This window comes from Anabaena sp. WFMT, assembly GCF_051781005.1.
Classification (GTDB): domain Bacteria; phylum Cyanobacteriota; class Cyanobacteriia; order Cyanobacteriales; family Nostocaceae; genus Anabaena.
Window position 1 is genome coordinate 288,357 of the sequence record NZ_JBPWOA010000017.1, and the last position, 98,552, is coordinate 386,908.

At 38.5% G+C, this 98,552-nt stretch carries 92 protein-coding genes and 3 pseudogenes (1 of these 95 only partly in view); 50 read left to right on the forward strand and 45 right to left on the reverse strand.

Features of this window, described 5'->3' with window-relative positions:
- The 4 genes from ACSQ6I_RS10105 to ACSQ6I_RS10120 all read left to right on the forward strand — a co-directional run.
- Positions 1-883: the 3' portion of a DNA cytosine methyltransferase gene (locus ACSQ6I_RS10105; RefSeq protein ID WP_438890208.1), read on the forward strand. It extends 356 nt beyond the left edge of the window; the window shows 883 of its 1,239 coding nt (coding positions 357-1,239); the start codon falls outside the window, past its left edge; it ends in the stop codon at positions 881-883.
- Positions 856-1,833 carry a Bpu10I family restriction endonuclease gene (locus tag ACSQ6I_RS10110; protein WP_438890209.1) on the forward strand — a complete coding sequence of 326 codons (978 nt, stop codon included), beginning with the start codon at positions 856-858 and terminating at the stop codon, positions 1,831-1,833. Before ACSQ6I_RS10105 ends, ACSQ6I_RS10110 begins: the two co-directional genes overlap by 28 nt.
- Before the next feature lie 45 nt (positions 1,834-1,878).
- Positions 1,879-3,390: an AAA family ATPase gene (locus tag ACSQ6I_RS10115; protein ID WP_438890210.1), complete on the forward strand. Its 1,512-nt coding sequence runs from the start codon at positions 1,879-1,881 to the stop codon at positions 3,388-3,390.
- A 96-nt stretch (positions 3,391-3,486) separates the two neighbouring features.
- Complete coding sequence (locus ACSQ6I_RS10120; RefSeq protein ID WP_438890211.1) at positions 3,487-3,957, forward strand: SH3 domain-containing protein; 471 nt, start codon at positions 3,487-3,489, stop codon at positions 3,955-3,957.
- A gap of 35 nt (positions 3,958-3,992) precedes the next feature.
- Here the strand turns inward: ACSQ6I_RS10120 and ACSQ6I_RS10125 are convergent, their stop codons facing one another.
- On the reverse strand, positions 3,993-5,912 hold the full coding sequence (locus ACSQ6I_RS10125; protein WP_438890212.1) for a putative bifunctional diguanylate cyclase/phosphodiesterase: 1,920 nt from the start codon (positions 5,910-5,912) through the stop codon (positions 3,993-3,995).
- A 336-nt stretch (positions 5,913-6,248) separates the two neighbouring features.
- The gene (sbcC, locus tag ACSQ6I_RS10130) at positions 6,249-9,272 is read right to left on the reverse strand and encodes an exonuclease subunit SbcC (protein WP_438890213.1); all 3,024 of its coding nucleotides are present in this window, start codon (positions 9,270-9,272) and stop codon (positions 6,249-6,251) included.
- 496 nt (positions 9,273-9,768) lie between these two features.
- On the opposite strand from sbcC, the gene ACSQ6I_RS10135 reads away from it, so the two are divergent.
- On the forward strand, positions 9,769-10,380 hold the full coding sequence (locus ACSQ6I_RS10135) for a Uma2 family endonuclease (RefSeq protein ID WP_438890214.1): 612 nt from the start codon (positions 9,769-9,771) through the stop codon (positions 10,378-10,380).
- 410 nt (positions 10,381-10,790) lie between these two features.
- On the opposite strand, the gene ACSQ6I_RS10140 is transcribed toward ACSQ6I_RS10135, so the two are convergent.
- The 3 genes from ACSQ6I_RS10140 to ACSQ6I_RS10150 form a co-directional block, all read right to left on the reverse strand.
- Positions 10,791-11,282: a hypothetical protein gene (locus ACSQ6I_RS10140; protein ID WP_438890215.1), complete on the reverse strand. Its 492-nt coding sequence runs from the start codon at positions 11,280-11,282 to the stop codon at positions 10,791-10,793.
- Entirely contained in the window at positions 11,282-11,665 is a 384-nt protein-coding gene (locus ACSQ6I_RS10145) for a deaminase (RefSeq protein ID WP_438890216.1), read from the reverse strand. The genes ACSQ6I_RS10140 and ACSQ6I_RS10145 overlap by 1 nt, the downstream gene beginning before the upstream one ends.
- A 139-nt stretch (positions 11,666-11,804) precedes the next feature.
- Entirely contained in the window at positions 11,805-12,041 is a 237-nt protein-coding gene (locus tag ACSQ6I_RS10150; RefSeq protein ID WP_438890300.1) for a hypothetical protein, read from the reverse strand.
- A gap of 75 nt (positions 12,042-12,116) precedes the next feature.
- On the opposite strand from ACSQ6I_RS10150, the gene ACSQ6I_RS10155 reads away from it, so the two are divergent.
- Both ACSQ6I_RS10155 and ACSQ6I_RS10160 read left to right on the forward strand, forming a co-directional pair.
- On the forward strand, positions 12,117-12,719 hold the full coding sequence (locus ACSQ6I_RS10155; protein WP_438890217.1) for a DUF3318 domain-containing protein: 603 nt from the start codon (positions 12,117-12,119) through the stop codon (positions 12,717-12,719).
- 23 nt (positions 12,720-12,742) lie between these two features.
- Positions 12,743-13,081: a carbon dioxide-concentrating mechanism protein CcmK gene (locus ACSQ6I_RS10160; protein WP_438890218.1), complete on the forward strand. Its 339-nt coding sequence runs from the start codon at positions 12,743-12,745 to the stop codon at positions 13,079-13,081.
- 79 nt (positions 13,082-13,160) lie between these two features.
- Here the strand turns inward: ACSQ6I_RS10160 and ACSQ6I_RS10165 are convergent.
- Positions 13,161-13,844 (reverse strand): annotated as a pseudogene (locus tag ACSQ6I_RS10165) (DUF2887 domain-containing protein).
- Between the two features lie 185 nt (positions 13,845-14,029).
- Here ACSQ6I_RS10165 and ACSQ6I_RS10170 point away from each other — a divergent pair.
- Entirely contained in the window at positions 14,030-15,196 is a 1,167-nt protein-coding gene (locus ACSQ6I_RS10170; RefSeq protein WP_438890219.1) for a pyridoxal phosphate-dependent aminotransferase, read from the forward strand.
- Positions 15,197-15,420: 224 nt separating this feature from the next.
- Here ACSQ6I_RS10170 and ACSQ6I_RS10175 read toward each other — a convergent pair whose 3' ends face one another.
- Positions 15,421-17,787, reverse strand: a complete 2,367-nt coding sequence (locus tag ACSQ6I_RS10175; RefSeq protein ID WP_438890220.1) for a putative PEP-binding protein — start codon at positions 17,785-17,787, stop codon at positions 15,421-15,423.
- Between the two features lie 485 nt (positions 17,788-18,272).
- Between ACSQ6I_RS10175 and ACSQ6I_RS10180 the strand changes: the two genes are divergently transcribed.
- Positions 18,273-18,725, forward strand: a complete 453-nt coding sequence (locus ACSQ6I_RS10180) for an MgtC/SapB family protein (RefSeq protein ID WP_438890301.1) — start codon at positions 18,273-18,275, stop codon at positions 18,723-18,725.
- Positions 18,726-18,944: 219 nt separating this feature from the next.
- Here the strand turns inward: ACSQ6I_RS10180 and ACSQ6I_RS10185 are convergent, their stop codons facing one another.
- The 3 genes from ACSQ6I_RS10185 to ACSQ6I_RS10195 all read right to left on the reverse strand — a co-directional run bounded on the left by ACSQ6I_RS10185 (position 18,945) and on the right by ACSQ6I_RS10195 (position 23,726).
- Positions 18,945-19,664, reverse strand: coding sequence for a hypothetical protein (locus tag ACSQ6I_RS10185; protein ID WP_438890221.1), 720 nt, complete (start codon positions 19,662-19,664; stop codon positions 18,945-18,947).
- On the reverse strand, positions 19,651-20,772 hold the full coding sequence (gene recF, locus ACSQ6I_RS10190) for a DNA replication/repair protein RecF (RefSeq protein WP_438890222.1): 1,122 nt from the start codon (positions 20,770-20,772) through the stop codon (positions 19,651-19,653). The genes ACSQ6I_RS10185 and recF overlap by 14 nt, the downstream gene beginning before the upstream one ends.
- Before the next feature lie 95 nt (positions 20,773-20,867).
- Positions 20,868-23,726 (reverse strand): cation-translocating P-type ATPase, encoded by a 2,859-nt coding sequence (locus ACSQ6I_RS10195; protein WP_438890223.1) that lies wholly within the window; start codon positions 23,724-23,726, stop codon positions 20,868-20,870.
- Between the two features lie 421 nt (positions 23,727-24,147).
- Between ACSQ6I_RS10195 and ACSQ6I_RS10200 the strand changes: the two genes are divergently transcribed.
- On the forward strand, positions 24,148-25,818 hold the full coding sequence (locus ACSQ6I_RS10200; RefSeq protein WP_438890224.1) for a transglutaminase domain-containing protein: 1,671 nt from the start codon (positions 24,148-24,150) through the stop codon (positions 25,816-25,818).
- 334 nt (positions 25,819-26,152) lie between these two features.
- A complete protein-coding gene (locus ACSQ6I_RS10205) occupies positions 26,153-27,514 on the forward strand; it encodes a hypothetical protein (protein ID WP_438890225.1) in 1,362 nt (453 codons plus the stop codon).
- 23 nt (positions 27,515-27,537) lie between these two features.
- Here the strand turns inward: ACSQ6I_RS10205 and ACSQ6I_RS10210 are convergent, their stop codons facing one another.
- Positions 27,538-28,392: a PD-(D/E)XK nuclease family protein gene (locus ACSQ6I_RS10210; protein ID WP_438890226.1), complete on the reverse strand. Its 855-nt coding sequence runs from the start codon at positions 28,390-28,392 to the stop codon at positions 27,538-27,540.
- A gap of 104 nt (positions 28,393-28,496) precedes the next feature.
- Between ACSQ6I_RS10210 and ACSQ6I_RS10215 the strand changes: the two genes are divergently transcribed.
- Entirely contained in the window at positions 28,497-29,924 is a 1,428-nt protein-coding gene (locus ACSQ6I_RS10215; RefSeq protein WP_438890227.1) for a phosphoglucomutase/phosphomannomutase family protein, read from the forward strand.
- A 75-nt stretch (positions 29,925-29,999) separates the two neighbouring features.
- A complete protein-coding gene (locus tag ACSQ6I_RS10220) occupies positions 30,000-30,269 on the forward strand; it encodes a LapA family protein (RefSeq protein ID WP_438890228.1) in 270 nt (89 codons plus the stop codon).
- Positions 30,270-30,318: 49 nt separating this feature from the next.
- Here the strand turns inward: ACSQ6I_RS10220 and ACSQ6I_RS10225 are convergent, their stop codons facing one another.
- Positions 30,319-30,597, reverse strand: a complete 279-nt coding sequence (locus ACSQ6I_RS10225) for a type II toxin-antitoxin system RelE/ParE family toxin (protein ID WP_438890229.1) — start codon at positions 30,595-30,597, stop codon at positions 30,319-30,321.
- Positions 30,587-30,862, reverse strand: a complete 276-nt coding sequence (locus ACSQ6I_RS10230; RefSeq protein WP_438890230.1) for a CopG family ribbon-helix-helix protein — start codon at positions 30,860-30,862, stop codon at positions 30,587-30,589. The genes ACSQ6I_RS10225 and ACSQ6I_RS10230 overlap by 11 nt, the downstream gene beginning before the upstream one ends.
- Positions 30,863-30,992: 130 nt before the next feature.
- Between ACSQ6I_RS10230 and ACSQ6I_RS10235 the strand changes: the two genes are divergently transcribed.
- The 3 genes from ACSQ6I_RS10235 to ACSQ6I_RS10245 all read left to right on the forward strand — a co-directional run bounded on the left by ACSQ6I_RS10235 (position 30,993) and on the right by ACSQ6I_RS10245 (position 32,698).
- Positions 30,993-31,931 carry a hypothetical protein gene (locus tag ACSQ6I_RS10235; protein WP_438890231.1) on the forward strand — a complete coding sequence of 313 codons (939 nt, stop codon included), beginning with the start codon at positions 30,993-30,995 and terminating at the stop codon, positions 31,929-31,931.
- Positions 31,932-32,093: 162 nt separating this feature from the next.
- Positions 32,094-32,387 (forward strand): type II toxin-antitoxin system HigB family toxin, encoded by a 294-nt coding sequence (locus tag ACSQ6I_RS10240; RefSeq protein WP_438890232.1) that lies wholly within the window; start codon positions 32,094-32,096, stop codon positions 32,385-32,387.
- A gap of 14 nt (positions 32,388-32,401) precedes the next feature.
- Complete coding sequence (locus ACSQ6I_RS10245) at positions 32,402-32,698, forward strand: helix-turn-helix domain-containing protein (RefSeq protein ID WP_438890233.1); 297 nt, start codon at positions 32,402-32,404, stop codon at positions 32,696-32,698.
- Positions 32,699-32,915: 217 nt separating this feature from the next.
- Here ACSQ6I_RS10245 and ACSQ6I_RS10250 read toward each other — a convergent pair whose 3' ends face one another.
- From ACSQ6I_RS10250 to ACSQ6I_RS10300, 11 genes are all read right to left on the reverse strand, one after another.
- A complete protein-coding gene (locus ACSQ6I_RS10250) occupies positions 32,916-34,082 on the reverse strand; it encodes a baeRF3 domain-containing protein (RefSeq protein ID WP_438890234.1) in 1,167 nt (388 codons plus the stop codon).
- Positions 34,083-34,234: 152 nt separating this feature from the next.
- Entirely contained in the window at positions 34,235-34,891 is a 657-nt protein-coding gene (locus ACSQ6I_RS10255) for a DUF1361 domain-containing protein (protein WP_438890235.1), read from the reverse strand.
- 133 nt (positions 34,892-35,024) lie between these two features.
- Positions 35,025-35,504 carry a hypothetical protein gene (locus ACSQ6I_RS10260; RefSeq protein ID WP_438890236.1) on the reverse strand — a complete coding sequence of 160 codons (480 nt, stop codon included), beginning with the start codon at positions 35,502-35,504 and terminating at the stop codon, positions 35,025-35,027.
- Positions 35,505-35,944: 440 nt separating this feature from the next.
- A complete protein-coding gene (locus ACSQ6I_RS10265; RefSeq protein ID WP_438890237.1) occupies positions 35,945-36,709 on the reverse strand; it encodes an energy-coupling factor ABC transporter ATP-binding protein in 765 nt (254 codons plus the stop codon).
- Positions 36,710-36,751: 42 nt separating this feature from the next.
- Positions 36,752-37,420, reverse strand: coding sequence for an energy-coupling factor transporter transmembrane component T family protein (locus ACSQ6I_RS10270; RefSeq protein ID WP_438890238.1), 669 nt, complete (start codon positions 37,418-37,420; stop codon positions 36,752-36,754).
- Positions 37,413-38,336, reverse strand: coding sequence for an energy-coupling factor ABC transporter permease (locus ACSQ6I_RS10275; protein ID WP_438890239.1), 924 nt, complete (start codon positions 38,334-38,336; stop codon positions 37,413-37,415). The genes ACSQ6I_RS10270 and ACSQ6I_RS10275 overlap by 8 nt, the downstream gene beginning before the upstream one ends.
- A gap of 274 nt (positions 38,337-38,610) precedes the next feature.
- Positions 38,611-38,874 carry a Txe/YoeB family addiction module toxin gene (locus ACSQ6I_RS10280; protein ID WP_438890240.1) on the reverse strand — a complete coding sequence of 88 codons (264 nt, stop codon included), beginning with the start codon at positions 38,872-38,874 and terminating at the stop codon, positions 38,611-38,613.
- On the reverse strand, positions 38,855-39,106 hold the full coding sequence (locus tag ACSQ6I_RS10285) for a hypothetical protein (RefSeq protein WP_438890241.1): 252 nt from the start codon (positions 39,104-39,106) through the stop codon (positions 38,855-38,857). Before ACSQ6I_RS10285 ends, ACSQ6I_RS10280 begins: the two co-directional genes overlap by 20 nt.
- Positions 39,107-39,184: 78 nt before the next feature.
- The gene (locus tag ACSQ6I_RS10290; RefSeq protein ID WP_438890242.1) at positions 39,185-40,546 is read right to left on the reverse strand and encodes a hypothetical protein; all 1,362 of its coding nucleotides are present in this window, start codon (positions 40,544-40,546) and stop codon (positions 39,185-39,187) included.
- Between the two features lie 218 nt (positions 40,547-40,764).
- Positions 40,765-41,931: a hypothetical protein gene (locus ACSQ6I_RS10295; protein WP_438890243.1), complete on the reverse strand. Its 1,167-nt coding sequence runs from the start codon at positions 41,929-41,931 to the stop codon at positions 40,765-40,767.
- A 366-nt stretch (positions 41,932-42,297) separates the two neighbouring features.
- Complete coding sequence (locus ACSQ6I_RS10300; RefSeq protein WP_438890244.1) at positions 42,298-42,489, reverse strand: CbtB domain-containing protein; 192 nt, start codon at positions 42,487-42,489, stop codon at positions 42,298-42,300.
- A gap of 311 nt (positions 42,490-42,800) precedes the next feature.
- Here ACSQ6I_RS10300 and ACSQ6I_RS10305 point away from each other — a divergent pair, with 311 nt between their 5' ends.
- From ACSQ6I_RS10305 to ACSQ6I_RS10330, 6 genes are all read left to right on the forward strand, one after another.
- Positions 42,801-43,826 (forward strand): multicopper oxidase domain-containing protein, encoded by a 1,026-nt coding sequence (locus tag ACSQ6I_RS10305; RefSeq protein WP_438890302.1) that lies wholly within the window; start codon positions 42,801-42,803, stop codon positions 43,824-43,826.
- 263 nt (positions 43,827-44,089) lie between these two features.
- On the forward strand, positions 44,090-44,620 hold the full coding sequence (locus ACSQ6I_RS10310) for a ferric reductase-like transmembrane domain-containing protein (protein WP_438890245.1): 531 nt from the start codon (positions 44,090-44,092) through the stop codon (positions 44,618-44,620).
- Between the two features lie 50 nt (positions 44,621-44,670).
- The gene (locus tag ACSQ6I_RS10315) at positions 44,671-45,900 is read left to right on the forward strand and encodes a WD40 repeat domain-containing protein (RefSeq protein ID WP_438890246.1); all 1,230 of its coding nucleotides are present in this window, start codon (positions 44,671-44,673) and stop codon (positions 45,898-45,900) included.
- A gap of 101 nt (positions 45,901-46,001) precedes the next feature.
- The gene (locus ACSQ6I_RS10320) at positions 46,002-47,051 is read left to right on the forward strand and encodes a helix-hairpin-helix domain-containing protein (protein WP_438890247.1); all 1,050 of its coding nucleotides are present in this window, start codon (positions 46,002-46,004) and stop codon (positions 47,049-47,051) included.
- A gap of 180 nt (positions 47,052-47,231) precedes the next feature.
- The gene (locus tag ACSQ6I_RS10325; RefSeq protein ID WP_323313905.1) at positions 47,232-47,666 is read left to right on the forward strand and encodes a ferritin-like domain-containing protein; all 435 of its coding nucleotides are present in this window, start codon (positions 47,232-47,234) and stop codon (positions 47,664-47,666) included.
- A gap of 65 nt (positions 47,667-47,731) precedes the next feature.
- Positions 47,732-48,700 carry an FTR1 family iron permease gene (locus tag ACSQ6I_RS10330; RefSeq protein WP_438890248.1) on the forward strand — a complete coding sequence of 323 codons (969 nt, stop codon included), beginning with the start codon at positions 47,732-47,734 and terminating at the stop codon, positions 48,698-48,700.
- A gap of 160 nt (positions 48,701-48,860) precedes the next feature.
- Here the strand turns inward: ACSQ6I_RS10330 and ACSQ6I_RS10335 are convergent, their stop codons facing one another.
- Together ACSQ6I_RS10335 and ACSQ6I_RS10340 are read right to left on the reverse strand one after the other, a co-directional pair.
- Positions 48,861-49,739: an ABC transporter substrate-binding protein gene (locus ACSQ6I_RS10335; RefSeq protein ID WP_438890249.1), complete on the reverse strand. Its 879-nt coding sequence runs from the start codon at positions 49,737-49,739 to the stop codon at positions 48,861-48,863.
- 240 nt (positions 49,740-49,979) lie between these two features.
- Positions 49,980-50,564: a molybdenum cofactor guanylyltransferase gene (locus ACSQ6I_RS10340; RefSeq protein ID WP_438890303.1), complete on the reverse strand. Its 585-nt coding sequence runs from the start codon at positions 50,562-50,564 to the stop codon at positions 49,980-49,982.
- A gap of 105 nt (positions 50,565-50,669) precedes the next feature.
- Here ACSQ6I_RS10340 and ACSQ6I_RS10345 point away from each other — a divergent pair.
- Positions 50,670-51,178, forward strand: a pseudogene (locus ACSQ6I_RS10345) (hypothetical protein).
- 60 nt (positions 51,179-51,238) lie between these two features.
- Here ACSQ6I_RS10345 and ACSQ6I_RS10350 read toward each other — a convergent pair.
- Positions 51,239-53,320, reverse strand: coding sequence for a thioredoxin domain-containing protein (locus ACSQ6I_RS10350; protein ID WP_438890250.1), 2,082 nt, complete (start codon positions 53,318-53,320; stop codon positions 51,239-51,241).
- Positions 53,321-54,104: 784 nt separating this feature from the next.
- On the opposite strand from ACSQ6I_RS10350, the gene clpP reads away from it, so the two are divergent.
- Positions 54,105-54,710, forward strand: a complete 606-nt coding sequence (gene clpP, locus ACSQ6I_RS10355; RefSeq protein ID WP_438890251.1) for an ATP-dependent Clp endopeptidase proteolytic subunit ClpP — start codon at positions 54,105-54,107, stop codon at positions 54,708-54,710.
- 99 nt (positions 54,711-54,809) lie between these two features.
- Here the strand turns inward: clpP and ACSQ6I_RS10360 are convergent, their stop codons facing one another.
- Positions 54,810-55,625 carry a hypothetical protein gene (locus ACSQ6I_RS10360; protein WP_438890252.1) on the reverse strand — a complete coding sequence of 272 codons (816 nt, stop codon included), beginning with the start codon at positions 55,623-55,625 and terminating at the stop codon, positions 54,810-54,812.
- A gap of 873 nt (positions 55,626-56,498) precedes the next feature.
- Here ACSQ6I_RS10360 and ACSQ6I_RS10365 point away from each other — a divergent pair.
- The 3 genes from ACSQ6I_RS10365 (at position 56,499) to ACSQ6I_RS10375 (ending at position 60,224) form a co-directional block, all read left to right on the forward strand.
- Positions 56,499-58,847: a ribonuclease R family protein gene (locus tag ACSQ6I_RS10365; RefSeq protein WP_438890253.1), complete on the forward strand. Its 2,349-nt coding sequence runs from the start codon at positions 56,499-56,501 to the stop codon at positions 58,845-58,847.
- A gap of 17 nt (positions 58,848-58,864) precedes the next feature.
- Positions 58,865-59,485: a flavin prenyltransferase UbiX gene (locus tag ACSQ6I_RS10370; protein ID WP_438890254.1), complete on the forward strand. Its 621-nt coding sequence runs from the start codon at positions 58,865-58,867 to the stop codon at positions 59,483-59,485.
- Positions 59,486-59,555: 70 nt separating this feature from the next.
- Complete coding sequence (locus ACSQ6I_RS10375; protein WP_438890255.1) at positions 59,556-60,224, forward strand: LapA family protein; 669 nt, start codon at positions 59,556-59,558, stop codon at positions 60,222-60,224.
- A 7-nt stretch (positions 60,225-60,231) separates the two neighbouring features.
- Here ACSQ6I_RS10375 and ACSQ6I_RS10380 read toward each other — a convergent pair whose 3' ends face one another.
- A complete protein-coding gene (locus ACSQ6I_RS10380; RefSeq protein WP_438890256.1) occupies positions 60,232-60,435 on the reverse strand; it encodes a hypothetical protein in 204 nt (67 codons plus the stop codon).
- Between the two features lie 396 nt (positions 60,436-60,831).
- Here ACSQ6I_RS10380 and ACSQ6I_RS10385 point away from each other — a divergent pair, with 396 nt between their 5' ends.
- The 6 genes from ACSQ6I_RS10385 (at position 60,832) to ACSQ6I_RS10410 (ending at position 66,665) form a co-directional block, all read left to right on the forward strand.
- Entirely contained in the window at positions 60,832-62,352 is a 1,521-nt protein-coding gene (locus ACSQ6I_RS10385) for an NB-ARC domain-containing protein (RefSeq protein WP_438890257.1), read from the forward strand.
- Positions 62,353-62,409: 57 nt separating this feature from the next.
- The gene (locus tag ACSQ6I_RS10390; RefSeq protein ID WP_438890258.1) at positions 62,410-62,964 is read left to right on the forward strand and encodes a shikimate kinase; all 555 of its coding nucleotides are present in this window, start codon (positions 62,410-62,412) and stop codon (positions 62,962-62,964) included.
- 135 nt (positions 62,965-63,099) lie between these two features.
- Positions 63,100-63,990, forward strand: a complete 891-nt coding sequence (gene argB, locus ACSQ6I_RS10395; protein WP_438890259.1) for an acetylglutamate kinase — start codon at positions 63,100-63,102, stop codon at positions 63,988-63,990.
- 91 nt (positions 63,991-64,081) lie between these two features.
- Entirely contained in the window at positions 64,082-64,600 is a 519-nt protein-coding gene (locus ACSQ6I_RS10400; RefSeq protein ID WP_438890260.1) for a hypothetical protein, read from the forward strand.
- A 43-nt stretch (positions 64,601-64,643) separates the two neighbouring features.
- On the forward strand, positions 64,644-65,411 hold the full coding sequence (locus ACSQ6I_RS10405) for a DUF3153 domain-containing protein (protein ID WP_438890261.1): 768 nt from the start codon (positions 64,644-64,646) through the stop codon (positions 65,409-65,411).
- 531 nt (positions 65,412-65,942) lie between these two features.
- Positions 65,943-66,665 (forward strand): Uma2 family endonuclease, encoded by a 723-nt coding sequence (locus ACSQ6I_RS10410; RefSeq protein ID WP_438890262.1) that lies wholly within the window; start codon positions 65,943-65,945, stop codon positions 66,663-66,665.
- Positions 66,666-66,700: 35 nt separating this feature from the next.
- Here the strand turns inward: ACSQ6I_RS10410 and pdxH are convergent, their stop codons facing one another.
- Entirely contained in the window at positions 66,701-67,345 is a 645-nt protein-coding gene (gene pdxH, locus ACSQ6I_RS10415) for a pyridoxamine 5'-phosphate oxidase (RefSeq protein ID WP_438890263.1), read from the reverse strand.
- 172 nt (positions 67,346-67,517) lie between these two features.
- Between pdxH and ACSQ6I_RS10420 the strand changes: the two genes are divergently transcribed.
- The 3 genes from ACSQ6I_RS10420 (at position 67,518) to ACSQ6I_RS10430 (ending at position 71,039) form a co-directional block, all read left to right on the forward strand.
- On the forward strand, positions 67,518-68,612 hold the full coding sequence (locus ACSQ6I_RS10420; RefSeq protein WP_438890264.1) for an AI-2E family transporter: 1,095 nt from the start codon (positions 67,518-67,520) through the stop codon (positions 68,610-68,612).
- Between the two features lie 97 nt (positions 68,613-68,709).
- Positions 68,710-69,525 (forward strand): segregation/condensation protein A, encoded by an 816-nt coding sequence (locus ACSQ6I_RS10425; protein WP_438890265.1) that lies wholly within the window; start codon positions 68,710-68,712, stop codon positions 69,523-69,525.
- Between the two features lie 344 nt (positions 69,526-69,869).
- Positions 69,870-71,039 (forward strand): sugar phosphate nucleotidyltransferase, encoded by a 1,170-nt coding sequence (locus ACSQ6I_RS10430; RefSeq protein ID WP_438890266.1) that lies wholly within the window; start codon positions 69,870-69,872, stop codon positions 71,037-71,039.
- Between the two features lie 92 nt (positions 71,040-71,131).
- On the opposite strand, the gene speA is transcribed toward ACSQ6I_RS10430, so the two are convergent.
- Complete coding sequence (gene speA, locus ACSQ6I_RS10435) at positions 71,132-73,144, reverse strand: biosynthetic arginine decarboxylase (protein WP_438890267.1); 2,013 nt, start codon at positions 73,142-73,144, stop codon at positions 71,132-71,134.
- A 264-nt stretch (positions 73,145-73,408) separates the two neighbouring features.
- On the opposite strand from speA, the gene ndk reads away from it, so the two are divergent.
- Positions 73,409-73,858: a nucleoside-diphosphate kinase gene (ndk, locus tag ACSQ6I_RS10440; RefSeq protein ID WP_015215012.1), complete on the forward strand. Its 450-nt coding sequence runs from the start codon at positions 73,409-73,411 to the stop codon at positions 73,856-73,858.
- 152 nt (positions 73,859-74,010) lie between these two features.
- Here ndk and ACSQ6I_RS10445 read toward each other — a convergent pair whose 3' ends face one another.
- Complete coding sequence (locus ACSQ6I_RS10445) at positions 74,011-74,733, reverse strand: TerC family protein (RefSeq protein ID WP_438890268.1); 723 nt, start codon at positions 74,731-74,733, stop codon at positions 74,011-74,013.
- A gap of 344 nt (positions 74,734-75,077) precedes the next feature.
- On the opposite strand from ACSQ6I_RS10445, the gene ACSQ6I_RS10450 reads away from it, so the two are divergent.
- Entirely contained in the window at positions 75,078-75,512 is a 435-nt protein-coding gene (locus ACSQ6I_RS10450) for a hypothetical protein (RefSeq protein WP_438890269.1), read from the forward strand.
- 145 nt (positions 75,513-75,657) lie between these two features.
- On the opposite strand, the gene ACSQ6I_RS10455 is transcribed toward ACSQ6I_RS10450, so the two are convergent.
- The gene (locus tag ACSQ6I_RS10455; protein ID WP_438890270.1) at positions 75,658-76,077 is read right to left on the reverse strand and encodes a hypothetical protein; all 420 of its coding nucleotides are present in this window, start codon (positions 76,075-76,077) and stop codon (positions 75,658-75,660) included.
- Between the two features lie 68 nt (positions 76,078-76,145).
- The gene (locus ACSQ6I_RS10460) at positions 76,146-76,838 is read right to left on the reverse strand and encodes a hypothetical protein (protein ID WP_438890271.1); all 693 of its coding nucleotides are present in this window, start codon (positions 76,836-76,838) and stop codon (positions 76,146-76,148) included.
- 441 nt (positions 76,839-77,279) lie between these two features.
- On the opposite strand from ACSQ6I_RS10460, the gene acs reads away from it, so the two are divergent.
- Complete coding sequence (acs, locus tag ACSQ6I_RS10465) at positions 77,280-79,250, forward strand: acetate--CoA ligase (RefSeq protein ID WP_438890272.1); 1,971 nt, start codon at positions 77,280-77,282, stop codon at positions 79,248-79,250.
- Positions 79,251-79,338: 88 nt separating this feature from the next.
- On the opposite strand, the gene ACSQ6I_RS10470 is transcribed toward acs, so the two are convergent.
- Together ACSQ6I_RS10470 and ACSQ6I_RS10475 are read right to left on the reverse strand one after the other, a co-directional pair.
- Complete coding sequence (locus tag ACSQ6I_RS10470) at positions 79,339-79,617, reverse strand: hypothetical protein (protein WP_438890273.1); 279 nt, start codon at positions 79,615-79,617, stop codon at positions 79,339-79,341.
- A gap of 8 nt (positions 79,618-79,625) precedes the next feature.
- Positions 79,626-80,072: a VOC family protein gene (locus ACSQ6I_RS10475; protein ID WP_438890274.1), complete on the reverse strand. Its 447-nt coding sequence runs from the start codon at positions 80,070-80,072 to the stop codon at positions 79,626-79,628.
- Positions 80,073-80,189: 117 nt separating this feature from the next.
- On the opposite strand from ACSQ6I_RS10475, the gene ACSQ6I_RS10480 reads away from it, so the two are divergent.
- From ACSQ6I_RS10480 to ACSQ6I_RS10495, 4 genes are all read left to right on the forward strand, one after another.
- Positions 80,190-80,651: a hypothetical protein gene (locus tag ACSQ6I_RS10480; protein ID WP_438890275.1), complete on the forward strand. Its 462-nt coding sequence runs from the start codon at positions 80,190-80,192 to the stop codon at positions 80,649-80,651.
- 10 nt (positions 80,652-80,661) lie between these two features.
- Positions 80,662-82,881 (forward strand): Z1 domain-containing protein, encoded by a 2,220-nt coding sequence (locus ACSQ6I_RS10485; RefSeq protein ID WP_438890276.1) that lies wholly within the window; start codon positions 80,662-80,664, stop codon positions 82,879-82,881.
- 166 nt (positions 82,882-83,047) lie between these two features.
- Positions 83,048-83,254, forward strand: a complete 207-nt coding sequence (locus ACSQ6I_RS10490; RefSeq protein WP_438890277.1) for a type II toxin-antitoxin system Phd/YefM family antitoxin — start codon at positions 83,048-83,050, stop codon at positions 83,252-83,254.
- Positions 83,238-83,648 (forward strand): type II toxin-antitoxin system VapC family toxin, encoded by a 411-nt coding sequence (locus ACSQ6I_RS10495; protein WP_438890304.1) that lies wholly within the window; start codon positions 83,238-83,240, stop codon positions 83,646-83,648. The genes ACSQ6I_RS10490 and ACSQ6I_RS10495 overlap by 17 nt, the downstream gene beginning before the upstream one ends.
- Positions 83,649-83,728: 80 nt before the next feature.
- Here the strand turns inward: ACSQ6I_RS10495 and ACSQ6I_RS10500 are convergent, their stop codons facing one another.
- From ACSQ6I_RS10500 to ACSQ6I_RS10510, 3 genes are read right to left on the reverse strand one after another with little or no spacing between them, the layout of a single operon-like run.
- Positions 83,729-84,748 carry an aldo/keto reductase gene (locus ACSQ6I_RS10500; RefSeq protein WP_438890278.1) on the reverse strand — a complete coding sequence of 340 codons (1,020 nt, stop codon included), beginning with the start codon at positions 84,746-84,748 and terminating at the stop codon, positions 83,729-83,731.
- 13 nt (positions 84,749-84,761) lie between these two features.
- On the reverse strand, positions 84,762-85,097 hold the full coding sequence (gene petJ, locus ACSQ6I_RS10505) for a cytochrome c6 PetJ (protein WP_438890279.1): 336 nt from the start codon (positions 85,095-85,097) through the stop codon (positions 84,762-84,764).
- A 56-nt stretch (positions 85,098-85,153) separates the two neighbouring features.
- A complete protein-coding gene (locus tag ACSQ6I_RS10510) occupies positions 85,154-85,378 on the reverse strand; it encodes a hypothetical protein (protein ID WP_438890280.1) in 225 nt (74 codons plus the stop codon).
- 188 nt (positions 85,379-85,566) lie between these two features.
- Here ACSQ6I_RS10510 and ACSQ6I_RS10515 point away from each other — a divergent pair, with 188 nt between their 5' ends.
- Positions 85,567-86,361, forward strand: a complete 795-nt coding sequence (locus ACSQ6I_RS10515; protein WP_438890281.1) for a histidine kinase — start codon at positions 85,567-85,569, stop codon at positions 86,359-86,361.
- A gap of 111 nt (positions 86,362-86,472) precedes the next feature.
- Here the strand turns inward: ACSQ6I_RS10515 and ACSQ6I_RS10520 are convergent, their stop codons facing one another.
- On the reverse strand, positions 86,473-88,092 hold the full coding sequence (locus tag ACSQ6I_RS10520) for an ArnT family glycosyltransferase (RefSeq protein ID WP_438890282.1): 1,620 nt from the start codon (positions 88,090-88,092) through the stop codon (positions 86,473-86,475).
- A gap of 145 nt (positions 88,093-88,237) precedes the next feature.
- Between ACSQ6I_RS10520 and ACSQ6I_RS10525 the strand changes: the two genes are divergently transcribed.
- From ACSQ6I_RS10525 to ACSQ6I_RS10535, 3 genes are all read left to right on the forward strand, one after another.
- The gene (locus ACSQ6I_RS10525; protein WP_438890283.1) at positions 88,238-88,891 is read left to right on the forward strand and encodes a class I SAM-dependent methyltransferase; all 654 of its coding nucleotides are present in this window, start codon (positions 88,238-88,240) and stop codon (positions 88,889-88,891) included.
- Between the two features lie 158 nt (positions 88,892-89,049).
- Positions 89,050-89,559 (forward strand): hypothetical protein, encoded by a 510-nt coding sequence (locus tag ACSQ6I_RS10530; protein WP_438890284.1) that lies wholly within the window; start codon positions 89,050-89,052, stop codon positions 89,557-89,559.
- Between the two features lie 109 nt (positions 89,560-89,668).
- Positions 89,669-90,556: a hypothetical protein gene (locus ACSQ6I_RS10535; protein WP_438890285.1), complete on the forward strand. Its 888-nt coding sequence runs from the start codon at positions 89,669-89,671 to the stop codon at positions 90,554-90,556.
- 195 nt (positions 90,557-90,751) lie between these two features.
- Here ACSQ6I_RS10535 and rpsU read toward each other — a convergent pair whose 3' ends face one another.
- The 5 genes from rpsU to ACSQ6I_RS10560 form a co-directional block, all read right to left on the reverse strand.
- On the reverse strand, positions 90,752-90,946 hold the full coding sequence (gene rpsU, locus ACSQ6I_RS10540) for a 30S ribosomal protein S21 (protein ID WP_013192888.1): 195 nt from the start codon (positions 90,944-90,946) through the stop codon (positions 90,752-90,754).
- A gap of 122 nt (positions 90,947-91,068) precedes the next feature.
- Complete coding sequence (locus tag ACSQ6I_RS10545) at positions 91,069-91,374, reverse strand: RNA recognition motif domain-containing protein (RefSeq protein ID WP_438890286.1); 306 nt, start codon at positions 91,372-91,374, stop codon at positions 91,069-91,071.
- Positions 91,375-91,783: 409 nt separating this feature from the next.
- The gene (locus ACSQ6I_RS10550) at positions 91,784-92,626 is read right to left on the reverse strand and encodes a 3'(2'),5'-bisphosphate nucleotidase CysQ family protein (RefSeq protein WP_438890287.1); all 843 of its coding nucleotides are present in this window, start codon (positions 92,624-92,626) and stop codon (positions 91,784-91,786) included.
- 353 nt (positions 92,627-92,979) lie between these two features.
- Entirely contained in the window at positions 92,980-95,250 is a 2,271-nt protein-coding gene (locus ACSQ6I_RS10555; protein WP_438890288.1) for an MASE1 domain-containing protein, read from the reverse strand.
- 267 nt (positions 95,251-95,517) lie between these two features.
- Entirely contained in the window at positions 95,518-96,381 is an 864-nt protein-coding gene (locus ACSQ6I_RS10560) for a sugar kinase (protein ID WP_438890289.1), read from the reverse strand.
- Positions 96,382-96,474: 93 nt separating this feature from the next.
- On the opposite strand from ACSQ6I_RS10560, the pseudogene ACSQ6I_RS10565 reads away from it, so the two are divergent.
- From ACSQ6I_RS10565 to rsmI, 3 genes and pseudogenes are all read left to right on the forward strand, one after another.
- Positions 96,475-96,888 (forward strand): annotated as a pseudogene (locus tag ACSQ6I_RS10565) (DUF29 domain-containing protein); the annotation flags it as partial.
- A 49-nt stretch (positions 96,889-96,937) separates the two neighbouring features.
- Positions 96,938-97,549, forward strand: a complete 612-nt coding sequence (locus tag ACSQ6I_RS10570; protein WP_438890290.1) for a PH domain-containing protein — start codon at positions 96,938-96,940, stop codon at positions 97,547-97,549.
- A 392-nt stretch (positions 97,550-97,941) separates the two neighbouring features.
- Positions 97,942-98,552 (forward strand): 16S rRNA (cytidine(1402)-2'-O)-methyltransferase (gene rsmI / locus ACSQ6I_RS10575; RefSeq protein WP_438890291.1); only part of this gene is annotated, 611 nt, incomplete at its 3' end.

Consider the following 98,552-nt stretch of genomic DNA (forward strand, 5'->3'; position numbering starts at 1 on the left):
TGTTATGGAGAATGTGAAAGGTTTACTATCACGCAAAAATGCTGAAGGTGTCAAGGTAATAGATATCATTAAGAAAACTTTTGAAGAACTCGGATATTTTGTAGAAGTATGGTTACTCAATTCTGCTGAATATGGTGTACCACAAATTAGAGAGCGTGTTTTTATTGTCGGAAACAAACTAGGTCAGAAATTAGGTATACCGAAAAAAACACATTCCCTTGATTTATTAAATATTAATAGTTATCAATTATCGTTTGAGGAAATAAATTTAATCCCTGCTATTAACTTATGGGATGCAATATCAGATTTACCACCACTTAAGGCGCGTGAAGGTAAAGAAGAACAATCTTATATATTAGAATCTCAAAATCACTATCAGAACTGGATCAGAAATGGGGGCAAAATACTCTATAATCATGTAGCTATGGAACATTCTCAGAGGTTAGTAGAACGTTTTAAACAAATCAAATGGGGTGAATGTAGTTCAGATGTCCCAAAAGAATATGGTGCTAAACGCCGTAGTGGAAATGGTGAATTATCTAATAAAACTTATGATCAAAATAACCGACGTTTAAATCCCTCTAAACCAGCACATACCATAGCTGCTTCCTTTTATGCAAATTTTATCCATCCTTTCCAGCATCGTAATTTAACAGCCCGTGAAGGTGCGCGTATTCAATCTTTCCCTGACACTTATCGTTTTTTAGGAAAGAAAACTGTTGTATCTCATAAGTTATTACAACGGGAAAATAGATTTAATGAAAAGTTTCTTTGTCAGTACAATCAAGTAGGTAATGCTGTACCACCTCTTCTTGCTAAAGCAATTGCACTTCATCTTCAAGAAACATTAAAACTATGCCCACAACTGATAGAAACCCTTTAGTTCATGGTTCAAATCTGGAACAAAAGGAGAAACACCGCACAAAATACAGAGATGCTGATAGTAAAAAATATCTCCGAGAGATTAGAATTGAGTATGATAAATGGCACTTAGCTAATGTTAAATTAGTGGGTCCGACATCAACACCATCTGATAATGATGATGCAATTATTTCTAAAAGGTTAGAACTTTTATCAACATATAAGGATTTTTTAGATCAACAACATTATGCTGAGAAGTTTGATTCGCGCTCAAATCTTCACTCTAGTGTGTTGGAAGAATTTCTTTATTATTTATTTCGAGATTTAGCAAAAGATTTTGGAGAAAATGCTCTCATTGGAAAATCTCATACTTTCAAAGATATTTTCTTTGTTCCTCCAAAATATGCTGAGATGTTGAAACGTCCCTATGCACGTATTGAAAAAAAAGACCATGATTTTGTGATTGGTGCAACTATTGAAGCATCATTTGAAGCAGTTACACCACCAGAGGAAGAAGAAAATCCTGGTGAAATGCTGACAATTGTTAAAGAAGAACCTGAAAACTACTCAGAAGTTACAGTTACAGGTAACACAGAAACTCATATTTTTGATATTCCAGTTATTGTCATTGAATGTAAAACTTATCTTGATAAAACTATGCTGGAAGGTTCATCACGAGCCGCAGAGGACTTAAAAGCAAGAAATCCCAATAGTTTGTATATTGTACTAATGGAGTGGATAAAGTTGACAAGTGATGTCAATCTTCGGAAGTACAAGGTTGATCAGATTTATGTACTACGTCAGCAGAAAAACACTGACCGAGAATTTAGGTATGAAGAAAAATATATTAAAAATCCAATTAATCCAACTGTAGTTCAACATTTATTCCATAAAGTACGGAAGCATTTAACAATGGACTGGACTGGAGGAATTGAATATGGAATACAGCGCGGTTGGTTAATTGAAGAATAGTTATGTAACAGCATTCAATAGAAACTAACTACTTATAGCTACCTTATGAACTTCCGTGACGAATTTAAACTCCTCCTCCGCGCCCGCTACCCGCTGATTTATATCCCCACCTACGAAGAAGAACGAGTAGAAGCTGCTATCCGCGAAGAAGCCACAAACCAAGGAAATCGCCCCGTTTATACATGGGATTTTGTCGATGGTTATCAAGGAAACCTCAATGATGTCGGCTTTGGAAAACGCAACCCGTTACAAGCTTTAGAATTTATCGAAAAATTACCAGCTTCCGCCCCAGCAGTCTTGATTCTCCGGGATTATCACCGTTTTTTAGATGATGTCGCTATTTCTCGCAAACTCCGCAACTTAGCCCGACTCCTCAAATCCCAACCGAAAAATATTGTTTTATTATCGCCACGTATTGCTATTCCTGACGATTTAATGGAAGTGTTGACGGTGGTTGAGTTTCCCTTACCCGCAGCACCGGAAATTAAAGCCGAGGTAGAACGGTTATTACAAGCTACTGGTAACTCTCCATCTGGTAAATTTCTCGATGATTTGGTGCGTTCTTGTCAAGGTTTATCTATGGAACGGATACGCCGAGTTTTAGCAAGAGCGATCGCATCCCACGGAGAATTACAACCAGAAGACGTTGATTTAGTTTTGGAGGAAAAACGCCAAACTATCCGCCAAACCCAAATCCTGGACTTTTACCCCGCCACTGAGCAGATATCTGATATAGGAGGACTTGATAACCTTAAAGACTGGTTAATTCGTCGGGGTGGTTCATTTACAGAAAAAGCGCGACAGTACGGATTACCGCACCCCCGTGGGTTAATGTTAGTGGGAATTCAAGGAACAGGTAAATCATTAACAGCCAAAGCGATCGCACATAATTGGCATTTACCTCTGTTACGCTTAGATGTAGGGCGTTTATTTGGCGGTTTAGTCGGCGAATCAGAATCCCGCACTCGCCAAATGATTCAAGTAGCAGAAGCCCTCGCACCTTGTATTTTATGGATTGATGAAATTGACAAAGCCTTTTCCGGTTTGGGTAGTAAAGGTGACGCAGGAACAACTAGCCGCGTATTTGGAACATTTATCACCTGGTTAGCAGAAAAAACATCCCCCGTGTTTGTCGTCTGTACCGCTAACGATATCCAAGCCTTACCCCCAGAAATGTTACGGAAAGGGAGATTTGATGAAATTTTCTTTGTCGGTTTACCCAGCCAAGAAGAGAGAAAAGCAATTTTTAACGTCCATTTATCCCGATTGCGTCCCCATAACTTGAAAGCCTATGACATTGATAGGTTAGCTTATGAAACTCCTGATTTTTCCGGTGCAGAGATTGAGCAAACCTTAATTGAAGCAATGCACATCGGATTTAGTCAAAATCGTGACTTTACCACCGATGATGTTTTAGAATCAGCCAGTCAAATCATACCTTTGGCGCGAACTGCGGTAGAGCAGATTCAAAAATTGCAAGAATGGGCTGCTGCGGGGAGAGCGCGTCTAGCTTCCAAGCAGAATCCATTGAGTGATACCTTTGGTAAACAGCGCTAACCAGATAATAATTTAGTCAATAATACTTAATCAATAGTTCATCCTTAATCATGAATTAATATGGACTATTGATTTAGTGGTTTTGAGGTTCTCACTATGATTGTTGGTGTATTTAAATATATACTTGGTTTTTTATTAGCGATCGCTGTCTTATTAGGTAGTGGACTGACAATAGCTCTCTATTTTGTCAATCGTACCGCCATACCCCCAACAAGACCCACATTTGCTAATGATAATCCCAAGCCGAAACCAGCGCAAGCAAAAGCAACCCCGGTAAAAGCAACCCCTACTGCTACTCCTACTTCCACCGCTACTCCTACACCTACTCCCACAGAATCACCCAAGTCATTACCACCAGGGGCTTACCAAGGTTTAGTAACTTGGCCTCAAGGCTTGAGTATGCGAGATCAACCCACTATGGATGCAAAGAGTGTGGGTGGAGTTTCTGCTAATCAAAAAGTGATCATTTTAGAAGAAAGCCAGGATAAAAACTGGCAAAAAATTCGTGTTGAAGGTAGTGATCAAGAAGGTTGGGTAAAAGCAGGTAACACTAAAAAAGTAGAATAGTAAGAAGGGCAGTATACTCACCATGCAAGGGTTAATTAATTGACATAATTAGATGCAACTACATAAGAGTTACTCACCCGTTGTTGTTGATATTTTGTCAGCATGATTGTCGCGTCATCAGCTGATAAAGGATGACTAAAAAGATACCCTTGCATAACTTCACATTCCAGAATTCGCAATACATTCAATTGTTCTTCTGTTTCTACTCCTTCGGCAACTACTGCTAAATTTAGTCCATGTGCTAAGGCAATTATGGCTGTTGTAATAGCTGTCTGATTATCACCATTAGCCAAATCACGCACAAAGGACTGATCAATTTTTAAAGAATGGATAGGAAAGTCTTTTAGATAACTGAGAGAACAATATCCCGTACCAAAATCATCTATAGATATAAATACTCCTATATTATCTAATCCTCTTAAAATTTTTTGAGTCAATTTTACATCTTGCATAGCCACAGTTTCAGTAATCTCTAATTCCAAATACTTAGGTTCTAATTTGGTTTCTGATAGTACCTGTTCAATCATGCTAACTAAGTTTGGTTGCTGAAATTGTCTAGCTGAAAGATTGACAGCTACTGATAGATATGGTAATTTAAGATTCTCTTGCCAAGCTTTGTTTTGTAAACAAGCAGTTTTTAACACCCATTCAGAAATTGGTAAAATCAATCCAGTTTCTTCAGCAATAGGAATAAAAGTGGCGGGAGGAATCAAACCTAATTCTGGATGTTGCCAACGTAAGAGAGCTTCCATTTTAGTGATTTCACCAGTAGAGCTATTTACCTGTGGTTGGTAGAACAGTTTAAATTCTTCTCGCTCTAAGGCATAGTGCAAGCTATTTTCTAAAATGAATAATTCTGGGGCTTGGGAATTGATAGCTGGGTGATATAACTTGTAGTGATTACGTCCCTGCAATTTCACACGAGATAAAGCTGCATCAGCATTTTTAATTAGGGTATCGGCATCTTCTCCATGTTGGGGATAGAGCGCAATTCCAATACTAGGACTAATATTTAAATGGTAACTTTCTATCTCAAATCCTTGTTTAAAAGCTGCAAATATCCGCTTTTGGATGACATCAATATCGTTGATGTCGCTTATTTTTTGTAACAAAATAATGAACTCATCACCACCCCAACGACCGATTATATCACCGACACGCAGACATTGTTTTAAGCGTTGAGCAACCAGTTGTAATAATTTATCCCCAATCCCATGACCTAGACTATCATTAACTTTTTTGAAGCGATCTAAATCCAAAAAACACACTGCTAAGTGATGATTTTGATGAACTTTTTCCAAAGCTGTAATGAGTAAATCATTAAATAATACTCTGTTTGGTAAATTAGTCAAAATGTCATGCAAAGCTTGATAGTTAATTGTTGCTGATGCTAATTTTTCAGCAGTGATATCACGAAAACTCCAAACTCTCCCAATATTTTTTTCACCAATATGTTGTAGTTGAAAATGAGGATTAAATACTCTTCCATCCTTAAAAAAAAGGGTATCATGAATTTGTTTATCTGGGTGATTATTTAATTCTCTTAATATTTTTAGATAATATCTAGGATTTTCTACCTGTTTGAGCGCAAATCTCAATATCTGTCTATAATTACCTGATTTAAGTAATAACTCAGGAATGTTCCACATCCGCAGAAAATTTTGATTAAAGCTAACAATTTTATTTAGATTATCCAAAATTAAAATACTGTCTGTAGTAGATTCTAAAGCTGCTTTTTGTAAAGCTAGTGATTTTTCTAATTCAATTTGTATATTTTGGCGTTCGGAAATTTCTCTTTGTAATTTTTCTGCCAAAGAGGATTCCGTTATATATATATTGTGAGTTCGATATTTTTTTTCTTGTTGATTAATAAATTTTGAAACTAGAAGATTTAAAATAATTAAAGCAACAAGTTGAATTCCTATACAGGTGATTACCCCAACCATCAAAGTCATTATATTAGCCTTTGCTCTAGTAGAGTGCTTCTGATTTTATGATTTTTGTATTTTTGATGTTGCATAATTAATCTCTTTTATTTATACCCTAGTATCGCCTGGTAAAAATAAATATCCAGTGAAAAAAGTTTAAAAAGCTGATCAATCTTGCTTTCTTGCCTCCTGCCTCTTTGCACTAGCACACGTATTATCACTAGTAGATAACGAAAATGTCAAGATAATTGGCAGAAAATACTCATTTTTTATACCATAAATAAGCGATATCTATGGACGCTACATACAGCAGAATATGGCTTACGCCACGCTACGCTTAATTTTAGGGAAAAGATTAAAGTATTAAATTAACAAAGATATCTGTGATCCTTGCTGTGTTTTATTAACTTCGATCCGGGCTTGAAAGGCTTCTTTGAGGTGGGGCATATGTGTTACAGTGAGGATACAGGCGAAATCTGTAGCGATCGCATTAATGGAAGCTATCAAGCGATCGCACCCTTCCGTATCCTGAGTACCAAACCCTTCATCTATAATCAGTAATTGCAACGCTGCACCAGCACGCTGCGCTAATAACTTCGCTAAAGCCAAGCGAATTGCAAAATTAATTCTAAACGCTTCTCCCCCAGAATAAGTTTCATAAGCTCGCGTCCCCCTGGCATCAGCAATTAAAATATCTAAAGTGTCTATCAACTTAGCATTTTTCTTACTTGACTTCCCACTCCTTCCAGCCTTCTGTGTAACAAACTGCACGTGTAATTGATTTGCACTCAACCGCGAAAGTAGTTGATTTGTCTCAGCTTCCAATTGCGGTAACACATTTTCAATCATCAAAGCTTGGATACCATTTTTACCAAAAGCTTGCGCTAATTCCTGATAAACCCGCTGCTGCTGCTTGCAAGATTGCAATTGTTCCTGTTCTTGCTCATACTGAATTTGCAGCGTTTCCAATTGATGTATTAACTGTTCCAAACGCCCTAAATTAGCGATTTTTTCATCAAGTTCTCGTCTACGAATTGCTATTTGCTGTTCTAAAGCATTAATTTGATCAACAGGATTAGCTGTTAATTTTAACTGCTCAACAATACTATCAATTTGACTAGCTAGATTTTGCTGATCTGCTAATCTAGTATTTTGAGAACTTGCCAAATCTTGCAATCTGGTTTGTAATTGAGGATACTGTTGCTGTGCAGACAAAAATTGTTGATAACGCAACTGCCAAGATTGAGACTCACGCACAGCTTGACGGAGATGATTGTGCTGTTCAGAACTATAATTAAGTTCGGCAAGTTGCACAGTTAAAGCTTCTATTTGTTTAGCAATATCAGAATCTGTTTGTTCAGACTGAATTCTCTCCTTCAACTGCTCAATATTAGCTTGCAATTCTGGCTTTCTGGCTGCTAATTGGGTTTGACGCTTAATTGCTTCTCTAATTTGCCCTTGTTTAATTTCTGCCCATCGACAACGCTCTACTTCATTTCTTGCTAAGGCGTGGTCTTGTTCACTATAGTTAAGTTGTTGCAGATATTCATCTAACTGCTGAAGTTCAGCTTGCTTATCAGGAGCATAATTACCTTGTAAAGAACGCTCTAAATGTTCTCGTTCTAAACCAAGTTGTCTTAACTGTTCTTGAATATCCGTAGTCGCTTGCAATTGTGCGGCTAATTGTCCCCTTTTTTCCCGCAAAGTATCATAAACCGCTAATTGTTGCGATATTTCCCGATATTCCTGTCTCAATATCTGAATTTCTTTATCTGAAACCGCCATTTGTTCCCGCACTACCCAAAATTGCCCTTGGGTATCTTCATATTCAAGTTGAGTTTTTTGGATAACTCGACTCCAATGATGTTCATCTAAAGGACGTTCGCACAAAGGACATAACGCATCTGGATTTTGGAGCATTTGCAATTTCTGCTCTAGTTCCCCCAGTAATTTTTCGTAGTCTTTCTGTGTAGTTCGTAACCGTTCGATAAAGTGCCGGCGTTCCTGTCCTTTTTCCTGTACCCGTTGCAAATAAACCCGCTTCTTCTCCAGTTCTTCAATTTGCACACCTACATCCATCACAGCTTGCTGTAGTTGGGGTTGACGACGATTTTGGTTTTGGAGTTGGTTTTCTGTATTTTGCAGTTGTTCTAGTCGTGCTACTAATCCAGCATGGGTGCGATCTAATTGAGTTTGTAAAGTGGCTCTTTGTTGTAACAAAGGATTCACTTGCATTTGCAATTGATCTAAATGAGATAAATGATTGCGTGCGGTAGCTAATTGAGCTAAAGCTGTCTCTACTTCTGGGGATTTAGTGAGAGTTTGTTGAATTTCTCGCTCTTGTTGCTCTAGAGCTTCTAATTGAGCTTGAGATTGTTGTAGTTGACGCTCAAGGGTTTGAATTTGTTTATTCAGTTGTTGTTGCTGTTGTTGTCGTAAGCCAGTCGCTTGGGTATGTTGAGCAAATTTAGTAGCAAAAGCTTCTTCTTGAGATTGCAGACTTTGATATTCAGCGTATCCTGTTGTAATTTCTGATTCCTGATTGAGAGTAGTTTCTAAATCTGCTAACTGAGATTGTACCGTTAATTGTTCTTTGTGCAAGCGATCGCAATCTTGGCTCAGATTTTGGTATTGTTGCCTTACAAAACTCAATTGCTGTTCCCAGCTTTGACGTTGGTGTTGAACAACTTGCAAACTTTGTAATTGAATATTATCAAAAGCTTGCTGCTGTTGCAGTTTATCCAGTTGAACTTCCAACTCTACTCTTTGCGCTTGTGTCGTCTCCCGTTGTTGGAGTTGAGTTTTAATTTGTTCCAAAGAACGCTCTAACTCTTCCAGTCTGCCTTTATACTGTTTAGAATAATCCTTAGCTCGTTCTTCTAATTGATCATATTGATTGAGTTTTAATAACTCCGCTAAAATTTCCTTGCGTTCTGTGGGACGCTTAAGCATGAATTCATCTGCTCGTCCTTGACGTAAGTAAGCCGAATTAATAAAAGTATCGTAATCGAGCTTGATATGTTGTAAAATCACATCTTGGGTTGCTCGTACCCCTTTACCAGTAAGAGGACGAAAACCAGCAGGAGTTTCAATTTGAAATTCGAGTATACTAGTTGCACCCCTAACGCGGGTACGAATTACTCGATATGTTTGTTGGTTATTGTGAAAAATAAAATCAACTCTGACTTCTTTTGCACCAGAATAAATCACATCATCTTCAACAGTGGCGCGGCTTTCACCCCAAATTGCCCAAGTAATTGCTTCAAGTAAAGAAGATTTACCCGCACCATTAGAACCACAAATACAAGCCGTATGCAAACCGCCAAAATCTAAAGTTGCATCACGGTAACTAAGAAAATTTTTGAGGATAAGTTGTACAGGGATCATTCAGGCTATATCGACATATCTAAAATTTTAATAATTAACAGTACAGATGCACTTCTTTGTTAGTTTAGCGATTCAAAGAGCAGGTTTCTAGTCTTAAAGACATCAATTTTACAAAAATTTACAATATATTGACTTATTTTTTCTCTATTTGATGATTGGAAGAGAAATCAATCAAGAAAAATTGTAGGGTGGGTTAGAACGGTAGTTCGTAACCCACCTTAAAATTAAGGGACAATGGTGGGTTACGCTACAAACGACTCATAGGTTAACTAAAAATGGAACCCCTCTCCAAACCTCTCCCCGTAAACGAGGAGAGGCTTAAAACTGAGTTTTTTTGTCAAGGAAAAGTACAATTCCTAACCGTTTTGAGTATACGCTGCGCTAACCCACCCTACAATTTTTGAGTAATGGCGTGAAAATGTTATTATTCTGAGTAAGTAAGGTCTGTCACCAAGCATCAGTGCAAACATTGTCAATCTGGGGAGAAACAGCAACAATGACTCAGACTCTACAGAAAGAAGTCACATTAGACGAATTTATTTCCTGGTATCCAGAAAACACGGATCACCGTTATGAGTTGCATGATGGAGTAATTGTGGAAATGCCAAAACCACAAGGTAAGCATTCTAAACTCGCAGGCTTTATCTCTGGTAAGCTATTTGTTGAAATTCAGCGATCGCAATTACCCTTCTTTATACCTAGAGAATGTATCATCAAATCTAGAGCCGGGAAATCTGGATATGAGCCAGATGTGATAGTTTTAGATGAAGCAGCCCTTGTCAACGAACCAAGATGGGAAGCAGAATCAATCATCACACAAGGAAATTCAGTCAAATTAATCATTGAAGTTGTCAGCACAAACTGGCGTGATGATTCTTTCAAGAAACTGGGTGAATATGAAGAGTTAGGTATTTCCGAATATTGGATTTTTGATTATTTAGCCTTGGGTGGAAGAAATTTCATTGGGAATCCTAAACAACCGACTATTTCTATTTATGAATTAGTAGAAGGAGAATATCAAGTTACTCAATTCCGGGTAGATGAAACGTTAAAATTGCCAACATTTCCAGAACTGAATTTAACTGTTGAGCAGATTTTTCAACTTTGATAAAGATTGAGTGATAAAGGGACTTCATTCGGCATCAATACTATTACCAATTGCAGAAATAAAACCCCATAACAGTAAATAATATCTGTAATTTTTTACTACTCCTTTTTCAGTGTAAGAGTACTTATCTTCTTACTTCCTTCTTTCTTCGCGTCCTTTGCGTCTTCGCGGTTCATTTAATCGGTATTTTTTTGGTGGAAAGGGAGTAACTCAACTGTATTATTCTATAAGTTACTCAATGTAATTCAATATCTGACCTCTCTCTTTGTAGGAGAAAGGCTTTGAAGTGTAAAACCTATTTTAAATCTGTCGGTGGACTGTCATTACTCCAAGCCCACCAAACATGGCCACAATGACAATGGTAGAATTCTTGCCACTTACGACGATGATCTGCTGTGCTGACAGGCGATTTATGCAGTCACTAAAGATTCATCTTCTTCCCAGGTAAACAAAGGTTCAAGTTCACCTGATTCATAAAAAGTGATTGCAGCTATTAAGCATTGGGGTAAATTAACACAAATTTTCGCAGGATAATTTCCTGTTTGTCCACCCACAGTTAATTTTTGAATACCGTTATTTGCATTTATTAATGCTTGATAAAAAATAGATAAATTAGTTTTTTGAACAGAACTATGTGATGTAGCTATTTCATCGTCAACCGGATGTAAGAGAGAATAAAAAATCTCGTTATCTAAAGTAGTTGTAACAACATATTTACCTGCATTACCTCCACCAACCATCATATAGCTTTCATCATCAGCCTCTAAACTAACTAAGGTTTTAGTGATACCATCTAATTCACAAATAGCTGTTTTAATTTGTTGCCAACTGGGATTTTCAATGCAGTTTTCTTCATTTCTATTTCTTGTCCAGTTGTCTGTATATAATTTGGTGACAAACATTATTTCCTCCTTGTTTTTGGGGGTGTAACTTGGATTGTTTTACTACCACTGGGAGTAATAATTTCTAATTCTTCTATACCTAATTGATAAGCCATAGAGTTTACACCCCCTCTTAAACCGCAAGCATCACAAAGGTCTCTATCTACAACTAAACGAGCTTTTTTACCTGTAAGACCTGCATCTTTTACTTGCTGAAAAGCATCAGCTTCTGCATGAGTTCTAGTTATAGGGTTAACTTTAAAAGTGATTTGCCGAGGATAAGGATTACTCCCAGAATTGATGCCAAAAAAACTTTGACCATCTATTTCTAGTTTAGCAATTGTTGATTTATCTGTCTCACTACCAGCAGGAGGTAAACCAAGACGCTGCCTATATTCAGCCAAGTTATCAAAAATGCTGTTCGTTTTTCCTCTCTTTGATTTGATGATTTGATGTATCTAGCGTAAGGCATATTTGAGGCTTTAAATTGTTCAATTCTGAGCCTCCCAGTCCAAACTCGCTGGCGCGAATTTCAATTACAAACTATTTTAAATCTGTCGGTGGCCTGTCATTACTCCAAGCCCACCAAACATGGCCACAATGACAATGGTAGAATTCTTGCCACTTGCGACGATGATCTGCGGTGCTGACAGGCGATCGCCTATTTAGCCAAACTTCTACCGCTTCTCGACTACTGGAGTGACATTTGGGACAGCAAAATTCATAAGCGTGAATAGCCTGATCTGTCCATTCTGGTGGAGTGTGAGCAAAAGCATCCATATAATTAAAATCTTTGCAGTGAAGTCTTAGTAGTAATTTAATATACATATATTATTATGCCTAATAATGGACACGATGGAGCCAAATATTGAAATTCGCCGTTTATTAGATGTGATGCCGGCTTCTGGACGCATGATGACCAAAATCGTCAGTAAACCAGAGCAAAAAAAGGTCATATATGCGGCTTTTCCCTTACCCTGGAATCGAGAACGCCCAATATATATTAATTTCGATTTGTGGCGACGTTTAACTAAGCCGCAACGAGATTTGCTACTCCTACATCAGGTTAGCTGGTTGACTGGGGTGAGGTGGATAAAACCAGATATTTATCAAGGTGTGGTTTTAGCGGGGTTATTAGGTGGAGTGGTGGAAGCGGCTCAATCTGATGTGGTTGGTGTGGTTATCGCTGGGGGATTAAGTGCTTTCGCTGGGGTGCGGATATGGCGCATGAATCAATCACAAGAGTCAGAGATAACCGCCGATATAACAGCCCTTCGCATTGCCCAAAGACGGAATTATTCAGAAACAGAAGCCGCACAGCATTTGTTAACCGCCATCGAGACAGTAGCCAAGATAGAAGGGCGTTCTGGTTTAGACTTTAGCGAGTTAATTCGTTGTCAAAACTTGAGAGCGATCGCAGGTTTATCCCCCGCAGGTATTCCAGAAAATTATCAATAGATTTGAATTGGAGTAAAACGAAATTGACATTAGCATTGGGCATGATAGAAGTATACGGAGTTCCCGCAGCAGTGGAAGCAGCAGACGCAATGTGTAAAGCTGCCCGTATCACTTTTGTGGGTTATGAAAACACTGATTTAGGAAGAATTACGATTTTAATTCGCGGTGATATTGGCGAAGTGAATATGGCAGTAAATCAGGGGTTGGAATCGGTTTTAAAAGTGAATGGGGGTGAAATACTTTCCCATCACATTATTCCCCGTCCCCATGACAATTTAGAATATGTTTTACCAATTCATCAAAGTGCAAATATTTCCCAATTTAACGCCGATATTCGTTTTCCTCCTCCACTGAGTAGTTAGAATTTACTATAATTAGATACTTTATTTTTAAATATCAACTAATGTAAGAGTTTAGCAATGCTAAACCCCTACCATGACTTTAGTTTTTAACGGCTGCTAACCAAGCCTGTAAATCATTTAAACTGTTAAAATCTAATAATGCTTCACTCAAATTTTCCATTACAGGTAAAGCTAACACAGAAATAGAACCGCACATTTCTTCTGGTAATTCTCCAAATCGTTTTGTTAATTGTCTAATAACCAGATTTAAAGTTGCTTCTTCCCGTCCTTCTTCTCGCCCTTCTTGTTTAATTTCTCTGTAAGCGCGACTTCTTTCAAGTGAAATTCCCAGCATTACTTCAACCTCCCTTAAAGTAAGTTGTTCAAATTTGTACATCATTATCGTCGTGATCATCTCTATTATGACCTGACTTGATAAAGATGACCAAATAATTACTAATTCGTAATTCGTAATTCGTAATTAAAGAGGGTACAAGCCCCCATTAAATCTAGTCCGGTTACGGTAGAAATATAAATGAGATTCTGCAAATACTCTTTCATAAAGTTGTTCATCCTTTTGAAATTGTACCTCACAAAAATATACTATTCCCGGAGTTTCATTTTCCGGCGGTAAGAACACACCATTAATTTCAAATTTAGGTTCTTTTACTGCGACAGAATCAAATCTATAATTATCTGCGTTCTTTGGTGGTTGTGCTAATAGCTGAAATAGCACAGATGGATATTGTTGGAATAATTTATAAAAAATGGAATCTCTACGCATGAAGCACCTGATATATTCAATCTTTTAATTGATAAATGTCGATCTTCTTGAAGAAGATACCACACATACCTGTAATTTTTTATATATGATTTTATGATTTAGAATTCCTATATACTATATATAGTGATCATTGCCTACCTTATACCATTTTATCCAAGTCTTGTAATATTTACGAATTAAGAATTATGAATTCCCCATTTTCTCGTATGAATGCGATCCAATCGCCAATTATTCCCGTTGTTGGGGAACTCATCAAAAACTCTCCTGGCACAATTTCTCTCGGTCAAGGTGTAGTTCACTATAGCCCACCACAGGAAGCAATAGAACTCTTAGCAAAATTCCTCGCTGAACCAACAAATCATCTTTATAAAGCAGTTGTAGGTATTCCCGAATTATTAACAGTATTAACAGCAAAATTATCAAATTTTAACGGCATTGATATTAATGGAGCAAATTGTATTGTTGTCTCAGCAGGCAGCAATATGGGTTTTATGAATGCCATTTTAGCAATTACTTCTCCTGGTGATGAAATTATATTAAATACACCCTACTATTTCAATCATGAAATGGCGATTAAAATGGCAGGTTGTCATCCAGTATTAGTAGAAACAGATGAAAATTATCAATTAGTTCCTGAAGCAATAGCCCAAGCAATTACGCTAAAAACTCGTGCTATTGTGACGATTTCTCCGAATAATCCCACAGGGGTAGTTTATCCAGAAACAGCATTATATCAAGTTAATGAAATTTGTCGGGAACGAGGTATTTATCATATTAGTGATGAAGCTTATGAATATTTTACCTATGACGGAGTAAAACACATTTCACCTGGTGCATTTTTGGGAAGCAGTGAATATACAATTTCGCTGTATAGTCTTTCCAAAGCTTACGGTTTTGCTAGTTGGCGTATTGGCTATATGGTAATACCTCAACACCTGCTAAATGCGGTCAAAAAAGTGCAAGATACGATTTTGATTTGTCCCCCTGTGGTTTCCCAATATGCTGCTGTAGGGGCGTTGCAGGCAAAAGACGACTACTTAAGAGATCATATCAGAGCGATCGCACAAGTTCGGCAATTAGTTCTAAACACACTCAGTCAACTCCAAGGTTTATGTACCATTACCCCCGCAGACGGTGCTTTCTACTTTTTCTTAAAAGTGCATACGCAAATAGATGCTTTTGAATTAGTTAAAAGATTGATTCAAGAACATCAAGTAGCAGTTATCCCCGGTACTACATTTGGCATGAAAGACAGTTGTTATTTACGCGTTGCTTATGGTGCATTGCAACAAGAAACAGCAAAATTAGGGATAGAAAGATTAGTTAAAGGTATAAAATCAATTATATCTTGAATAAGTGGCTATATTTCAGCAACCAAATTTGAATAAGTCTTGTTAACTATTCAGTTAATCCATAAAGTGCTTTTATTAGCGATCGCAGAGGTATTAATTTTTAACCCATTTTGAGGGTTTAATCCCCTGCCTCTACAGGCAGCAAGTTTTATGTCGGGGTCTAAATCCCAGTTGCAAAACTTAATTACGAATTACGAATTACGAATTACGAATTACGAATTATTTTAATTGCCCAGTTGCCTGCGTGCTGCTGCTAAAATTAACCGGTGTTCTGCACGAGCGATCGCATTATATGTCCTTTCCACTGCTTCCGGTTCCACTGAAATAGAAGTAATTCCCCATTCCACCAACTTATCAATAATCTCTGGATACAGTGCTGGTGCTTGACCGCAGATTGAACAAGGAATCCCTCCAGCTTTGGCTGTTTTAATTAATTGAGCGATCGCACCCATAACCGCAGGATGACGCTCATCAAATATGTTTGCTAGTTCTCCTTGCTCTCTATCCACCCCTAAAATTAATTGCGTGAGGTCATTTGTGCCAATAGAAATACCTGCCGCACCCGCTTTAATATATTCTGGCAATAAAAACAGCACACTTGGTACTTCTGCCATTATCCATAATTGAAAAGAGGAATTCTGCGTTAACCCAGATTGCTCAACTTTATGCCGACAAAATACAAATTCTTCCACAGTCCGCACAAAAGGCAACATTAAATTTATATTACTATAACCGCTTTTTTGTACAGCCATCAAAGCTTTTAATTCTAATTCAAAAATTGCGGGATTGCGTACATAACTTAAAGTCCCATGTTCACCCAACATTGATTGTGATGAAGATTGTTTATTATCACTTAATGAAGGTAAATCTTGGGTTCTCCAATCCAAAGACCGATATAAAACCGGGCGTGGTGCAAAAGCCCGCGCAAATTTTTTAATCTGCTCAGATAGAGTTTCTAATAATTCTGTTTGTCTGCCACCCAAAAGCCAAGTATGAGGATTTTGTCCCTCCAAAATATTCAACATCATCAATTCTGAACGTAACAATCCCACACCATCTACAGGTAAACTTTGTACTTTTTCAATCAGGCTAGGTTGACTGAAATTAACCAATAGTTGGGTAGCAATCATGGGTAAGTTTTGAGCATTGCTAAATCCGTACTGAGACTGTTCTGACTTATCATGGTGTAGCACAGTGGTGTTTTTGTGTGATGAAATTTTCTCCCCATCAAAAACTTTATCACCCTCTCCTCTGCTACGATAAACCTCTCCCCTCTCACCATCAAGCAATATTAGTTCACCAGTTTGAATTAGATTAGTAGCATTTGTGGCGTTAACTACAGCCGGAATACCCAATTCTCTAGACAAAATTGCCCCATGACTGGTTAATCCACCTCTTTCTGTAATAATTCCCACTACTTCATGTAATAAAGGCAACCAATCAGGAGTGATAGCTGGTGCAATTACAATCACGCCCTTGGGAATTTGCGCTGGTTTGGGTTGGGAACTCACAATTACATAAGCACTAGCCTTCACACGTCCCCTAGCAGCCCCTATGCCTTTGAGGAAGTATAAGCTGGGAATTACAGATGGCGGGGTACTAACTTGAGTAATGTAGAGTTTGGGGTCTGAAGTTGCTTCGGTAATTGTCCACTTCATAGTTAACTTTGCACCTAGTTCACTCACTAGTTGATTACCTAAAATAATTACTTGTTGTAAGTGATTTTCTGATAAAGCATACTGTTTTTGTTGATACTCACTCAGTAGGGAGACAAGCAAACAATTGTTATCTGTTATTGATCTTGATCCAGATAGGGATTCCTCAGTAGCTATAGATGTAGGATCATGAACACGATAAGCGAGAATTTTATTTCCTAATTGTTGTTCTTTGACAACTCCTGTTTTTTCATGGATATAGTGTACATCTGGTAATACTTCGCCATTGGTAATTGCTACTCCTAATCCACAAGTGGCCTCAATTTCTGAGCTTAAGGCGTTAGCGTTGAATAAACCGGAAGCGATCGCATTTTCAACTGGTTGTACCAACACCGCCAAATTAATTTTTTGTAAATTAATACCTACACTCTGCCAATATAGTAGACTTCTGGCACGAAACAACTGACTCCACACTGCCTTTAATGCTTGAGCGATCGCTTCTTCATCACACACACAAAACACCGACTCTAGCAAGCCAGAAATATTTCCCTCCACCTGGGTAACAGATGATACCGCTAATGTTGGACGCAAAATTAAACATTTCTTTTCCCAGGTTCTCGCAGCTTCAAAAATCATACTCACCCAATGCTGTGGCACATGAGCCAAGATAATTTCCTCCCGCAAGCGGCCAGCCACCTGTTGAAGTTGTTGCCAATTAGCTACATCCAAATGTAAGGAAGAATAGGGCAAATCAGCAACTAAAGATTCCGAACTATTGAGGGTTTCTAGAAATTGCCGCCAAATATCTGCCGAAACTACAAAACCAGGCATTACTGGATAGCCCCGTTGCATAATTCTGCTCAAATAAAACGCTTTATCACCAACTTTGGCGCGGTCTTGTAATTTAATCTGGTCAAGCCAGTAGAGTTGTTCCACTCAATTAGTTAGGTGTCAGTTGTGGAGTTGCAATTATTATTATCGAAGGAGTTATATGTATTTGATCTAGACAATTAAGCTATTACTCATTTAATATCCTTTTTGATGCTACTTTGTGTTGATGGAATACCTGCAAGCTTTCCGTAGGAGCGATATCCGCAGGCAGTGCGCTCCACATCGTCACTTAGTTGTGCATTCCATCATACATAATTAAGGTATTTGGGCAAAATAAAAATACCTATCCTGGTAAATTAATTAAATAAGTACTTACACAAAAATATTTATACATTTTTCAAAAAAACAGAAATCGCTGTATTCCTTTACTGTTACCTTACTCAACTATATAATTTATTTTGCACGAGTACTTAATTTTGCTGAACTCAACCCTATGAATAGTCGTCAATTGACCGTATTAGTACTTGAAATTTTTCCATTATTAGAAATTATTCTTGAATAATCATATACTACATTTTGAAGTGCGGAATATGGGTTACTACATTGCCAGCAATGATTGGCTAAATATCTGCTTTCGACTATGTTTTGCATTGCTGATGGGTGGAATGATCGGCTTAGAACGTCAACTGAGAGACAAACCAGCAGGTTTACGAACTCATATGTTAGTGACTTTGGGTTCAGCCATATTTACTATTATTGCTATCCAAATAGGTGGAGAGGAAATCAGTCCCGATGCTCTCAGTCGTGTTATTCAAGGTATTGCTGCTGGAGTGGGCTTTCTCGGTACGGGAGAAATTTTGCGTTCATCTTCTCAACAACCTAAATTAGCAGAAATTCATGGACTTACTTCTGCGGCAGCTATATGGGTTGCAGCGTCTTTAGGCATTGCTTCTGGGTGTGGTTTATGGCAGCTAGGATTAATTGGTGCTGTGTTGACGGTTGTGGTTCTCAATCTTGTTAAAAAAGTAGAAAAATCTCATTAGTCAAACGTAAGAATTCAGGAGTCAGGAGTCAGGAGTCAGAATGCTTATGACATGAAGAATAGAGAGAAGTGAGATTTTATCAAAATCATCAAAGTTGACTAAAAAAGCTTTATTCTCCTGACTTTTGTATTTTCTATCCTGAATACTTACAGTAAAACAATTTTAGATTTTGAATCGACTCAAAAGATAAATTTGGAAGCTTTGATAATTAATGAACTATTAGTCATTTGTAAAAGTAAATAATGTCAGTGCCTTGGCAAAAATTTCTTCATCTGCTCTTGTTTGGAGAATTGATTTTACTATATTAATAAATTCAATATCAGATATATCGTCGTTGTTTATAGTTTTACTGGCTGCATAAAAATTAACATCATCAACAGATAATTCATTGGTAACACCTGTTTGTAATTTAGCATTGTCACTCTGCCAGGAAAGTGACTTACCACGTAATGTAAATTGAAACCAGATAATTTGCTCATTTTTTAATTCCAAAAAAATATCAAAATAAGGTTCTCCTCCTTGTAACCAAATTTTTACTGTATTTGCTTGTTGACATGGTTTCAGTAGCTTGGGTTCAATAGCTCTCAATGATGCACCTAATGATGCAATCTCGTCTTTATCTACAATATAATTTCTGTGATTCATATCTAAACTAGTTACCGAATAATTTAAGAATACAATTACCAAAAATAGAGAGAGAGAAATCTCAAATTCTTGATTTATAGCAACGAACAGGGTGGTGAAGACATCAATAAATGATAAAAATCTTCTATCAAATGGTTTTACTAATGGATGAGTATGAATTACTATAAATATGTAAGGATTCAGGATACAGAATGTTTGATATGGCAAGGAATAGGTAATAGGGAACAGAAGAGAAAAATATTCTTCCTTCTTTCTGACTCCTGACTCCTTACATAAATATTTACGCCGACTCACTTATCTCTCCTGCTTGCACGAAGAGAATTTGCGAATATTTTAACCACTGAGAGTCAAAAGAACCCAAATGAGTAGTAGTAATTAATGTTTGGAAACGGTCTTGAATGGCATCCAGCAATTGATTTTGGCGCGATGGGTCTAATTCTGCTAAGACATCATCTAATAAAAGTAATGGAGGCTCTTGGACGACTTCTTCAATTAATTGTAATTCTGCTAATTTTAAAGCCAGAACCAGTGTTCGTTGCTGACCTTGGGAACCATATTGGCGAGCAGGTGTTTGGTTAATAATTAATTCTACTTCATCACGGTGCGGTCCGACTAAAGTAGTACCTCGGTGCGATTCAGCTACAGAACGCTGTTGAATTTTAGCTAAAAAAGCTTGTTGGACTGCTTCGGGGTGATTGTTGGAGAGAGGGACATTAGGTGCATAGTTGATTTGCAAAAATTCTGTACTACCGCTAATACTAGTGTGCCATGCTGCGGCGATTGGTGCTAATTTTTGGATAGCTCTCTCCCTTCTGATAATTACCCTTGTTCCTGTGGTAACTAATTGTGCATCCCAGATGGCTAATTCTGATTGTAGCGATTTAATAGGCTTGTCAATATGACGTTTTAAAAAAGCATTGCGTTGACGTAATACCTGGTTATATTGCTGCAAAATGTGAGCATAAACTGGTTCGAGTTGAATTAAGAGTGTATCTAACCAATTACGACGGCTTTCGGGACTACCGCGTACTAGTTCTAAATCTAAGCTGGAAAACTCAACTGCATTGATAACACCAAGAAAGTCCATTTGTCGGCGGAATATTTCGCCATTAATGGCGACGCTGCGGCGAGCATGACGGCGAAGGGTGAGGGTTAATTCACTAATACCTGCGGCTCTTTCTAGGGTGGCGTTGATTTGGCCTACAGCTTCCCCATCTCTAATTAAATCACGATCGCGTGCCATCCGATGCGATCGCAATGTGGCTAACAACTCCACTGCCTCCAACAAATTCGATTTTCCCTGAGCATTATTACCCACCAAAATTGTTTTGGCAGCATTAAACTCAACTTTTTGGTCTTGGTAATTGCGAAACTGTCGGAGGTGTAGGTTTTTGAGGTACATGGAATTGGAGGCAGGGTGCAGGGTGCGGAGGGCAGGGGTTAGGGGAAATATAAATAAATGTTTGTTTTCATCTTCCCCAACTCCTCAACACTTCATCAAACAGTCTTTTTACCTATCAAGCGGAAAAATATTTTTTCTCCTTCAATCCAGACAAACATTAAGGCACTAAAACCGATACAAATTCCCAATTCCGAAAGACTTAATTCATGAGTACCAAAGAAATCTCTCAAAGGTGGGACGTAAACTAACATCAACTGCAAAATCGTTGTCACAATCACAGATCCCAGGACAAAGAGATTAGAAAAGGGATTCATTTCAATTGTGAGTTGGTTGTTAGAACGAATTGCGATCGCATGACCCATTTGGGCAATACACAAAGTAGTAAAGACCATTGTCTTCCAAGTATCAGGATTACCCGGATACCCTGTTGCATGGGTGTGATTATAAGCCCAAGACATCAAAGCAATAGAAATGACAGCAAACACAATCCCAATCCGAACCATATAAGCACCTAACCCTCTAGCGAAAATACTTTCGCGGGGACTAAAAGGTGGGCGTTGCATGACATCTGGTTCTGGGGGTTCTACAGCTAATGCTAAAGCTGGCAAACCATCCGTTACCAAGTTCATCCAGAGAATTTGCAACGGTGTCAGAGGAACACCTCCTAAGCCCATTAAAGGTGCAGCCGCAATGGTGAGAACTTCGCCAATATTACTACCCAAAATGTATTTAATAAAACGGCGAATGTTGGTGTAAACAACTCTACCTTCTTTGGTAGCGGCAACTATGGTGGCAAAGTTGTCATCTAGTAATACCATATCACTGGCTTCTTTGCTCACATCTGTGCCTGTGATGCCCATAGCAATGCCGATATCGGCTTGTTTGAGGGCGGGGGCATCGTTGACACCATCTCCTGTCATGGCCACAAATCGACCACGACGTTGCAGTGCTTGGACGATTCTCAGTTTGTGTTCTGGAGAAACTCTGGCGTAAATACTCACTAAATCAACTTGTTCTTCTAGTTCTTGGTCAGTCATGCGTTGCAATTCTTGACCAGTGAGAACTCTAGCATCGGCATCAGCTATTCCTAAATCTAAAGCGATCGCACGCGCTGTTAATTGGTGGTCGCCAGTAATCATAATGGGGCGAATCCCAGCTTGGCGACACTCTGCCACAGATGCCCTGACTTCAGGGCGTGGCGCGTCCAACATTCCCACTAAGCCTAACCATACCAAATTCTCTTCAGAAGTGTCTTCTGAAGCCTCTGGTGGCACTTCTGCCAGAGGTTTATAAGCAAAACCTAACACCCGTAAACCTTGGCTGGCCATTTGGTCATTTGCTGCCAAAATTTGAGTGCGTTGTTCTTCGTCAATGGGGATTGATTGATCGCCCATATAAATCTGATGACAACGTGCCAAGGTTAATTCTGGGGAACCTTTGGTAAACATTAAATATTGTTCAGATTCTAAAAATCCGGCAATTACTGGGTCAACCCCATTCATCGTCGGTTCCCCTGTGACAACTGCTTCTACTTGACAAATTACACTCATACGTTTCCGTTCTGAGGAAAAGGGAAACTCGGACACACGGGGTAATTTACTCTGCCATTGGTCTTTTTCAATCCCAGCTTTTCCTGCCAATGTCACCAAAGCGCCTTCTGTGGGGTCGCCCAAAATTGCCCATTCGCCGGCTTCTTTTTGCAGCACCGAGTCATTACACACAGCACAAGCAACTAGCAAAGCGGATATTTCTGGATTTTCATCTAGATCAATGTTTTGTCCATCTAACTGAAAATCTCCTGTGGGAGCATAACCTTCTCCCGTTACCCGGAAAGTTTTTTGATTGGTATAAACTGACTGCACCACCATTTTGTTTTGAGTCAAAGTCCCGGTTTTATCGGAACAAATGGTAGTTACAGAACCTAATGTTTCTACCGCTGGGAGTTTGCGAATCAAGGCATGGTGGCGTACCATGCGCTGAGTTCCCAGGGCTAAGGTAACGGTAATTACAGCAGGTAAACCTTCAGGAACTACAGCCACAGCCATACTTAGGGAAACTTCTAGCAGGTCTTGTAAGTTACTAAAACCTCTGGCTTGGATAATACCACCGACTACGACAATTGCCACGAGTATCAAAGAACCTGATACCAGCACATTACCCAATTGAGTCATGCGCTGCTGTAGGGGTGTAGGTTCACTTTCCACCGACTGCAACATAGCGGCAATTTTGCCTAATTCTGTTGTCATGCCAGTGTTGGTAACAAGAACTTTAGCCCGTCCTTGGACTACTTCGGTTCCTTGAAAAACTAAATTAATGCGATCGCCTAAAGCCGTATCTTCTGGTAATGTGAGAACTGCCTGCTTATTTACAGCTTCAGCTTCACCCGTCAGTGCCGACTCCCGCACTTGCAAATTTGACTGTTCTATTAAGCGTCCATCAGCAGATATTTGCACACCAGCTTCTAGCAGCATCACATCCCCAGGTACTAATTCTTTCCCTGCTATTTCTGCCAGCTTACCGTTACGGATAATGCGGACTAAGGGAGAGGATAGTTTTTTCAGGGCTGCTAAGGCTTTTTCAGCACGGCTTTCTTGCACATAGCCCAAAATACCATTGAGGACAACAATCGCCATAATCGCAATTGTGTCTTTGAATGGCACCTCACCGACTTTTAATGTCCCTTGTCGTAATGCCCAAAAATCTAAAAAACCAGAAATGAGAGCTACACCAATCAGCATTAACAACATGATGTTTGTAAACTGATCTAGTAGAATCTGCCAAGGGCTACGGCCACCATGTTCTTCTAGTTCATTGGTTCCGTATTTTTGCAAACGTTGTTCAACTTCTTGAGGTGTTAAGCCACGGTCTGCGTTACTATCAAGCAGGTCTAAAGCTTTATCAACCTCCAAACTATGCCAAACTGCGGCACCTTCAGGTAAAGAATGAGCAGACATCGTGTAAGTCACAGGAAATGGTTACAAAATTCGATCATAATTGAGTGGTGGCAGGAAAACCATCAACTCAAGTTACTTTGGGACTGGGGAATGGGAACCGGGGACTGGAAACCGGGGAAGATATTCTTCTTTACTACTGATAACGTGGCGTATGACCGAAAAATTTTAGATTTTGGATTTTAGATTTTGGATTGGAAATTTTCGGTACAAGCCCCGCCCCTTCAGGGTGGAATTCATCCAAAATACTCGCTGCGCTAACGCCAATCGAGAATCCTCAAGCTACACACTTTAGGGTGGAGTAAATCCAAAATCCAAAATCGTAAATCCAAAATTGATTGACTCCTACGTCGTCACGCAAGCTATAGCCATACTCCTGAACTCCCTCTTCTGACTAATGACCAATAACTAATGACGAATAATTATGAGTTCTGCACTCCCTAGTTTTACTGTTAGCCAGATGTTTGGGCAAAGAACAATCCGACCGCTTACTGCTGCCAGCCTATGTGGTATTGCTTTCATCAAAGATAGACTTATTGCTATCGACACAATCAAAGGGCATCTACTAGAGATTGACCCTCACTCCGATAACAGCACAATTATTAATCCTCACCAGGTCAAAGAATTTAGCGAAGTCACTGGTTTAGCGGTGTGGGAAGATACACTTTGGGTCAGCCGTGGCAATAGTGTTTATTTATGTAAACTCTCTTCTTTGGGTCTGGAGCATTTTGTCACTTTACCTTATTCTGCTGACGGTGTTGCTGTGTGGGAGTCAACAGTCTACGTCAGCTGTCATCGACTCGGCTATATTCTGGTTTTTGACCTCGATACACGCAAAGAAATTACGAGATTTTATGCTCCTGGTGTCGGTATAGAAAATTTGGCAGTTACCCAGGAAACTCTCTGGGTTTGCGATCGCACAGAACAAACAGTTTACTTCATGGATAGGGCAACTGGAGAAATTCAATTCAGTGTTCTCACTCCCTTTGCATCTCCTACAGGCATAGCAGTTCATAAAAATTTAGATACAAATCAGGAAAATATTTACATCGCTTATGCCAATGAAGAGCCTTATATTCGAGATAACCCTAACGCCGAACCTAATCACGAACTAACCTACCGGGATATTACCTTCATTCATCCCCTCTATTATCATTACGAACCAAATAAGCGTTACGCCCTTTCCAATGGTTATCTCATAGAAATGTCCTACGTGGAAGAAATTTCTCCCCTAGATGAGGTTTATTTACCCAATGTAGAATGGCGTATTGCCCTACCATCAGAAACTGAACGTCAAAAAGTCAAGCAAGTTGAACCAGTTGGTTTACCCTTCACAGAAGAAATTATTGATGGACAACGGGTTGCAGTCTTTAAGTTTGATTCCCTTACCCCAGGTGAAAGGCATATATTTGGCTGGAAAGCACTTTTGGAAGTTCGAGGAATTAAGTATCGCATCACACCGAGAGATGTAGAAGAAGTACCTGAACTGACATCAGAATTACAAAGTCGCTATTTGGTCGATGATGATGATCTAGCAATGGATACGGCTATTGTTCGCCGTGCAGCCCGTGATGCAGTCGGTTCAGAAACTAATGTGTTACGGAAAATGTATAGTATCCGTAACTATGTATATGATGAGTTATCCTATGGCATTAAACCCCACATCGACACACCAGATATAGTTTTAGAACGAGGTATTGGCTCCTGTGGCGAATATGTAGGTGTACTGTTAGCTTTGTGCCGTTTGAATGGCGTTCCCTGTCGAACTGTAGGTAGATATAAATGCCCCCCTTATGGTGAACAACAGGGAGTTCCACTGCAACCTGATTTTAATCATGTTTGGCTAGAATTCTACATCCCTAATTTTGGTTGGGTACCAATGGAATCCAATCCTGATGATATAGGCGAAGATGGCCCTTATCCTACACGCTTTTTTATGGGATTATGTTGGTATCATATCGAAATTGGCAAAGGCGTTACTTTTGAAACTTTGACCAGTAACGGTCAGCGCTTAACTAAAGAAGAAACATCCATTGGCGATTTGGCTATTAACCATATTCGGTTTACAATTCTTAAAGAATTGCCGCCTTTCTAGCTCGGAAATTAGCAACTGGGAACTTGTAGTTAGCAATGGGGTATTAGGTAGGAGCATTTTTTGGTGCATTTACCCAAAATTTTCCCTTTGCTGCAAGTTTCTTACCTCCCTTAATCAAAAGTTTACCCTTGTACAGCGAAGATTCATGTTCACTTTAATAAAAAGCTCAGTAATTTTTCGGAATAGGTTGTAAGCTGTTAATATGTCAATTTTCAATAGAAATATGGAGTTGAAAATAGTTAAAGCATTTAAAAACCCGAATTTCTGCGGTTGACATACCCAACTTTAAATATGAGAAATAACATATAAGTCAGTTTGTAAACGGTAATAACAGGTGAGTAATTGCATTAGTTCTGAATCTGAAAAAACTGTGGAACAAACACCCTCAGCCAAAACACACAGTGGTAGGCTAGAATACCTACACAATTATCATCACTGTTTTCAAGAAGAACAGTTGATATATCAACATTTTCTTCATTTGGTGCAAATGGAATCCCCTGGCCAAATGATTGAGCGTTTTCGCTGTTTATTTATTGAACGGGCTAATTATCCTGAGCCTGAAATTATCACGATTTTAGATAAAATCACATCGTGTAAGAACGCAACAGAAGATTTTAAATTCTTTCTAAACCGTTGTTGCCACATTTTAATCAACCGCTGGTATATGCAATTGGGGTTGCATCATGCCATTACTGAGTTAATCAACTTATTTGAAACTCCATCTAATAGGTTAGGCATAAATAGCTTCCGTGTAAGAGAAATTAGACGCTTGCGTGAGCTAGTGCAGATTTTCTCCGACAGTGAGCAGTATGTGATCTTGCGACGATTTAGTCAAATAGTTAGTCAAACTCCTAAATTAAATAATCGTCAAGATAATCAGCCTTTGATGAATTTGATTAGTCGCTATCCTTATTTATATGAACATTGTTTAACTAGTGAAGACTCTACTTTTGAACAACAAGAAACAGTTAGACATTTTCAGACAAAGGTGCAGAGAAAATTTGAAATCGACCTATCACAGTACGTAACTTATAAAGTACGTCGAGTTCAGATTTTAAGTAAAGTTTCTCCATCTGAGGCTAATCGGATATTGCGCCATATTAATAATCCTACTTTATTAAGCGATCGCGATCTTTACAGCACTCTCAAACAATTTATTGGTAATGCCGACAATGGCCATACTTATCAAGAAGGAGCGCAAAAGTTCTTAAAATACAGTAGTCAAACTGCCAAATTCCATGATTTCAAAGATGATTTATATGAATATCTAATATCATCTGTTGATGGACAATATGCCAGAAATCAATTTAGTCAGCGGTTATACACTCACTTACAAAATACACTACCTCAAGCGGATTACCAAAAACCCAATGATTTCTTGCTGGTGAGAACTTGTAGTCAACTACTAAACTTCTTAGTTGTCAACAGCCAAGCATCACCCCAACACTCAACATTTTTGGATTTGATTAGTAATCAAGGTTCATTAATAACGATTGGGTTGTTGTTAAAAGTTGTACTAATCTGTCATAAAGTCAAACCATATTTAGAAAAAAGATTTGCAATTCTGTTTAACCACTATGAATCTGCTACTACTGATAGTATTGTTTGGTTAGTGAGAACATTAGAACAATTAAATATTGCTATGAGTATTAATTTTGGGGATATTGATTTATCATTTTTTAAGCAGTTTTGTTAATTATAAAATCGAGTTTAGCCAAATTAGGTGCGATTCTTAGTAATTGGCATTGATTGAGATTCACCAGCCTTAAAATCAGCAAATTCACAAATTGAGTTAAATGGACAAAAACGGCAGTGATAGCCGGGATTTGGTGGAAATATTTTACTAAAATTACTGCTTCTTGATTGATATTTTTGTAAATCTAGTTGATGTTGTTTGGCTATATTAGATAACTCAAATTCGAGGGATGTTAATTCATTATTATCAATAGTAATTAAATCCGACTTTTGACAAACTTCCAAATTATAAAATGAGGCGACAGCGGTTTTTCCAGGGTAAAGATAGTGGGCTGCTAATAAATAAACTAATGCTTGTCGTTTATCAAAGGCAGATTTGCCAGTTTTAAAATCTAAAATGTGTAAAGTGCTATCAGAATCAATAAATACACAATCCATCGCAGCATATAAACGAAAACAATAGTTTTCTTGTTCAATGACAATAGGTTTGGGAAATCCTTCATCACCGGGGGTTAATTGGATAATCCGTTTACCCAACAACAAGGGCGATTTGTGATATTTTCGTAAAATTTGTAGTACCCTTTGCTTAACTTGACAAGTGAAATTGCTTAATTTCAGTAGCTGGGCAACTTTTTCTACGCCATCAGACTGAGTTAACAAATGGCGATGATGATGAAACTCATAAACACCTTTTTGGGCAAGTATGCCAATCCGCTGGGGTGGTGTGGCTTGGGCTAACAACGCTTTTACTTCTGGTTCATGTTGTCGTGCTTTAATAAATCCTCGCCTCATTTGGCAATGCCAACGTTCTTGCCCTGTGGCTGGGGCAACTAAAGACCAAAGGTGATAACTGGCAAAAGGTCTATCGGGGGTTGACATTGCTCAGGTAGAGTGAGAGAAAATACGGTGGGATACTTGCGGCTACGCACGCTTTGCGGGAAGCTTCCTAATAGTAATAATGATGCAGGGGAGAGAGTGGCAAAATGAGCAACAGTAGCAATTCCAGCAAGATAAAATTTGGTACTGATGGTTGGCGCGGCATTATTGCTGATGATTTTACTTTTCCCAATGTGCGGAAAGTAACCAGGGCAATAGCTAGTTATCTGGAAACTGCCTACAGTAAAGATAGACCAGTCCTGATCGCCTACGATACGCGGTTTTTAGCTGACGAGTTTGCCCGGACATCTGCCGCAGTTCTGGCTGATTTAGGGTGGAATGTGAAAATTACTGATCGGGATTGTCCGACTCCTGTAATTGCCTACAACGCCCGTCACTTGAATTCCGCAGGGGCTTTGATGTTTACTGCTAGTCATAATCCTGCACCTTATTGTGGGATTAAATATATACCCGATTATGCGGGGCCTGCCACTCCAGAAATTACTGATACTATTGTGGCAAATATAGAGAGTGCATCTGATGAGTTGCCCGGAAGCAATCCATCAGGTTCAATTTCTACTTTTGATCCGAAGCCTGATTATTTGAATTTTATCTACACTTTACTGGATGTAGAAAGAATCAAAAGCGCGAATTTAAAGGTCAAGTATGATGCCCTTTATTCTACTTCTCGCGGTTATTTAGATGAAGTTTTGCAACAATGTGGTTGCCAGTTAGAAAGTTTCCACGATTGGCGGGATGTACTTTTTGGTGGCGGTATGCCGGAACCAAAAGGGGAACAATTAGTTGAATTGGTGGATGCTGTTCGCGCTGATAACGCGGATTTAGGTCTGGCGACAGATGGCGATAGCGATCGCTTTGGTATTGTCGATGAACAAGGTAATGTCCTCACTCCCAATACAGTGCTGTTAGTTCTAGCACGGCATTTAATAAAAAACAAGGGTAAAAGTGGCGCGATTGTGCGGACTGTGGCAACTACGCACTTGTTAGATAATTTTGCGGCTAAGTATGGTCTGCAAATTTATGAAACTGCTGTGGGTTTTAAATACATCGGTGAGAAAATGCGGGAAACCGCTGTTTTGATTGGTGGGGAAGAGTCGGGCGGTTTGAGTATCATTGGCCATATTCCTGAAAAGGATGGCGTTCTTGCCGATATGCTGGTGGCTGAGGCTATTGCTTATGAGGGTAAGCCTCTGAGTCAATTGGTTCAGGAAGCGATCGCAGAAGCTGATGGTCCTTTGTATAATAATCGCTTGGATTTACACCTGACTGAGTCTCACAAAAATGCTGTGATTGATTCTTACACCAAAAATCCGCCTTCAGTAGTGGCAGGAATCAAGGTGAAGGAAGTCGGGAGGAAGGATGGGATTAAATTGTATTTAGAAGAGGGTAGCTGGGTGTTGCTGCGTCCTTCTGGTACAGAACCTTTGGTGAGGGTGTATATGGAAACTAACTCGCCAGAAAAACTTAGTCAGATTGCTCAATTTATGGAGAGTGAAATTGCTAAGTTAGGTTAATCCATTACCTGATGATTATGTAGAGACGTTTCATGAAACGTCTCTACAATTGGTTAGGAAATTATATTTGAAGTTATGAAAAGTTTTGCGAATTTATTTATATCTGTAGTTATAGCTGTTTGGGTAATTGCGATCGCACTTATTTCTGTGCAGAATGCCACGCCTGTATCTTTACGGTTTTTGGTTTTTCAATCAATTCAAATTCCTTTTGGGTTGGTGTTGGCTTTTTCTGTTGCTGTAGGTTTGTTAGGTGTGGCGATTTTGCAGCCTCTTTGGGGGTTGGGTGCGTCGAAGTCTAGGGTTGATGAGGAGGCGGAGTTTTTTATTGATGATGAGGATTTTTAGGGTTTGTTTCGCGCAAAGGCGCAAAGAGGCAAAGGCGCAAAGGAAGAGGTTAATCTGGGTAGCGTTTTGAGGTGTGGAGAATGCGGAGAATTTCTACTGTTTCTTCTTTGATTCGGTAAATCAGAATATATGATGAGTTAGAAATTATCAGTTCTCTGGTATTTTCTACTCGTCCAGATTTGCCCATGAAGGGATAATTTTTTAGTTGATTTGCAGCATTTTGAATTTTCAATATTAATTCTTGTGCAGCTTTGGGATTTTCTTTGAGAACGTAACTATGCGCTTGTTCTAGGTTACGCAGCGCCCGGTGTAGCCATTTAATCTGCATGGGTAAGTTTGGCAAATGTGGCTTTTACTTCTTCATCACTAGCAAAATCTCCAGCATCAGCTTCAGCTATACCTTTTTGGATTTCTTCTATTTGCCATTGGTATATCTCTAAATAAGCGGCTACTGCTTCGTTGAGAATATAGCTTCTGTCGCGATTTATGCCTTTTGCAAGTGCGTCAAGTGCGGCTTTTTTGTTGCTGTCTATTCTAAATGTAATGTTTTCTTTACTCATGGTTTTTAGAGAATCATTCGTATTGTATTGCATTATATAGTATTACAATGTAAGATTGTAACTAAAAACCTTTGGCTTACGATAATATTTTCCGTCTTTTATTACAAGATTAGGGATTTTACAAAACTATGCTTCCGAAGATAGACACGCTACAGCAGGCTTAATGCACAAAAAGCCTCATACTGAAACCACAATTACTCAAAATTTATGTTCTTTACTGGATCAAGAAGAACAATCAAACGCTGCTTTACATTATTCGTTCCTTGATCTTCAAAAAGATTTATCTGAATATGCAGGTGGGTTGAAAGTTAGTTTCTCTCTAGAAACTCATGAATATAATAGTGCAGTTGAAAACAGAATAACTCAATCTGATATGGGAATAATAATTAATTATTTAAATTACTATGAACCTGATATTTCTTGGAGTGAAAGTTGGTTATTTCAAGCTAAAAGTTTGAAACCTTCCAAATATAATCCACTTGAATATACAGAATCATCCACATTCGATAGCATTTCACAAAAACAGCTTCTAAGGATCAAAAATCTTGTGAAAATTATAAATATAGACTTCATAAAATTTATGGAGTATTGTCCCAGATTAAATCTATTAAAAAATAAATGGGAAAGAAATAAACTTATTAGTTATAGAGATTTGAATCTTGCAGAAAATATCTTTGATTATGCTTTAGGGATTGAGCTTCATGATTGCATACTCAAAGCAGATCCAAGCCTGGAACCTGGTATATTCATATCGTCAATATATGAGACTTCTAAAACTAAATCATATTTAGATGTATATAAAAAGTTTTGGACTAAAAGTCATCCATTTTCATGGTTTATTTTATCTAGGTTGACTATTCCTAGAATACAAAAAGACTATCACCAATATTTGGTGGAAAATCGAGTTAGGATAACTCCTGAAAATCCAATTCCTCAATTTGGTTCAGGTAAATTAGAACCTGCTATTTTTGCTCATTCAATTGTTCGATGTGATAGAGAAGCTACTAATTATCTATTGAGAGAAATAGATAAACCCACTGGTGATTTCCAGTTGTATCCAGCTAGAACTTTAAGTATAGATATTAGTGTTGGTGGAGATTAGAGAGGAAGTGCTTTTTATACTTCATTCACAGATAGTAAAAATTAATCCAAGTATTGCTTGCCAAAACCCTTATTTTTCTTTTTTGCTCCTTTGCGCGAAATAAAAAAACAATGTAGTGAGGGAAACCCCTTAGAAAATATCCTTTTAATAAAAACTATTACAATGAGAATTATTGCTCGGAGTACCCTAAGAGAATATTGGCAAAAACATCCTGATACAGAACAGCCTTTAAAAGCATGGTTTGATGATGCTTCCCGTGCAAATTGGCAAAGTCTATCAGATATTAAAGAAGTTTATGCTAATGCCAGTATTATTGCCAATAATCGAGTAGTTTTTAATATTAAAGGTAATAATTATCGTTTAATTATCCATATTCGTTATGAAATTGGCATTGTTTTTATTCGCTTTATTGGTACTCATCAAGAATATGACAGAATTGATGCTACAATTATTTAAGGAGGTTTGATGTTATGAACTTAAAACCAATTAGAACAGAAACAGATTATCAACAGGCATTAAAAGAAATTGAACAAATTTTTAATGCTGAACCTCATACACCAGAATATGAAAAATTAGATATTTTAACAACTTTAGTAGAAGTCTATGAACAACAAAACTATCCTATTGATCCGCCATCTCCCATCGCAGCTATATTATATTATTTAGAAAGTCGTAATCAAGGAATTTATAACTTTATTGAAAATTTAAAACATCATGGAGTTAGTGAAGAAATAATTAATATAGCTTTAAATGAAATGAGTCACTGATTATTGATTTTGCGTCTTTCTCTAAAACAAAAAAAGCGATTCCTGCGGTAAAAATTCGATCTTCACCGCAGCTATGACACCAAAAAACAACAATACAATAGCTGAAAAGCCTTATTTACAGCAGCTTTACAGCAATAACTCAGTTAATTGAACAAGCGATCGCAAATTAAATTATAAACAGGTGCGTTGTCCCAGGGGTGCAACACACCATTAACAATCAATATCTGAAAATTGCCGCTGCTGTTGCCCCATGTGGCATTTCCTGAGATTCAAGAGTATAAACTCTGCCACCATTTAACAGCGTGTGAACAGCAGCACAATCTAACATATCTTCATCATCTGGTTCTGGTTCTGCGTGTAAATCTACACTTGATGTTTCTGAATCAAATTTTCCCCATTTCTGCTCATCTACCGAGACAAACAAAGAATCAACTCTTTGATAATAAGCCGCTGGGATAATTTCTTTGATATCACTAGTTGCCTTGCCATTATCTTCACCAGCAAATTGTTGATAAAGTTCTATTGCTGCTTTTTTTTCTTCTTGAAAAGAAGGTGCGACAATTCTCCAAGCTTCATCATGTAATTGTTCTAAATTGATGATTTCTGGATTACCATTAATACTTTCTGCTAACAAATGGGGATAGGTATTTGCTTCTTGATAAATTGGGAATAGATACTCTACACCTGCTAATACTAAAGGTGCTTTTTCTTCTCTTAATTTCTCATGCAATGCCGTATCAATTGCATAACAAAATTGGAGAATATCTTCTTCGTGCTTTTCTCTATCAGGGCTACCTTGTCCATGAACTGAACCGGGATGTTGAGCAGAAGCAGTTGCCCCTCTTGGTGTACCAATTCTGTGCTGTACCCCTTTTTGTAACTCGTCTTCCAGGAGAGTTTCTGCTAGACGATGTGGTATATTTTCTACTTGAACTTCATTGAGACTATGGGCTGTTCCTGCAAATAATTTCACGTCTTTTTGACTCAAAGCCAAAACGTAGAAACTACCATCATTGTTAATTAAATGCAGCAACGGCTTGAGGTGAAATTGCTCACCAACAACAACTAATTCTGAAAATTCAATTGGTAAACAATAGTAACGAAATAAATTTGGGGAAATAAAAATTACCAATCCCTGATCTTGGTGTTCCCAAAAATCATCTTGGTCTAGTTCTGTAGCTGGTTTAAGCAGATTTAACGCTTCCGTGTGGCGTATCCCTATTGCGTCTAAACGTTCCTCGGCTTCTCGAATTAAATTTTTGAAGCGAATGGGATTTTGTCGAATCTCTGGCCCGGCTTTTTGCATAGGCATATACAGAGATATACATGGGGTTTCAGGATTTGCAACTAAAGTTTTGAGTTCATCAATAGACAATAGTGTCATATTATGATTTATTCCACGTCAATAAATTTGAATAATCTAAATTTATTCAACCTCTGTCGTGGTATCGCTGCATCTTTCTTTTGACGAGAAATTACATTTTCTTATTCCTTTCTTTAGATAGAATCGGCATGAGTTGTAAATCAACCTGTTAATTATCCTGCCTTGGAGATGTGAGGATTACCTGGTGGTGAATTGACATCTTTATTCACAAAACCCAAAGTTACTCGTTTCATAATCCAATACAGGCCGAAAAGAATGACAAAGGTGACAGTAATAATCACCAAGGGCTGTTTACCAAAGAGTTCCTCCACACCTTTGGTCAGTATTGCATCTGGTTGAGTAATAAAATCCCAACTGTTGAAACGCAAAAACCTGCCCCAATAAATACCAATAGCAGACAAAGCATGAGTAATTAATTCAACACCAAAAATCCATTTACTTTTACCAATGCGGTGCAAATAGTAACCTAAGTTGATGAGGGAGATTACATAAGCTTCAAATCCACCGAGAATTACTAGTAGATAAACGGGTATTAATATTAATGTAATTATCCACACAGATGGAATCCGACGGATATCATCTATTAAGTGAATTACATCAGTCAATAAATAAGGCGCATTTGGTAAAAAAGCATAAAAAGCTAGAAATCCTAGCCACCAAACCCAAGAGCGTCCAATTTTAGTGCGAAACAGCCAAATACTCAAAGCCAAGGGGATAAAAGCCAGAAATAAATTCCAAGTCATCCAACGCATATTGGTTTGTAATACTTGGGTTACAATGGCTATTAATTCAGTTAATTCTGATTTCATACGCAATAAGTGTGATTAATCTAGAATCGGTTAATCTGTGCCTTTTTTTTAGACATCTCCAAAAATTAAATATGTTTGTTTTGAAATCTTTGTAGAGACATTCTATGGAACGTCTCTACTTGATCAAAGATGTCTATTTCGATTGACTACAGTACTCATTCAGTTGATTCCCGAAGGTATCTGATTGTTTACCAGCGGTTGTGGCTGCTACGGTAAGTGTGGAGTCAATGTCTGTTCGAGCTTTTTGGATTTTTTGTCTACCAGCTGAGGAGGCTTCTGATGTTTTAGCGGTACTAAGAGCCTTAGCTGCTGTGGAAATTCCTTGACTGAGTTGATCAAAAACTTTGGCAAAATTGCTTTGAAATTCCTGGAGTTTGGAGTCTGCTAATTTTAGTTCTTGAATCGACTTGGTAACGGTTTGCAAATCTCTGGATAGTTGCAAGCTAGTTGTTACCTGTTTTCCTTTATTGTTATCAATTAGAGATGTTCCTTGATTAACGACTTTAATCAATCGTTGACACTGGGAAACTTTAGTCTCGTTACAACTAGTTACCAATAAAGCAATACTCAGACTCAGGGAAGTGATAACGGTATTTTTACGCACAAAAAACATTAATATCCAACGGCAGTAAAATCCTATTAATAGTACCGAATAATTTAGTAGTTTTGGTGCAAGTAGATTATCAATTCGTAATTCCAGTAAACAAGAATTTTTGGTCGGATGCAATACAATCGACGGCGGGGAAACCCACTGGTGTCAACTTAATGTAAAAGCCTTGTAAAAAATGAGTTTCATTGGGGAATTCTAGAAGGGTCTGCTCGCTGTGCTATCAATGGGAGTTGAGGCAGAGCCTCTGTGATAGCATTCCTAGTCTCTGACTAGGAACGAGATAAGCCTTGTAAAAACTGGGTTTCATTCGGGAATTCTAGAAGGCTCTGCCCGCTGCGCTATCAATGAGAGTTGAGGCAGAGCCTCTGTGATAGCATTCCTAGTCAGAGACTAGGAACGAGATAATTTAATTTTGTCCGACTACTTATTTTACGAATTACGAATTACCAATCTACTGGTAAACCTAACTGGTCTAAGGTTTTTCCATCTTGCAAAAGTGGCTGAATAGGGCTGTCTATTTGAATTTGACCAGCAGAGAGGACTAAAGCGCGTTGTGTGACTCTTCCTAACCAATGTAGGTCATGGGAGGCAATTAACATGACCTGAACTGGCAATTTTAATAATACTTGGGCTAAATGCCGTCGCCATGAGGGATCTAGTCCGGTGGTTGGCTCATCTAGAATGAGAATTGCTGGGTCTAGGGCTAATATTGATGCTAAGGCTGCTAAACGTCTTTGTCCTCCTGATAGTTCATGGGCTGAACGGTGGGCGTATTCTTCTAGTCCAAAGTCAGCTAATAATTGCAGTGCTTTATCAATTGCTGTTGCTGGTGAGACACCGTAGTTGCGTGGGCCAAAGGTGATATCTTCTAAGATGGTGGGCATAAATAGTTGGTCGTTGGCATCTTGGAAGGTAAAGCCGATTTGCTTCCTGATTTGGGGTAGGGTTTTTGGTTCTACGGGAATGCCGTTGATGAAAATTGAGCCACTTTGGGGATGTTTTAAGCCGATGAGGTTTTCTAGGAGGGTGCTTTTGCCTGAGCCGGTTGCACCCATTAAGGCGACGCGATCGCTTGAATTTAGTTTAAAGGAAATATCTCGTAGTACTGGTTGCTGGTGGGAATAGGCATACACCAGATTTTGTACCTCTACCACGGCAGTATGAGGATGAGAGATAGAAGTTTGGAGATGAGATGTTAAAGATGTCAAAATTCACAATATCAAGATTCACAACTGCTCTTTTACTCATATTTAATTATGAGCAAAACTCTGAAAATAAGAACTGAGAGTTATACAAGTAGCGATCGCTCCAGCTGCTAATATTGTAAGACGTTCTTTTGGTCTGAGGGTGGAATCTATGGGTAGTTGCCCATTATAACCACGAGTAACCATTGCAGCGTAAACTCGCTCTGCTCTGTCGAGGGTACGGAGATATAAAGCTCCAATCATAGCAGTACTAGCATAACGTAACCATCCGGCTGCACCATTGAGTCCTCGTAATTGGGCGCTACGTTGCATTCTCGCTACTTCTGAGAGCAATATTTCTAAATATTGCCCAGATAAAAGTAAATTTTCCTTTAACGGTGCTGGGATGGGTAAGCCTTTGAGGGCGATGCCAAAGCTGTGGGGTGGTAAGGTGAGTAAAAAGCTATTCATGGTAATTAAACAGATTAGCGATCGCACGAGTAAAAAACTAGCTCGCTCCCATCCCAAGGGTAAAGCCACCAATGATAGAAAGATTAATTCTGTACCCAATAATCCGCCTAATTTGCGAATGGGGACACGTAATAGCCACATCCACAAAAATGCGATCGCACCATACACAAGTAAATTAGACCAAGCATGATGCTTTAAAAAAGCTGCCCCAATCACTATTACTAAAGATAGTTGTAACCGTAAAGGCAAAGAAAGTTTAAGCATTCTTCGGTTTCATAACTTTGGCAATTCCAAAGGCTACCGCAAAGCAAACCGCAGCACCTACCAAACCCGCAATACTAGTGCCGATTTGTTCCAAACCTTGAATTCCATAATCAGCAAAGGGTGTTGGTACTTCTACCCTGACCTCTTCCGCTAAATTGATAAAGCCTAAATTTTCCGCTACTTTTTCTAAACCATCAGGCCATGCAGAAGCAAATAGCGACAGCACACCTGCAACCAAAATAATGCTGACAATGGGTACTAACCAGCCTTTAAATTTCTCTTCTTCTCCTGGTAATAAATCTGGTCTGGCGGTGGCTAAGTAAGTCAACACGCCCCCTGTAATCAATCCTTCCCCAATACCAATCAAAATATGTACACCCGTCATGGTGGGTAAAACTACATTGACTGATGCTGTTCCAGAAAGGGCTAATTCAATGGCACAAGCGATCGCGGCGACAACGACACCGAAACCAGCTGCAATGCCAGCCGCTAGGGGTAAACGCCCTTTGGAACCACCAAATAGCCGTTGTAAGGTTTGGGTTAATCCCCAGCCCACCCAAACGCCAATTACTGCCATGTTTAAAATATTCGAGCCTAAAGCGGTAATACCACCATCAGCAAATAACACTGCTTGAATAATTAACACCGTGGCAATACACAACATTCCTGCCCAAGGACTACCTAACATAATGGCGGCTAAAGTGCCACCTAATAAGTGTCCACTGGTTCCTCCTGCTACAGGGAAGTTAATCATCTGGGCAGCAAAAATAAAGGCTGTGGTTAATCCTAGTATGGGAGCGCGACGAACTCCATAAGCTTCTTGCGATCGCCCAAAGGCCACAAATAAAGCTGCCGCACTTGCTAAACTGGTAGCCCCTGCTACTGGAACTGAAATAAATCCATCTGGTATATGCATGAAAATCCCTGTTTTTGTGTTTTCTTTATACTATTTTAAGGAATATGACTAGAGTATCAATTTAATAAGAAAACAGTATTTTCCCTTCTTTTACAATGCCCTATTGGGGGATATTTTGGTGTTACTGAGGGTGGATTTATATTAAAAATGATACTGCAAATAATATATTTGTTTTTTGAATCATTAACATTTATAAATCTTTATGACATAATTTCAGATTTCTAACTGTTTCAATAAATTATAAATCTCAGTTTTTGGTAATTAAAGCCTGATTTTATGAATCATAATTATATTTACAAGACAGAATAATCAATAAATCTTCTTCTATTTTGTACACTAATCTATTTTCATTTGTAATTCTTCTTGACCAGTAACCTTGCAATTCATATTTTAGTTGTTCTGGTTTACCTATTCCAGAAAATGGTTCTCGTTGGATATCTTTAATTAATTCCAAGATTTTTTTAAATATTTTTTTATCTTCTTTTCCCCACTCACCTAATTGTTCAAAAGCTTCTGGTTCAAATGCTACTTTTTTCATATTCATCTAAATCAATATAAGTTAGGTTCCCCTTATCTACATTTTCTATAGCCTTGAGCAGATGTTTTTTGTTAGTCTCTGATTTGAGAAGATAGGTAGTTTCATCTTCTTCAATAGGTGATTCAACCAGGATAATAACTTCTACAACTGTTCCTGCCGGTAGTTCAGTGGTAGATAGTTCGATTTTACCGTCTTTACCGACAATAGCCGTTTGTTTAATTCCACTAAGCATAATTTTTAATTACTTTGATAAAGTTCAGATATACTCATCTTATTGTAACTCTATTGTTTGAATAAGTTAAACCACTAATCATTCTGCTGGGCATTTTCTTTCCCATTGGAAGTCAATTGATTTTATATCTGAAGACGCATGATCGGTTATCAGTCCCCTATAACCTATTTTGCGTAAAATCAGTCTGTAGACCATTGAAATTAAAAGATTTCGCTTGTACCAGAAATCTTCATCTGCTGGAAACTCTATTATTCCTCCATGAGCCAAAGAATTTCGTATTTTGCTCCAAGCTTTGATGTGTTCATTTCCTATTACATTCTCTTCTTTTAAAGCTTTTAGAACTTGAGAGGTTGACGTTTTACCCAGCATTGATAAAAGTCCAATAGCTCTGTCTTTTATATCCTCATCTCCTTTCCATTGTTCCAAATAAGTCTTGAGAGCCTTAAAATCTTTTTGATCGAGAGTTTTAATACTGAACTCATCAGCTAACTGTCCAGCCAAATTCTCAACACATACTGACAGGGATAAGACGAAAGCTTGCAGTGTTCCAGTACTTGCAATGATGACTTCAGAAAAGATTTTTGTCGTGACAAGCTGTTCAAATTTATTACACCTTACGCACTCTTCTAAATATGTTGTAAATATCTTCCAGAGTTCTTTCCTCAAGTTTGGGAATCCAATAATTGCTGGAAGCATTTTAGAGGATGTTTCAGATGGCGTATTTCTTAAGAAGATTAAAGCATCGTTTTCAAAATGGCGTATTACCATTCTCGGATATGTTAGTGATGCTGTTATAAGCGTTAAAGCTTCAGGAATCCAATTCTCTACATAAGGTGCAGAAAATCCTTCACTATTTTCCGCGCTAATATAGAATAAACTACTAGAATTACTGCTATAAAAATGAATTTTTGATCTGTTGAAATCTAGTTCATGCCTGTCATACCATGATCGAGAAAATATCTGTTCTCCACGATGCAATATTTTCTCTTCTACTAATTCAGTGAGTGGCAAATCAGGAATACTTGAGAAAACTAAATCGGTAATGTTGTTTCGATCATTACTTTCATATCTTTTAACTCTTGCAGCTAACTGGTCAAACTTACCGTGAACTATAAACTTTCCTGACGTTGATGGGTCAACATTTGGGATAGACCATCCTCCTGTCCAATGAATATTATCGTAATCTTTTGCAAAAATTCTTACTTGCGTAACTTCGCTTTGTTTTGCTTGCTTAAAAATTATGGGGCGTGCTTCTGCTGAAATCTCTATCTGGTTATGAAGTCTAAAAGAAATGGCTCCTTTCTTTTGTCCATTTATAACACCTGCCCCCTTAAACAATGGAGGACAACCATCTACAATTCCATGTACTTCAATATCATAACATTCTATTTCAAACTCACGTCCTACAAGCTTCTCAGTTAGTGATGTAATAAAAACCATTTTCAGTCAGATATCCTATGAATCTGGGGCTGTAGCTGCAATAAACTTGTTAAACCAATCGTCCTAATTTCATTCCCATACAGAGTATGGGAACTAGAAGAATAAAAACCAGCTTTTGCAAGGATTTTAGGTTAAGTTGATACCAATTATAGTTGAGAATAAACCATGCAAAATACCCCACAAAACATCACAATTCCAAGTCATAAAAGGCATTATAACTAACTTAATCTCACTTGCCGTTTTCTTAATTCCTGTAATACTAAACCAATCGCCATTCCAATACCGACAATAGCCGTAAAGTAGAATAAACCAATCAATCGGATGTATATTGGTGGTGCGATCGCTTCCACTTCGACTTCCTGCGCTACTTTTATCGGTGGAAACTGTTGTTGAGAGTCTGCTGAAGGCATTACTTCTACCTCGATTTTATGAGGTGCGCCATCAAAAAACTGTGACATCCATCTTAATTTACCTTCTTTGTTGGTAACGCCATTGTAGGCAAAGACTGTTAAATTATCTTCAAGAGCGATCGCTTTAACTTGCAATCTGGCATCCTGGATAGGTTCTCCTGTGGTGCTATCCTTCACCTGTACTCCTAAATTAGCAAGTTTTCCCACAGTCGCGGTTTTATCCCCCTCCAGACTAACTTCCATACCCTGAGATTTTTCAACTGAAGGTGCGATCGCTTCCTTATTATGAGAGTGTCCGCTACCATGAGCTTCCGCCACTTCCGCAGTTACATTAATAAACAATAGAGTAACTATAGCCACCACAGTCAACGCACTTAACAACAAACGCACTGACTGCGGTGCAATTTCTCCTTCTTGCAGTTCTTGTTGTCCACCAATCACCCAACCACCTAGCAATCCCAGTGACAATAAAATAGCTGCAATCACAGCCAAATATTTATATTTAACTGGATTTTCCCTAACATTTAAATCTAAAGTTTCCTGATAGGGAACAAAAGCATTTGCAACTAAAGGTGAAACATTTACTTTTAATTGATACTTTCCACGAATTGGGAAAATCTGCTGAATTTCTAATTTACCATCAGGTACTTTTGCTTCAATCTCCAACAATTTTGTTCCTTCAACAATAGGAAAATCTGTTGTTAATAAAGGATTGCGTTGTGGTGTCAGAATTTGTAAATTAATTAGGGCATTTTTGAGAGGTTTGCCAGCAGCATCCATTGCTTGTAAATTCAGGGTAACAGGAGATTGTTCTTTTTCTGTTCCTGCTTCAAATGGTAAAATTCTTTCCAAAGAAGGATTAGTAGAAAGTTGCACATGAGGTTTAGTCGTTTGGGAAACTCCGACAACAGAATAGAGAATAGATAAGGTAATGCAAACAGCACTGATAAATGCAAACAGGCGATATTTTTTCATCAAACTTTATGGTAAATAAAAAACATGAATTACACAGGCAATAAATCAGTAATAAATCAAATGTCAATTTTCAAATTAGAGTATGTAGAGATATAAAATCAAGTATCTCTACATACCCTCACATAACTCTCAAGTAACAACTTAGAGGGTGTTTGAAAAGTTTTAGTTGGTGATTTTAGACACTTGCTGATAACTTGCGTGGCGAAGCCATTCCCTCCTAACCCCCCTTAACAAGGAAAGAACTAGAGTCAAAGTCCTCCTTAAAAAGGAGGATCTAAAGTTTTTAATACATCAGCGACTACTTTTCAAACATCTTCTTAGACGCGAAATCACGTTATTGTCAAAAAATCTTGAAGCTATGATTATTTAGTGACAAGACACACCTAATGCATGGTGACGCAGTGAGTGTGTAGTGTTATGCGCCGGAGGATAGTTGGAGAAAAGAACAGTCCAGATGATCAAAGAAGATAACATCATATAAAGCGTTACCTGTACAGGCTTGGATAGGGTAACACCTGCGGTCTTTTGTAATACGGAAGTAAGAGAAAAAGTAGTCATTTTTGACCTCGCATAAATTAGTTTGAGTTTAGGGATTTCCAAAAAATAAATTACCCAGGAATTATAAGGTGGGTAAGCGCAAAAAGTACGCCACTATTATCGCTTAAGTTAATGGTGGGTTGCGAATTACCGTCCTATAGCCTGCGTGGCGTAGCCATACACGCCCTAAAAATTGGAGATTTTTTATTTCCAGTCCCTTGCTTGAGTTAACTTGTAAGATTATTGACAATAATTCCTAAGCCCTCTATTATACGCAGTAGTAATTGCAAATTATTTGCAATTTAATTTCTGTGCTTACCCTAATTAATCCCATGTTTGACAACTTTACCTTGAGTAAAGATAAACTTTGGAGTCGCCGTCAACTGCTAAAACTAGGTTTAGCTGGTGCTGGTGTGACTGGTGCAGCTACAATTTGGCAAATGCTAAATAGAAACAATTATGCCAATGTCAGAATACCACCAATGGAAATGGAGGCATCTAAGGGCGCTACCAATCCCATGCAGGTGCTACGTAATTTCGATTATGGGACACTTAAACAAGAAAATGGTCGCACAATCCGAGAATTTCAATTAACAGCAGGTACTTCCACAATTCAGCTTAATAGTGCTGTCTCATACAATATTTGGGATTTAAATGGCCGCATTCCAGGGCCAACCTTACGGGCTAAAGAAGGGGAACGGGTGCGGGTATTGTTTCTCAATCAAGCCGGACATTCCCATTCTCTCCATTTTCATGGTGTTCATCCCTCTGAAATGGATGGTGTGCGCCCAATAAGTAATAATAAGGCAACAATATACGAATTTGATGCTGAACCCTATGGCGTTCACTTATACCACTGTCATATAGCACCAGTAACTCGTCACATTGCTAAGGGTTTGTATGGGATGTTTATTATTGATCCTCCTCAACCCCGTCCTCCAGCTGATGAAATCGTGTTGATCATGTCTGGGTATGATGTGAATGATGATAACAAAAATGAATATTATGCGTTTAATGGTGTGCCGCATCACTATATGCACCATCCCATCCAAATTTATCAAAATCAGTTAATTCGGGTCTATGTGCTGAATATTATTGAATTTGACCCGGCTGTGACGTTTCATCTCCACGCCAATTTTTTTAATGTTTATCGTTCAGGGATGACAATGACTCCCAGTGAGAAAACCGATGTTTTAACGATGGGTGTTGCAGAAAGGCATATCTTGGAATTTGCGTTTCGTTATCCAGGTAAGTATATGTTTCATCCTCATCAGGATGCTGTGGCCGAAAATGGATGTATGGGTCAATTTGAAGTTATAGCCGCAAAGGACTTGAAAACGCCGGGAAAGAATACCTGACCTAGTTTTTCAGTTTAGTTATTTGTCACTTTTCAGAAGATTTGATATTTTTCTAAATAAGCACAACGTAAGTTTTTATCCTCTAATTTCAATTTAAAGCCTAATACCAATTTTATGTTAGGCTGCACAGAATCATGAAATTCATTGATTGATCCATCTTTATCTGTGTTTATCTGCGTTTAATTATTCTTGATATTTTATTCTATGCAGCTTCATATTAATTTGGTATAAGTCATTTTTTAGATAAAAAAGACTCAAATATTATGTTGATAAATGCTTCAATTTCTTCAGCTAATCTACTAGGATTTATTTCATTATTGAGTTATATATTAACATTATTACCTAGTTATATCAGAGCATTTTTTCCACAAATTAAAAAAGCAAAAATTACCATTTATTTATTAAAATATCGTCGCCAATTAGGTGTTATTACTTTTGTATTAGCACTAATTCATGCAGTATTAATAGTGAATAAAAGGAATTTAGATTTATTTGATATTCAAACTTATAAAATTTCTTTAGAAGGAACATTGACATTAATTATTTTTGCACTTTTAGCATTTACATCTAATGACTGGAGTGTAAAAAATATGAAGCAAAACTGGCGAAGATTACATAAATTAACTTATATAGCCATGTTTTTATTATTGTGGCACATTCAAGAAAAAATGTCTGGACAATGGAATATTCTCACCCCTATAGAACTGACGCTACTAACGGTAATTATTGGTTTATTTTGTAGACGAAGATGGTTAGAATATACTAAGGAATATAATCAAAAACAAATAAGTTAAATTATTGAATTTGGAGTGTAAACTGGGAATTTTTGAGAGGATAAATAATTATGCTAAAAATATCTCATATTTATAAAATAATTCTGAGTATAGAAGGATGTATTTTCTTCACTTTGTTAATTTTGTTATTGATAAAGTTCAACTTGAATAAAAGTAGTTATAGTATAAATCTCAATAATAAAACTATTAATAGTAAAGGTTTGTACGTTTATTCTTTAGCTATTAGCCCAGATGGAAAAACCATAGTTAATGGTAATCTAAATAAAGATATTGATGTCTGGAATTTACAAACTGGTAAAATTATTCACCAACTATGCGGACATAGAAATTCCGTTAATTCTGTTGCTATTAGCCCAAATAATCAAATTATTGCTAGTGGTAGTTGGGATAAAACTATTAAAATTTGGAGTTTACAAACTGGAAAATTAATTCAGACATTATCTGGACATACAGATGATGTGAAATCAGTTACTTTTAGTCCAGATGCAAAATTTTTAGCTAGTGGTAGCTGGGATAAAACTATTAAAATTTGGAATTTACAAACTGGAGATATTTTTATCAATTTACCACAATCTGATGAAGTGAGAACCGTTGCTTTTAGTCCAGATGGTAAAATTTTTGCTGGTGGTGGAGAAGGTGGAAAAATAATGCTTTGGTATCTACCAACAGGGAAATTAAAAATCTCTTTAGCTGCACATCAAAAACCAATTTGGTCTATAGCTTTTAGTCCAGATGGTAATTATATAGCCAGCGCTAGTTCTGACCATACTATTAAATTATGGAATATCAAAAATGGAGCATTATCGGCTGTATTAAAAGGACATAATAAAGCAGTTTATTCTGTAGTGTTTAGTCCTGATAGCGAAACTTTAGCTAGTGGGAGTTATGATAAAACAGTTAAACTGTGGAATGTGGAAAATGGTAAATTAATTAATACTTTTATCGGTCATACTAAACCTGTTTGGTCTTTAGCTTTTAGCCCTAATACTCATACTCTGGTAAGTGGGAGTGCAGATGCAACTATCAGAATTTGGACTTTACCTAAATCGGATATGTTTCGTCAAGCTGTTAATTATGCTATCAAAGCCGCTGATCTCACTCAAACAGCGAAATCATCAGAAGAATGGAAAATAGTGATTAATAATTGGCAAAAGTCTATTGATCTTATGTCTAAAATACCAACTTCTAGTATAGATTATGCGATCGCTCAAAAAAAGATTCTTGAGTATCAACGTAATTTACAATATGCGTATCATCCTGCCCATTTGAGTAATAAATAGTACAAATAATACCACTCCTTATCAAATAGTTGATAATAAATCTCATTTATGGTACATATTTATCTAACGTTATAAATAAATTTACTTAATCAGGAACAAAAATGATCAAATCTCGTTACATATTTTTGTCGATCGCTGCTTGTGCCATAATTTCTCTAAGTTCTTGCACTGACAACGCACCAACAGCAGAAAGTCCATCCAACCCAAGTACTACCCCAGTTACGGAAACAAAAAGTCATAGTGATCACGGTGGTAAAGCGCAAATTAATATTAATACTGCTATCTTGTCCGAGTTAGATAAATTTGAAGCTAAACTAGGTGTGCCGGCATTGTCGAACAAAATCCAAGCCAGCCGTCCCTATGGTTCTCCAGAAGATTTAGTCAGCAAAAAAGTAATTACTCAAGATCAGTTTGACCAAATTAAAGAGATGGTGACTGTTCAGGAAGTAGTGCTGACAGGTGAGGCTAAAGATGTTGACTACATGACCAAGTTGGGATTAATGAAGGGACATCTTTTAGTAGCAAAAGAACTCTTAGACCAAAATCAGCCAAAACAAGCTGAACCTCATATTGGACATCCAGTTGAAGAGATTTATGTGGATGTGGAAGATCAGCTAAATGAACGCAAAGTTAAAGAATTCAAAACAACCTTGGTAAGTTTGCAAGATTTAGTCAAATCTAACGCCAAGAGTGCCAAACTCAAAACTGACTTTGTGGCTTCAGTACAATCAGTAGATGGTGCGATCGCAGCCTTACCAGCAGATCAACGCAATCAACCACGATTTGTCCTCCAAGTCATCAACGGTTTGCTAGATGCAGCTAACTCAGAATACGGTGCTGCGGTGGCGAAGCCGACCGAAGGTATCGCAAATGGCAAAATTAGCGCCCCAATTGAATATCAAGACTCCCGTGGCTTTGTAGTCTACTCTAATGAACTGTATCAAGGCATTTCTAGCCAGATAGCACAAGACAATCCTGAAGCACATAAAGCAATAGATACAGCTTTGGCTGAATTGGTGAAAGTTTGGCCGACTGCTATCCCACCAACCCAAGCTATCAAAACTCCTGAAGATGTTACCAAACTGGTGAAAACCATAGAGGAAAACACCCAAAAAGTGCTAGTTTCTCCCAGCACTAAAGCACAAAGTTAGTATTTCCATACCATTGGAAGTACAGAATAACAAGTTTAAAATGAATAAGAAGAGAAAAAATAGTTAGAAGTGAAGAGAGAGGATAGTTTGGTTTTTCAACACCTGAAAAAAGTATAACTTCTAACTCAAAACTTATAACTAAATATTCTCTAACGGTAATTTTGCTTATCTTAACAACTGATGCAAGAACTTGATCAAAAAAAGGCCATAGACCTACTAAATGCCATCATGGAATTTGAACTAGCTGGGGTAGTCCGCTACACCCATTATTCCTTAATGGTGACAGGGCCAAACCGCATTCCCATCGTGGCTTTTTTCAAAGCCCAAGCCGCTGAATCTCTACTCCACGCTCAACAAGTAGGCGAAATTCTCACAGGTTTAGATGGGCATCCCTCCCTAAAAATCGCCCAAATGGAGGAAACTTATAAGCACAACGTCAAGGACATTTTGCAAGAAAGCTTAACCCACGAAAAAACAGCACTGGATTTGTACAAAAATCTGCTAGAAACTGTAACTAATGCCAGCATCTATTTAGAAGAATTCGCTCGTGGCATGATTGGACAAGAAGAGATGCACAATCTCGAACTGAAAAAAATGTTACGCGATTTCAGCTAATCATCAATACTCATTAGTCCAATAAGTTTTGGACTAATGACTCAATAACTAATAACTAAATAACTATGAATTTTAGTACTGCTATACCTACTTTTGTAATTACCCTCCGAGAAGGCGTAGAAGCTGCCCTAGTGGTGGGTATTGTCCTGGCTTTATTAAAAAAAGCAAAACAATCTCGACTCAACCCTTGGGTATATGCAGGTGTTGCAGTCGGGCTTGTTGTTAGTGCATTAATAGGCGTTTTATTCAGTTGGCTGATTAAAATATTAGGCGCAATTAACCCTCAATACACCCCTGTCGTTGAACCGATGTTAGAAGGTGTATTTAGTGTGTTAGCAATAGTCATGCTTAGTTGGATGCTGATCTGGATGACTAAACAAGCCAGATTTATGAAAGCACAAGTTGAGGGCGCTGTTACAGAAGCACTAACACAAAATTCAAATGCAGGTTGGGGAGTTTTTAGTTTAATTTTAGTCGCCGTTGTTCGTGAAGGGTTTGAAACGGTTCTATTTGTGGCAGCAAATTTTCAACAGGGATTAATACCTACATTAGGCGCACTTAGTGGTTTAGCAGCAGCATCAGCAATAGGTGTGCTGTTATTTAAATGGGGTGTCAAAATTAATATCCGCCAGTTTTTCCAGGTAATGGGCATTTTATTAGTTTTGATTGTGGCTGGATTAGTAGTTTCAGCTTTACAACATTTTGATACCGCAATGTCTAGTCTTGCACTCAGCAATCGCGCTTCCGAAAATCTTTGTTTCTATTACGAACGGTTTACCAAAGTTCATTCTTGTATTTTAGGGCCAATGGTTTGGAATACTGCCAACATTTTGCCTGATGACAATTTTCCCGGTATTATTTTTAAATCTTTGTTTGGCTACAGAGATAAAATCTATATCGTCCAAGCCGTAGGATATTTTGTGTTTCTACTCAGCATTGGTGGTTTGTATTTACGCAGCATTACAGGTGCTTCTCCTCAGGAGAAAAAGAATATTAGGGTTAATCAAAAACCAATTAGTTCTTTGAAGGATTAAAATACAGCAGAATTCAGGAGCCAGGAGTAAAACTAGCTTGGTACCTGGCTTTGAATTTAAATTCCCTACCGTATGGCTACGCCACGCAAGCTATCGACTGACGCTCACGGAAGCCTTATTTATCTGCAATTTGCTGTAGTTTGTAATTAATTTGAGATTTTTATTTTACTAAAAAGATTTTCTGTAACTCCAGAGAAGCTTTTTCAATTGTTTCTAAACTACCTGGATTTACAAGTCCGTAATAATCAAAAACATAAACTCGATTATTTTTAGTCGCTTGTAACTGCTGCCAAAACGGTTCTTTTTTTAATGAATCTAACAGCGTTGGTTCAGCATTAACTACAATTAAAACTTCTGGGTTAGCCTCTAAAACTTTTTCAGCCGAGAGTGTCACATATCCACCTATGGGACTCGTACCTTGTAATTCTGCGGCTATATTTTTTGCACCAAATCTAGAAATTAAATCACCTGCCCAACTATTTTTATTAGGTGTTAAAATCGGTTGACGACTAACCAGGACTAAAGTAGAAATATTTAGAGTTGAGTTAGCAGGTAAAAAGGTTTTGTAGCGATTTAATAAAGGCTGGGGATCTACATCAATTGACTGAGCAAGTTTTTTTGTTAGTTCTTCTAGAGATTGCCAATTATTTACTTGAGTTGATAAAGTAGCTATTCCTAGCTGTTTAAGTTTCTGAATAGTTACATCAGAAAAGCCTGCTGCACCAATAACTAAATCTGGTTTTAAAGAGACAATTTTTTCTAAATTTGGGATACTCCGACCTTCGCTAACGCGGGGAATATCTTGAAGTTTAGGGTTATCTTTAAATAAGGTACTACCAGTTACTCCTACAAGTTTAGTTTTATCAAGTTGAGAGATAATATCAGCAGAAAGAGAAGAAAGTGCTACAACTCTTTTGGCTGAAGTTTGTGGTAATTGTTGTACTGGTATGACGTTAGATTGGGTTTGAGTTGTTGCTGTGGTACAGGAGAATAGAAATAGAGTTAATATGAGTGCTATTGCAGATGATTTCCAACGCATGATTATTGTTTTTTAACGCAGAGGTATCGCAGAGGAACACAGAGTTTTTTGAGGTTAAGGGACTTCCAAATAAAAAATGTACAAAGATTTCTTGTGGTGTAGGCTGAAAAGCCCGCTAATCAACAAAGGACGGGCAGGACTTGTACTGAGCTTGTCGAAGTATGCCCATCCCACAAGATTGGATAATTTATTTTTTGGTGTTCCCTAAGAGGAGATAGATGTTTATATTTTTATTATTACTCAATTCAATAAAAATTGTTGTACATCTTCTGGGGTGTTACAGTTAAAGAGCATATCTGGTGATGATAATGGTAAAACTGCTACTGGATATAGTTTTAGCCATTCTTGAAATGAGCGTCCTCCTTGGTTAATAAAATCCTGAAGTAGAGGTAAACATTTGCAGCGATAAAAGCCACATAGAGGTTCCCAGCCTTTAGTATTTTTTACTAAAAGGGCAATATTTTCTGATTCTACAGTATCAACTAATTTTACCCAATTTTGCAACACTTCAATTTGCAAGTTTGGTAAGTCACAAGCTAATAATAATACCCATTCTGTTTTTACTTTTTCTAGTCCTTGAACAAAACCTACTAGGGGTCCTTGTGTTTGTGTGGATATTTCTGGAATGAATTCACATTCAGGTAAGTGCAAGTTTTGATAACGTTCTGGCCAAGGTGTGACTATATATATGGTATCAGTGCAACTTTTAGCAACGTTACAAACTTTTTTCAATAATGGGATTCCCTGCATGGGAATTAAGGCTTTATCCTCACCCATACGTGAACTTTTACCACCGGCTAATATTATGACGCTTAAATCAGTCATGGATAGATTATAATTTAGGGTCATATATAATTATGATATAGCAAGATATCCGTGTTCTACCAGTTGAATTGAAATTAACTTATTTATGGATTGAGGTTAATACAAATGACACAGGAATTAATTGATCTTAGAAATAGCATTTTGCAAGGACATTATGCAGATGCTTTAGCAATTGTGGATGAATTAGAAGGAATGAGTAAACAAGCAATTCTGGGTAACATCCAATTTTACTGATTCATTTAATTAAAAATCAAATAGAACAGAGATTAACAAATTCTTGGTCTGCTTCTATTCGTAATTCAATTAGAGAAATTAAAAAAGTGAATATTAAAGATAATAAAAAATCTTACTATATCAATCAAGATGAATGGGAAAATTTCATAGAAGAGGAAGTAATTTAAGATGCCATAGCTGATGCCAGTTTGGAAGTAATGAATGGTATCTATAGCCAATTTCAACTTGCTGATATCATCAATAGAACACAGCTAATTGCAACAGCTTTGAAGTTTTTGGCGTTAACTTATTCCTATTCAGCCAAAGAATTACCCACAGTTGTAGCAGAAACATTAACTCAGCTACCAGGTGGTGAAGATTGGAAAGCAGGGAAAAGGTGAATAATTTCTATATTTTGTAGGGTGGGCATTGCCCACCATGTGTAGTATATACTACTACCACTAACCTCTATTTTGGCTGCGCTGTACCTGTTCTAACAACTGCTCAACACTCGCTGGTGCGGGAAGACATTTCAAACCTTGACAGACTAAGCCAACGCTTCCCTCTGGTAAATCTGATACCATCGCAAAGGCAACTGTTGGCAGATATTTGTTGATTAATGATGTTATTTGTTCAGTACTAGTCCGAATTAAGGTTGAGTTATGATACCAATCTAAAGCAGTAAATAAACTAGGACAAGCTTGGGGAGAATTACTCATTACACCTTTAAAGGCTGTCAAACCTTGTTCAGCTAAATCGAGATAATGCAAATTATCAGTCAATAAAGCTAGACGCACTAAATTAGCGATCGCAATCCCATTGGCTGAAGGTGTAGCATTATCTATATAACTACGCTCTCGGACAATTAAATCTTGACTATTATCACTGGACGTATTGAAATAACCACCTAGTTCTATACTCCATAAAAATTCGTCAAATTCATCTTGGAGAGAAACAGCTTTTTCCAACCAATCAGAGTCCTGAGTAGAAACATGATCAAGTTGTCCCAAAGTAGCTTGGTGTAAATCCAGCAATGCCTTAATAAAAAAAGCGTAATCTTCAGATTGAGCCAAAACCGTCGCTTCACCTTCATAATTGAGTCGGTGAAAACGTCCATCGACAAACTGATGATCTAAGATAAACCTAGCCGCTTGTGCCGCTAATTCCAGATAATTTGGTTGTTGGAAAACCTCAGCAGCCCTAGCCAAACCAGAAATCATCAAACTATTCCAGGCTACAATCATCTTAGTATCAGTCACCGCCGGAATCCGACCAGGCCAGTTAGTCGTTTTCGCTTCCTGATTATCTCGCGCTGGCGGAAAATTTGACAGTGACTCAGGTATAGCACCATAACGAGCCGTAAACAACTTACTCAAAGCAATTTCCAGCGTTTGGCTCAGTTCCCCTGGATGTAACCTTTGTAAAACAATCTGTCCTTCAAAATTCCCGTTAGCAGTAACAGCAAACTGTTGTTGTAATTCTTTTAGCTCTTCAGTCGTTAACAGTTGTTGTAATTCCCGGTAACTCCAGACATAAAAAGTGCCTTCTTCCGGTTCTATAGCTGTGGAATTAATGAAGCTATCAGCATCTTGAGCCGCATAAAAGTACCCCCCCTGTGCAGTCATCTCCCGTTGTAACCATTTTACAGTTCCAGCCACAGCCCTCTCAAAAGCCGGTTCCTGTATTCCTCCACTCCACAAATTCGCCAGATATTCGATAATTTGACCATTATCATAGAGCATCTTTTCAAAATGGGGGACAGTCCAAGTGGGGTCAACAGTGTAGCGATGAAAACCACCACCCACATGATCATAAATACCACCCAAAGCTAAATCTAGTCCCCGTTGAGTACAAACTTGCTGTCCATTATATTGAGATTGATAATTAAACCGAGTTCCGCGCAATGCAAATTCAGCATAGGGGATCATCGGAAAACTATTACCAACCTGCTTAGAAGTGATGATCCCCGTGCAAGTTTCCCATCCTCTCTGCAATAATTGATTATCTGCAACTTCCTGACTAGTAACCTTTTGCAATACCGCAGATGTCAGCAAAGCCTCAACAATTAACGCTTTGCGTTGGCGTAACTCGTCTTTTTCTGTATCGTAATAACGGCGCAGAGCTTCCAAAACCTGTAAAAATCCAGGACGACCATAGCGGGGATCAACAGGAAAGTAAGTTCCAGCGTAAAACGGCACTAAATCATCTGCCGCCAAAAAAACATTTAAAGGCCAACCCCCCTGACCACTCATGAATTGCAAAGTCTGCATATAGATACTATCGAGATCAGGTCTTTCTTCCCTGTCTACTTTGATAGGTAGAAAGTTGGCATTCATATATTGAGCAATTTCTAAATCAGAAAACGCTTCCCCTTCCATCACAGTACACCAATGGCAACTAGAGTAACCAATGGAGAGAAAAATCGGTTTATTTTGCACCCTTGCAGTTTCCAGTGCTTCATCACACCAAGGCCACCAATCAATCGGGTTTTCGGCGTGTTTGCGGAGATAAAGGCTTTTCTCTTCAGCAAGGCGATTAGTCATGATCAAATCATCTGCCCTTTTATCACCAGTCTAGCCTGTTGATTGGGCATGAGGCATTGGAGAGATGGGAAGATGAGGAGAATATTTATCTTTCTTCTGCTCCCTAGCTATCCATTACTTAAAAAAGTGAATCGTTGAACCGATAACAGCCGGCGGCATTTCCGAAATAGGTGATATAGTCTTTCGAGGAATTTGAGTACTAGCGTTTAGTCCAGCGATCAGGTGCAGTAAAAAGGTAATTAAAGCAGCTTGTATAAATCTTTCGAGCATAGTACTTCTCTCTCTCTTGATGAATAGCATTTCAAGTAAGATTGGTTATTCTAAATACACCTCATACTCCCGGTTTACCGGATTTGCTAAATATGTCCGGATAATTAACCAAAAAAAATGTGAAAAAATGTGAAAAAAGTTACTAACACCTAAAAAATAATTTCAACTAATCTGCGATCGCCAAATGAAGACAAACCAGCGGCATAAGTCACATAATTAGGGTGCAGTTTACAAGGGTCAGAACAGGACTTAATTTTCCTTTCATTTAGCCTCTTTTCATCTCACCATACCCACTTAGACACCTATCACTATCAAAAAGTGCCTGAAAATTTTTTTTTGATTTGAGATAACTGATTGTAGACCGACCTTTCAGACGAATCCGCTTGCTGAGAACCGATTAGGAGGTAAAATTTTCGATTTATGAAGATTTTTGCCAAAGGTTAATTTAGCCGTCTCAACACAAATAGCCTTTGTCGTCGATAGAATAAGTTACAAATAGCTACAAATACGCTCAATGATTCCAATCGTTATTGAACAATCGGGTCGCGGCGAACGCGCCTTTGATATCTACTCACGGCTGTTACGTGAGCGCATTATCTTTTTAGGTCAACAGGTTGATAGCAGTCTCGCTAACTTGATTGTTGCCCAATTGTTGTTCTTAGATTCTGAAGACCCGGAGAAAGACATTTATATGTACATAAATTCTCCCGGTGGTTCGGTGACGGCGGGGATGGGCATTTTTGACACCATGAAGCACATCCGTCCTGATGTCTGTACTATTTGTACCGGACTAGCCGCAAGTATGGGTGCTTTTCTTCTCAGTGCTGGTGCTAAGGGTAAACGGATGAGTTTACCCCATTCACGAATTATGATTCATCAACCTCTAGGTGGCGCTCAAGGACAAGCGACTGATATTGAAATTCAGGCGCGGGAAATTTTATACCACAAAAAGCGGTTGAATGATTATTTAGCTGAACACACAGGCCAGCCGATTGAGCGCATTGCGGAGGATACTGAACGTGACTTTTTTATGTCTCCAGAGGAAGCCCAGGAATACGGTTTAATTGACCAAGTGATTGACCGTCACGCCGTCGGTATTCGTCCAATGGCCATAGTCTAAAGTACCGAGTACTTAGTACCGAGTATCGAGTGCCTAGTACCTAGTTTTGGGTAAATTTTTATTGTTACTCAATACTCAATACTCAATACTCGGTACTATTTAAAACCCCGCAATAGGATCTGGCTGAGATTTAAGGTAGTTGAGAAAATCTAGTAACTCTTCTTCACTGAGTAAAGAACGTCCTAACTTACCGTAGGTTTTTTTGAGATATTCTCGTCCTTGTTCTTTTGTCCAGGCTAATCGCTCTATTTGTACATCTGTTTGAGCAATAACATCAGATAAATTAACTGGTTCATTTTTCTTCTTCCTGGTTCCTATCCCTGATGGAAAACCAATATCTTCTGAGGAAGAATAATTGCGTGGTGTAAAGGGTGTAACGTTACTAGCAGTGATTCCTGGTGAAGATTGATGTTCAGGTTCTGGACTAAATGACATCTCCAGTTTTTCTGTTGCGATATCCAGTTGTTCTTCTCTGGTGACACTTCCCAAAGTGACTTGAGTTAAGGGTTGGTTGTATGTATCACTTGTGTTGTTGTATTCGATCGCAGGGGGTGAAGATATTTCTGTATTTTTAGTCACTGACCATTGAGTACTGGCAACATCCTGGGAGGTGGGGACAGACTCACGTAAAGCAGTTGTGGTATTTACAGTTGTCTTGACTGGGACTGGGGAAATAGGTTTTGGGGAAAATGCTACTCTTCCCTCTGTCTCATTTGTGATTCCTAAAAGCATTAATGCCCTATTTCTGGCCTGGTCTTCAGCGGCTTCTACGGTTTCTGCTGCTGCCATTCCAGTGGCGCGGGTAACGCCTTCAATTTGTAGGCTAACTCGGACGATATATTTTCCTTGGAAAATTTGTACTAATTCCGAAATAATGCTGCCGTTGGGATACAAGCTCTGAAATTGAGCCAACATAATCATGCCACCCATCTAAATATGTTTAACTTTAGTTGTACTTGTAAGATTTCCAGGTACTTTTCACGCTATGATCATTTGTCACGATTGTAGCAGTAGCTGTTTTTTGCGAAAATTTTTAGCTACTGTTGACAAAATCAGGGTGTTCTTCCTTTCAATGCTATACTAATTACCCAATTCGATATCTAGAAGTATTTTGTGGAAGTGCGCTCTAAATCTACAATAATAAAGATAAGGTTCGCCCTCATTGCAAGTCACAACTGCTTACCTGATTGTTACCGATTCTACAGATGGTAAAATTGGGTTAATAGGCAGTTTCTCTCAGTTAAATTTCAGATGATCATGGCGTGGAATTACCTTTAATCTAGACAATCAGACACCTGTGCCTTCCCTAGCTACCTGCCTTTGGGTAACATCGAGAGTTGTGTAAATCAAACCTCTCAACAACCCATTGTGTAATTACCTGGTGAGGCCAAGTCGAGTATCAGGAGTGCCTTGTTAAGATTGGTTAGTTGAAGAAAGTTTTACCCAAGTGAATTCTGAGAGTATCGTGCAGTGAGAAGTCCGAGCAGAGGCTTACTCTGACAGGAACTTTGGCAGCCTTGCCTTAGATTACTTCTTTGCAGGAGTACGGGCAATTCGTTTGTAGCAAGTATCTGTAAGCCGTGAGGGTATACAGGGAAGAACCAGATTAAACACCGGACACTTTAACGCCAATCACAGGCCAGTTGCTACAACGGGAGGGAACTCCTGAAATGTAGTAGCTCCTCAAGTTGGGAAACTTTCCCATAGTGCTGGTTCCTGAACGGGGGGGAACCCCCGCACGCAGGTGTCCTCAAAAAATGATGTTTTGACCAAAGGTCGGTTCACTGCATGGAATTTTCAATCGCTACACTTCTTGCCAATTTCACGGATGATAAATTGGTAGCTCGTAAGGTTTTGGAAAAGAAACTGGGTTGTGAGGATGAAGACAGTTTAGAAAAACTTCACATTGCTTTGGAGGTGCTAGAAAAAATTGGGTTGTTGGTCAAGGAACGGGGTAAGTATCGTCGTGTATCCGAAGAGGGGCTAATTGAAGCTAAACTCCGTTGCTCTAGTAAAGGCTTTTGCTTCGCCATTCAAGATGTGGAAGGCTCTGAGGATATTTATATCCGCGAAAGCTATCTGAGTAATGCCTGGAATGGCGATCGCGTTTTAGTCAGAGTTCTCAAGGAAGGTAGTCGCCGACGTTCTCCTGAAGGTGAGGTGAAGCTGATTCTGGAGCGTTCTAATCACACTTTACTAGCACGGATTAAACAGGTAGAAGGGGGTTTCCGTGCTGTTCCTTTAGACGATCGCTTGCTGTTTGAATTGAAACTGCTCACAAACGGCTTGAAATTGGCTGAAGCTATAGACCACCTAGCCCATGTAGAAGTCCTGCGTTATCCTCTGGCTCAGTATCCACCTTTGGGTCGGGTTGTACAAATCCTTGGTAGTGATGCAGAAGCTGCTGCTGATATAGATTTGGTAACTTGCAAGCACGATTTATCACGTACTTTCTCGGATAATATCCTGGATGCAGCAGCTAAGTTGCCCAAAAAGTTGCTGAAAGCAGATTTAAAAAACCGCGTAGATTTACGCAATTTGTTCACCATCACGATTGCGGGGGTAAATGGTGACGATAAAGTAGTAGAAAATGCCTTTAGCTTGGAAAAAACTCCTAGCGAACCTTGGCGATTGATGGTTCATATTACTGATTTATCTCACTACATTCAAGCTGATGAAGCCCTAGATAGAGAGGCACTCAAGCGCGGTCGGTCAGTTTATCTGGGAGAATTAATTTTGCCGATGTTGCCAGAAGCAGTGGCTGAACGCTGTTCTTTGGTATCGGGTAGTGATCGCCTAGCTCTCTCCTTTGTGATCACAATTGATCCCCAATCGGGAAAAGTGCTGGAATGGGAAATTCAACCCAGCGTGATCAAAGTAGACACATCTGTGAGCAAACAACAAGCAGAAGCAATACTCAGCGGTGATGCACCCAAAATGTCTGCTGAGACTATCCAGATGTTACATGACCTAGCAACCCTAGCCAAAGCAGCTAAACAAGCTCGATTATCTCGCGGGAGCTTGCAATTAAATCTGCCACCAAGCCAAAATCCTTACTATGATGAGGGCGTAATGGGCGCTGTGGTAGTTAATGACGTACCCGTGCGATCGCTCCTCTCAGAATTAGTACTGTTAGTGAATGAACTAATAGCAGAACATCTCAATGCTTTGGGAGTTCCTGCCATTTGGCGAGTCCAAGGCACACCTGATCCTGAAGATGTTCAGGAAATGCTCAAACTAGCGATGAATTTGGGTGTGGAATTAACCCTTGATCCAGAGTTAGACATTCAACCCCTCGATTATCAACATTTAACTAGAGCTTTCGCTGAGTCACCATCTGAGCAAGTTCTCACCTACCTGTTACAGGATACCCTCAAACCATCTGTATACAACACAACTAAAGGATTACACTTTGGTTTGGCTCTACCACAGTACATCCACTTTAGCGCCCCCTTACGGCGTTATCCAGATTTACTGATGCAACGGGTATATCATGCCTTATTAGAATACGGGCGCGATCGCCGCAACACCCGTGTCAAAGAGCGTGTCAACCTGCGCCATTCTTCCTCCCATGAAGAAATTAACTGGAACGTTCTCCCCCCAGAGTTACAACAAGAACTCCAAAGCGACTTAACTAGAGTACTCGTTCAGATTAACGACAGAGAAAAAGAAGTCCAAGAAGCCGAAGCTGATTTAGCAGGACTGCAAAAAGCCCAACTGATGAAACAGCGCATCGGTCAAGTATTTCCCGGTGTAATTACTGGGGTGCAATCTTACGGCTTCTTTGTCGAAATCGAAGTTCCCGCTACAGAGTCAGAAATCGGCTCCCAGCTAAGTACACCCCTACGAGTAGAAGGACTAGTACACGTCAGTTCTCTCAAAGATGATTGGTATGAATACCGAGCTAGACAACAAGCTCTATTTGGCCGCAAAAATCGCGCTTCCTATAGATTGGGCGATCGCGTAGCCGTACAAGTTAAAAGTGTTGATTACTACCGCCAGCAAATTGATTTAGTCACCGTTGGCCCTGACGGTGTAGTCAAAGGCTTGGGAATCAGCAATGAAGATACATCAGATATTTACTTACCAAACAACATGGAATCTTTTGACTTAGATCCCTATAGTGAGGATGAGTAAATTCCCCGTATAAATTCGTGTCCAATAACATAAAACCACTTATTTTAGGCGTATCAGGTGCATCCGGCCTGATTTACGCCGTTCGCGCTCTTAAATTTCTCCTGGAAGCAGAGTATAAAATTGAACTGGTTGCTTCAAAATCAACTTACATGGTTTGGCAAGCAGAACAAGATATCCGAATGCCGGCAGACCCTGAAGCACAAGAGCAATTCTGGCGAAAGCAAGCCGGAATTCCCCTATCTGGGCAACTCCGCTGTCATCCTTGGAGTGATGTTGGTGCTGGTATCGCTAGTGGTTCCTTTAAAACTCTGGGGATGATCATCATGCCATGTAGCATGAGTACAGTAGCTAAACTGGCAGTAGGTCTGAGTTCAGACTTACTAGAACGGGCAGCAGATGTGCAAATTAAAGAAGGACGTAAGCTGGTAATTGTCCCTAGAGAAACTCCTTTTAGCCTGATTCACCTACGGAACTTAACAACCTTAGCAGAAACAGGAGTGAGAGTTGTTCCCGCTATTCCAGCTTGGTACCACAACCCTCAAACCATTGAAGACTTAGTTGATTTTGTCGTAGCTCGTGCCTTAGATCAACTAGATATCGACTGCATTCCCATTCAGCGTTGGCAAGGTCATCTTTAAATAAGGGACTGGGGAGATGGGAGATGATAAGTATAACCACTGATAACTGATAATTAATAACTGAATTAAAATGGCTGTAATTCGCTTAATTTTGTTGGTGGTGGTGCTGGGAGGACTAACACTGTTGTTAGTTCAAAACTTGTCTCCTACCCTCCCGCTAGTATTTTTAGGTATGCGGACTCAACCATTACCACTGGCTTTATGGATTTTATTGAGCATAGCTGCTGGTGCTTTTACATCTTTGTTAATTGGTGCCTTGTTTAAAGTTGCTAATTATGTATCGGTTCAACAGGCATCAACAACTTCATTTACATCAAATGCAGCTACACCGCGTGCGAAGACAACTACTAATAAAAAAACTACACAGCCTACTAGCAGTCCACGGATACCAGTGAATCCAACCGAGTACACTACCAGTAACGAATTTGATGATTGGGAGACAGATCCTAATCAAGGTGATGATTGGGATGATCAAGAATCACGACGAACTTCAAGCCCGAAAACCTACGAAAATCAACAAGCTCCTCAAAATACTTCCCAATCGGACTCGGTTTACTCCTACAGTTCCCAAGAACCTAAAAATACTGGTGTGGGAAAAACTGAATCTATTTACGACGCTGATTACCGGGTAATTATCCCTCCTTATCAACCACCAACTACTAATCAAACAGATGATGATGATTGGGATTTTTTTGAAGATGAGGATTTAGATGATCAAAATAAACGCCCCCGTCGGTAAATTGAGTCTATTTTGTGGCACACTGTTCCCTTGATTCCCGTGACTCTTGCTTGATTTGACCCATCATCGCAGCTTCCTGTAAAGCCATAAAGGCATTCAAGTCTTCAAAGTCATACTGACTAGTTAAAAGTTCTCTGAGTTGGTTTTCTGCTTGCAACGTTAAGTAGCCAGTTGCTAAAGCCGTTTTCACAACGTCTCTAATTCGAGTCATAGCTGACACCCCATGCATACCACATTATTTGATGAGAGCTTACTCAAGGGAGAAAAGCTTGTTTGTAAAAGACAGAAACTTTGGTAATTTTTAGCACCTAAGAAGACAATAGCCATTTGATTTAACAGTAAATTTGAGCAGCATAATACTGTGTTGTCAACAACATCATTGTTATGTACAACTCATTTCGCCTTTTTCTATTGACAGAATTTATTTCCTTAAAGTTTCAAACAAGTTATATGAAATTTCCATTAAGCATAAGCATACCTAAGTAATAAATGAAAATGCACCTAACACTTGTTATTAAATTCGTTATAAATTTACTGTTGGTTTATTCGGACTTTACGGAATAAACGTTAGTATATCTCTAACGTAACTGTAAATACACTAATAACAATGGTGGTAGTAAATTCCCAAGTAACAGAAGAAGAATTTATAGAAGCTCAAAAAAATTGGGAGTTAGAAAAATTATATGTAGATTTAGCTTCTGTCAAAAGAAAAGCCTTAACACCTGTTGAAAAGAAGCTTTTGAGGGGTTTGCTTTGTGGTTGTAGTCCTGCGGAAATAGCAAATAAAGTGTATCAAAGTCGCAGCAGTAGTACTGTGAGAGTTTATCTGTCAAATGGATTATATAAATACATAGAAGATATGCTGGGTAGTCAATTGGGACATTCAGTGAAGGTAAAAAATTGGAGTCATGTGACTCATTTATTGGAAAAAGCTGGGTATAAAAAAAATTGGTTTGACTTGAAATCAATAACTACTTTTATTAAAAGTACTAGAGAGCAAGAAACTGAGTTACTGAAAGTTAAATCCCCAAATATTCAAGATTGGGGTGAAGCCGTTGATGTTAGTGGCTTCTCTGGAAGGATGAAAGAACTAACCACAGCCTCAAAATGGATTTTACAACAGCGCTGTCGGTTAGTTGTACTGTTAGGGATGGGTGGAATTGGTAAAACGGCTTTTTCGATTAAGTTAGCTGAGGAGATTCAAGACCAGTTTGAATATGTGATTTGGCGATCGCTACATCTATGTCCTTCGATAGATGTGATGTTGAATAATCTTGTGCAGATATTATCACCAACTCTACAGATAGACCAGACTGCAACTTTGAATACTAAAATTTCCCAATTGATTAATTGTTTACGTAAGGTGCGTTGTCTTTTGGTCTTAGATAACGTTGACTCGATTTTATCTAGCAATGATGGAGATGAGACACAAGTTCAATCTTCCGTAGCAGCTAGTAAACCTGATCTGGTTTCACAAATTCAATATCGTCCTGGTTATGAAGGTTACGGTGAATTAATTAGAAGGATAGGAGATTCTCAACATCAAAGCTGCTTGTTATTAGCCAGTCGGGAAAAACCACCAGAAATTGCTGTGATTGAAGGAGAAAAGCTACCTGTGCGGTCTTTAAAATTGACTGGTTTGAGCAAAACAGAAAGTCTGGCTATCCTCAAAACTAAAGGATTAGCCGAATTGGAATATACAGAATGTACTGTATTGATTGACTGGTATGCTGGTAATCCGTTATTTTTGAAATTAGTTGCCACTACTATTCAAGATTTATTTGGTGGTAGTGTTTGTCAGTTTTTGGAACACGGTACTCTAGTTTTTGGTGAGATTCACAGGAGTCTAGAGCAACAGTTTAATCGCTTGTCTGAGTTGGAGAAGTATATTATGTATTGGCTGGTACTCAATCCAGATTGTACTTCTGTGATGACTTTAAAAACTAATTTGATATCGGGATGGCCGGTGCGATTAGGACAAAGATTAATCCTGGAAACTATAGAATTGCTCCAACGGAGATCTTTGCTGGATATAGAAGCAGCGGATTTATCCCTCAGCAGAATGTGGAGGGACTATTTAATTGAGCGGTTAATGGAAAAAGATTTTCAATCTTGGACTGAGTTCTGAGTAAAAATGGGTAAAAATAAGAAAATTAATAATTTTTAACTGGAGTTAAGGGTATTTGTGAGTAACTTATTAAGAGGAGTCAACCTGTATTTAATTGGGATGATGGGTGTTGGTAAGACAACTGTAGGGCGCTTACTAGCAAAGGAACTGGGCTATGGGTTTTTAGATACTGATGATGTGATAGTTAAAGCGGCTGGGAAATCTATCAATGAGATATTTATTGATGAGGGTGAAGCAGAGTTTCGTCAGTTAGAAAGTGATGTTTTGGCGCAAGTTTGTGCTTATACCAAATTAACTATAGCTACTGGTGGGGGTATTGTGTTGCGGCGGGAAAACTGGGGTTATCTGCGTCATGGGTTGATTGTATGGCTAGATGCACCAGTGGAAATATTATTAAATCGGTTGGCGGAGGATGATACAAGACCGCTTTTACAGGATTCTGACCCTGAAGGTAAATTGAAATTGCTCCTCGAACAACGTCAATTACTTTACTCCCAAGCGGATTTACAAATTACCATCGCTGCAATACAAACACCAGAACAAATTGTCACCTGCATCCTAGACGCAATTCCTAGCGTTCTCAAAAATCAAGATTTTCAACAGCAAAATTGATCTGAGGAAATTTTGTGATACTAAGTTGCTAAGAGGATCTCTGAGAAGGGTGAAGTAGATTCGCCATTGTCTTTTCTTGTATCCTGTACAATCTAAAATCCAAAATCTAAAATCCAAAATTGGAAGATCCTCAGAATGGTAAACGATACAGAGTATATCAGGCAAGCTGAAGCTAATCGCGTTGAAATTCTCAGCGAAGCGCTACCTTACATTCAAAAATTTGCAGGTCGTACCGTTGTTGTCAAATACGGAGGTGCGGCCATGAAAGATAGCACCCTGAAAGATAAAGTTATCCGCGATATTGTATTTTTATCCTGCGTCGGGTTGCGACCAATTTTAGTTCATGGTGGTGGACCAGAAATTAACAGTTGGTTAGATAAACTGGGAATTGAGGCTCAATTTAAGAATGGTTTACGTGTCACCGATGCGGCGACAATGGATGTGGTGGAAATGGTGTTAGTGGGTAGAGTCAATAAAGAAATTGTCTCTCTGATTAATCAAGCCGGCGGTATGGCGGTGGGACTTTGTGGTAAAGATGGTAACTTAATTACGGCGCGTCCTCAAGGTGATGAAGGTATTGGTTTTGTTGGGGAAGTCAGTAATGTGAATATCAAGATTTTAGATACCCTATCCAAGAATGGATATATTCCCGTGGTTTCTAGCGTCGCTGCTGATGATAGCGGACAAGCTTACAATATTAATGCTGATACTGTAGCGGGGGAAATAGCTGCTGCTTTAGGGGCGGAAAAACTGATTTTGTTGACCGATACGCGGGGTATTTTAACAGATTACAAAGATCCATCTACCTTGATTCCTAAAGTAGATATTCGGGAAGCTCGCCAACTGATTAACGATGGTGTTGTCAGTGGGGGTATGATACCTAAAGTAACTTGTTGTGTGCGATCGCTCGCCCAAGGAGTTAAAGCTTCACACATAATTGATGGCCGCATTCCCCACGCCCTTCTGTTAGAAATCTTTACAGATGTCGGGATTGGGACAATGATTCTCGGTTCTCAGTTTAAATGATTTGGTGATGGGGGATTGGCAACTAGGAAAAACTATTACCTATTACCAATTACCCATTACCGATTAGCAAATGACGAATCACCAATGACTAATGACAGAAAGTTTAGAAATTGCTAAATCTCGTTACGAAACTGGAAAACTTGCCTTTGAAAATGGACAATATCGAGAAGCGGTAGAAAATTTGGAAAAAGCCAGTGCTTTATTAGCTCGGAATACACGCTTTGCAGGCGAAGTGGATATTTGGTTAGTGACAGCTTATGAAGCGGCTGAAAGGACTGAGGATGCGATCGCACTTTGTCAACAACTTCGTCGTCATCCCCACGCCGAAACCAAAAAACAAGCACGACAACTAATTTATATTTTACAAGCGCCCAAACTCAAAAGACCAAAAGAGTGGATGAGCGAAATTCCTGATTTGGGCGCAATTTCAGACAACGACTCCAAAAGACTTGTCACCGTCAAGCCTACCAAATCTACCCCAAAAAAGAAGTCAGCAGAGCCAGAATATGTTGATCTCAGTACAGTTAATACAAAAGATAATCGTTTTATCTGGGTAGCCTTTATTGCTGTTGGTATCACCATTTATTATTTAGTTTGGCTAAGTATGTGAACAGGTAATCAAAATTTCAACTTTGTGGAGATGTCTAATTTGTATGAATATATCTAATTTTCGACTAAAACCTATGTTGTGGTTGGTAATATGCGCCTCTTTCATATTGTCTGGATGTGTTCAATATGATTTAGGCGTTACTTTTAATAATGCCAATAACGGCGAAATAATACAGCACATTCAATTATCTGAAAAACTAACTAGTTTTAGCAGTGATTATATTTCCGAATGGTTAAATAGTCTAGAGCGACGCGCCCGAAAATTAGAAGGATCAGCAAGGCGAATTTCTCCAGAAGAAATTATTCTAAAAATTCCCTTTAGTAATGGAAGAGAATTACAAGAAAAATTTAGCGGATTCTTCAACTATACCACTTCCCAAAAACCTGATATAGTCTCCAATGATTCAGAATTGCCGAATATCACCTCAAACTTACTCGTACAAAATAACAATTTTTTACTCTTATCTAGAAATCGCTTGATTTATGATTTAGATTTGCGTTCTCTTTCAGTTTTAACTAGCAAAGGAAATGTTTTAACAGGTACAGGTTCAATTATCAATTTAGACTTTAGCTTGCAGACACCTTGGGGAGTTAAGAACATTCAGCAAACTGAAGATGCAATCCAACCAGAAAAAAATGCTAAACAACTGATATGGAAACTCAAACCAGGTGAATTAAACCACATAGAAGTAGTTTTTTGGCTTCCCAATATGTTGGGAATCGGGACTTTGATAATTATTCTATTTGTTTGGGGTGGTTTTTATTTGAGATATACATTGTTAGAATCAGGATTACAGGATTTGCAAAGTTAAAAAATTGTTATTGTCAGAATCAGGATATCCAGGATTTTAGGATGTACAGGATGGTTTTTTGAAGATTGCTGTAAATTTTCAGAAATTGTATTTTGTCTGAATCAGGACAACCAACATTTAGGGATGTAGAGGATGAAATAGGAAAATCTCTCTGCAACCTCTTTCCTTCGTGTTCTTTCCTTCGGAACGCTGCGCGAACGTTCCTTCGTGGTTCATTCTTCCATGACTTGTGCGTAACCAACCATCATTAAATAGGGCTTGCTGAAAAAGTCTTTCCGTTAGGGCTAGGAGTCAGAAGTCAGGAGTCAGGAGTCAGGAGGAAGAATTAGAAGGAGATCAAAATATTCTCAAATCTGGGTAAATGAACGGTTTTTGATGATTTCATCGCTTATTTCTTGCACCTTCTCCTACTTTTTCAGCCTGAAACCGTTGATATATCTAGGTTTTTGGTTTATTCAGCAAACCCTAAATAACATCCTGTACATCCTCAAATCCTGGACATCCTGATTCTGACAACCTATAAATAAATCTATGATTCTACAAACTCACCCAATTCAAAAAACACCGACAGTCACATGGGAAGCACTCCCAGCAGATTTTATTTTACCTGACGACCCAGTGGAAAACATTCAACAACCTCCTCTTGCTGCTGCATTAACTGATGCTTTAGGTGCAACAGGGCGCATTCTACCACAGATGCTGATTGGCTCTAATTTTGGGCTTGTAGCCACCTTAAACAAAAAAATTATCGTCAAAGCTCCTGACTGGTTTTATGTACCTGTAGTGCATCCTGTAGCAGTTGATGTGGTGCGTCGCAGTTATACCCCCAATCTAGAGGGGGAACCTGTAGCTGTGGTGATGGAATTTCTCTCAGATACAGAAGGTGGAGAATTGTCTGTACGTTCCACACCACCTTATGGAAAGCTGTATTTTTACGAACATATTCTGAAAGTTCCCACTTACGTCACTTACGATCCCTACGAACCCAGTTTAGAAGTACGCTGTTTGCAAAATGGAGAATACACCAAACAACAAGCAGATACTAATGGGCGTTTTTGGATTCCTGAGTTAGAGCTATTTTTAGGAATTTGGACTGGTGAAAGATTATGTCAAACCATGAACTGGTTGCGGTGGTGGGATAGGGAAGGAAATTTGCTACTTTGGAGTAGCGAACAAGCCGAACAAGAACGTCAACGGGCTGATTTATTAGCAGCTAAGTTACGTGAACTAGGTGTTGATCCGGAATTGTTGTAAATTTGTGATGCGGGCATCTTAGCCCGCTCAAAAAATTAAGGTGATAAACGCTCTATTTTCCAGCTTCCATTGTCTAAGTGAGTATAAAGCAAGCGATCGTGTAAACGGCTAGAACGTCCTTGCCAAAATTCAATTTCTTGGGGAATTACCCGAAATCCTCCCCAATGAGGTGGTCTGGGAACTTCTTGATTTTCATATTTGCGCTGGAATTCTTGTAATTGTCGCTCCAAAACTTCTCTTCCAGCAATTACCTCACTTTGATTAGAAGCCCAAGCACCTAAGCGACTATGAGGTGGACGTATCTCAAAATACCCATCAGATTCCTCTTTTGAAATCTTTTCTACAGTTCCTACAATTCTGACTTGGCGTTCTAGTTCAGCCCACCAGAAAACCAAAGCCGCATGGGGATTTGCTGTTAGTTCTTGTCCCTTGTGACTGTTATAGTTAGTGAATAAGACAAAACCCCGTTCGTCAAAATCTTTGAGTAGTACCATTCTTGCTGAGGGTTTACCATCTGGTGTACAGGTAGCCAGAGTCATTGCATTAGGTTCAGGTAATTGTGCTGCTGTTGCCTGATCAAACCAAGTTTTAAATTGTATAAAAGGATTAGGGTCAATTTGATTTTCATTCAAATCTTGCAAAGTGTAGTCTTTGCGTAGGTCTGCTATGTTTTTATCCATAGGTTTTTGCTTCCTTCTCATCAGCTACGCTGATACTATTGTGGGATTGTTGGAGAAAAATATCTATCATGGAGATCAGTAGCAACACAGAGTCAACTACCTACACTATCAAAAATTATGGTGGGGGACTTCTGTCGGGTTTAGTTGATAAATTTTCTTTAGTTTTCTCAAGATGCGCCGTTCAACCTCCCTTAGAAGTCTGCTAATTTACGGTTTGAGTGGCCCGATTATTGCTCTCAATGTTTGGCTACTGTCGGTACTGTTTCGCTATTTCCAGCACCCAATTACGATCTTGAGTATTGCGGCTATTTTGGCGTTTTTACTCAATTATCCGGTGAAATTATTTGAGAAGGCTAGAATTACTCACACTCAATCGGTGATTATAGTTTTACTTTTGACTTTAACTTTGTTAATTATTTTGGGTGTTACGCTTGTACCAATGGTAGTTGACCAAGCAATCCAACTTTTAAATAAGCTTCCTGATTGGTTGGCCTCTAGTCAAGATAACCTAAGTAAATTACAGTTATTGGCGCGTCAGCGACGTATAAATATTGATTTGACCTTAGTGACCAATCAAATTAATGCCAATATTCAAAATTTGGTGCAACAGATAGCTTCTGGTGCGGTGGGATTCGCGGGGACGCTATTATCAGGATTATTGAACATAGTGTTAGTGGTTGTACTAGCGTTTTATATGCTGTTATATGGCGATCGCGTCTGGTCTGGTCTGGTGAATCTCTTACCATCTAATATTGGAGTCCCTTTAACCAAATCCTTACAACTTAATTTTCAGAACTTTTTCTTGAGCCAACTATTGCTGGGACTGTTTATGGTAGTAGGGCTAACACCAATTTTCTTATTTATGAAAGTACCATTTGCTCTGCTATTTGCGATCATTATTGGTATTTCCGAGCTGATTCCCTTTGTGGGGGCAGCTTTAGGTATAGGTTTAGTAACATTGTTGGTTTTATTACAAAATTCGTGGTTAGCATTTCCAGTGGCAATGGTAGCAACCATATTACAGCAAATTAAAGATAATCTTTTAGCTCCTAAGTTAATGGGCGAATTTATCGGACTCAATCCCATCTGGATTTTTGTATCTATTTTGATGGGATTTGAAATTGCTGGTTTGTTGGGAACACTGGTGGCAGTGCCAATAGCTGGTACTATCAAAGGCACTTTCGATGCTATTAAAAACAGTAAAAATAGTAATTTTGTATCAAATTTTACAATAAATTATGATTCTCAGTCCGATACAGACCATTAAAGTAATTCGTAATTCGTAGTTTTAAGTTGTATCAATACAAACCTTGTCTTTAAAGGACAAGACAAATCTAAAATCTAAAATCTAAAATCTAAAATTGATGGATGCTGCCGAGCTATTAGAAACAATTACACATTTAATCCACCAAGCTGAACAGGGGGAAATTGATCCTTGGGATGTGCAGGTAATTGAGGTAATAGACCGCTACTTGGAGTTAATGGCACCAGAGTCAACAGCAAGAGGTTATGAGGCTGACTTGTCTCAATCTGGGCAAGCTTTTTTATCAGCATCAATGCTTGTATTATTCAAAGCTAATACTTTGGTGCAATTGTCAACAGTAGATAATCTCGTAGATAATGTGTCAGATGATTCACTTTTAGATGGTGAAGATGGTGAGTTGTATCCCATTCAGCGTTTGCAATTAGAACGCCAGTTGCGTCGTCGTCCAGCCGCAATGCCACCACCCAAACGTCGTGTGACGCTGCAAGAGTTAATTGAGCAATTGCAGATTATGGCTAACCAGCTAAAACGGGTAGATAAGGCCAACAAGCCTCATCGTCCTAAGCGTCAGCCTAGTATGCAAACTATGCGGGAAGCACTAGAATTAGCTCACCAAGAAAATCTGACAGAAGTAGCTTCAGAACTAGAACAGGTGTTGCATCTTTCAACCAAAGACCTAAATTTAGAGGAACAATGTTTGAATTTAGAACAACTAGTACAGTTGTGGACACAAACAAAGCAACCAAATAAGCCTGGAGAGTCCCATGAGTCGGAACATGGTAACTTAGTGAGCGTTTTTTGGGCTTTACTACTGCTGTCTGCTCAATCTAAGGTAGAGCTATTTCAAGAAGAATTTTACCAGGAGATAAAAATACGTTTACCTAGTTTAGCCAACAGTTCCGACTCGATTAAGTAAATTTTTGCTTCAGCAAAACCCAGAATCCTATTGACATACTCCCCGTCCTAAAAGTACGGAGATTCTTTCTTTCAAACAACAGTTGCAGTTTCATACCGTCTTACACTATCTCGCCCAACAGACAATGCCCTGCCTGTTTCCACTATTTTATCAAAAAGCCGTCCTAGAAGGCTTATCCTGAGCTTGCCGAAGGGACGGGGCTTTAAACCCACTTTTTCGGTAAATTTAAAAGATAACTGACTGATAATCATCTAGCGATACCCTTAGCTGAGGACAGAATAAAAACTATGATCAAGAAGCTCTCGATGAACGTAAACTGGCCTGTGGTTGAGGAATAAAATCTTATGAAAGCAATGATTCTCGCAGCGGGTAAGGGTACTCGTGTCCGTCCGATTACTTATACAATTCCCAAGCCGATGATTCCTATCCTGCAAAAACCAGTGATGGAATTTTTGCTAGAACTGCTGCGTCAGCACGGATTTGACGAGATTATGGTCAATGTCAGCCACTTAGCTGAGGAAATAGAAAATTATTTCCGTGATGGTCAACGGTTTGGGGTGCAGATTGCCTATTCCTTTGAAGGCAAAATTGATGATGACGGTAAATTAGTAGGGGAAGCAATTGGTTCTGCTGGGGGGATGCGCCGTATCCAAGACTTCTCGCCATTTTTTGATGATACTTTTGTGGTATTGTGCGGTGATGCTTTAATTGACTTAGATTTAACTGCGGCGGTGAAATGGCATAAATCTAAGGGGTCAATTGCGACGATCATTACTAAATCTGTTCCACAGGAAGAGGTTTCTAGCTATGGGGTAGTGGTTACTGATGAGGATAATCGCATTAAAGCTTTCCAAGAAAAACCTTCGACTGAAGAAGCTCTTAGCACTAATATCAATACAGGTATTTACATTTTTGAGCCAGAGGTGTTTGACTATATTCCTTCTGGGGTAGAGTATGACATTGGTGGCGATTTGTTTCCCAAATTGGTGAAAATTAATGCGCCTTTCTATGCTATCCCAATGGATTTTGAATGGGTAGATATTGGAAAAGTCCCAGATTATTGGCGGGCTATTCGCGGTGTGTTGCTAGGAGAAATTAAAAATGTGCAAATTCCTGGTCATGAAGTAGCACCGGGTATATACACTGGCTTAAATGTAGCGGTAAATTGGGATAAGGTAGATATTACAGGGCCAGTTTACATTGGCGGTATGACCAGAATTGAAGATGGAGCGAAGATTGTTGGCCCAGCGATGATTGGCCCGAATTGTTGGATTTGTAGCGGTGCAACTGTAGACAACAGCGTGATTTTTGAATGGTCGCGTTTAGCTCCAGGAGTGCGTTTGGTAGATAAGCTGGTGTTTGGACGTTATTGTGTAGATAAGACTGGGGCGGCGATTGATGTGCAAGCGGCTGCTTTAGACTGGCTAATTACGGATGCTCGTCAAACCCCACCTGCGGAAACTCCTTTGGAACACCAAGCGATCGCAGAATTGTTGGGAACAAATATCAATTAGGGGCAGGGAGCAGGGAGCAGGGAGCAGGGAGCAGGGAGCAGGGGGAATTATCTATAACTTCTTCCCAGTCCCCAATCCCCCAGTCCCCAGTCCTAACTGTTCAAGTAAGTGTATCTTCTGAGACTTTGCTCGTAAGTTTGTAGTAGTCGCTGAGACTCAGCTAGGGTAATACGATTTTCTTCTAAGGCTTTTTCACAACGCTGGCGGATGTTTTCCACCATATCCTCAGAGTCGTACTGTACGTAGCTAACTACTTCACTCATGGTATCACCCTTGACAACGTGTTCAATTTGGTAGCCTTTGGGTGTTAATTGGATATGAACGGCGTTAGTGTCACCAAAAAGATTATGTAAGTTGCCCATAATTTCTTGGTACGCTCCATTCAGGAACATTCCCAAATAATAGGGTTGTTCAGGTTTGAATTTATGCAATTCTAAAACTGATTTGACATCGCGCAGGTCAATAAAGCGGTCAATTTTACCATCACTATCACAGGTGAGGTCTGCTAAAATTCCCCGTTGTGTGGGTTCTTGATCTAGTTGATGTATGGGCATGATGGGAAATAGTTGATCAATTGCCCAACAATCGGGTGCTGATTGAAATACGGAAAGATTGATGTAGTAGATGGAAGCCATGATTTTCTCTAGGTCTTCCAATTCATCAGGTACGTATTCCTGCTGTCTGGTAATCTCCAGAATTTTTTGACAACAAGCCCAGTAGAGACGCTCGGCTTTAGCACGTTCTTTCAGGCGCAAAATTCCTAAGTTAAAGCGGCTGATGGCTTCCTCTTTAAATTGAGCAGCGTCGTGGTAAAACTCCTGATAGTTTTCTTGGTTGATGGATTGGTAGGTTTCCCAAAGGTAATTAATAATTGGTGATTCTCCCTCTTGTGGGGGATCTGGAAGTTCGAGGGGGACATCACTGGTACTGAGAACGTCAAAGATGAGGACTGATTGATGGGATGCGATCGCTCTTCCACTTTCACTAATCAGTGTAGGTACGGGTATTTTACTTTCAGAACAGGTATCTTTTAATTCGGCTACAATATCATTTGCATAGTTTTGCATATTGTAGTTTTTGGAGGCGTAGAAGTTGGTTTGAGAGCCATCGTAATCGACACCCAAGCCACCACCAACATCTAGATATTTCATATCTGCACCTAACATCGCCAATTCTACATAAATGCGACTGGCTTCTTGGATGGCATCTTTAATGACATTGATGGCGGAGATTTGTGAACCGATATGGAAGTGCAGCAACTGTAAAGAATCGAGTAACTCAGCTTCCCGTAACTTGTCAACTGCTTCCATAATTTCGGGAATAGTTAACCCAAATTTAGCGCGATCGCCTGTGGATGTTCCCCAACGTCCCATGCCTTGGGTGCTTAACTTAGCTCGTACTCCCAAAATTGGCTTAATTCCCAATTGCTTGTTAGCAGCAATTACCAAATCAACTTCTTCAATCTGTTCTATGACGATAATTGGTGTTTGTCCCAGCCTTTGGGATAACATTGCCGTTTCAATGTATTCTCGGTCTTTGTAGCCATTGCAAATTAACAATGATCCTGGTGTATCCAGTACAGCCAGAGCAATCATTAATTCTGGCTTAGAACCCGCTTCTAGACCGAATTGATGGGGTTTGCCAAAACGTACCAAATCTTCAATTAAGTGCCTTTCCTGGTTACATTTGACGGGAAACACACCACGATAAACACCGTTATAGTTATAACGAGCGATCGCTTTAGCAAAACAAGCATTTAACCGTTCAATTCGATCTTCCAAAATATCGGAAAAGCGAATTAACATGGGCAGCCCCAAATTACGTTGCTTTAATGAATTAACTAATTCAAACAAATCTAGCGAACCACCGCGATCGCCCTTGGGGGAAACTGTAACGTGTCCAGCCGCATTAATGGAAAAATAAGGCTTTCCCCAACCTTCAATTCGATAAAGGTCTTCGCTGTCCTCAATTTTCCAAGTACGAGGTAAATCGCTTGTCGTGGTAATAGGTGGTAGCAGCTTCTTGTGTTTGTGGTTTTTCAATTCAGATTTATGCCCGTTGGCAGGCATTTTGATAATCTCATCAGCGGTTGACTCGACACCCATTGATTCCTGACCTCTATTTTTCGCCCACGAGATAACAATTTAACAAATTAGGCAGGGAAGCGATATGTACCCAGTAATATTTTTTGGTTGGTAGTTCAGGAGGCAGGAGGCAGGAGTCAGGAGTCAGGAGGCAGGAGTCAGGAGTTAATACATTCTCCTCCCCAATCCTCAATCCCCAGATAATCTTCTGGGACTACTGGACAAAAAATCAAAGACGACTGACAATTAACGCATAAAAGCTTTATTAAGTTTTGGGAGATAGCTTTGGAACGCACATTTTTAGCAATTAAGCCTGATGGAGTCCAGCGCGGACTAGTGGGTGAAATTATCCGTCGCTTTGAAACTAAAGGCTTTACCCTCGTTGGCTTGAAGTTCCAGAAAGTCAGCCGGGAATTAGCTGAACAACACTATGATGTTCACCGGGAAAGACCATTTTTTCCAGGTTTAGTTGAATTTATCACTTCCGGGCCTGTTGTGGCGATGGTCTGGGAAGGTGATGGCGTTATCGCTTCTGCCAGAAAAATCATTGGTGCAACTAATCCCTTAAACTCAGAACCAGGAACGATTCGCGGCGATTTTGGCATTAATGTTGGCCGCAATTTGATCCACGGTTCTGATGCTCCAGAAACTGCACAAAAGGAAATTGCACTCTGGTTTAAGGATGAAGAATTAGTAACTTGGCAACCACACTCAACACCTTGGTTACATGAGTAATTAAGTACTGGGGAAGAGGAAAGGGAGCAGGGGTGCAGGGGAGGAATATTGATATTTCTTCTGACTCCTGAACTCCTTGCCCTGAGCGAAGCCGAAGGGCTGACTCCTAACTCCTAACTCCTGACTCCTGACTCCTGACTCCTGACTCCTGACTATTTCGATACTTCGCTTTTTTCTGGTTCTTCTGGGACTAATTCAATGATGGTGCGTTTGGAAAATCCCCAGGCTAAGATGATAGCGATCGCACTAATCATGATCCATTGGGGTGGCACTAAATTATCGTTGATGACTCTCAACAACAGACGTAAACCCACAAATGCTACGGTGATATAGCCGGCATCCTCTAAATTTTCATATTCATCTAACCAGCGAATAAATAACCCAGCCATGAATCGGAGTGCAACAATACCGATTGTGGTTCCTGTGATGATCAACCACCATTCTTGAGAAACTGCGATCGCTGTTGTCACACTATCCAAGGAAAACGCCAAATCGGTAAAAGCAATCACGGGTATAGCTTGCCACAGAGATTTAAAGCGTGGTCCGTGATGGTGATTGTCCTCATCTTCCTGTGATGTAAAGTGTTGGAATACTAGCCACAGTAAGTAAGCAGCTCCCAATAGTTCAAATTGCCAGAATTTTTGTACCCAAGTGGCAGTGAGTAGTAGGGTAATTCGTAGCACATAGGCAAATACTAAACCTATGTTTAGCGCCTGATTTTCCAGCTTTTTGTCTTCTAGTCCTTGTGCGATCGCAGCCAGTGCGATCGCATTATCCGCCGATAGCACAGCCTCTAAAAACACCAAGATTAAGAGGACTATAGAGGCTTCTATGCTGAAATGTAAGTTTAAGTAATTAAAAATTTGGTCTAGCATTCCAATTTCTCAGACAGTGAAAATCTCAATTAAGAGGATTTAGATATTTTTATGATCAAGAGTGCAAGAAATTGCTACTTTAGTCCAGTTTAACGTGTAGTTAGCGCATTTAATGACGACCCTTTTTGGGAATAAACCCTAAAGAATGTTATCATACCAGTATATTTGCGGTATTGGCAATCCTGACAAGCTGGCAGATATACAAATACTTAGGACAATTAAAATAAACTTTTACACAGAAAATGATTTATTGATATTGCATGGGTACTTAACTACAAACAGCATTTATGCAAAAATGGTGTTATTAACATCTAAGGTAAAACTAAACACTAAAGAAAAACAAGATGAAAATTAGTAACATTAGATTACGTCCTCAGCAATTACTCTTATCTCTGACGGTGGTATGTGGTATTTTGGGCATAATGAATACCGATACTGTATCTTCTCAAACTACTTCTGTAGACCGCATTTTAAGGGTTAAACCTAATTTCAGTACTACTTTTAAGCGGCGAGAAAACTGGTATAAACAATCGAAAGATATAACCAGTAATGAAGAAAAATGCTCAGTTAGACAAGGTACGAAATTTTTTGTTTCTGCCATCAGAAGACAAATTCAGAATGCACCAGCACGTCCTCAAGATAACACTGAGAAATTGAGTGATTATTGGGAAGTTACATTTGAACAACCACTCCCATGTCAACAGGATACAGACAATAATCCCACCTGGTTTGTCTATAAACAACACGTACAAGAACTAAGAACTGTTCTTGTTCCTTAGTGCTTAACCCTCTTGCATGACCTTGGGAGAGGGGTAATTTCACAAATTTTATGATCACTAGATCAAGAAAGATTTAAGCATTACCTACTTTGAGTAATGCTCATTTTTTAACGAATAAATTTGACTAAATATTTAATTTCCCGATTTACGAAAATCTATCAACTAGATTATTTGCTAAATCGAATAATTCTTGATGACAAATATCACCATTACTAATTAAAATATCCCGCACAGCACATAATTTTTCATCTCCTCTATAAATCCTCAAAGATTCTTCTAAATTTACAGCTAAATCAAACAGTGATTCATCTCTCAAATAATACCTAATTTTCACAGCTACATCATCATCACTAACTAAAAATTCTTTAATAGCATCAAATAAAGAATTAGAGATTTCATCATCTCCCCAAGTTTCTAGCCAATCTCCATCTACATCTTCAACATAAAGATGAACAAAATTTAGCCCGTTTTCTAGCCAGTCTTGCTGCATTCTGCGGGCTGCTGCTAAAATTTCAGCAAATTCATCTACTTGAGTAATGCTGTTCATTTCTTGTTGGTTAACCATAAATGCTGTTGTAAGCAGGTAAACAATGTAGGGCTAGGACTCAGATATTCGACATCAAAAAATCGACATCAGGAAAAATTGACATACTTCCCTTCAGCAAGATGATCACTGTTATACAGTGCCACATTGACTAACTGATTGATAAAATCATTTGAACCGGGATTGTAACTTAAGAACAATCCTCTTTCTATTTCCCACAATTGCAGTGCATTTTGCCACTTCTCATACTTTCGTCCATGAAACTCTTCACTAACACTGGTAACTTGAATACAAAGTGGTTTTTGTTGATGATTACTAATAATTAAATCTGTTGCCATAGAAAGGTCGGCAATATAGCGCTGCCAAAAACTACCTTCACGACGGACAACATCTTGAGCTATTAATTTAATAATATCACCATCCAACTGATTAAACTCTCCTGCCATTATTTTTTTCTTCCAAATATAAAATTTGGCATCTGTTGAGTTTATCCATCTAGGAAAGAGATAACTATACCAATATCTCTCATTTGGTGTCATTTGATCAAATTTTGCTTCTCGTGCTGCTTCAGAAGGTAATGATTGAATGATCAGCCAAATTGTAGAGTCCGTAATTACCTCTAGGAGGAAGGCAAGTACAAATGGTTTAGCCGTCAGGGAACCAGGCCGAATAAATTTCACCCAACGATTAATCTCATTTAGCCTTTTTGCTAACTGAGGATCTATCGTTGAGGCTTTATCGATCAGTGACTTTAGTTTCTCCTTAATTTCTTTTGCTTGCAAACTACGCCCTACTCTTCAGTGACTAACAATTTTGTTAAAATTTTATACCTTTTATGAGCAGTATCCAAAACATGGTTTAGTGTTAAAATCTAGTTTTAAAAAGAGATTCCATCAGCAATTTATTTTTTCCACAGTATTTTAATTAACAAACTTTGAAGATGTAAAAACCTGTTTTCTCACCAAGTTAATTGGTGTAAAATACCTATTAATTCAAGGATACACTGTTATTTTACCTTTTAGGAAGGTACAAGAAGTGTAATTTTTCATTTGCGAAATCACACTTAATATTTCCTTGAGGTTTAATCTGCTGTTGCACGTTATGGTTAGTTGAGATTGGTGTAATCTGGAGATTGCCAACCAGCTTAACGAAAAGCTAAACACTGACTGGCACAACTGCGCTAAAAATAGTTTTTAGTCACAATATTCTTTGCATACATCATTATGTCTCAACCGACTATAGAATCCATTTTACAAGAGAAGCGTCTATTTCATCCTCCAAGTGATTTTTCGCAACAAGCGAATATCAAAAGTTTAGAAGATTATGAACGTCTATATGATAGAGCTAAAGCTGATCCTCAGCAATTTTGGGCAGAATTGGCAGAAACCGAGTTACATTGGTTCCAAAAATGGAACAACGTACTAGATTGGCAACCTCCTTTTGCGAAGTGGTTTGTTGACGGTAAGATTAATATTTCTTACAACTGTCTTGACAGACATCTCACTACTTGGCGGAAAAATAAAGCGGCGTTGATTTGGGAAGGAGAACCGGGAGATTCCCGTACTCTTACTTATGCTCAATTACATCGGGAAGTTTGTCAATTTGCCAATGTCTTGAAGCAGTTAGGGGTGAAAAAAGGCGATCGCATCGGTATCTATATGCCCATGATACCAGAAGCGGCTATAGCCATGTTAGCCTGTGCCAGAATTGGCGCACCCCACAGCGTGGTTTTTGGGGGTTTTAGTGCCGAAGCTTTGCGCGATCGCTTGAATGATGCTGAAGCTAAACTAGTCATCACAGCCGATGGTGGTTGGCGTAAAGATGCGATCGTTCCCCTCAAAGAACAAGTAGACAAAGCCTTAGATAATGGCGTTGTTCCCAGTGTGACAGATGTGCTAGTGGTAAAGCGCACAGGCCAAAAAACACATATGGAAGCAGGGCGCGACCACTGGTGGCATGATTTACAAAAAGGTGTTTCCGCTGATTGTCCCGCTGAACCAATGGACAGCGAAGATATGCTGTTTGTTCTCTACACTTCTGGAAGTACCGGCAAACCGAAAGGGGTTGTGCATACAACGGGGGGATACAACTTATACACCCATATCACCACCAAATGGATTTTCGACCTCCAAGACACAGATGTATATTGGTGTACCGCTGATGTAGGTTGGATTACTGGACATAGCTATATTGTCTATGGACCCCTTTCCAACGGTGCAACCACTGTCATGTATGAAGGTGCGCCCCGTGCGTCTAATCCTGGTTGCTTCTGGGATGTCATTGAAAAATACGGCGTAACCACATTTTATACAGCACCGACAGCAATTCGGGCATTTATTAAAATGGGTGAACATTTACCCAATGCGCGGAATCTGTCTTCCTTGCGTTTACTGGGAACCGTTGGTGAACCAATTAACCCAGAAGCTTGGATGTGGTATCACAAAATCATTGGTGGTGAACGTTGTCCGATAGTTGATACTTGGTGGCAAACGGAAACAGGTGGTATAATGATTACACCTCTACCTGGTGCAATTCCCACTAAACCCGGTTCTGCAACTCGTCCTTTTCCTGGAATTATTGCCGATGTTGTTGATTTAGAAGGTAATACTGTCCCTGAAAATGAAGGTGGTTATTTAGCTGTTCGGCATCCGTGGCCGGGAATGATGCGGAATGTCTACGGTGATCCAGACCGTTTCCGTCGGACTTATTGGGAACATATTCCTCCCAAAGATGGTAATTATACGTACTTTGCTGGTGATGGTGCGAGAAAAGATGAGGACGGTTATTTCTGGGTCATGGGACGTGTTGATGATGTGCTGAATGTATCAGGACACCGCCTGGGGACAATGGAAGTAGAGTCTGCGTTAGTGTCTCATCCTGCGGTTGCAGAAGCTGCGGTGGTGGGTAAACCGGATGATTTGAAGGGTGAGGAAGTAGTGGCTTTTGTGACCTTAGAGGGGACTTATCAAGCCAGCGAAGAGTTGAGTAAGGAACTGAAGAAGCACGTTGTGAACGAAATTGGTGCGATCGCCCGTCCAAGTGAAATCAGGTTTACTGACGCTTTACCAAAAACGCGATCGGGTAAAATTATGCGGCGTTTGTTGCGAAATCTGGCTGCGGGTGAAGAGGTATCGGGAGACACTTCAACCTTAGAAGATCGCAGTGTTTTGGATAAATTACGAGAAGGAAATTAATTTAGAAAACCGTAGGGGCGGGGAGACCCCGCCCTCTTTTGATCATATTGCTGGAGATTAAATGACAATTTATCATCCCCAAATCTAATTACACTTGCTTAATCAAACTAACTTTTTTAGCAACACCATCCCAAACAATCCAATTAAATTTATTATCTAAATCATCAGCAGTGTTTGAAACTTTAAAATAAAACTTTTCTCCGCTTTTAAATTCCACAGCAAAATCAGCTTTTTGGGCATAAACAACAATAAAACCTCTATCACGTAAGCAATACATAGCCCAATTTTTCAATGATTGCTTATAGGGTTCGTGGGGAATTGGTGGGTTAGTAATTACGTCTTCAATGACCTTTAATATTTTTTCCATTCTCGCATTTAATGAGGATCACAACGAATTTCAATCATAAACCCATCAGGGTCATAAAAGTACACACCTCTACCTGTAGGACGGATAACTGGTCCGTGTGCAATAACTAAATTATTTTCCCTGATAACGGCCACAGCTTGATCAAATAATTCTGGATTTATATCAAACGCCAAATGATATGCTCTAGTAAAAGCCTTTTCTGGGTCAGAATCTGGTGGTGATAATTCCGGTTCTCCAAATAAATCAATAATCGTCCCGTCGGGAGTGACAAAATTCGCAACTTTACCAGCATTTACAAGTTCTATTAAAGTTGCAGGTACTTCCTCTCCAGTTAGTTCATGTAAACCCAAAATATGACCATAAAAATGGCGGGAAGCTTGCATATCACGGACATTTAAAGCGATATGATGAACTTTGCGTAAATAGCCTGTGGGAATAGTATTCTTAGCAATCATTTTTGATAATTGAGTATTTTTTAATATACTGTAACGCCAGCAAATGTCTAAATCTCAGTATTTTTGCGTTAATATGACGCTAGAGGGGGAAATTTTTTACTATGACTAGATATGATAATGATCAATGATCAGGAATTCCTTCATGGTGCTGCATTTTTACGACTTATTGATCATGGAGAACAGATAACAATCACTCACGCATCCTGGATACATCCATCAATTTATGTGGTTGATACTGAAAGCAGTAAGTCAGCCATTCTTTTTAAAGTTTCTAAGAAACCGAAATCTGCATGGTCTTTCACCTTAAGCAGTCAAGAAGAATCAGCATTAAATATTCTACCCAATAAATATGATGAGATTTCACTTTTTCTAGCCCTCATCTGTCATAAAGATGGTATCTGCTGCATACCCCAAAAACGCCTTTGGAGTGTATTGGACACAGAGACAGATATTGCTGGTCAGCATATATCTGTCTCTCGCAAACCACATGGTAGTTATCATGTCAGTGGACCCGGTAGACAGAAAATGGAACAAACAGTCCCTCAAAATGACTGGCCTCGTGTACTTTTTTCCAAATAGGATTAAACCAATGAGTAAGATAGATATTGCAACCGATGGATATTGTATAGATAAGTTTATTGAGAGAGTTAAAAATAAAATTGGCGATATAGCAGGAGAACAATTAAAACAAACTGCTGTTGAAGTGGTCCAGAATTGTGTTGATGTCTACTCCAAAATTTTCGGTTTTGGTGATGTTGGTGCTACAGGTACAGGTATTGTGAGTAAGTCTCATAAGGGCAAAATAGCGGATGGTACTACCGGATTAATCTATGGCAAAGTTCAAAGCGGTAAAACTAATACTACCATTGCTACATTGGCATTAGCTCAGGCTAATCATTTTCGTTGCTTTATTGTGTTGACTTCAGATAATACTTGGCTGGGTAAACAAACTGCTTATCGTTTTGCCAATCAACTTGATGACGGTGGTCCTGTTGTTTTTAATTGGGAAGATTGGAGAAGTGATCCAGAAGATTTTGGAAAAAATCAGGTACTTGAATATATCAACGATACTGGTGTTGTTTTAGTATCTACAAAAAATGTACGTCATTTAGATAATTTGTTGACAGTTCTTAAATCTTCTCGTGCTAGTAGTGTAGCTACTCTTATATTTGATGATGAAGCTGATAATGCTAGTCCAAATACCAACGAGGCTAAACAAGCTAAAAAAGGAAAAGATGTAGTTCCAGATAGTGCAGTTTTTGAGAAAATAGGCAAAATTAGGAAGGAAGTAGCTAATCATATCTATCTCCAGATTACTGCAACTCCTCAAAGCTTATTACTACAAAGTCTGGATGAACCTTGTAAACCAGTTTTCTGTGCTGCTCTCCCTCAACCTGGAAATAATTACATTGGAGGAGATTTATTTTTTGCAGATGATAGTAAATACTGCTGTACAAAAGTTGATCTAAAAGAACTAGATCAACTAAAAAAACAAGGTGGAAAGATAAATCCTGGGAATAATTGGGATATTCCTCCTGGACTTAGATTAGCTCTCTGCTGTTTCTTCTTAGGTTCAATATATAAAATAGAAACTGCAAATGATCCAGATGCGAAATACTCTTTTCTAGCCCATATAGACCATAAGCGTATCACTCATAGCACTTTAGAAAAAGTTATACGCAGTTTTGTTATAGAACTTGATAAGGCTATTAGAGGAAAAATATCTGTAGCTAAAAGAGAACAAGCTCTAAAATGGCTAAGTGAAGCGTATGAGGAATTAAGCTCTACAGCTACTCTACCACCATTAAATGATTTGGTAACGAAATTAGAGCATAAACTGAGAAATGCAATCCCAAAAGTTATTGATGCCAGCAATCCTGATAAAGAACCAAAGTACAATACTGGTATGAATATTCTCATTGGAGGTAATCGACTAGGACGTGGTGTAACTATTGAGGGATTAATGATTACTTATTATGGACGTGATGCGAAGCAAAAAACTATGGATACAGTACATCAACACGCAAGAATGTTTGGTTATCGTCAAGAATTATTAGATGTTACTCGCCTTTTCATTCCTCAACATATTTTAGAAGATTTCCGAGCAATTCATGAAGCCGATGAGGGTATGCGTCAAGCGATTGGTGACGATCCTAACAATATGAAGATAACACCAGTATGGGTGGGTTCAAAACTCAAACCTACCCGTTCTAATGTTTTAAATCCAGCAGCCATTAATGCGTTTACTCCAGGAAAAGCTATTTTCCCCCCTGATCCACTTTGGAAAGCTTTAGAAATTAAAAAGCATACAGAAATTTTAACCAAGCTTTTAGAACCTTATACTGATGATGATACGCTGCATGAAGTAGATATTGACCTTCTAATACAAATCCTTTCACATATGCCCAGTCGCCCATCTGGTAATTATCCCTGGGAAGATAAACGAGTTCAAGAGGTACTTAAGGCAATGAAGAATATGGCAGGTATTCAGCAGGGACGGTTAAATGTTCGTCGAGGAAAAGATACAAAAGGCAAGGGATTGAGATTAGTTAATAGACCAGCAAAAGATGGGTCAGGTACATGGCGAGGAACTTCTGGTTTTACTAGCCCTGATTGGGTAAATAAGGCGAAAAAACACTATCCAGATGTTCCAACACTTATTGTTATTTTGGAAGAAGGTAGAAAGGAAGATTATTGGGAAGGTCTACCGTTCTATCTTCCAACATTAGTTTTGCCTAAAAGTAAGTTTGTCTTCATGTTCAATTATTCATATGAATCTGAAGAAATTGACGATAGCCAATTAGAGTAATATTGAGCAAGTAATTGAAAACATAAAAACAGCAATTCAGCAAAATGGTGGGTTACGCTGTCACTAACCCACCCTACAAATTGGTTCGCATTTTGATGCTATTTGGGAATATGAAGTATACTAGAAATCACCTAAATTTTATTTTATTGATTCTAAGGTGATAATTATGCAGCAAATTACTATGGTTGAAGCATCTCAACATTTATTCGACCTAATTAAAGCAGCACTTAATGGTGAGGAAATTATTATCATGAAAGATAATCAATCTGCTGTAAAGTTAACACCTGTATTACCAGTTAAAATTCGTCCTAAATTTGGTAGTGCGAAGGGAATGGTAACAATATCCGATGATTTTGATGAACCTCTTGAATAGTTTAAGGATTATATGTAAGCAATTACTTGATACTCATACTCTCTTGTGGTTTACTATGGGTGATCCAAGAATCAACCCCAATTTGAGATTACAAATTGAAAATAATGATAATTTGTTGAGTATTGCCAGTATTTGGGAAATAGCAATCAAACATAGCATAAGTAAACTCAAATTAGCACTAGGTTTTGATGATTTTGTTGAACACCAAATAATTGACAATGGTATTATCATCAAGACAATTGAGCAAAAACATATTTCAGTTGTTGCCCAACTTCTTTTACATCATCGTGATCCGTTTGATAGGATACTGATTGCACAAGCAATAGTGGAAAATATACCCATAATAAGTGTTGACAACAAATTTGATGCTTATCCCATAAAGCGTTTATGGTGAATATTAACGCATCATTTTGATATCTCTGTTCAAAAAGAGAGGATATAGAAAATAAATGGCTATATCTACTCTATAATTAACTACCGTCTATATTCATCCCCACAATCACCAATTAATTTATACAAATCTTTTGATTGTTGAGAAACTGCATCTATTTTCGCTATATCCTCAGCATCTAAATTAAAACTAAACACCTTAGCATTATCTTCTAAATGTTCAGAAATTCCTAATCTTGCACCAACTATTACACCTCCCACTGCTGGCTGATTTAAAATGTAATTCACAGCCACATTGGCAATACTAACTTGATGTTTATCAGCTATTTTTTTTAGGGTAGAAAGTAACTCTTGAAATAATCTCCAATTACCCCAGTTAACAATCATTTGTTTGTATTTTCTCAAGCTAGTGGTGTTGATTTCTAAGCTTTTTGGTTCTGATTTATTCAAATATTTTTCTGATAACAAACCACCGCAAACACTACCATAAGCAAATATTTTAATGTTATTATCTTGACAGAATTTAACTATATTTACTTGTGGTCTTCTGTCAATAATAGAAAACTGCACTTGATTAGAAACAATTTTGATTCCTGCTTCGGTAATAATTTGCAAATGTTCCGTATCAAAATTAGTTAAAGCTAAATGTTTGATTTTACCTTCAGTTTGCAATTCTGCCATATATTTGAGAGCATCTAAATAATTAGAGTCTCCATATTCCCACCAATGGAACTGCATTAAATCTAATGATTTCACATCCATTCTTCTCAAGGAGATATCAATATTTTCCTCGACAAGTTTTTTTGTCATCTTCCCAGCACGAGGAACCCATTTTGTAAAAGCTTGAATATTATTTACAGCTTCTTCACCACGAGTCGCAATTAATTGACGACGAAATTCACCAATTAAATCTTCTGCTGGTCCATAATGGTCTGCTAAATCCCAAGTTGTAAAACCAGCATCGACATATTGAAACATCGACTCAATAGCAGTTTTGGGGTTAATGCGTCCATGTCCACCAGAAACTTGCCACATTCCATTTAAAATTCGGCAAATCTTTAAATCAGGGGTAAATTGCAAATAGCTTTCTTGAGATAAAGTCATATTTTTGGTATTGTTATTTCCAATCTTTTTCTGCTTGTTCCAAAACATAAGCTGCAACGTTTTGAATTTCTTCGGTTGTCAAACGGTCTTTGTAGGCTGACATATTATTTTTACCATTAGTGACGATATTTGTAATCGCCTCTAAGGAATCCATACCATATTTCTTAAGTGCATTCTTTTTTAGGTTTTTTCCCCTTCTAATAATGTTACCACCATTAATATGACAACCTGCACAATGCACGCTAAAGATTTCTGTGCCATTTGTGGTATCTACTGCATTAGCAGGTAAAATCAAAATACTTGTCCACAATGACATAGTAACTAATGTTAATATTAGTAATCTTCTCATCCAAACGCTCCTGATTTTGTGCTGAATTCTGACAGAAATAAGTCCCAGAAAAAATTTTACATTGATTCAAAGTCGGATGTAAATCCTACAAAATTTGCACATTCTTCTTGAAAAGCTTCTGCTTCGCTGACATCCTCGATTTTATAACCCATAATACGTATACCATTTGGCATTTTTTTAGAACCAATTAATTCGCCTTTGTATTTACCTGCTAGTGCTTTAAACTCAACGCCATAAAGCTTCCAGGCTTCTTCATTACAGGTGATATTTACTCGCCACATAATTAATTCTTAATTATTATCAGTACATTTTCATCATCTCACGAACTGGTAACGCAAGAAAAATCATCTATTTGATTTAGTAGTTTTCTATCTAAAGGAGGTGTATGGATAAAGAAGACTGCGCCATAATGAGGATGTAGCATCATGTCCGATCGCTATTCAAATTAGCTAAATTTCCAAGGGTAAACATGACTAACAACATCAAAGAAACAATTCAAGCTGATTTACAGGAAGCTAAAGCTACTGGACAGTTAAGAACTGAGAACATCCGCGAAATTGTCAAATCCGCAGTTTCTCAGGTAGCTGCTGAATTGAAAGAAGGTTCTAGCGAGTTACGCACTTTAGTTAAAGATGCGGTTTCAGCAGTAATTGAAAATTTACAAGATAAAGGTAGCGAAATCAAGGAAGAGGTAACGGCTTCTATTGAAGGTGCATTAGAAGGTGTGAATAGCAAAAGACATGAAGCGATCGCAAAAACCCAAACAGAATTAAAGACGCTACAAGCTCGATTAGATAATGAAGAAGAACAACTCCAGCACGAAGTTGATGGAATGTTAGCCGAGATAGTAGAAACGGGTCAAGAAACATCTGCTAATACAAAAAGTGCGATCGCATCAGCGATTAATGCTATCCAAGATAGTGAAGAAATCGGACTGTTAAAGAAACGTTACGCACAACTCCAAGCACAATTAGCGATTATTCGCGCAAATTTAGCTGCACGTTACGGTGGACGTTCCGTGGAAGTCAAAGACTATTTAGACGAAGCTAAAACCTGGTATGATCAAGCGCGTCCCCAAGCTGAATCGGTGGTTACACAGGTAGGAGAAAAACACTCTCAATTAGATAATAAACTAGGTGAAGCAGGTGCGGCAATAGCAAAAAAAGAGCGCCAGTTAAAGCAAACTTTGAGAGACTTGCTATTAACAACGGCTGATTTATTCAAGGACAAAGAATCTAGCGATAAAGAGACTAATGTTAAATAAATTCATCTATTTCTAGTTGGTTTGTAGTTCTTGATTTTCAACGCTAAGAGTAGAACTACAAACTACTTTTTTAACAGTACAGATATTTATTTTCTGCGCTTTGGCGGTTAATTACAAAGATAAAATTTGAATTAATTGATAATTCTTAACAGTGCCGATAACGCGATAATGTGTTGATAAATTATTAGAATTTGGTGTATAAATCCAAGCATAACTTAAAGCTGATAGTTGAGAAATTGAATCTACTTGCTGACCATGAATAGGAGTATAGAAATTAATTAGTACAGAATTTTTATCATCTAATTTAACAAAAGAGACGGAATTATTTTGAAGAATTTCAGCAATAGATTCTTTTTGGAAGAAAAGTCTAAATGCAGGGTTGAAATCTCCTAACAAGCCTAAACTCCCAGCGGTAGCTATAGATAGCCAACTAGCAATTAACCAACCATTAACCCAGTAATGAGCAGTAAGAAATTTGTAATCACAATGGTAACGCCCAATCCAAATTAAAGGTAAAATTAAACAACCTAAACCCGAAATTAAGGCGAGAATTGCATACTTTTGAATATCAACAATACCTGCGACTAAAACTGCTACACTAGCTAAAGCACAGATAAATCCTAAAATGCCAATGGCATAACTAATATTACGAGGAAGATATGCTTTTATTTTAGTCGATTCTCTGGGTTGGTAAATTCTCGCTAACCAGTCTAAACCCACAGCAGCAAATATGGCTATAAAGGGATAAAGACAAAGACTATAGTGAGACAAACGAGTGGAGAACAGACTAATTTCTGTAAATAGAATTAAGGGAAAACCTACTAATAGCAATTGGTAGCGGGGAATTGGGTTACGAATTACCAAAATTAACCCTAAAATAGCGAAACCAGACCAAGGAAAAGATTTTAAAGGCAGATTCCAGAAATAGAAAAGTATGTTGTTACCATTTTGTTCACGGCTACCTAGCTGTACCACAAACCCTAATAGCTGTCCCCAACTATCACCACTATAACGTAGCCAATTCAACCACAACCAAACCACTGTAGGAATTAACCCGACTAAAGCTCCTACAGACAACATTGGGTTGGTAAGATGACGATGCCGGGGATGTTCCCAAATTAAATAAGGTAATAATGCCGTTATTGGTAATAAAATCATAAAGCTTCTCAACAAGAAGCATAAAGCAAGACTTACACCGCTGATAAAACCGTAAATAGAGCGAAATTTGGGATATAATTCAGCTTGCAGTAAAGAATAAATAGCTATCAATACCAATAAAATCATTGGCACATCAGGTGTGGCTAGGCGGCAATATTGCAGCCAGAGAAAAGTTACACTTAAAATAGCTGATGCTAGGTATGCTAATTTTTGATCAAGGACTATTTTAGTTATTTCATATATGACAAATATGCTCAATATTCCAGCAATCATGCTAGGTATTCGCGCACTAATATCACTAACACCAAATAATTTATAAAAAATAGCAATTAACCAATAAAACCCAGGGGTTTTATGATGAGCATTACCCCAAGGAGCTATCCAATCACCAGATTCAAACATGAGCCGCGCTCGCCTAGCATAAAGCGCTTCATCGTGGGCCATCAGGCTATTTTCCCCAGAGCTAAATAGTAATAAAGGTAGTAGCCAAATTAACAAATTAGTAAAATGAGATTTTGACAATAAACGAATTTGATTCCAAATAGGTGCAAATAAAGGTAATTTATAAAACATTTAATTAATACTGTTAAAAAGCTTATTTTTAGATTCGGTGTCGGTTTTATTCTAAAATTATTTTGGTTAGTATACACAATTTAAAATCAAAATACTAACTAAATTGACCCAAATCAGGCGAAAAATTTTTTCCAAACAAATTTTTATGATATTGCGACCAAATCAACGCCTTAAGTTAGATGATAGTGATGACAAGTTATTTTATGACTATCCGCGCTTTGTTACTCATGTGGATGAAGGCTTTATTCAACAGTTGACAGATTTATATCATCAGCGACTTAAACCCAATACACGAATATTTGATATGATGAGCAGCTGGGTGTCTCATCTACCAGAGGAAATAGAGTTTGATCATGTTGAAGGACATGGACTCAACGCTGAGGAACTGGCGCGTAATCCTCGCTTGAACCATTATTTGGTGCAGAACCTCAATCAAAAGCCTGAGCTACCCTTTCCAGATCAAGATTTTGATGCTGTTATTAACTGTGTTTCTGTGCAGTATGTACAATATCCAGAGGCGATATTTTCAGAAATTCACCGCATCCTCAAACCTGGTGGTGTGGCAATTATCAGCTTTTCTAACCGGATGTTTCATCAAAAGGCTATTCAAGTCTGGCGAGATGCTTCTGAAGCTTCCAGAGTCGAATTAGTGAAGCGTTACTTTTCTTCTGTACCGGGATTTACTACTCCTGAAGTGATTGTTAATCAATCAACAGCACCAAATTTCTTGCAGTGGTTGGGTGTAGCTGGAGGAGATCCATTTTATGCGGTGGTAGCTTATCGCCGAGAAGCAGAATAGACTCATTTTGAACTTTAGGACTACAAACAAAGCCGATTTAACTAGATTTGGCAATTCGATAAAAATTGGATAATTATCGAAAAGTAACGTTTCTGGTGGAAGGACTACCACAGAGCAGATAATTGCTTCAACTCTCAAGCATTTTAAGGAGAACAAACGTGAGTTTATTCCGTGGGCGCAGGATTTTAGCTAGTTTATTGCTGTCTGTGTTACTACTAACTACAGCTTGTTCTACAAAAGCACCCACTCGCTTTGACCAAGTACAACAGGAAAGTACTAAGCAAAAAAGCGGTCAGGCTGTTGTCAAGAATGCAACTCAGGGTAGTAAATTAAACACATTCTTCCCAAAAGGGGGAGATGGTTATGATCGAGTTTATACCCAAGAGAAAAAAGGCTTTTCGGAAGCGAACTTGAAAAAAGACGGTAAAGTTGTTGCTCAATTAGCGATTTCTGACACTAGCAGCACACCAGCAACAGCGTCAAAATATGCTAATAGCACTAAGAAAATTGACGGCTATCCCGCTGTGGAACAGGGCAAAACCCAAACTTCTGTTTTGGTTGGTAAGTACCAAGTGAAGGTGATTTCTAAAGATCCATTATTTACTGCAAGCGATCGCTCTGAATGGATAGAAAAATTTAATCTCGACGGCTTGGCTAAATTGAAATGAGTTGAATTACCACAATATTCCTAAGTGCTGAGTAATTATAGTCATAATCGCACTCAGCACTAAATTAAATGTCTAAATTACGCTAAATCTAAATCAGGAGATTTTTTTTGTGAGTAAATCTATCTTTGAATTAGTTGATCAGCTACCAAGCAGCAACTTGACTGTTTCCATGTTGAACGCTTTAGATTTTGTCGCTCCCGGTGAGTGGCAAAATACCATTGGTTTTGTCAATACAATTAAAAGCGTCACTGGTGAAGATGATGAAGATATAATTCAGCAAATTGGTGAACGAGCAATTTATCTATATAACGATCGCTCCCAAGGATATCAAAGAGCCATGTGGCTTTATCAAACCGTTGACGGTACTGACAAGGCTCTTGGTGCAGCAGCTTTGGCTAACAAAGTCGGTGAAAAAATCCCCATGTTGGGCTTTTTAAACTCCATCACCCCCAAACCAGACAAAGCCCAAACCATTGACTTAACTTTAAAAGTAGTCACTGAATTAGTAGCCTTTTGCCAAATTAACGGCATTCCCGGAGACAGCATTGGCGATTTTGTCGGTGCTTTAGGTGAGTATAGCGGTGAGTCACTCATCCGCATGGTAGCCTTAATTTGTGTTGATGGTTTAATACCCCTGGGACCTGACTTCATCAACAAAGCTTTATCTCTAACTAGTCAGACAAACCCACAGGAATTAGCACAAAACTCGACTTTCCAAACTATCAAAGATTCAATTCCGGGCAGCAATGATGCTGGTAAACTCAACTTTATTGGTGAAAGCTTTGACTCCGTTAAAGGGTGGATGAATGGTATTGTGACAGCCAATAATTTAACACCACAAAAGGTTGTTGGTAACTTGCAAAGTTTTATCGAAATTGCTGATGACAAATTAGACTATCTGGCAGCGTTCCTGGATATGAGTACAAATTACTATGAACATACTGGAACACAGACTTTAGCTCGACGTTTGATTGAAAGAGCCTTCGCTGAAATATAGGCACTTTCTAGCCTTAATACAACTTGTAGTAGCGCCAAAATCATATATAGCGCTACTACAAACAGGTTTTTTTATTAATTTGTGCTAGTTATTTGCGGCTGTTAATATACATTGCCACACACAACAGAAGTCACACGGAATAATGAAGAGACTCTGACTGGGTTTCCAGTCGCAGTGAACATTACCCTGGATTTATTACTTGAAGCGAGAACGTTGTTGACGACGTTGCTTATGTCTAGCTATTGCTTTGCGCTTCTCTTTTTCTAAAGGTGTTTCAAAATGGCGATTTTTACGCATATCTTGAAAAATTCCTGCTTTGGAAACTTCTCGCTTAAATCTCCGCAAAGCCGATTCAATACCTTCATTTTCTCCCAAAACCACTTGCGTCATTCTCATTACTCCTTATTATGGGTGAATACATACAAGCTAGAGTTAAAAAAATATCTCAGCAGAGTCGCAGCTTTGGCTTCATCTGCTAGAAACTCTAGATTTAAAAATTTTTCAGAACAGGATTAATAGCGGCGATCGCCACGATTGTTATTATCCCAGCTACCACTACGAGGAGAACTTCTTTCTTCACGGGGTTTAGCTTTGTTCACTTTTAAATCTCGCCCCATCCACTCAGCACCATTAAGTGCTTCTATGGCTTTTGTTTCTTGGTCTTCAGATTCCATTTCCACGAAAGCAAAGCCACGCGGCCGCCCTGTTTCCCTATCAGTTGGTAACTGCACACGGCTAACTTTTCCGTACTCGGAAAAAGCCGCCTTCAGGTCTTCTTCTGTAACCTGATAGGACAAATTTCCAACGTAAATCGACATAATGTGGATGGTCTCCCAAACCAGCGAGTGTAGAGAGTTAGATTCGGAGAGACTCATTTAAAAGAAATTAAAACGACTAACTCAACCGAAAATAATCCTTATATCCGCGAGTATAGCACAGCCTTTGAATCTGAACTCATGACGAGTAACATTTTCTAAAAAACCTCTAGACTTTTTTCAGCTACATTACAGCGGATATACTTAGGCTGCTATCTGACATAATCTATGTACAAATAAGTAGCAGTTAGATCCCAATAATGTGCTTGACTTAATAGCCTTAAGGATATATTCAGAAAACTCAGGCTGAGAACTAAAGGAGTTAAAGAATAACCACTCTGATTTATTAGTGTAACTAATTATATCATAACCAGCCAAGGGAGCAAATTAATGTGCAGTATTTTTTCTAGACTCATTTATTAGCAAACTCTATTAAGGTTTGTTCAGCCTTCTGGCACAGTATCTCATGATGTTGAGAACTGCTGGCCAGTAAACCACCCCATTGATTAATATCACCAGTGTTATACTCTAACGCCTTACCATTAAAGTGCGTAAATTTGCCCCCAGCTTCTGTGAGAATTAGTTCAGGAGCAGCCATATCCCAATCTTTGGGTGCAGATTTACCAGAAAGAGAAATGTAAATATCTGCCTGTTGTTCGACAATAGCAGTAATTTTACAACCTACACTACCAATCGCTTTTTGATTTTGACAAGGTAGATTTTGCAACAAATATTCTAACGCTTCATTGCGATGAGAACGACTAACAACCAAAGTTAAATCTTCAATAGGTTTATTAGCGACTACTTTTAAGAAACGAGAACCATTCACGCTTTCCACAAAAGTACCACCGCCTTTGGTCGCATAATATAATTTTTTTGCCTCTGGAATGGCCACCACTGCTAAAACTGGACGTGTTCCTTGGACTAAAGCAATATGAATGGCATATTCCCCAGTTTTATCAATAAAGTCGCGTGTCCCGTCTAAAGGATCAATAATCCACACCCATTCATGGGAATTTTGTCCATGTTGAGATTTATAGGTTTCTTCGCTGATGTAGCCAAATTCTTCATTACCTAAAGCTGCTTGTAACTTGGTTAAGATATATTGACTAACAGCCAAATCTGCAACTGTGACGGGTTCATTGTCCTTATACTTGATATCTAAATTAGTACCATGATAATAAGAACTGAGTAGACTAGCAGCACCCCAACCCACTTCCCGCGCAATTGTTAATATTTCTGATAAGTTTTTCATGAATTCATCTGAAGATAAATTTGGGTGGATAAGAAAACATTCAACAGTCAGTATACAGAATACACAAATCTAGGACTTACGCACTCAGCCAAGTTGAGAACGGTAGAATAGGCGTTTCAACTTCTGGTGAGATTCTTCGCTGCGCTCAGAATGACAGTTTTCCGTTTCAGTGCGTGAGTCCTGAAATCTAGAATTCAGATTTAATTTTGTAAATTATAGTCAATAGTAATTTAACTTCAAATTGTCTGAGTATTCCGCTGCACCACTCCTGTTACCTCTTTCATAGCATCAAAATTACCATTCAGATCAGACGCTATATATTTGGGATAGAATTTGATACCCAGATAGGGAGATCAGATTGTTGATTTTTTGATGGCTGCGGTGAGTTCTTCTGCCAAGATCGGCTTAGTAATAAAGTCATTCATCCCTGCATTGAAGCAAGCATCACGATCTTCCTCTAAAGCGTTTGCAGTGATAGCAATAATCCAAGGTTGAGGTTTTGAAGATTGGCGAATCATCCGAGTCGCAGTAATGCCATCCATTTCTGGCATCTGCATATCCATTAAAATCACATCATAGGATTTTTTTTCTAATACCTCTAATACCTCTACTCCATTATTGGCAATATCAGCACTATAACCCAGATTTTTGAGATACAATAGTGCCACTTTTTGGTTGACTTTGTTATCTTCTGCTAAGAGAATTTTTAGTGGTGATTTTGTGGTGATTTCTCCTTCAGATTCTCCTAAAGATTCTTCCGGTATTAAGTCACTAACTAAAACTGCTTTAGCAATAAATGTAAAATAAAATATTGAGCCTTGGGGATGATTATTTTGAATCTTTGAGATCCAATTTAAAGGAGGATTACCCCCGATATTGCCGCAACTTTCCACCCAAATTGTACCTCCCATCAAAGCTACTAAACTCTTACTAATTGCCAAGCCTAAACCTGTACCACCATATTTGCGACTAATGGAAGCATCAGCCTGAGTAAAGGGTTGAAATAGTTTATTTAAGCGATCGCTATCAATACCAATTCCTGTATCTTCAATGGAGAATATTAGTTCTAATACTCCATTTTCCTGTTTTTTGTTCCCAACAACTGAGATCAAAATATGTCCTTGTTCGGTAAATTTAATGGCATTTCCTATAAGATTGAGCAAGATTTGGCGGAGGCGAGAAGCATCTCCTAAAATATTATTGGGAATATCAGCTTGAATCGAATATTCGAGATTAATATCTTTGTTTAATACTTGCCTAGAGAGAAGAATACACGCGGATTTGAGGAGATCGCTTAAGATAAAATAACGTTCTTCTAGTTCCAAATTTCCTGATTCAATTTTTGAAAAGTCAAGAATATCATTAATGATGCTCAAAAGGGCATTACCGCTATCTCCAATAGTATGAACTAAGTCTTTTTGTTCCTCTGAGAGATTTGTCATGGAGAGGAGTTGAGCCATACCAATCACGCCATTCATAGGTGTGCGAATTTCGTGACTCATATTTGCTAAAAATTCACTTTTAGCTTGAGTGGCGCTTTCTGCTGCTTCCTTGGCTTGAGATAGAGCAAGCTGTTGTTCTAAAGCTTTATTGTAATCAAGGAGAACCTTTTCTGTTTGTTTACGTTCAGTATCTTTTAGCTGATCCAGTTCTTGTAATTTAAGATTTTGATTGACTAGCGTATTATTGGCTATACATAAATCGCTTCTAACTTGATTATTTTCATTTAAAACTGCATTCAACATTAAAGTTGTCATGCCAATACAAGCAATGAAAGATTGTAATAATAGTAGAGAAATTTGGATAGAATTTTGGGTGAATGAGCTATGACCTTGAACTGTAATAGTAGCCATAATAACGGCAATAATAACCATTAAAAGGGTAGCACCTAGCTCTTTGAATCGGAAAGCTGTCCACACCAATAAAGGAACTAGTAAATATTCTGCATTGTAACCTCTGGAAATGATATTGCTAACAGCTAATGTTAAAAATAAGATAATAGTAGCTTCTAGCCAACAACGTTTTAGCAAGCGAGTAAATGAGGTAATATTTCTGTGCCAAGCAACGATTAAGGAAGCAAAAATTAGAATCCCAAAAGAATCACTTAACCACCAGGTAAGGGCAATATCAATATAAAGTTTCCAGGGAGCTTTGCCAAAGATACATAATAACAATGGACATAAAATTCCTACAGGTAAATGACTGAGAAAACAGCCATATATCATAAATTGAAGGGTATCTTTAGCTCGGTTTAAAAAGTAGTGACTACCGATTAAATATTCGATTAAATAATTAGCAAAAAGTTTTCCTGCTGTAGCAATAAGTACAATACAAAGGGTTAAAATGAGAGTAGAAAGATTAGACCATGCCTTATAAATGACAAACTCCGCGCTCAATATACCTATGAAAACCCCCAACCATAGGGGATATCCCCAAATAGCAATTAACCCCACAGCAATACCCCCAGGAATCCAAATGGGAGTTGATCCTGTTTCGGGGTAGGTAGTGAAACTATGGGACAGTTGGGCTGTGATATAGTAAGCGATCGCTGCTATTACCTGTTTCCACCAAGCAACCCGACGAAAGTTAAATATATTTGGTTGAAGACGAGCATAAATTGACATGATCGATCATTACTAATTATGTTGTGAGTGGGAGGTATCAGGTGGCTACTAAGAACGGGTTAAAAGTGTCATTCTTCACTTCGTTCAGTATGACATAAGTCCAGATTGCACCCGTTTACAGTATATATAAATAACATATATACAGTAGGGAACAGGGAATATGGATTACAGGATTTAGATGCGTTTGCCCTGCTCATTTACATTTTCAGCCATGAATTAAGGTTAAAAATTTTAAAACTTTTAGTAAATATAAACATTCATGATTTTCTACAAAGTTGAATTCATCCAACGGCGTGTACCAAAATGCTGACAAGATTCTGCTGCAATTTGACTGGCTAGTGCTAATGCTTCTGTAAAACTTGTTTGCAAAATATAATGGCAGAAAGCACCGTGAAAAATATCTCCTGCGCCTAGTGTATCAACGGGCTGTATTTGTGGCACATTGATAATATCAATATTATGATAATTTAAGTACTGAATGGCTTTTTCCCCTTGAGTAATGGCGATGTGAGGAATGTGAAATTTCTGAAGATAGGTAAAAACATCTTCTTGATTTTGGCAATTCGGGGGGTAAAAATTCGCAGAACAAATGGCATAGTCAACAAAAGGTAAAATTTCTTCAAAGCCTGGTTTCCAGCTACCTCCATCAATCACAACTGGGATATTATGGATTTTAGCAGTTTGGGTAATAATTTTACTAACCGCCATTTGATGCCCATCTATAAGTACAATATCAATATTTTCTAAAATATTTGCTGGTATAGAGGCACTACTTGCTTGGGTTTTGACAGCATTAATGGAAATCACCGCTCTTTCACCAGTACTTTGAGTAACAATAATTGAAGAAACTGGTGGTGATGTACTTTTATTAGAGTCTAAGTCAATAATTGCAACTTGATGATTTGTCAAATCTGTACGAATTAGCTGTGTCATGGGGTGAGAACCCAGCACACTCAGGAGTTTAGCTTGATTACCTAAATAGCTGAAAGTGACAGCCGCATTTGTTGCCGGTCCACCTGCTGCCACTGTATAGTCAATAGCAACTAGCTTTTGATTATTTTGTGGATATGAGTCTGCAAGGTAAATTAAATCTAGGGTAATCAAACCTACAAATAAGGCAGAATTGGTCATTGGTAATTTGCAATTTTATCAATTATTAAGTGAATTATAGGAGAATCTATGAATTCAACTACCCATGATCATGATTTTTAGGCTTGGACACAAGAACAAGCACATTTGCAGCGAACTGGACAATTTAATCAAATTGATTTTCATCATATCGCTGATAGCGTAGCGTGGCTGAAAGCCATAGAAATTGAAGATATGGGACGTTCTGAAAAACGGGAATTAGAAAGTCGATTAGAGGTATTACTTATACACTTATTCAAATGGCAATTTCAGCCTAATTTGCGTTCTCGAAGTTGGCAATCAACCATAAAAGAGCAACGCTTACGTTTAGAAAAACTCCTAGCAGAAAACGCGAGTCTTAAATCATTTTTAGCCGATTCTCTGGATAAAGCTTATCCACTTGCTACTATTAGCGCCGAAAGAGAAACTGGATTGTCTTTATTTCCTGATAGTTGTCCTTACAGCTTAACAGAAATTTTCACACTTGAATTTTTACCCACTGATATATAATAAACATTATAAAAGCATAAGTCGTTTTCTTGCTGGAGAGTTATAAATTATGTTCAAAAATATGGCGATGGATGCACTAGGTTTGAGTGATATTGGTGCTGTAATCAAACCGGAAGACTATAACAAGGTTGATAGTGATGACTATGTGATTCATGAAGAAGGTGAAAAAATTTATTTTCTGATTAAATCAAAAACAGATGAATACTGTTTTACTAATCTAGCTTTGATTCATTTAGATGGCAATTCTGCGGTTAGTAAAAAACGCTTACTCAAACGCTTTAGTTATAGTCACCACATTATTCAGGATGTGAAGTTAGAAACCGCAGGAACAATAGATATGGACATCGAAATCAAGTTAGCAATGGGTGAGCAATCCTATTCTATTGATGTTGCTAAAAGTTATATTTCCCCTTTGAAAGATTTGTACAAAGCTTTACTAAAAATTGCATCAATTCAGCGGGAAAATGCCCTTTATTATCAATATGCTCAAACTAGTTTAAATACAGCAGCGACCACAGTTAGTCGTTCTACAAGTGCATCTACTTCAGAAGAGCAATTTAAGGCAATTAACTGGTATGCTTTTAATTGGTTAAAGTATGCTCATGAAACTTATGTACGTAAGGATTTTGGTGAGATTTTTGAGAAGTTTATTAACAACTAATTTGTAGTTGTATAGTCAGTTGATGACCAAGGGATAATATCATGTCCGGTTGAATACTTATCATTAAGGCAGCCTTATGGCTAACGCCACGCTATCGACTTGTCTTCGACACACTACGTGAACGCTCAGGGGGAAAGAGAATTTTTGGATTTCTGCACAAACAATTTATATCGCAAGTGATTAGGTGGACAAGGGGTAATTTGAATTTCTCTTTTTTATGACTTGGCTGTTGCGTTTTTTATTTTGCAACAATTAAATTTTAGTTGAGGATGTAGTATATAGAGGGCGGGGAAACCCCGCCTAATTTAATTGAAGAGTTACTGTTGAATGTTCTTCAGATCAACTCAAATTATAAATTAGAATTTTTGCTTTTTTATCATGTAAAATACTTTATGCAAACTGATCCAAAACCATCAACACTTTATATTGTCGGTACGCCCATTGGCAATTTAGAAGATATCACTTTTCGGGCGGTGCGAATTTTGCAAATGGTGGATTTAATTGCGGCGGAAGATACACGCCACACGGGCAAATTGCTGCAACATTTTCAGGTAAAAACTCCCCAAATGAGTTACCATGAACATAATCAGAATAGTCGGATTCCTGAGTTATTAGAGCATTTGACTAATGGTAAAGCGATCGCACTGGTTAGTGATGCGGGAATGCCGGGAATATCTGATCCTGGTTATGAATTGGTAAAAGCTTGTATTGAGGCAGGAATCACAGTGGTACCTATTCCCGGTGCTAGTGCGGCAATTACGGCTTTAAGTGCAGCGGGATTACCAACAGACAGGTTTATTTTTGAAGGCTTCTTACCAGCTAAGAGTCAGCAACGACTACAACAATTAGAATATTTGCAAGCTGAACCCCGGACTTTGATTTTCTACGAGTCACCTCACCGCTTACGGGATAGTTTACAAGATTTAGCTACAGTTTTGGGGAACGATCGCTCTATAGTCATAGCACGAGAGCTAACTAAATTATACGAAGAATTTTGGCGGGG

Coding starts and splice junctions, on each gene's coding strand:
- ACSQ6I_RS10385 (WP_438890257.1), top strand. CDS start 60,832: ATGGTGGTAGTAAATTCCCAAGTAACAGAAGAAGAATTTATAGAAGCT.
- ACSQ6I_RS10545 (WP_438890286.1), bottom strand. CDS start 91,374: ATGTCGATTTACGTTGGAAATTTGTCCTATCAGGTTACAGAAGAAGAC.
- ACSQ6I_RS10445 (WP_438890268.1), bottom strand. CDS start 74,733: ATGCTAGACCAAATTTTTAATTACTTAAACTTACATTTCAGCATAGAA.
- ACSQ6I_RS10360 (WP_438890252.1), bottom strand. CDS start 55,625: ATGTTGGCTCAATTTCAGAGCTTGTATCCCAACGGCAGCATTATTTCG.
- ACSQ6I_RS10470 (WP_438890273.1), bottom strand. CDS start 79,617: ATGGAAAAAATATTAAAGGTCATTGAAGACGTAATTACTAACCCACCA.
- ACSQ6I_RS10220 (WP_438890228.1), top strand. CDS start 30,000: ATGAAAAGTTTTGCGAATTTATTTATATCTGTAGTTATAGCTGTTTGG.
- ACSQ6I_RS10320 (WP_438890247.1), top strand. CDS start 46,002: ATGATCAAATCTCGTTACATATTTTTGTCGATCGCTGCTTGTGCCATA.
- ACSQ6I_RS10170 (WP_438890219.1), top strand. CDS start 14,030: ATGAATTCCCCATTTTCTCGTATGAATGCGATCCAATCGCCAATTATT.
- ACSQ6I_RS10250 (WP_438890234.1), bottom strand. CDS start 34,082: ATGACACTATTGTCTATTGATGAACTCAAAACTTTAGTTGCAAATCCT.
- ACSQ6I_RS10305 (WP_438890302.1), top strand. CDS start 42,801: ATGTTTGACAACTTTACCTTGAGTAAAGATAAACTTTGGAGTCGCCGT.
- ACSQ6I_RS10340 (WP_438890303.1), bottom strand. CDS start 50,564: ATGACTGATTTAAGCGTCATAATATTAGCCGGTGGTAAAAGTTCACGT.
- ACSQ6I_RS10285 (WP_438890241.1), bottom strand. CDS start 39,106: ATGCTTAGTGGAATTAAACAAACGGCTATTGTCGGTAAAGACGGTAAA.
- ACSQ6I_RS10195 (WP_438890223.1), bottom strand. CDS start 23,726: ATGTCTGCTCATTCTTTACCTGAAGGTGCCGCAGTTTGGCATAGTTTG.
- ACSQ6I_RS10420 (WP_438890264.1), top strand. CDS start 67,518: ATGCGCCGTTCAACCTCCCTTAGAAGTCTGCTAATTTACGGTTTGAGT.
- ACSQ6I_RS10295 (WP_438890243.1), bottom strand. CDS start 41,931: ATGAAAAAATATCGCCTGTTTGCATTTATCAGTGCTGTTTGCATTACC.
- ACSQ6I_RS10480 (WP_438890275.1), top strand. CDS start 80,190: ATGATCAATGATCAGGAATTCCTTCATGGTGCTGCATTTTTACGACTT.
- ACSQ6I_RS10490 (WP_438890277.1), top strand. CDS start 83,048: ATGCAGCAAATTACTATGGTTGAAGCATCTCAACATTTATTCGACCTA.
- ACSQ6I_RS10560 (WP_438890289.1), bottom strand. CDS start 96,381: ATGACCAATTCTGCCTTATTTGTAGGTTTGATTACCCTAGATTTAATT.
- ACSQ6I_RS10350 (WP_438890250.1), bottom strand. CDS start 53,320: ATGACTAATCGCCTTGCTGAAGAGAAAAGCCTTTATCTCCGCAAACAC.
- ACSQ6I_RS10225 (WP_438890229.1), bottom strand. CDS start 30,597: ATGCAGATTAAATGGCTACACCGGGCGCTGCGTAACCTAGAACAAGCG.
- ACSQ6I_RS10450 (WP_438890269.1), top strand. CDS start 75,078: ATGAAAATTAGTAACATTAGATTACGTCCTCAGCAATTACTCTTATCT.
- ACSQ6I_RS10520 (WP_438890282.1), bottom strand. CDS start 88,092: ATGTTTTATAAATTACCTTTATTTGCACCTATTTGGAATCAAATTCGT.
- ACSQ6I_RS10300 (WP_438890244.1), bottom strand. CDS start 42,489: ATGACTACTTTTTCTCTTACTTCCGTATTACAAAAGACCGCAGGTGTT.
- ACSQ6I_RS10215 (WP_438890227.1), top strand. CDS start 28,497: ATGAGCAACAGTAGCAATTCCAGCAAGATAAAATTTGGTACTGATGGT.
- ACSQ6I_RS10455 (WP_438890270.1), bottom strand. CDS start 76,077: ATGGTTAACCAACAAGAAATGAACAGCATTACTCAAGTAGATGAATTT.
- ACSQ6I_RS10515 (WP_438890281.1), top strand. CDS start 85,567: ATGACTAACAACATCAAAGAAACAATTCAAGCTGATTTACAGGAAGCT.
- ACSQ6I_RS10400 (WP_438890260.1), top strand. CDS start 64,082: ATGACAGAAAGTTTAGAAATTGCTAAATCTCGTTACGAAACTGGAAAA.
- ACSQ6I_RS10510 (WP_438890280.1), bottom strand. CDS start 85,378: ATGTGGCGAGTAAATATCACCTGTAATGAAGAAGCCTGGAAGCTTTAT.
- ACSQ6I_RS10270 (WP_438890238.1), bottom strand. CDS start 37,420: ATGCTTAAACTTTCTTTGCCTTTACGGTTACAACTATCTTTAGTAATA.
- ACSQ6I_RS10335 (WP_438890249.1), bottom strand. CDS start 49,739: ATGCGTTGGAAATCATCTGCAATAGCACTCATATTAACTCTATTTCTA.
- ACSQ6I_RS10495 (WP_438890304.1), top strand. CDS start 83,238: ATGAACCTCTTGAATAGTTTAAGGATTATATGTAAGCAATTACTTGAT.
- ACSQ6I_RS10125 (WP_438890212.1), bottom strand. CDS start 5,912: ATGACTTTGATGGTTGGGGTAATCACCTGTATAGGAATTCAACTTGTT.
- ACSQ6I_RS10380 (WP_438890256.1), bottom strand. CDS start 60,435: ATGACTCGAATTAGAGACGTTGTGAAAACGGCTTTAGCAACTGGCTAC.
- ACSQ6I_RS10180 (WP_438890301.1), top strand. CDS start 18,273: ATGGGTTACTACATTGCCAGCAATGATTGGCTAAATATCTGCTTTCGA.
- clpP (WP_438890251.1), top strand. CDS start 54,105: ATGATTCCAATCGTTATTGAACAATCGGGTCGCGGCGAACGCGCCTTT.
- ACSQ6I_RS10280 (WP_438890240.1), bottom strand. CDS start 38,874: ATGAAAAAAGTAGCATTTGAACCAGAAGCTTTTGAACAATTAGGTGAG.
- ACSQ6I_RS10475 (WP_438890274.1), bottom strand. CDS start 80,072: ATGATTGCTAAGAATACTATTCCCACAGGCTATTTACGCAAAGTTCAT.
- ACSQ6I_RS10120 (WP_438890211.1), top strand. CDS start 3,487: ATGATTGTTGGTGTATTTAAATATATACTTGGTTTTTTATTAGCGATC.
- ACSQ6I_RS10500 (WP_438890278.1), bottom strand. CDS start 84,748: ATGACTTTATCTCAAGAAAGCTATTTGCAATTTACCCCTGATTTAAAG.
- ACSQ6I_RS10235 (WP_438890231.1), top strand. CDS start 30,993: ATGCACAAAAAGCCTCATACTGAAACCACAATTACTCAAAATTTATGT.
- pdxH (WP_438890263.1), bottom strand. CDS start 67,345: ATGGATAAAAACATAGCAGACCTACGCAAAGACTACACTTTGCAAGAT.
- ACSQ6I_RS10375 (WP_438890255.1), top strand. CDS start 59,556: ATGGCTGTAATTCGCTTAATTTTGTTGGTGGTGGTGCTGGGAGGACTA.
- ACSQ6I_RS10200 (WP_438890224.1), top strand. CDS start 24,148: ATGAGTTCTGCACTCCCTAGTTTTACTGTTAGCCAGATGTTTGGGCAA.
- sbcC (WP_438890213.1), bottom strand. CDS start 9,272: ATGATCCCTGTACAACTTATCCTCAAAAATTTTCTTAGTTACCGTGAT.
- ACSQ6I_RS10485 (WP_438890276.1), top strand. CDS start 80,662: ATGAGTAAGATAGATATTGCAACCGATGGATATTGTATAGATAAGTTT.
- ACSQ6I_RS10290 (WP_438890242.1), bottom strand. CDS start 40,546: ATGGTTTTTATTACATCACTAACTGAGAAGCTTGTAGGACGTGAGTTT.
- ACSQ6I_RS10425 (WP_438890265.1), top strand. CDS start 68,710: ATGGATGCTGCCGAGCTATTAGAAACAATTACACATTTAATCCACCAA.
- ACSQ6I_RS10330 (WP_438890248.1), top strand. CDS start 47,732: ATGAATTTTAGTACTGCTATACCTACTTTTGTAATTACCCTCCGAGAA.
- ACSQ6I_RS10155 (WP_438890217.1), top strand. CDS start 12,117: ATGGAGCCAAATATTGAAATTCGCCGTTTATTAGATGTGATGCCGGCT.
- ACSQ6I_RS10310 (WP_438890245.1), top strand. CDS start 44,090: ATGTTGATAAATGCTTCAATTTCTTCAGCTAATCTACTAGGATTTATT.
- ACSQ6I_RS10245 (WP_438890233.1), top strand. CDS start 32,402: ATGAACTTAAAACCAATTAGAACAGAAACAGATTATCAACAGGCATTA.
- ACSQ6I_RS10240 (WP_438890232.1), top strand. CDS start 32,094: ATGAGAATTATTGCTCGGAGTACCCTAAGAGAATATTGGCAAAAACAT.
- ACSQ6I_RS10570 (WP_438890290.1), top strand. CDS start 96,938: ATGTTCAAAAATATGGCGATGGATGCACTAGGTTTGAGTGATATTGGT.
- ACSQ6I_RS10315 (WP_438890246.1), top strand. CDS start 44,671: ATGCTAAAAATATCTCATATTTATAAAATAATTCTGAGTATAGAAGGA.
- petJ (WP_438890279.1), bottom strand. CDS start 85,097: ATGAGAAGATTACTAATATTAACATTAGTTACTATGTCATTGTGGACA.
- ACSQ6I_RS10135 (WP_438890214.1), top strand. CDS start 9,769: ATGACTCAGACTCTACAGAAAGAAGTCACATTAGACGAATTTATTTCC.
- ACSQ6I_RS10430 (WP_438890266.1), top strand. CDS start 69,870: ATGAAAGCAATGATTCTCGCAGCGGGTAAGGGTACTCGTGTCCGTCCG.
- ACSQ6I_RS10275 (WP_438890239.1), bottom strand. CDS start 38,336: ATGCATATACCAGATGGATTTATTTCAGTTCCAGTAGCAGGGGCTACC.
- ACSQ6I_RS10555 (WP_438890288.1), bottom strand. CDS start 95,250: ATGTCAATTTATGCTCGTCTTCAACCAAATATATTTAACTTTCGTCGG.
- ACSQ6I_RS10140 (WP_438890215.1), bottom strand. CDS start 11,282: ATGTTTGTCACCAAATTATATACAGACAACTGGACAAGAAATAGAAAT.
- ACSQ6I_RS10230 (WP_438890230.1), bottom strand. CDS start 30,862: ATGCAATACAATACGAATGATTCTCTAAAAACCATGAGTAAAGAAAAC.
- ACSQ6I_RS10150 (WP_438890300.1), bottom strand. CDS start 12,041: ATGGATGCTTTTGCTCACACTCCACCAGAATGGACAGATCAGGCTATT.
- ACSQ6I_RS10255 (WP_438890235.1), bottom strand. CDS start 34,891: ATGAAATCAGAATTAACTGAATTAATAGCCATTGTAACCCAAGTATTA.
- ACSQ6I_RS10410 (WP_438890262.1), top strand. CDS start 65,943: ATGATTCTACAAACTCACCCAATTCAAAAAACACCGACAGTCACATGG.
- ACSQ6I_RS10210 (WP_438890226.1), bottom strand. CDS start 28,392: ATGTCAACCCCCGATAGACCTTTTGCCAGTTATCACCTTTGGTCTTTA.
- rpsU (WP_013192888.1), bottom strand. CDS start 90,946: ATGACGCAAGTGGTTTTGGGAGAAAATGAAGGTATTGAATCGGCTTTG.
- ACSQ6I_RS10525 (WP_438890283.1), top strand. CDS start 88,238: ATGATATTGCGACCAAATCAACGCCTTAAGTTAGATGATAGTGATGAC.
- ACSQ6I_RS10110 (WP_438890209.1), top strand. CDS start 856: ATGCCCACAACTGATAGAAACCCTTTAGTTCATGGTTCAAATCTGGAA.
- ACSQ6I_RS10260 (WP_438890236.1), bottom strand. CDS start 35,504: ATGTTTTTTGTGCGTAAAAATACCGTTATCACTTCCCTGAGTCTGAGT.
- ACSQ6I_RS10115 (WP_438890210.1), top strand. CDS start 1,879: ATGAACTTCCGTGACGAATTTAAACTCCTCCTCCGCGCCCGCTACCCG.
- ACSQ6I_RS10405 (WP_438890261.1), top strand. CDS start 64,644: ATGAATATATCTAATTTTCGACTAAAACCTATGTTGTGGTTGGTAATA.
- speA (WP_438890267.1), bottom strand. CDS start 73,144: ATGGGTGTCGAGTCAACCGCTGATGAGATTATCAAAATGCCTGCCAAC.
- argB (WP_438890259.1), top strand. CDS start 63,100: ATGGTAAACGATACAGAGTATATCAGGCAAGCTGAAGCTAATCGCGTT.
- recF (WP_438890222.1), bottom strand. CDS start 20,772: ATGTACCTCAAAAACCTACACCTCCGACAGTTTCGCAATTACCAAGAC.
- ACSQ6I_RS10550 (WP_438890287.1), bottom strand. CDS start 92,626: ATGAAAAACTTATCAGAAATATTAACAATTGCGCGGGAAGTGGGTTGG.
- ACSQ6I_RS10325 (WP_323313905.1), top strand. CDS start 47,232: ATGCAAGAACTTGATCAAAAAAAGGCCATAGACCTACTAAATGCCATC.
- acs (WP_438890272.1), top strand. CDS start 77,280: ATGTCTCAACCGACTATAGAATCCATTTTACAAGAGAAGCGTCTATTT.
- ACSQ6I_RS10365 (WP_438890253.1), top strand. CDS start 56,499: ATGGAATTTTCAATCGCTACACTTCTTGCCAATTTCACGGATGATAAA.